Below are 106851 nucleotides of genomic sequence, written 5' to 3'. Positions count from 1 at the left end.
GCAGACCTAAAGGAAGTAAAAACAAAAAGACGCTACTACAAGAGGCGTCTTTTGTTGGACCAATGCCTAAGAAAAGAGGTCGTGGTCGACCTGCTGGCAGTAGAAACAGGAAGCTTGTTGAGTTTGAGGCTTCATTTGTTGGGCCAATGCCGGCAAAGCGTAAGCCAGGTCGTCCAGCAGGCTCCAAAAACAAGAAAACCACCACTTCCTTGGAGTCATCATTACCCGTTTCTAAAATCTGGCCATGGGCAAAATACTCTCGAAAACATACTAGAGAGTTTCATGCTGCATTTGTAGGACCTATGCCTGCAAAACGGCGTCCAGGAAGGCCACCGGGCAGCAAGACTACAAGGGTATATGTCTAACTCTTGACTAAGAATTATGTACATATTTGCATAGATCTATTAATTAGAGAGCTTTTTATAGTTCAAAACTCTGGGAAAGTTTTATTAAAACAGAATATCCTGAGCTCCAATAACTGGGCTTCAGTACTGATTAAAATCCATAGATGAGAATCTTTATGACATGATTGTCTGTGAGGGGACAGATGTCTGTCGTTCAGATCGGACAGTTGGTCACAAATCCGGTATTTTTCGTAATCTGGGCCTTATTATTTTTGTCTGGATATGTGCGCTCCATGGCCTTTTTACCCAGAATTTTGCTGTATTATTAATATCTAGAATCAGTGTTCACAACCGGCGCCCTGTATCATGTCCAGGCAACGTCAGCCTTATTTGTTTTTTCGGTATAAGCCATAACATGCTCATCAAGTCTGACAATCCAGTATCAGGATCCGTCGACTGTCGAAGCCTGATAGTGATATTTGCACTGGCCCTGCCTGGAGCCGGAGTGAGTGCAGCTGTCCTGACTCCACCGTCACTGCCTGACCTGCTATTCGATCCTATTGCTGCAGCTCATGTTTTTGAGCAGCAGGTGCCTGCCCCTGTTACCCCGATAATTACAGTTGCACCGGACAGCTCATTATCCATGGTTGACCAGCCTGCTGCATCCGCAGCCGGGCCAGCCCATGCTGCCTCTGCACAAAGCTCAATCCTCTCTGATACCGCCCTTGTCCCTGCTCCTCATCAGGTCAGCGACACCAGTGTGGTGCCTGCCAAAGAAAAGTGTAATTCAAATGAGCCTCGCAACAGCCACTGCTCAGACAGTGACCAGACGGCTCTCAATTCCCAGCCACAGCCTTTCAATGACAGCCATAAGTCAGCCTTGAGCAGTAATGAGTTGGGACGGAGCAGCCATCAGCTGACACAGGACAGCCATGAGAAGACCCTGCATTGCCATCAGCTGACACAGGACAGCCATGAGAAGACCCTGCATTGCCATCAGCTGGCACAGAACAGCCATCAGCTGGGCCTGTCGTCTTCTCAGCAGGATCTGTTACAGTCTGAGCAGCGCCGCAAAATGGCTGTTGCTGATTCTTATCATGACCATAAATCCAGAGATAAATCAGCCTGTCATGCCGAAATTGGCCTGAATCAGGGGCGTGATGTTCCTGCAACTGCAGGATCAGATCCCACTGAGCTCACTGGAGCCGGGGTGGACATTACTGGGCAGACAGCAAAGGCAAAAAGCTCTGGTTTGGCTAAAGACTCTGAATCAAATACCCGACTGAATAATCACCATGCATCGCATGAAGATCAGTCAAAGTATCGCAACAGTGATATTGATTCTGGTCAACGCATCTCCGCACCTGCTTTCTACTCCTCCCAGATTAAGAAGAACCAGGGACGGAGCTGGGCTGTCAGTGATGATAATAGTGCAGCCGGAGACCCTGATGTTGCTGCTGCCCATATTACCAACCGATCCTCTTATAAGGGACCCGCCGCCGCTCATGCTGCTGCTGTTCGTGCCGCCCAAAAGGAAAAGCTCCCTTCACTAAATGAGGAGTACGATTACCGTCCAAATCTTTATGGCACTGACCTTCCTGACCATGCCGCCGCTGCTCAAAACCGCAAAATGCGTGAAAGTCAGCACAAGCACAGAAATGCTCAGTCAGTCTCCTCTCATCAGGGAATAAGTGGTGACAGCCATCCTGATCTGCCTTATGACCACTCTCTGGTCTATGCGTCATCAGATGAGATAGACACTGATATCGATCTTCAGGAAATGGCCGACTCGATGCGTCGCAGCAGAGTCCCTGCAGACAGCCAGACTCAGGCAGCTGCTCAGCATAACAATCCGGCAGTGAAAGGCAGTGATGGGGGCAAGAACAGTTCGGCTGTTGCTCCATCTGGCGCAGCCTCCGCCTCTGCTGGAGCAGCCGCAGATGCCGGGGCCTCAGGTGCCAGGCGCGTGGGCGCCGGATCGTTTGCAGGTGCTGCCGGAACTGGAGCTCAGGCCTTCCAGTATGAAAACAATGATGTAGCTCATGATAATGAGCATATTGAGAACCAGCTGCAGTGGACAGATGAGTTTATGGATGCCTACATGTCATCATATGGAGGCGATCAAAGCTATGAAAGCAGTACACGTACTGAAAAGAACTCATCCATGAATCTTGAGGCTGCACAAATCAGCCGTCCAGGTATGTTTGCCGGAACTGTAAGGCTCGGTGATTACATACAGAAAAATAATGACCTCGACAAGCTGCTTGAAGATGAGCAAAAAAGAGAGCCAGAACAGCGTTACTACTCCAGTAATGTCATCAATCATGCTGAGTTCTATAATCAGTTCACCAATCACAGTCATGACAGCCTGCGCTACGGACGTAGACATGATGAAAGCGACTCTCTGGCCTTTTACGACCATGTCTCCGCACATGGCAGCAATAAACCTGCCCCTTCAGGCGAAGAGCTCCCCATTACTTCAACCATAAATGATATGCGCGCCCGTCGTGCGGTAAATGAACTGCATGAAATGATCCGTGGCTCTACCGATATCGCAAGGCTGCAAAAGCATATCAGACAGTTGAATGGGGTGGATGACAGTCATGGCAACTACAGCTCCGGTCTTACCACTGGCAGCAGCGGTACATACTCTCATCCCATGTTCGATGACCCTCGTTATGATGTTCCCCGTTTCATTGCACTGGACAGCAAGAAAAGCACGACCAGTTCACTCCTGACAGTTCAGCCCGGACAGAGTGCGAAGACTGGTCAGTCTGCAAACGCTTACAAACCATCTTCAGAAGCTGCGTCGGCCACTTCTGAATCTACAGACGCAGATGCACATACAGCTGCAGCTGACTCTGGAGCTGCTTCAGGTCAGTCAGATGAATCAGGGGCCGTCAATAGCGTTGAGGAAAGCTATACCCCATTGGAGGGTGATCGTGAGGTACTGGGCGAGATTCCATCAGAAGGTGAGCACTGGTCTGAAGTTCCGGAACTTAAGCGTGCCCGCAGTCGCAGTGAAGACGGAGTTCCGGGTATTGGTGGTCCTACCCTTGAGCAGGTTGCCATGGGCGTGTATCTCATGAAATCTGAAGACAGTGAAAATGCTGATATTGATGATGGAGAGGAGCATAAGCCTGAAGATGAGGTCTGCGCAGCAAAGGTTAAAGCTCCGACTCTGACAAAGCCTGAAGCCAGCTCTGAACCTGAGCACAGTCATAATAAGCTTATGGTCAGAACTCATGCTCGTAATCCAGTGACCTTTACCCGTCTAACCTCATATTCCCTGCGTTTCCGTGAAGATCCTTTCTTAAGCCATGGAGATTTACAGAAAGAGTCATCATCGTGCATCAATGGCAGAGGTTATTCGTGCTATCTGGCAGGACGTCATTATGATGCCCTGGCCAGCATGGAACGCAATAACAAAAAGCGTCTGCAGGCTGCTGAAGATCTGGCTCATGCTCATGACAACTATCCAGGAGCTCCAATACCGGGCGCCGTTTTTGATCACCTGCTGCACTCCATTGTGTTTTTCAGACGTGGCTGTCATCTCAAGCACTCTCTGAGCTGCCGCCTGCTGCTGTCCACTTACGGCCGTTACGGCGGAATTATCGCCATGGGCAAGACCACTATTGCCAACCGCCAGCTGGGCTCACGCTATCTGGAGACAGGATGCAACTTTGAAGAACCACGTTCCTGTGCCAATCTGGCCGCGATGTACATTAACGGATATGCCGGTTTCGAGCCTGATACTCAAAAGGGTATAGAGCTGTATCTGCGCTCATGCCGTATTGCCCGTACCATCACTAACGAGCTGCGTCTTATCGACCCTAATCTTGGTATTGGCTGCCTGGAGCTGGGCCGTATTTATTTAAATGGTGCTGTCTTTCCTGACAACACCACAGTGTCGCCTGACTATGTAAAGGCTCACCGCTACCTGCATCAGGCCTGCTCATTGCGTTCTAACACAGCCTGCAAGCTCATACGCACCAGCTTTGATGATCATGATAACGTGGGCGAATCTGTCTCAGGAAGCCGCCGTCAGAGCCGTACCGGCCCGCAATCACGTTAATGATCAAGCAAGCCAAGGCGCATCGTCCGGGCTGGCCTCCGGCCGCTGCCATGCAGCAGGCCTTGCAGGCCACGAACTAATCACCATTTAGGAGCACAGCCACTCAATACCAGCACAGACCAGAACACGCGACAGGCTTGTAACGTCTTAACCTGCAATTCATAAGGCAACTCTTCAGCCTTTCCCTCCTTTAGTCATAATCTCACACTCACCACTCACCCCTGACCCGTCATTTCCCATCACCGGTCAAAAGCAGATCCCCTGTCAAGTACGCATATACGAACTCAGATCTGGCCATCTATCTGTGAGATCATGAGCATAGACATGCTAATTGCTTTTGCAAGGGGCAGGATCACATAACATAGCGTCTGTTTAGTTTCCCGGCTTCATACATCACCTGGCCTGCAGCTCAGTGAGTTTTAATTCTGCAACCTGCAAGTTATCCAGACATCAGCAGCTGAGCAAAAGTAGCCACGCTGTCTTCAGCACATATTGCTGATCTCAGACCAGGTTAACTGTTTGGCAATTCAGTCAGCGCATGCCTGGGTAAACCCTAATATTACATAACGTTTTATAGAGTAATTACAGTTGATTCGGCCAGCGTCGATCATGATGTGATGCATGATGTGGAGATGATTGGAGCCGTGCATACAAAATGTTTTAAACGGCTTTTATGTAGTTTTGTAAAGCAAAGCTGTATGTTTGATGCAGAGATTCATGTATAAAAGATTATCGTGACATTCGTGACTGTTCTTGATGTCAGTTGGGTAATTAGGCCGTCATAACAATCTTTATGGTTTTATAAAGCATGAAAGTATGTTTGAGGCAATTGGTAACAGTCAGCCATAGCTTATGAGAATCAGCGATAAAATGCGGATGTATGACCTGTAAAATACCATGACAGACATAGATAATGTGTTTTATAGAGTGTCAGTGCTTGTCAAAGGTGGGGCTGTCTGATGCCAGAGCTCAGCATGAAGGGACGAAATGAGCACTAGACCGGAAAATGAATCATACTGCCATTTTTGAGATACTCAGTACTTACACACATGCAGAACTGCACAATGGGTGCAGCATGGCTATATCCGTAGCTTGTTGTGGCGCACACTTGAGGTATAGCAGCTCCAGGAGCAGCTCTGTGGCATGCATGAGCGGAAACAGCTTTTGCAGTGGACAGGTACGTTTTGCGTGGGCCTTACTGCTAACTGCTGTGCAGGAGGTTTACGGTAGGAGGCACTTGGATTTACAGGGTATCATGGCTTGTCAGATTGCTCAGAGGATGATGATTGCCCTGCCTTAGTTGAGTCTGGCGCTGAGCCTGAGGCGGGTAATGAACCCTGAGTTGAGGTGTGGACTGGTCCTTGACCTTGGTCTGGGTCTTGGGCTGTTGCTGAGTCACAGGTTGAAGCTGTGACAGTGTCAGGGCCAGAGCCAGAGCCAGAGCCAGAGCCAGAGCCAGAGCCATGGGCGGTGGCAGGGGATGGGACCGTAGCTGGTTGAACATCAGGGTATACGTATAGCAGCTGTGCCTGACTGTCATCAAGAAAAGCCTGAGGAAAGTAGAAAGTGCCATCAAAGAGAGGCATGTCGACTTTCTGCGGCTCAACTTTGATCTGAACATGATCCTGCAGGGCATAAAGCACCAGATTTGAGCAGTAGATACTGTCAGAGTCCTGACTGAGGCTGAAAGGCTCACCTTCCATGCTTTTAAGATAGGACGTTACGAGCGGCTTTTCTGCCTCATCAAGGCCCGGATAGCGCACTACGGCTATGCGTGAGGCCTCGGAGACAAAGTTGGCAATGGGAATGGTAATCACGCCTTCAAATTTTGACCCTGCATCATCAGCCGTAGTTGCGTGAGTTACCAGGATCTCAGGGGTGACAGCACTGACTATTCCGGCATGAGAATACAGCGAGTCACTGGCAGCGGCAATGACGTAACTGTCGGCCCCAACGCCCATGCGCAGCAAAATGTCACCTACCTCCAGCTCAGGAAGAGGAGCAATGGTCTGCATGCTCAGTTTAACTACAGTTGAAGCCACAACCTCATTGCGCTCAGTCCAAAGCCATGTACCGGCTCCAGCTGCCAGCAACACAGCACTGGCAATAAGACCAGCCCATAGCCTGCGACGGCGAGGTCGGCTGAGCTGAGCTTGATTATCTTGGGAAAACAGGCCCATAGCAGGACTCCTTAAGTCATCAGTAATTTAGCATGCGGATGATACCTTACCACACAAATACCTGGCTGTACCTCAGAGCACCATCCATTGAGCATGTGCATTTTGGTGATCACCTGCCCTCTGCTGGCCCCTGATATACCTGTGAAGTGGCGCCTGGTCACCAGTACCATAGTGTGAATCCGGTACGTAAGCCCAGCTTCAGCCAGCACCCCAAATCATTCGCTCAGCAGTGAAGAGCTGTCAGTGCCGGTTCAGGACTCAATGAGTATTGACATGCGTAGCAAGCTGCAGAAGGGTGTAAGCCACAGGCTCACCGGCGCCGCAGTAGAGTGGTAATCCACAGGCTCACCGGTGCTGCAGGAGAGTGGTAAGTCACAGGCTCATCGGCGCCGCAGTAGAGTGGTAAGCCACAGGCTCACCGGTGCTGCAGGAGGTGGTAAGTCACAGGCTCACTGGTGCTGCAGTACAGCTATGGGCAGGATACGTGGCTGAGCCGCTGGTGGTCGTGATGCATGGAACCTGTACGGCAGGGCAGGCGTGCCTGCTCAGGTTTGCTTTCTCAGGGGATTGCAGATACAGCGAGATTGAGTTCCGGGCATGAAAAAGCCCCGGGCTCAAAGAGCTTACGGGGCTTTTCCAGAGTGATACCGGGGGAAGATTACTTGGCTTCAACAAGCCACTTGTCTTCTACCTTGACCAGGGTGATGTCGCTCACCTCTACAGTTCCGTCCTTATAGGAGGTCTTGATCTTCATGGTAGCCTGGTTATCGACAATCTGGACATCGTTAATGGAGTAGCCGTCAAAACCGCCGTGGCTTTCAGCATTGCTCTTGGCAGTGGCCATGATTACTGCAAACTTGCCCTTGGCAACGATCTTCTCGTTATCAGAGAGGTTGAGGGTGGCCAGTACACGTTCAGTATCATCAGCAATAATGGCATCCATATACTCTTTGGCAGTATCTTCAGGGCTTGGGCCAAAGCAGCCGGTTAAGGTAAAGGCCATCATCAGGCTGGCAATAATCAGGTAAAGCTTCTTAAGCATGAGTGTCTCCACAATTATGGATATAAGACAAAGATAAAGGCCTCTACGGGCATGTCTGTCCTGAGCTGGGCCTGATGCGCTGCTATTCATGAGCTTGTAGAGCGTAAATGCTTACAGAGCCATGATGCGTATTGCAGAGCTTGCACGGACAGAAAGTGACGGTGCAGGTCAAATGGAGGCACGAAAAACTGCAGTGCCCTGGGCTGAGAAAATTCAGGACCTGTCCTGCGCCACTATTGTACGCCAATAAAATGGTTTTTGGACTTTTTCACTTGTAGCTTTGAGATCTGCCCCGACGTAAAGTAATGTCACAGCCCATAAACAGGCCACAAAGTGGCAAATGCCAGGCAACAGCCACGCTTCAGGCAGGCCAGACTTAAGGCCAGACTCAATGGCAAAGGCAGGCAGGAATCAGGCTTGAGCCTAACAGACATGATACATAATCATTTTCACGCAGGACTTCAGAACAGCGCAGGATGGCGAAATCATGGCGGCGCAGGATTACTACAAGCGAGTGCGCAGGATGACGACATCATGGCGGTGCAGGATTACTACAGGCGAGTGCGCAGGTTGCGACATCGGGGGGCCATGATTACGGCTACGTCGCGCATGGTGACTATGCCAGAGACAGCGCATGACGAGCAGCCCAATGGCCAGGGCTGTTATTACCTGCTGGGCAGGTTAGCCATATGTTGAGCTCAGGGAGGGATGTCAGGCCATTGCAAAGAAACGCTGCTTTTTTGAATGGTCCGGAATGAATGGCGCCAAAATGGCATGTTTGAAACAGACAAGGCAGCCAGAGGCTGCCTTGATGCGGTTCATTCTGACGGTAACTGCACTGTCAGAACAGGTATCAGTGCGTCAGCTGAGGTAAGAGTTCTGGTTGAGCACACGTATGCTTTTTGCTCTTCCCTTACTGTGCTTGCTGACCTCAATGATTACTGTGGATCTTCAACTGGTGCTGGTGGCTCCATTGGAGCGGAGTTACGGGTATCAAAGAGGCCACTGGACTTGCGCTTGAGGTTGATAAGCCACTTTCCGTCTACCTTGATAAGACGTAAGTCGTCAGAATTGGTCTCACCATTCTTGAAGGTTGAGATTACGGTTAAAGTGGCTTCATTGTCCTTGATTACAACGTCCTTGATCTCGTACTTGTCAAAACCTTCGTTCTTCTGAATCTTGTCCTGGAAGCTTGCGATGAGCATACCCAGCTTGCCCTTGATATCTTCACGCTTGGACTCATCAGGAATGTTAACTGTGGCAACGACGGCCTCCAGATCTGAGGCAACTACAGCCTCAATGTAGTTTTTGGCTGTCTCTTCAGGGGTGGAACCGCCGCCGCATGCAACAACGGTAACAGCCATGATAAGGCCTGCACAGAGGGTTTTGAATTTAGATAACATGATATGTTCTCCAACTAAACACGAAGAATGAAAAAAGAAAAGGGCAATCCACAGTCCTGCAGCCCTGCTCGAAGCCAGCCGCAGCGAACACGAGTGCAGCAGCTCAGGTACAGTTATGTACTCTTGTACTTAAGTGCATCGATATAAAGCTGGATCTGCTAAGTAGCTCCAGCAAGACAGATGCGATATGTCTGATGCTGATGAATATGCTCGACTGGCCTGTGAGTTTGGTATTCAGGCTCTTGTGGTCAGACATATTGCTGGCAGTGATTTGCAGTACCAGGCTTAACTGTAAGTGGGATTGGAAATCAGATAAACAGTGGACACAAAGCCAGAACACAACAGTGTATGGCGCTCAGGTTAATGGTGATCAGAGGAAGTGACCTTAAGCTGTTTGATAAATCCTCAGGTTCATCAATGAGGAGCTGTGTGTTTGACTGGTCTACGACATGACAGAGAGTCGTTATTATATTCAAAAAAAGCATGTAATGGTCCGAATCTGTTCGGAACCACAGTTATGGCCGCTCAGGCCATCCATTCCGGCTGTGCCGTTCAGGTGATGTCAGTATATTTTGTCTGCCTTAGCTGATACCTGGAAAGAAAAAACTCTTTGAGATGACATGACATGACAGCTGACAGCCAACAGCTCCCGGCAAGGTCAATCAAACAGCCAGGACTTGTGCATGAGCTTCCTTGCCTGTGCCATTCATTTTCAGGGCAGTACTAACTGCAAAAGCAACACCGGCAATATTCGACAAATGATGCTTTTGTGATCGCCTCATGGCCATGCATAAGTCTGCACAACCGTATGCAGTGGGGCAACTGCTGGAACTGTTTCTGTGCACAGGATTACGGCATGCGCCGTTGCCCTTCATTAATGCCTCAGTGGTCTACATGCTTTGATATAGCAAGGCAAACGAAGGGCAGACTGATTTGTAGCAGTGTTTAAAGATCCTCATTGTAAAGTCTGATGTACTGCTGAGCCGTCAGGGAGAACATGGGGACCGCGGTCCGGTTGCTGTGCCGTCAGGAGGAACATGGGGACCGCTGCCCGGTTGCTGTGCAATCAGAGGGAGCATGGGGACCGTTGCGTGGCTGCTGTGTCGTCAGGGGGAACATGGGGACCGCTGCCCGGCTGCTGTACAGGTTGCGAAAACTCAGGGCACGCACCGCTGCCCAAAATGACAGACCCCGGTTATACCGGGGTCAATGCTGTCACGGGCAAGGCACATAACGCAGATGCGACATCAGCTGGTGACTGGATCGGAGCATGTGGGAGCGAGGCTCCGGATAATGATCCGGATAAGGCTGCTATAAGGCTCAGCTAAGCAAAAGTCGTCTGCCTCCCGGGCCGGGCTACATGTTGGTCACGTACCACTTGCCTTCGACCTTGACAAGAGGTACCTGGTGCTCATCAACAGAGCCATCCTTGAACTTGACCTTTACAGTAACCAGAGATTCATTGCCGGCACGCTTTTCATCAACGATTTCGTAGGAGTCCATGCCGCCGCGCTTTGCAATCTCCTTCTGGCCCTCGTCAAGAATGAGCTTGAGCTTGCCATGGACTTCTCTTACCTTCTCAGGAGCTGCATCATTAGTATTAAAGGTGCTCATAACCTTGGCCGGATCATTTCCGTAAATGCCCTCAATGTAGGTGGCACAGACCTGCTGGGTTGGTTCCCCACAGGCAGTAAGAGCCAGGGCAAGAGCTGCGGCAGTCAGGGTGTTACGTATGAATTTCATCATTTTAATAAGCTCCTGATGATAAGGGCCGGGACGTTCAGATAAGGCCCGCATGTTGTGTTGTGCATTATGCCACAGGCCGAACATAAGGGTATACAAAGGCCGTTTTTTCCTGCAGCACGTGATTTGTGCAAGCAGGATCTGAAAGGCAATGGCCGGGTAAAGCCAGGCATGGTGTGCTGTGATACCAGCTGTAGGGGCAGGCTGAGATGCCGTCTGCGTGCAGGCGGGCAATGGTTGCTGTTGCTAACAAAGCAAAAGCCCCCTTTCGGGGGCTTGCAGCGGCGCAGGCTGTTATCAGTGGCCTACGTAAGAGGTAATGCTGTTAAAGCGTGGCTCAGATCGGAATCCTATGCTGGTGTAGAGATTACGCAGAAATTCAGAGTCTGCACGGTAGCATACGCCCAGAACACGCCAGCCGCGCATACGGCCATAGCACTTGCATACCTCGGTCATGGTCGGACACAGGCCACGGTGTTTGGAGTCAGGGATTCGGATGAAATAATCTACGAAGCCAAAATGTCTGCGGTGCTTGGTAACAGCAAACATTTCAATCTTGCCTTCCTCATCACGCATTACCAGCAGCAGCTTGTTGGCAATACGGTACTTGATCATGTTGAGGCTGACATAGTTGTTTTCGTAACTGTCCGGGAACTTGCTGACCAGGTGCTGGTAGATAAACTCAGCCTCATCTGGACGGGCCAGGAAAGACTCATCAAGACCATAGGCATTGAGCAGCTCGTTGGTGATCATGTCAGGAGTCATGTAAATCTCACCCAGAGGCTCTGTACCTGGATCATAGCGAATAGGAATGGACATGCCACTTAAGGCGAAGCTGCGGTCCATAAAGCCGGCCAGCAGGCGGCGGAACATGTCCACCTGATCGGCCCATGTATTGTTGTGCACGATAAAGCAGTCAGCTGGATCGATATATGACTGGATGATCTGAGGCATGTAGATGCTCATGGCAGGACCTGAGCCATTGCCAAATTCAAAGCAGCAACCCTGATCAACCCAGAACTCGGCACTGCGCCCAAGCAGCTGAATTACCTGGTCGAGAGTAAGCTCATAGGTAAAAGGGAAGAGATCGCAGTCATCAAGCATAGGGCGGCGCTTCCAGGTACGGGCAAGGGCACGTCCTCTGTGAGAGCACAGACGCATGAGCAGACTGGCGCGCAGCCAGCCGTTACGGATGATATCGCCTGCGGCATCATAGGCCAGCATTACCGTACAGTCGCCAGTAAGGTCGTCAATACATCCCGGAATCACGGTCTCGTTAATATCCCGGAGATCGTTGATGATGTAAATCAGGTATGACAGGCCGTCGCGATTAAAGTACTCAGGCAGGGTCACCAGCTGATTTGCTGCATCCTTATACATGATCTCAAGACCATTGAAGTCATACAGATCGGGATATGGATTGTTGGTTGGCATGGAGTTGTTCCTTGCGATCGTTGTCAGTCAGGACTGGCGTATTGTACTCACCGCAGCAGCCATAGTGTTTACCTGTCGCGCCTTCTGGCGCGCGCATCAAAATTATCGCCTGATCAGAGTGCACAGCTCATTATTCAGTGAACCTGCTGACTCGGAGGCATCGTATTCAGCTCATTTCTCAGTGGGCTTACTGGCTCGGAGGCATCATATTCAGCTCATTACTCAGTGGCTTCCGGACCAGCAGGCATCATGTTCAGCAAGTCTGGCTTTGGCTTCGGCTTCAGCCTGCACTGGTCAGTCTGTCATTATCAGCACCGCCATATTCAAAGCAGATGGCGCTATTTGCAGGGCCGATTTTCAGAACCTGAGATGATGAGCTTGCAGGTGAACTTAATACTGCAGCTTGCATACGTGCAAATAATAAGTATCGATAAGGCCTGTTAAATGTCAGGGATTAGAATACGGAGGGCCCGTAAAACTGCAGATATGATATCAGTAATCTAGATAGACAGGCCAACCCCTGCACTGCTGCCAGGGCATAAGGCGGTAAAATGCAGCACAGAGTGCACCAAAATGGTGTTCCAAGTCAATATCCAAACTGCATCATCCCAGCATGAAGCCCGAAAACAGCCTGTTTTCATCAGAAATAGACTATTACAGGAAGTTTATCCGCTGTTTGTCACATTTGGTGCATAGCGGCTGTCCTTAAAACACTCTACACAGTAAATTCAGGTCACTTGCCCACCGGGCATTGTCATTGTTTACGTATGCTGGACTTCCAGGGCGCAGTAATTCATCACCAAAGGCAGCTCCTGCCTGACCGTTCTGGTCTTACATATTGGTCCTTAAAATAAGGCAAAAAGCTCTCAGGCGAGAATCTGGCACTGCACTGTAACAGAGCGCAGATAAAAGGCCTGCATTCAAATCTCATGCCCGGAAAAGATAAAGCCCTCTGCGAATTTTACGCAGAGGGCTTTATGCTGTGCCCGTGGCCTTAACCAGGGAGTACAAGCATAAGCTGCACCTGCATGATCGGCACCTGCCTGGGCGGCAGCGTAAGGGCTGTATTATGGAGAGCATAACATTTCACTGCAGTGGCGACAGCAGTAGTCCAGGGGCGTAGGGGCCCAGGTGCCAGGATATGCTCGACCTTGTAGTTGTTAAGCCAAATGGTCGACCTGAGGCACTTTACACGATGGAGGTAAACCGGAAACGCTCTACACAAGGGTGGTGAACCGGAAACGCTCGACACAAGCGAGGTAAACCGTAGTCGCTCGACACTATGGTTGTAAACCTGAAAGGCTCGATGCGAGGGGCCGACCTGAAACGCTCCAAACGAAATTGGTCAACCTTAAACGGCTGATCATATGCGCTGTCAGTGCTTTACGTATGACGTAATGCAGTTGTACTCAGGTGCGTCGTCAAATCCAAGAGAGCGGTAGTAGCTGTCATGGAAAGGAGACATACTGTCGTGACACAGGGCTATTGACTTCCAGCCACGCAGGCGGGCGTAACGCATCAATAAGTCCATCATCTTACTTCCCAGATGAGTGTGCTTTGATTCAGGAACTCTGATGAGATAATCGATAAAGCCAAAGCCCTGACGGCGGTGCTTGTTAATCGTAAACATCTCAATCTTGCCCTCCTCGTCGCGCAGCACCAGAAGGGTTTTCAGATCCATTCGCCCATATACCAGATCGTGACTGAGGTAGTTGTAGATATAGCCATCTGGAAACTTGTTGAATGATTGCTGATATATGAACTCAGCCTCATCCATGGTTGGAAAACAGGTCTCATCAAGACCTGCTGAGGCCAGAAGCTCAGGGGTAACCATTTCAGGGCCAAGATCCAGTGCTCCCTGCGGATATGTTCCTGGCGCATACTCAACCGGAATTGACTTGCCGGTAAGAGAGAACGCACAGTCCATAAAGCCGGCCAGAAGCTCTCTGAACATTTGTGTTTGATCAGGGGTAGTCTTTGTGTGCAGGGCAAAGCAGGTCGCCGGATCAACCGGGGTCTCCAGGGCTTTGGGCAGATAAATGCTCAAGGCAGGACGGGAGTTATCACTTGTGTCGAGGCTAACTCCCTGACTGCGGAAATAATCGGCAGCCGGTCCCATAAAATCAGCAACCTGCTGACTGCTCAGCTCATAGATAAGAGGGTATTCTGTGGTGCCGTCGCCCAGTTTTCTTGTCTGCCAGCCTTTAAGAAGATTATGTCCCTTGACAGAGCATAGATGCATGAGGAGGCTGGTTCGCAGCCACCCGTCAGCTATAATCTTTCCCTGAGAGTCATAGGCCAGCATAACTGTGCACTGAGAGGTCAGATCAGAAATATCCGCTGGAATCAGGCATTCAGTTACATCTTGCAGGTCTTTAACTACGTAAATAAGATAGTTGAGGTGATCCCGGCTCCAGAACTCTGGCAGAGTTACCAGCTGATTGGCCGTATCCCTGTACATAATCTGCAGACCCCTGCAGTCATAAAGATCAGGATATGGATTATTGCTTGGCATGCTGTCTCCATGCTTGGTTGATGGTCTGTTATTTCTTTGAGTGAAAGCCCGTTTCAGGGCGTATACACGTTTCAGGAAATATCCGCTTTTCAGGACAGATCAGGCAGCAGGTGCGACTGTCTGGTACAGAGCGAGCAGATTTTCAGAATCAAGAATATCCACTATGTCTACAATGAAGCCCTTATCGTCAACCTCGGCAATAAGGCTGACCATGGCAACAGAGTCAAAGCGGGGCTCATCATTATAGACAAGGCTGTCCTCAGCCTTTATTCCTGTAAGACGCTCAAAAATTGCGTAGAACTCTTCTTTAGTCATCAAAATTTCTCAACCTGTCATACAGGTACTGCGGTTTTTATTAAAGCTAACCACAAGGATAAACAACTCGGGCATACGTATTGACGTTTTGAAAGCCATGTATCTATTTGCCTGTTAACTTATTATTCCAGAAAGTATAAACTGTTCCGGATTTTTTTGCATTTTAACTTTATGCAGGGACAAAGGTAAAAGAACATGACCCTTGAAGCCACAGACAGTAAGAAGCGCTGGACTAAACAGGATCTTATCGACAATCTTTTGAAAGGCGGGCTCAAAGAAGGAGATACTGCAGTGATATACAGCAGTATCATGGACTTTGGCGTTCCAGAGCTCAACGGAGAGCACATCTGCCATTTCTACCTCGATGCCCTGTTCAGAGTTCTGGGAGAAAATGGCATTCTTGTCATAACCGCCTATACCTACTCCTTTTGTGATGGTAAGGATTTTGATCCCTGGACAACACGCAGTACTGTAAATGTGATTGCCAATTACTGTATTGATAATGGCATTGGTGTGCGCACTGTCGACCCGGTATTTTCCTATCTGCTGGTGACACTCCACGATCTCAGACTGTTTGAGCATTATCAGCGCTCAAAACTCAGTCAAAATTACAAAGGAGCTGCAGTTCAGGCAGGATTGTTTCCTTTTTCCTGTCTTGAAAATGCTCCTTACTCAGGATCTGACAGCTGCGCTGAAAATGATGAATGCTGCTGGCAAGCTCCTCCTGAGGTGTCACAGTACAATCTGGTGCGTACACTGAGCTTTACTAATGACTGTCTGCGCTTTGATGAACCCTCTATAACCTCATTCCTGCTGGCAAGAAAGGCCCGTTATGTCATGCTGGGCTGGTGCTATTACATGACCTTTATACATAATGTGGAGCGTCGTGACGGTAATGCATATCGCTTTCTAAAATCTTTTACAGGAAAGGTTAAAACACGCTTTAACGGCAGCTGGGATATGGATGCCGAAGATTACACCTGCTATTACTATGTGCGTGTTTTCTGCCCTAATACAGTGGCGGACAAGCGTAAGTGCTTCCAGGCTCTGTGCAGGTGGCCTGACTTTGATTCCGGCCCGGAGAGCTGTGTTTACCTGCCTCTGGGAGCATCATGGATGATATGCGCATCTCTTGAGTACATGATTGCCAATATCGAGAAGTGCAATCGTGAAGATCCTTTGTGGTACTGCACTGGACCAGAGCTTTCCGATAAAGAGCTGCTTGCTCTGAAATCAGGAATGGTTGAGGAGTGCGATATGGATATTCGTACATATCTGGTAGCTGATCTCAACGACAGGTGGAAATAAGAAACTCAAAGGGTTTCAAGTACAGCCGGACAGTATTTCAGTCGAAAACTGTTCTGTTCAGATGTGATTGTTCCCTGCTCTGTTTTCTGTATAATTGCCCGAAAATAAGCCGTTTTGGTTAGCATTTATATATTTATAATCACAAACGCCATTGCTGCATGGTAGGCAGTATTGCCCGTCCCACAGATAACTTTACAGGTTTACTCAATCAAGGAAACATAATGTCTCTGTCAAAGGAAATCCCAAACTTCCACGAAAGGCTCTATAAGTCCCTTGAAAAGGGCGGCGACAAGACCGCTCTTGTTTATAAGGACAATAATGTATCCTACACTCAGCTGAGAAATGATGTATTCAGCTTCGCTGCAACCATCAGTCAACTGCGTAGTGAGCCTGGACTTAGACTGGGAATCTATGCCCGTCACAGCTATTTCGGCAGTGTTGCTGTTCTGGCTTCAATCTTGAGCAATATCACCAACGTTCCCCTTAATCCGGAATTTGCTGATCCGCGTAATGGCTTTATCATCAGCCACTCTGAGCTTACTCATATTTTCATTGATGAAGACGCTGCAGAGCGTGCTGTCAGCTCAGTCGTTACTCAGCTGTCCCCTGAAAAGATCAGCTCTCTTTCCTTCCTTGCCCTGGCAGATGGCGTCAAAGCAACAGTTAAAGCACTTGATGAGTTACGCGACAAAGCAGTCAGATCAGCCCTGTCTCAAAGTTCTGAAGCAGCAATTTTGCACCAGGCAGCGGACAGCACTGATCAGGCAACACAGAGCAAATCGGACGAGAGCGTACTGAGAGCACAGATACCTGACATCAGTGAGCGCATTGATGCCATGAAGAGCAAGCTCATGGTTTTTGAGCCGCGCCCACTCACAGCTGACGGCATGCCTGAAACCAGCTGGTATCCTGGGGAGGATTTTGATACTGAGGCCATCATGCACTTCATGTTTACCTCAGGATCTACTGGTCAGTCCAAGAGTGTTGCTGTCACCTGGGACAATTACTCAATTTACTTTGACCAGATCATGAGACGCTACCAGCTCAGGGAGACTGACGTCTTCAGCTCACTGTCAGAGTCCACTTTTGACATCAGCCTTCAGGATACTGCCTGCGCTCTGGTATGTGGCGGTACAGTAGTCATACCTGATAAGCGCGATCTTATGCTAATCCATAAGTATGTTGATGATCACAGGATCACAGTGCTGCATACCGGACCTCACATAATCTCATATCTGAGCACTATCCATGTTCTGGAGAAAAAGAAGTTTGAGAGCCTTCGTCTGACAATCTTTGTCGGCGAGGCTCTGTGGATGCATCACCTGAAAATGTTCCACAATACCTTTCCAAACTCAATACTGTTAAACACCTATGGTCCGACCGAGTGTACCGTCATCTTCTGCTACTACGATGTTCCATTTTCGCAGCTTGAAAAGGACGACTGTCCCCGCAGCATAGTACCTCTGGGCAGGATGTTCGACAGCGTACAGGTTTATGTAGCCGATGCGCAGGGTAATCCTGTCCCTGATGGAACACCAGGTGAGCTTATCGTGGGTGGCAATCAGATTACTTCAGGTTACTACAACAGCCCTGAACGTAATGCTGCTGCTTTCTTCAGAAAGGATGGTGTTAACTGGTACCGTACTGGCGATCAGGTGGTAGCCGGCACCGAAACCATTACTGAGGACTGCCTGCATGGCAAGGCCGGTGAAACTTTTACCTGCTACCGCTACATTGGCCGTAATGATGACATGATGAAGGTAGGTACCTACCGTGTCTCTTTTTACGAGGTAGAGGAGCAGCTGGGCAAGCTGACTGACAGACCAGTCAAGGTAATGCGCTGCACTGTAAGAAATGGAGAGTTTGATGAGGCCAGGGTCGTTGCAGCTCTTGAGGGCGCAACTGATGAGGAGCTGGCCAGCATCAATGAGGCAATGCGCTCAAAGCTCAGCAAATACATGCAGCCACGACACTTCTTCAGCATTGAAGAGTTCCCGCGCAACGTCAACCGCAAAACAGACCGTCTGGCCCTCAAGAACATGGTCATTGAAAAGGCAAGGAACGAGTACGGCATAAAACTCAATCCATAGCTGTTAAAGACATCACGTCATAACTGCAATGCCCGGCGCTGCCCAGTATATCAGCCATGCATAGAGTACATGCGCCGGCCTGCATGCTGCACTTGGCATGACACTGTGCTGGAACAGTCATACAGCCATAAAGCCCTCTGCCATGCTCTATTCTGACCTGAATCAGGTTGTACCCCCATTAAATGTTGGGAATCTCAGTCTACTTTATGACTTAACAACAACGTGCACGACTGTACAAGACCTTGCACCGTGTTCTAACAAGATTATGTGTTGTTCTAACGGCTTTGTAGAGCATTATCAGCTTAATATGCCGGCTGCTGGGGAGTTTAAAGTCACTTGCCCGTTGAGCGTTTAAATCTGGATGGCCTGGTCCTGGTCTTAGGCTGGATCTCTTATCAGCTTTTATACGCCAGGATACTCTCTTTACGGGTTTAGTAAGAAAGTTTATACGCGCATTTCAATATCCTGCAACTTTCCAGCAGCTTTGCAGTCAGTGCTGATATTTAAGCACATACATAGTATCAGCCTGAATGGGGCCCACTGGCCAGGTAGCAATAGTGAAATACAATCAGATTTTGATAAACAGGGCAAATATCCCACCTTTTAACGGAGCATTTATGCATACCATAGCCTCAGGACAGAGCGTTCCTGAACGCATATATAACAGTTTATCAATGGGGGGGGGGTAAACAAAATTGCGCCCTGATTGTTGAAGGAAACAGATACAGCTACACAGAGCTTAGGAAAGCAGTATTCACTTTTGCCTCTTTTGTAAAGCATCTTAATGCCGGGCGGATTGCTCTGTATACCCGTGGTACCTTTGAGACTTATCAGTCTCTGCTGGGTTCACTTCTCAGTGGCATCACAACAGTTCCCCTTAATCCACGTTTTCCTGCCCTTAAAAATGCTTTCATCATCGAGCACTCGGCATGTACCCACGTCTTTATTGACAGTGAATGTGCCGATGACGTGGTAAAGACCGTGCTTGAACACCTGCCAGCAGAGCAAATAAGCAGGCTCACCTTTATTGCGTCTGAGCCAGCTGTCACAGCTGTTAATGATGCACTGGACCAGCAACTGCAGCTATTAGCCAATGCGGGTGAATCAGCCGAAGCAGGCGAAGCAGCCGACGCGGCTGCAACTGCCGACATGGCTGATACGGCTGGCAAGGTCGAGTTGTTCCGAGCACGACTGGTGGCTCTGCCTGACTTTAAAGCCGTGGCAGCAGTTGATGTGGACTTTAAAGTTCCTGAGGTCGATGCAGACAATATCATGCATATTCTTTACACCTCAGGCACTACAGGCGAGCCTAAAGGGGTAATGGTAACGCAGGGTAATTACGCTGTTTATCTGACCAGAATTCTTAAGATGTACCAGTTTGGCAGTGACGATGTATTTTCACATTTTGCAGAGATTACCTTTGATATGAGTCTGCAGGATGTGCTCTGCTCCATCATATGCGGTGCAACTCTGGTATGTCCATCTAACAGGGACAGAGCAGCGCCTCACAAGTATCTGCTGGACAATGCAATTACGGTTCTTCATACCTCTCCATCAATGATTTCTTACATGCACAGAATAAGGGTCGTTGACAGAATAAAACTGCCATCACTGCGTATGTGTATCCTGATTGGCGAGGCGCTTTGGTTCCATCAGCTGCGTCAGCTTCATAAAATGGCCCCCTCAGCAAGGCTTATCAACACCTACGGACCTACCGAGGCTACTGTTGCTGTAAGCGGCTACGAGGTATTTCCAGCTGATCTCGAAGATGACAGCCTTGAGTACACCATAGTGCCTCTGGGCCGTGCCTTTACTGGCGTCGAACTGCTGGCTGTTGATGAGCATCTTGCACCTGTAGCTGCAGGAGCAGCTGGAGAGCTGCTTATTGGCGGCGATCAGGTAACAGCAGGGTACTGGCACAATGAGGCAAAAAACAGCAATGCTTTTATAGAGCGTAATGGCAGCCGCTGGTACCGTACCGGCGACATAGTCAGGGCCAGCAACGGCACTGTACTCGCTGACTGCCTGCACGGCAGCGCAGGTGAAGGCTTTACCTGCTGGCACTATATTGGACGCAATGACGATATGGTCAAGGTAGGCAGCTATCGCATTTCCCTGTATGAGGTTGATGAAAAGCTGGCCATGCTCACAGAGCACGCAGTAGTGACCGTGTCCTGCAATGAAACTTATGACGGACTTGATTTTACTGTCATGGCCGCTCTTATTGAGGGTGGCACTGATAAGGAGATTGAAAGCATCAAAGACAGAATGGCTCAGGTTCTGCCTGACTATATGAGGCCAAAATTCATGCTCTGTGTGCCAGAGTTTCCGCTCAATACCAATGGCAAGGTAGACCGACGCTCTCTTAAAGATATGCTCATCAGCAACGCACCAGAGAAGTTTGGATTAACTTTAAGACCGTAGCATATTGAGCAAAGGTACCTTTAGGTCTATGGCTCAAAAGTTGATCATTTGCGTTCATGAAGTCACTTCGCCACACCTGTATACTGTCCGTGTGTCGGTCGGTTATGCAATTGAACGCTTTGAAAAATGAATAAGGAAAATTGATGTCTGAAATAGAGTCAGGAAAAAGCATTCCTGAATTCATATATAATGGTTTATCAATGGGGGGGGGGTAAACGGGATTGTGCCCTTATTGTTAAAGGGAGCAGATACAGCTACACAGAGCTTAGGCAAGCAGTATTCACTTTTGCCTCTTTTGTAAAGCATCTAAATGCCGGGCGGATTGCTCTGTATACCCGTGGTACCTTTGAGACTTATCAGTCTCTGCTGGGCTCACTTCTCAGTGGCATCACAGCAGCTCCCCTTAATCCACGTTTTCCTGCACTCAAGAATGCTTTCATCATCGAGCACTCGGCATGTACTCACGTCTTTATTGACAGTGAATATGCCGGTGACGTGGTAAAGACCGTGCTTGATTATCTGTCTGCAGAGCAAATAAGCAGGCTCACCTTTATTGCGTCTGAGTCAGCAGTCATAGCTGTTAATGAGGCACTGGACCAGCAACTGCAGCTATTAGCCAGTGCTGGTGAATCAGTCAATGAGGGTGAATCAGCCAAAGCAGGCGAAGCAGCCGACGCGGCTGCAACTGCTGACATGGCTGGTACATCTGGCAAGGTCGAGTTGTTCAGAGCACGACTGGTGACTCTGCCTGACTTTAAAGCCGTGGCCGCAGATGATGTGGACTTTAAAGTTCCGGAGGTCGATGCAGACAATATCATGCATATTCTTTACACCTCAGGCACTACAGGCGAGCCTAAAGGTGTAATGGTAACGCAGGGTAATTACGCTGTTTATCTGACCAGAATTCTTAAGATGTACCAGTTTGGCAGTGACGATGTCTTTTCACATTTTGCAGAAATTACTTTTGATATCAGTCTGCAGGATGTGCTCTGCTCCATCATCAGCGGTGCAACTCTGGTCTGTCCATCTGACAGGGACAGAGCAGCGCCTCACAAGTATCTGCTGGACAATGCAATTACGGTTCTTCATGCCTCTCCATCAATGATTTCTTACATGCACAGAATAAGAGTCGTTGACAGAATAAAACTGCCATCACTGCGTATGTGTATCCTGATTGGCGAGGCGCTGTGGTTCCATCAGCTGCGTCAGCTTCATAAAATGGCTCCCTCAGCAAGGCTTATCAACACCTACGGACCTACCGAAGCTACTGTTGCTGTAAGCGGCTACGAGGTATTACCAGCTGATCTCGAAGATGACAGCCTTGAGTACACCATAGTACCTCTGGGCCGTGCGTTTACTGGCGTCGAACTGCTGGCTGTTGATGAGCATCTTGCACCTGTCGCTGCAGGAGCAGCTGGAGAGCTGCTGATTGGCGGCGATCAGGTAACAGCCGGGTACTGGCACAACGAGGCAAAAAACAGTAATGCTTTTATAGAGCGTAATGGCAGCCGCTGGTACCGTACCGGCGACATAGTCAGGGCCAGCACCGGCACTGCAGTCTCTGACTGCCTGCACGGCAGCGCAGGTGAAGGCTTTACCTGCTGGCACTATATTGGACGCAATGACGATATGGTCAAGGTAGGCAGCTACCGCATTTCCCTGTATGAGGTTGATGAAAAGCTGGCCATGCTCACAGAGCACGCAGTAGTGACCGTGTCCTGCAATGAAACTTATGACGGACTTGATGTAACTGTCATGGCCGCACTTATTGAGGGTGGCAGTGATAAGGATATGGAAAGCATCAAAGACAGAATGGCTCAGGTTCTGCCTGACTATATGAGGCCAAAATTCATGCTCTGTGTGCCAGAGTTTCCGCTCAATACCAATGGCAAGGTAGACCGACGCGCTCTTAAAGATATGCTCATCAGCGTCGCACCAGAGAAATTTGGGATAACTTTAAGACCATAGCGGGTTCGTCAAAAGCACCTTTAACATATGGCTTCAGAGCGCCTTGTTTCCCATGCATGCATGCAGTGGCCAGAACATCACCGTATACTTCCCTGCACCTGCTGCACCTGCAGCAGCATCAGCACCTGTATCAGAAACTGTATCAGCAATTGTGCAAGATGTTTTGCATGTACCTGTACTGCATATGTGCCTGCAGTAGCAGTGGATATGCCTGCGTCAATGATTGTGCGACTAAACACTTTACAAAATATCAAGGAGCTTATTTTGGGAGCCATAGCATCAGGAAAAAGCATTCCTGAACGAATTTATAATGGCCTGTTGAACGGTGAGAGCAATAAAGTTGCTCTGGTAGTAAACGGTAACAGATATACTTATAAAGACCTTAAGAACGGTGTTTTCAGTCTGGCTGCAGCTCTTGTAGATATCAAGGCTGGCCGTCTTGGTATCATTGCCCGTGAGTCTTTTGAGACCTACCAGTGTCTGTACGCAGCCTTGATGACCGCCACCGAGTGCGTACCTCTTACCCCAATTCATCCTGCATCCCGTATTGCCTTTATCATTACCCATGCTCAGTGCACCCATGTCTTAATGGACAGTGTAAGCGCCCTTTCAGTAACAGACGCTGCCCTGGAGCATATGACTGATGTGCAGCTGTCAGATATAACCTTTCTTGTCCTGCCAGAAACGGCTGCACTGATAGAGAGTGAACTTGATAACAGAGCACGCAATACTGCCAGCCGCCAAACTCAGTCTTTTCCGGATGGCAGGGATACTGGAGCTGATGATGATTTTAATAGACGGGCAGTTCTGTTCAAATCGCGCCTGAAGCTGCTTGAGCTCAAGGATCTGGGTGATGATGAAGGCGGTGCTGCTGCACTGGTGGGCACCGTGGACTCTGATGACCTGCTGCATGTCATATACACCTCGGGCACAACAGGTAATCCCAAGGGAGTCATGATTACCCATGGCAATTATGCTGCCTACCTTGACAAGCTGCTGAATCTCTTCGAGTTCACCAGTGATGACGTGTTCAGTCATTATGCGGAAATTACCTTTGATACCAGCCTTGCAGACCCTCTTTGCGCAATTATCTGCGGCGGAACACTGGTATGCCCGTCGCAGCGCGACAGAACCGTGCCTCATAAATATATCGCCGATAACGGCATTACTGTCACTCAGGCTACCCCTCCACTTATTGCATACCTCAAGCGCCTGCGCATTATCGACAGGGTCAAAGTAAATTGTCTGCGTCTGGCGGTGTTTGCTGGCGAGCCTCTGTGGTACTCACAGGCAAGACAGTTTCATAAGGTCTTTCCTGATGCCCGTATTGTTAATGCCTATGGCCCTACAGAAGGTACTGTGCATGTAACAGCTTATGAGGCTCTGCCCGATGAAATAGAGCAGGGTCTTGATTATTATGCCGATGTGCCTATGGGACCATGTCTGCCGGGCATTGAGTTCAGGATCGTTGATGAAAATCTTGATGAGGTTGCGGCAGGTCAGCAAGGTGAGCTGCTTATATCAGGCGATCAGGTATCACCTGGCTACTGGAAAGGGCAGAAAAATGGCAGGCAGGCCTTTATTGAGCTCGATGGCCGCCACTGGTATCGCACAGGAGACCTTGTCAAATCATCTGTAAGGTTGCTCGAACATGACTGCTATCATGGAAAGGCAGGAGAAAGAATTGTCTGCTATCACTATCTGGGGCGCAATGATGATACAGTCAAGGTTAGCAGCTTCAGGATTTCACTGCTTGAGGTCGAGGAGAAGATCAGCTTCATAACCGATCATCAGATAAGAGCGATAAAGTGCTGTGAACCTTTCGACGGTGTCGATCATCCGGTAATAGTAGCAGTTATTGAAGGTGCAGACAGCAGTCTTGTCGAATCAGTCAAAAAGCAGATGCCACAGGTACTACCGGGATATATGTGGCCTCGTTATATGACCTTCCTGCCTGCTTTTCCTCTGAACACCAGTGGCAAGGTCGACCGCAGAGCGATTAAGGAAATCATTCTGGAGAAAGCTCCTAAGATATTCGGACTTGAGCTCCATCCATAAGGCCCCACAGGCGCAGCGGTCAATGGACCGGTGCAGACCCCATAAGGCCCTACAGGTGCTGCGGTCAATGGACCGGAGCAGACCCCATAAGGCCCCACAGGCGCAGCGGTCAATTGACCGGAGCAGACCCCATAAGGCCCCACAGGCGCTGCGGTCAGCTGACAGTATGGGCGGTACATACGAACAGGCCCCGGCATCAAGCCAGGGCCTGTTTGTCATTTCAGACTTTTGAATTTGTCATGCAGCCCAGGAACACCTGGGTTTTCAGCAGGAACATGGGCTCCGAAACCGTATGGCACCGCCACCTTGCGAATACTCAGGCTGTGCAGCCGCTGTCTGCTGCCAGGCTGGGCTCTAATGGTATCGGGCAGGCTGGCGGAGCGGATCAAGGTGGTTATATTGCCGGGCCATTGTGGGAAATGATGCAGTTGAAAGGCTGATCAGGCTGATATCCTACACTGGTATATATTCTTTTGAGTGCGCCGGTTCTGGTCAGATGACATAGAGTGATGCGATTCCAGCCCCTCATGCGGCCAAAAGCAATGTTTTTAGCGGTCATCTGCATGGCAAGTCCACGGTTTTTAGAGCATGGATTGCGTACAAAGAAGTCGATGAAGCCACGTTCTGTCAGGCACTTGAACACAGTGACAAACTCGATATTACCCTCGTCGTCACGAAGCACCTGTACCATACCCTGTTCAATGCGCTGTTTTATGACTTCTTTATTGAAGTTGTTATACAGATAGTGGCTGGCAAAGGCCTTGTCATTTATTGAGTAAATCTCAGAGAGCTCATCTACTGTCGCAAAGTCACACGGCTCCAGCCCGTACTGGGCAAGGAAATTGGCATCTCCCATCTTGTCGGTCCATGAGCGCTCGTCGTTGACGGCTGTATCACCCTGAGATGCAGTGCTTGACAGGGCAGTATCAGCCAGGGGCGCAGTAATTGATGGGGCTGTATCTGATGCCGGGTCTGTGGCTGGTACTGGCAGAGTAACACCGTCGAAGTGGACATTCTGGTCCATAACACCGGCAAAGCACCTGTTGAATAAACTTTCCTGACAGTGCCATGTACCATAATGCATTATAAAGCATGTAGCGGGGTCAAAAAGTTCAGCAGGCATGGATGGAAGGTAGATGCTTAAAGCAACTCCGTGCAGGTCCTGTCCATCAGGAACCTTATAGCCTGACTCATTCCATAATGAAAGAGAGTCTCCAAGAAGTTTACGGGCTTCTACTGTGGTGAGCGCGTATATACGGCCACTGCCCTGGGCATCAGAATCAGATGCTGCCTCATTTGCCATCGTACCGGGAACGTGACTGGCACTGCCTTTTAGTATCTCAAGACCGACACTGGTACAGATACGTAACAGTACAGACAGTCGGAGCATGCTGTCATCTACAAGCTTGCCAGCGCTGTCCCATACCTTCATGAACTTGTCTGATGCTGTGGCATTGTCAATGCTCAGATCGCCGGTGCTTTTTCCGGCTGGGGCCAGAGGCTTTACTGTATAAATTAGCTTATTGAGAGCAGAGCGGCAATCATATTCAGGATGGAGCATGAGACGGTGCTTCTGATCTGAATAAAGAACCTTCAAATCAGGTGAGCGACTTAATTCCATATGGATATTGTTGCTGAACATATGATGTACCTTTGGGTCCTAAGCGCTGTGTGATGGCAGGAGCGGAAATATGATAAGAAGGTCTGTTTTGATGTCAGTAAAGTGAGATGTCTGAGTTATCATGGACTGGGAACACAGTAATCTATAAGCATGAATGTATGCAGCATGGACATTGACTGGTACTGCCTTTCAGGCAGTGGCAGGAATTATCATTGAGGCAGGGTTATCTGAACACCGCACATTGCTGACCTGCGGGCAAAGAAAGTCGGTTGAGAAATTTCAAAACTGACAAATATCTTTTTGCATGTGAGCATACTGCCTGAGCCAGGCTCATGCAGGTCAAGAGAATACTGCCTGAGGCTGGCTCAGGCAGGTCCATGGCATGTTTGGTCTGTAAGCAGCCCATGGAATTTTACTGTTCGATCTCAGCCTTAACCAGGTTGTAGAAATCAATCAGGGTGCCACACTCCATGATATCCATAATATCAAGGGCTGCACCACGTGATTCAAGCTCCGACATCATGCTGATACAGGCAACGGAGTTGAAGTTGTCTTCTTCTACGAAGTTGAGATTGTCATCACCCTTAATACCGCATATCTGCTCAAACAGCTCATAAAACTCTTCTTTTGTCATAGCTTAATCAGCATGCCAGGCAAGCTTGAGCCCAGGCATTACTTCTCCTTAAATATGTAAATATAAATCTTTTAGTCTGCAAAAATTAACACATATGCCGGTCAGACTTGCCGGACATACCTGCCAGTTTTTCCTTTACAGGTTGTCCTTGCATACTTTTTGAGCTCAGGATGGAGCTGTTGATACAGCTCAAAGGCCTCCACCAGGATGTGGATTTAGCTGAGATGCATCTTTAGTCCAGGAATTTGCTTGCCTTGACGGGACTGGCCTGTCGGCAAGTGGACATTGTGGACGCATGGCAATGCAGGGGTATTCAGGTTATCATAAAACAGACTTTATTCCAGAGAGCAGTGGACAAAGTGTTACATAGACAGGCATTCACCATGATTGTGCAGCTGGCTCATGGTCTGTCATTTTAACCCGCGCTGTTCTGCCTGTGTTACCTTACAGACAGTAAAATTGGCATACAGCACATAAAGTCATGGTACGACCTGGAATGAGACAGGAACAAACAGCATGGTTATCCGGGTTTTATCCTCATTGAATATAAGCCCGAGCCGGAGATCATATGCATAAGATCAGTGAAAGTAAGCCTGCCCGCTGGAGCAGAGACGAATTGATTGAAGTTCTGCGCAACAATGGCCTTAAAGAGGGCCAGACAGTAGCAATGTTCAGCTCTGTGGGTGAATTTGGCATGCCTGATCTCAAAGGTCAGCATCTGAGCCAGTTTTATCTTGATGCCCTTTTCTCCATCCTTGGAGAAACAGGTGTACTGGCCATGAGTGCTTTTACTTACAGCTTCTGCAGCGGTAAGGATTTTGATCCATGGAAGGATCGCAGTACAGTTAATGTCATTGCCAATTACTGTATTGATGAGGGCATAGGCGTACGTACTGTAGATCCGATATTTTCCTGGGTAGTGGTTACCATGCATGACCTGCGTCTGCACCAGCAGCATCGCCTTGCTGCAGATGCAAAGGCTCAGGCTGAGGGCCGTAAATACCGCCCTTTTGCCCCCTACCACTGTCTTGGACATGATCTCGAGCAAGAACAGTGTGAGGTGTCACAGTCAGCTGCGTGCCATGCCATTACTGATAGTGTTGCTGCTGCACCAGCACAGTCTGAGTACTACAATATCAGGCAAATACGGACAACCAATGACACCTTGCGTTATGCCTCCCCCTCCATAGTGTCATATCTGCTTGAGCGTAATGCCCGCTATCTGATGCTCGGCAGTATTCATTACATTACCTTTGTGCACTATCTGGAGCATGAACTGCGCAGTTCCCAGCGTATGTTCAAGCAGTTCACGGGTAAGGTAATGACCAGAGCCAGGGGCAGCTGGGAACACGATGGTGCAGATTTCAGCTGTTTCTACTTTGTGCGTCAGCTGTGCACAAATACCGAAGTTAACATGGGGCGCTTCTTTCTGGCTATCTGTAAATGGCCTCATATCTGGCCACAGGATGATGTCAACGTGCGTCCGCGCTTTGCAGGACGATTCCTGTGCCTTGGCCCTCTGAAGTACATGCTTGACTGTATGCGCCGCGAGTTTGCAGCCAATGAACTGTGGTACTGCAACGGTCCTGCTCTGACCCAGGCGCAGATTGCTGATATGGAAAGCAGTCCATGGACCTTTGACAACCTGGAAATCACCACATGGCAGGTGATTGATCTCAGTGACAAGAGGTCTGCTGCTGACTGACAGAGCAGTTCCATGAAAGGTATGCATTTCAGTCAAACGCACTCTCATTTGAATGTATAACATTAGCCTTGTCGGACAAGCTCTGGCACAGTGGATCCCTGCAACTGAAGCCTGGTATGGGAGGGGCTGCGCAGGTTCGTGCAGTTATAACCTCTAAGTCGGAAAGTTGTGCGGGCTTTTATTCCGGTAACCTGCATGGTTTGTGATTGTTTTGAAGTCACAGCTGCGCGGCTCATCATACAGTTTCACTGTCGAAAATGCTTTTCCATGGTGCCGGTTTTACTGTACATCTCTAAAATTAACACTGGTAACCTGGATATCTGTAACATGACTGTTGATAGCACTGTATAATCGTGGGTCACGGCCCATCCTTTACGCCATGTTGTCTGGTGTGCTTTTTGAAAGCCATGCAGTCACTGGAGTCGACATCATTGGGCAGACCAGGGATCATTCCAGCTGCATCTGAACCAGTTTGACGGGGTGCTGCAGCAGGATATGGGGGTTACAGGGCGATATTCTGCGTATAGCAGGCTCTTCTTTTAACCATGGCGGGAACCGCCGCTATCAGTCACCGGAATTTTAGTTAAATTTACTGTGGAGTACGGACATGTCCTCAGCTGCTGAACATCTCAGCCTCAATCAAAGGCTTTTCCTTGCCCTGAATGATGGTGGTGCCAGGACAGCTCTTATTGCCAATGATGAGCAGTTCAGTTACGACCAGCTGCGCAGCCATGTCTATGCAGCCGCCAGTGATTTAAGCAGCTTTAAGCCACAAAGACTGGCCATTATGACCAGCCGTGCTCCTGAGACCTACTTCATTATCCTGGCATCCATATTAAGCAGCACCTGCTATGTGCCAATAAGCTCAGTACACCCTGAGCCTAAGAACGCTTTTATCATCGACCACTGCCAGTGCTCCCACCTGTATATCGACAGTCACGGCTGCGACTATGCCTGTGACCTTATCATCAATCATCTCAGTGATCTGCAGATAGAGCGCATTACTTTCCTCGTGTCACCTGCCGGTATGCAGATGATTAAGACCAGGGTGGATCAGGTCATTGAGAATGAAGGTCTGGACGAGGCAGTAAAGACCAGGGCGGCTGCATTCCTTGCAAGTCTTAAAGTCATAGCAGCTGATCCGCAGAATTTTAATGTTGAGAGCTTCAGACCATATGAATGTGATGGCTCTGAGGTCATGCACATACTGTATACCTCCGGCACCACTGGTCAGCCCAAGGGTGTAATGGTCCTCAGGTCTAATTACGAAGCCTATTTCGCTTCCACAATGGACTTTTACGACTTCAGGGAAAGTGATGTATTCAGCCACTTTGCTGAGCTGACCTTTGATATCAGTCTTCAGGATGTGGTCTGCGCGCTGTGCAGCAGAGCCTCGGTAGTGTGTCCTTCCAAGACAGATATCATGGTGCCAGTGCGCTACTTTGAAAAGTATGGCATTACAGTTGTTCACAATACCCCTTCCATGATTCAGTACATGGAACGTACTGGCATGCTCTCAAGGGTCAAGACTCCAACAGTTCGTATTGCCATTTTCGCCGGTGAGGCCCTCTGGTACCGTCAGGTATCGGCCTGGCATCAGGCTTTCCCTCAATGTCGCATTTTCAATGCCTTTGGCCCTACTGAGGCTGCGGTCATTGTATGTGTGCATGAGGTAAGCGCAGCGGAAATAAGCCATCATGAGCATGACAACAGCATTGTGCCTCTGGGCCACAGCTTTGACACTGTTACTCTCAAAGTTGTGGATGAAAGTGGTTGTGAGGTACCTGAAGGTACCACAGGTGAACTTCTCATTGGTGGTCCTCAGGTAACAGCCGGATACTTCAGAAATGAGCAGCGTACTGCAGAGACATTTTCCGAGAGTGACGGCATGCGCTGGTTCCATACAGGCGATCAGGTAACTGCATTTACCCATAATGCCCTTGAGAACACAGCAATGTGCGCTGCAGGTGAGAGGTTTACCAGTCACCATTATCTGGGTCGCAGCGGCGATATGGTCAAGATCAAGGGTTTTCGCATTTCAATGTACGAGGTTGAAGAGGAATTCAGTCATCTGACCTCACTTCAGTCCGTGGCAATGAAATGCAGTATTGAAAATGACGGCTTCAACGAAGCGATACTGGTAGTTGCCATTGCCGGGGCTGACGAACATGAACTCAGTCGCCTGCGCAGTGAGGTCAAGAACTCCATGAGCATTTACATGCGTCCGGAGTACATCATTGCTGTGGACGGCTTCCCGCTTAATGCCAATGGCAAGACTGACCGCAAGGCACTCAAAGCAATGGTTATCAATCAGGCTCCACACAGTCTCAATGTACAGTTGCTCGACTAACCAAAAAAACGCATTAACGCCATAAACCCGTCAGCACAGGCCCGCCTAAGCCGAACCAGACCAGCCTGTCCAGTAGTATCAGGCAGGTCTGGCAGTCTTTTCATCAGCACAGGCCCGCCTAAGCCGAACCAGACCAGCCTGTCCAGTAGTATCAGGCAGGTCTGGCAGTCTTTTCATCAGCACAGGCGCGCCTAAGCCGAACCAGACCAGCCTGTCCTGTAATATCAGGCAGATCTGCCAGTCATTTCATCAGCACAAGCCCGTCCCCACCACATCAGATCTGCCTGTCCAGTAGTATCAGGCAGGTATTCCAGTATTTCATCAGCACGAATCGATAAGGTTTTTACTGAACAGTACCGTTAAACTCCCTGTATAATCATGTTGTTGAGAGACTTCAGATATGCTCTGTATTAGCATGACTGCTGTCTTATACAGATTTCTATTTGAGCACGGCAAGGGAGGAATGTATGACTTATCAGTCAGCTGGCCATATGGTACCTGAGCGTATTTTTAAAGCCCTTATGGAGGGGCCCGAGAAAACAGCTCTGCGCGTGGATGGCGAGGAATACAGCTACAGCCAGCTGCGTGAGGCCGTATTTGCCTTTGCCCGTGATTTGCGTCAGCGCCGACCATATCGCGTTGGTCTGCTCACCCATCGTTCCTTTGAAACCTACCAGAGCCTGCTTGGCTCACTTTTGAGCGGCATAACCTGCGTTCCTCTCAATCCTCTTTTCCCTGTGGAAAAGACGGCCTTTATCATCACACATGCCCAGTGCAGTCATGTATTTATCGACGGTGGGTGCCTCGACTGCGCCATAAGCATGGTTGAGCACCTCGAGCCTGCGCTGCTGGACAGCCTTACCTTCATAGTTTCTGCCAATACAGCCGATCAGGCACAATCCATGGCTCAGGCCCTGCTTGACAGCAACGACTGCCCTCCAGCAAAAGCTGGTGCACTGCGCAGCATGCTCGCGCACATGTCTGTCAGCCCAGTACTGCAGAGTTCTTCTGCGTCAGGTGCAGAAAAGGCAACCTCACTTTCGCCTTCCCATGCTTCAGCTGAGCTCTGTTCAGTCGGCAGCAGTGCCGGTGAGGGAGAGGCCGTCTTGCCTGCCCAGGTGCAGCCTGATGACATCATGCATATTCTTTATACCTCAGGCACTACCGGCCAGCCTAAAGGTGTAATGGTGTCCCATGGCAACTATGCAGCTTATCTCAACAGTATCCTGGAGCTCTACCAGTACAACAGCTCAGATGTCTTTTCCCATTTTGCTGAAATCACCTTTGATATCAGTCTGCAGGACCCACTGTCAGCTCTGATAAGTGGCGGTACAGTGGTCTGCCCATCTGCAAGAGACTTGATGATGCCGCACCGTTATCTGCAGAGCAATGGGATTACTGTGGTGCATACCGTGCCTTCTCTGGTTTCCTACATGCAAAAGACCAAAGTGCTGGATAAAGTCTGCATTGACAGTGTGCGTATTACCCTCTTTCTGGGAGAGGCTCTGTGGTATCACCAGGCCTGCATGTACCATAAGGCATTTCCTTACTCTCGCCTGATAAATACCTATGGACCTACCGAGACTACGGTAGCAGTCAGCTATTATGAGGTTACTTTAGCAGAGCTGAATGACCCTGCAACTGAGCATGCCATAGTTCCACTGGGTCGTGCTCTGCCAGGAGTAGAGCTGGCAGCAGCTGATGCACAGGGCCATTTCCTGCCTGATGGAGTTCAGGGCGAGCTTCTTATCGGTGGTGAACAGGTCACTCCTGGTTACTGGAACAATAAAGAGAAGAACGAGCAGGCCTTTATCAGCATTGAGGGACGCAGATGGTATCGTACCGGCGATCTGGTCTCCATGTTTACCGCAAAGGCTAAACCGGGCTCTCTGCAGGCTCAGGGCGTGGACACTTTCAGTACCTTCCACTACATAGGCAGAAATGACGATATGGTAAAGATATCCGGTTACCGTATCTCCTTTTATGAGGTTGAGGAAGGGCTGGGGAAACTTACCGATCGCCCGGTAAGAACCATGAAGTGCACTGAGCTTATGGCAGGTGTTGATACCGATATCCTGGTAGCTGTCATTGAGGGCGCCGACGCCGATGAGGTTGCGCGAATTTCCAGGCAAAGTCATGATGTGCTGGCAACATATATGGTTCCTAAATATGTAGTTTCTGCGCCGTCTTTCCCTTTGAACTCAAATGGCAAGGTTGACCGTCGTGCCCTTAAGGAGATGGTGATAAATCAGGCCTCTGAGCTTATCGGTAAAGAACTTAAGGGATAACAGGCAGGATGCGGGGCCTGCATCTGCATGTGTTTGGCGGTACGTAAATTGCTGTGCCTTTATCAGCTTTTTCCTCGTCGCAATTTTGATACGAGCGTCATGCGATAAGCATTTTGGTCGTTATTTCAACTTGCTGCTTCCTTAAAATCATGATTGGCAATCATGACCAGACGGTTCTAACTGAGAAGTGCCATACAATCATTGACAGATTTAACATAATCAATGAATTATAATAACAGCAACATGTGCAAGGCTGTTATAAGCATAGCGTATAGACCGCCGTCCCTGGTCTGATGTTAAATACGCTCTTTCCTGAAACACAGGCGTTATTATGTCCATTCCAGATACCTTAGATTTCCAGGCTCTTTACGATGAGCTGCTGATGATTCCCCGCTCTATCACTGGCGAAGGTTACCTCAAATCACTGGAAATCCTGTCACGCTACATTCCTTTTGAGCTAGAGTATTACCCAAGCGGCAGCAAAGCACTTGACTGGACTGTGCCTCCTGAGTGGCATCTTGAGCGTGCCCAGCTTAAAGACCTCAAGGGCAATGTCATTCTTGACACAGAGGTAAATCCCCTTCATGTTCTCAACTACTCCACAGGTTTTCAGGGCACAGTTTCCCGTGAGGAACTTGAGGAGCATCTGTATACTGACAGCCGCGATCCAGACCAGATTCCTTACGTGACCTCATATTACAAGGAACGCTGGGGCTTTTGTCTTTCTGAGAACATGAAAGTAAAGCTCACTGATCCATCTTACGAAGTAGATATCAAAGCATCCTTAAACCAGCAGGGAAACGTGGTTATTGGCATATGTGATCTGCCTGGTCGAACCGACCGTATTGTTCAGATAACATCCTATATGTGCCATCCTAATATGTTTAACAATGAGCTTTCAGGCCCATTGACACTGCTGTGGATGTATCTGCTTCTGGCCTCACTTCCTGAGGAGTCCCGTCTTTATACCTACCGTTTTATCATTAACCCGGAGACTATCGGCTCCATATGCTATCTGTCACGTCATGCTGATGAGCTCAGGGAAAAGCTCGAATATGGTATGACTGTGAACTGTACTGGAAGCTTTTATGCCAATGAGTATGTAAATAATTATGGCCGTATCAGGCCTGTTGATCTTTCACTGCTCAAGGAGCATCTTGATTCCAGCAACACATCATCCTGTAGTTCAGCTTTAAGTTCTGCTGCCACTGTTATCTCAGGGGCAAGGCAGATATCCCCTGCACAGGACAGCTGTACAAATGACTCTGATGCCCTGAGCTGCTTCCATCACCTGCTTACCGAGATGGAATCATGCTATGAACAGAACTTCCTTAAGGCGCCGCTGACCTTCAAAATGACCCGTCAAAGCATGGTTGATGAGATTCATCACATGCTTGCTTCACAGAATGAAAAAGGAACTGTCTCTCATAAGTCTGACTGCACAGACATAAGCGAAGATCCTTGTACTAATTTAAACACGGACAGTGACCTTTCCTATGCCTTAAGCATGCTCTCAGAAAATGAGCTGAAAGATAAATACATTAAGCGTGGCGCGGTGTATGACGGCCTGAGCAATGAGCACAGGATCACGCTGATGCGCTGGGCTGTTTACCACAGCATGAACAGCTTAAGCGTACTGAGAACAGACTGCGCACTGAGGAAGCATAAAGACCATAACTGTGTGCTTACTACACCTGTGGATCGTATCATTTCCCTGCTTGAGCAGACCAGTGGTGATGATATAGCAGGCTATATTTTCCAGCCATATGGCGGCGCTGACGAGCGTCAGTATGGATCAGCACTGCTGCAACTTCCTGTCGTTAACGCTTTCCGCTGCCTCTACAGCTGTTATGGAGAGTATCACTCATCACATGACAATCAGAGCCTGTTCTCGCTCGACAGTCTGATGGAGAGTGCCATTCAGCTGGTTAAATTCACCAGATTTTATGAGCGCCGCAATGAAAAGGTAGTAGCTGTCATTGAAGGCGAGCCGCAGCTGGGCAGCCGTGGCCTCTACCCTACTATTAACTGTTACGGCAGCTATGCCTCCATCAGGAAAAGCAGCATATATTCAGTGGCCAATATCGTGCACGTACTTAACCTGGCTGATGGCTCGTTCACTGTTGAGCAGCTTGCCAGAATCATTCAAATCCATGCCTTTGACCTCCTGGATCTCATAGACCATCTGTGCAGCAAAAAGGTCCTTGCAAAGCTCTGAACAGCAGATCATAACCGATAGCATAATGGTCATACACACACGGCCATAATGCTTTACAAAACGTTTTGCCATCCGCCACGTCGAATCGCATTTCCAGGGACACACCCTCATCCTGGACAGCTGCCACGATGAGGCGTATTTTCTGAGCCCCATCCCCATCCTGGGCAGCTGCCACGATGAGGCCCATTTCCTGCGCCCCATTACCGTTCTTGACAGCTGCCACGATGAGGCCCATTTCCTGCGCCCCATTACCGTTCTTGACAGCTGTCAAAAGATCAGCTGCCAGTCAGGAATTCTGTATTTTTCAGCACGGAAATTATGCAGCTCATTCAGATAATGTGCCGGCACTGATGAATACCAGTAAACATTGAACGGCACCGTAGCGGCAGGGATAAACAGCTGCTATGAGCGTTAGGCTGTTATTAGCATCCGTCAGTACGCAATATCTTTCATCATGGCACAGCCTTAAAACAGCATAGTGAAAGTATGTTCAAGCCATAAGATGCACACCATTGCTCATAATCAAACAATTAAAATCGATAATCACACATGACCTGCTGGCCAGTAATCAGCCCAGTATGTCCTTAACAACCAGGCGGCCATCAGATGAAGCATTTACTTCCAGATTCATTAGATTTCCAGGACCTGTATGATGAGCTACTCATGATTCCACGCTCAATTTCAGGCCCGGGCTTTCTCAAGTCACTGAAGATTTTACGACGCTATATCCCTTTTAAGCTGGAGCGTTATCCATCTGGCAGCAAGGTTCTGGACTGGACTGTGCCTCCCGAGTGGAAACTTGAGCGTGCTCTGCTTAAGGACACTGGCGGTAATATCATTCTGGACAGTGATGTCAATCCCCTGTATGTACTCAATTACTCCACATCCTTTCAGGGCACAGTGACCCGTGCGGAGCTGGAGGACCACCTGTTTACTGACAGCCGTCACCCGGATCAGATTCCTTATGTCACTTCATATTACAGGGATCGCTGGGGCTTCTGCATGTCCAGCAAAATGAAAGAGCAGCTGACTGATACCCATTATGAGGTAGATATCAGGGCTGAAAAGGACAATGATGGCGAGATTTTGGTTGGTGTCTGCGATCTTCCCGGTATGTCTGACCGCATAGTGCAGTTCTCTTCATATCTGTGCCATCCGAATATGCTCAATAACGAGCTGTCCGGCCCCCTGACTCTGGTTTTAATGTGGCTGCTGCTTTCATCGCTGCCACGAGAGTCAAGACGCTATACATACCGTTTTGTAATAAATCCGGAAACCATAGGCGCCATATGCTACCTGTCACGCCATGGCGATGAGCTCAAGGAAAAACTCGAGTACGGCATTAACGTAACATGCACTGCCAGCTTTTATTCAAATGATTACGCTGGCAATTTCAGCCGCATCAAGCCGGTTGATCTGACCTTGCTCAAGGAGCATCTTGCTTCAGAGTCAATAAAACTCAAGGCTGAGCCGGATTTCAACAGCTGTAATGGCAGTCTCAACGGCAGCCAAAGAGCTGCTGGCAGTTGCCCCAGCCACAGCTGCACGGATACCCACAGCTGTTTTAATAAGCTTATTGCTCAGTTTAAAGAGTGCAGTGAGCGCAATTTTCTGCCATTTCCTATGACATTTAAAATGACCAGACAAAGTCTGACTGACGAAATTAAATATGTCAGGTCATCCGTAATGGCAGAGGCTTGTGCAGTGGGTGCAGGTTCAAGAGCTCAGAGTGATATTGACTGCTGCGCTGATGATGCTGCCAGACGCTTTGTATCGCCAGCTCCAGCATGGAAAGATAAAGAGATACTCAAAAGCGCCATGACCTGTATCACAGATGAGGAAAAGTCAGGGCATTACATGCTCAATGGCGGCCTTCACAGTGGACTGAGCGACGACCATCGTATGGCTTTGATGAACTGGTTCATATCAGATCATTTGAAAATGCCATCAGTTAATAAAATCGTCACTTCTGATGATGCCAGTTGCAATCCTGCAGTTAAGCACTCCTGTACAGTGGACCATGTCATAGCCGTGCTTGAAAAGTCCTCGCAGAGCAATATCAAAAGTTGCGTGTTTATGCCATACAGCGGCTCTGATGAGCGCCAGTACTGCTCTGCTTTAATAAACCATCCAGTGGCAAGTGCTTTCCTTACAGCCTATGGAAGCTATGGTGAGTATCATTCATCCCGGGACAGTCAGGAGCTATTCTCCCTTGACAGTATAATCTGGTCGGCAATACAACTGGTCATGTTTTCGCGCTTTTATGAAAGACGTGAAGAAAAACCAAAGGCTCTGATACCAGGAGAACCACAGCTGGGGCTCAGAGACCTTTATCCATCTCTGAGCTGCCGTGCCAATGATGGCCCATTACATGGAAGCAGTGTATGGTCCGTGCTCAATATCATTACTCTGCTTAATCTGGCAGATGGTCAGTACACGGTTGAGGAGCTCAGTGGCATATTGGACATTCCAGCCTTTGAAATGCTCGACTTGATTGACCTGCTGCGCTGCAAGGAGCTGCTGGCCTGATATCCAGGGCCTGAAGGATTAAAACAGGGGGGCTGTCTCTATTATGATACAGGCCCTTTCTATTATGTTTTAGTATGTATGTATGTATGTATGTATGTATGTAGCTATAAAATGCTGACATACACTGCACATCATGTTGCCAAATTCTGCCCTGTTGCGCTCATTACTATAGACCAGCATTTCAGAACATGAACGCGCGGAAAATGCGCGTAGACCAGCAAGGGCATTGAGGCGCACCATATTAGGAGCTAATGCTGTCGCTTTGATGCCCTGAATATTATCGCTGCTTAGCGCGACAGTCTTGTTCCATGATACATGGGGGCAGCTTTGTCTGGCCGGGACCTTCATAGCGCATCTGCCTGTTTACGGGAGCGGCATGACAGTGCATGTGCAGGCTGCCCTTCTGGTTACCGTGGTTGCTAGGGGTACTGCATGGTTTACTGCATGCGTTACTGGTCCAGACTGAACAGGTGGCAAAAGCGTCAGAAATGGGACACAGCATTTAAGGGATTCAATGCTGATAGGGATTGCCATGTCATTTTTCTGCTGCATATGATGCTTATTCGTCACATTATGACTTGAGTGGCATGGACTAAAACAAACTCCAAGGGAGCTTTTGCGTTTCTGAGTAGGGCCTGAAGAAATAGTAAATGAAGTATCATCAGGAGCTTATAGCCACGCCATGCCGATAAAATCGGGCATTTACTAATGATATAGATATGTCTTTTTATGATTGAGGCACATGCTTTGCTACTATGATTATGTCAGTGGCTGTGTACGCCATACTGGTTAGCATAGATTTGCAAACATAAGAGCATTGATATTCAACAGCGATTGTAAACGTTTTCAAACTCTGAAATTTATGTATTAGTATAAATTGTTTTAGAGAGTGAAATCGTCTTTTCATGTCCTCAGCAACAGTTACAGACTGGTGCATGTCTTCCTCAGGTTATTCTTATGAAGTCCCTTCCACAAACTGTAGATTTTCAGGCTCTCTACAACGAGCTCCAGATGATTCCACGCTCCATTACAGGAGATGGCTTCAAAAAATCTCTGGAAATTATCAGCCGCTATATTCCTTTTGAAGTAGAGCACTACCCGTCTGGCAGCAAGGTGCATGACTGGAATGTACCACCTGAGTGGAAGTTTGAGCGCGCCGTGCTTAAGGATTCAAAGGGCAATATCATCCTGGACAGCGATGTTAATCCCCTGCATGTACTCAATTATTCTGTTGGTTTTCAGGGAACCGTAAGTCGTGAGGAGCTTGAAAGTCACCTTTATACCGACTCTCGCAATCCGGATCATATACCTTACGTTACCTCATACTACAAAGACCGCTGGGGATTCTGTCTGAGCAGCAAAGCGAAGGACAGCCTTAACGACACTCATTATGAAGTGGACATCAGAGCATCAAAAGATCCAGAAGGCAGCGTTGTAATTGGCGTATGTGACCTGCCGGGCCAAAGCGATCGTATAGTGCTGATCTCCTCATATCTATGTCATCCATCCATGCTCAATAACGAGCTGTCAGGACCGCTTAGTCTGATCTGGATGTACCTGATGCTTGCATCACTGCCTGCCAGTGCCCGCCGCTATACATACCGTTTTATTATCAATCCTGAGACCATAGGATCTCTGTGCTATCTGTCTCGACATGCTGAAGAGCTTAAAGAAAAGCTTGAGTATGGTATGACCGTAACCTGCACTGGAAGCTTTTACTCCAACGACTATGCAGGCAAGTACAACAGCATCAGTCCTGTGGACCTGTCATTGCTCAACGAACACCTGAGCAGTGAAACTTCAGAGAACATTGCCCTGGAAAAGGACATGACCTGCTATAACAATCTGCTCTATCAGATTGATCACTGCACTGAGCAGAACTTTCTGCCTGTTCCTCTGACCTTTAAGATGACCCATCAGAGTCTGCTTGATGAGTTCAATCATCATGTCGAGCAGCAGGCCCTCTATGGCACAACAGCACAAGTACCAGTACAAGCCCCATCAGCCGCATCCGGTACGGCGTTGTGCGCTGCTGCAAAGCTATCCCTGACACACTCTATGTCCCATGCACCACTGGCGACTGAGTCCCAGGACATGGTCGAAGGCTGTGATCTTGAAAATGCCATAAGCAAGCTCAGCGATATGGAGCGCGAGGGACATTATGTCCTTAATGGCGCAGTTAATACAGGTCTCTCGGACAGAGAGCGTGTTGCCCTTACGAACTGGGCTGTTAACAGTCAGATTAGGATTTTCTCCATAACTAAGACTATCAACCCTGACAGTGTCAGTGTAAGCCCAGGGGTAAAGCTTTCCAGCACAGTAGATCGTTTAATTGCCAGACTCAACTGTTCAGCAGGCAGTGAGTTCAAACATTGCGTCTTTATGCCATTTAGCGGCTCTGATGAGCGGCAGTACGGTTCAGCGCTGTTTAATCTGCCTGTAGTCAGTGCGTTCCGCACCGTGTACTGCAGTTATGGTGAGTATCACTCATCGTTTGACAATCAGGATCTCTTCTCTCTGGACAGCGTAATACATGCAGCAGTACAGCTGGTTAAGTTCACCCGTTTCTATGAGCGTCGTGATGAAAAGATAAAGGCACTGATTGCCGGTGAGCCACAGCTTGGTTCCAGAGGTCTGTATCCAACCCTCAACTGCCATGGAAAGTCAGGCAAGATGTCACGCCCAGAATCATATCCAGTGATGAAGATCCTGAATCTGCTCAGCCTTGCTGACGGTAATTACACAGTGGAACAGCTGACTACTATTATGAACATGTCCGCTTTTGACCTGCTGGATCTCATTGACCTGCTGCGCAGCAAGCAGGTGCTGGCCTGATCAGAAGCCATTAGAGCACTGAATAAATGCCGCTGAAACTTGAGCTCAAAGGTTTTTCAGCAATCATACAAAGCAGGATGAAAGCGCAGGCTCCATACTCATACTTTGCATGATATGGGAAAAATGGGGCGTGGTGCGCGGGTATGCTTTATAAAACCAAAAGGCCCTCATCTGATATCAGGTGAGGGCCTTTTGAAATTATTAAGCTATGCGGCTTACTGCATGAGAGTTAAGCCATTTCAGATAGCGCAATGCGAGCATATCCGCCTGAGTTACTGTGTCATGGGCTACCATGATAAATCCGCTGCTTAAATCGCTTCCGGTTTTCAGTGGTCCGTATTCAGCGCCTCTGTGAAGGTAGTTTTCCAGAGTAACAATGTGACTGAGTTCCTCGGCATTGAATATACTTGCAGCAATAACATCATCGCAGCAATCACTCTGGATATCGCAGCATGATGAGTGTGACGTAGAGAGAACAGTCCCATGTTCATAGCCGGAGTCACTGCCGGTTGCTTTCCCGACTGCTTTCCCGGCAGAATATCTGTTGCCAGCTACACCCTCACTGGTCTTCACGCAAGAGAGTTCAGTCTGAGGTGTTGAGTCAGATGAATTACTTACAGATTTGTCAGAATTAACTGTGTAATGCATGCCTGAATTGAGAGCTCGAATACATGCCAGCTCACTGGCATTGAAAGCGACAGCCGTATCGCTGGTACGGGCTTTTGCCATAGGGGATTCCGGCGCATTTTCTGGCCATACAGCGCGTTCGGTAAAGTCGAAGAAACGAATAGCGCATGCGCGCGAAGGCAACTTACACGATATGCTCTTACCCTCAATTACATTTTCTCGGTAAAGCTGCATGGGATTGTTGCCATTAAAACAGTGCAGCGATATTACCTGATTCCCTGACAGTCGCGCTGAACAGTCAATAATGTAAGGTGTTCCAGACCAGGAGTTAATGACGTCAGCGGTGAGGAATGTTGAGCGCAGCTCAAGGGATGATGACAGCTTCTGCATCAGCGGCATTATGGCCTCACGTGCCAGGGATACGGCCGTGCTGTTCTCGGAAAAATAAGCTGTTTCCTGCCTGTAAGGGGCAGTAGATATGTCCTTAAAATACAGTCCCAGCAGATGACATTTACCATCATTGTCGACCAGCAGTGAGCATGAAAACTCATCTCCCTTCAACAGCTGCTCAATAAGCAGTCCGTCATCATAAAAGCGCTCTGGGGCCTTATAGGACTTGAGGTCCTGGGCAGATCTGATCATACGAACACCAACAGATCCCGAGCCGGTTACTGGCTTTATGATGCAAGGGTAGCCAATAGAGCTTTGGATTTCATCGGCATATGATGGGAGTGAATGGACCTTTTCAGCAGGTACATATATCCACTGATAGTTATCGATACCGCAGCTTTCTAAAAACTTATGGAGCTTGAGTTTGTGGGTCAGAGTATCAATGGCAGTGAAACTGGCTCCCGGCAGTCCCAGCTCATCATTGATTTTGCCAAGAGCTGTAAGTGCACGTCCTACTGGAAATGCAATGGAGTGGGTGACGCCATACTCACGAGCCAGTTTTGCTGCTCCCACATGGTCACTGAAATCGTGCTTAATACAGGTCAGTCGGTCTTTCCAGCGGTCAAGAAAGTCCTGCGGCAGCACTGGATCACAATCAAGGGCGAGTACATGAACATTTTGGGCAAGCAGCAGTTCATAATACTGAATGCTTTCCTTGTTTGCCCCTAAAACGAGGATACGTGGGGGCTGGTTACTCTTTCCCTGCATAGTACTCATAGCGTAGATCTCTGAGATTTAGGTGTTGGTAAGTCGATTCGCGTTGTGAATGGCTGGTGCATAATCTGCACTATGCACATCAGCTTGTCTGTCACAGGTTACCGGAAATTACGGACTAATATATAAATACACAGATGTAAACACGATTATCTGTAATAATACCGGCAATCTAATATTGATACATTTGTATACCTATCTGACCGGGCATTCATGAGATAAAGATGCAACTTCACTCTAATCATGCATACTGTTTAAAAGCAGACCGTTACATAAAGGATGATATGGGGTATGCATGCGCCGGTGTTGAATTGATGTTATCAATCAGAACAGGATGCCTGAGAGCTTGTGATTAGACCGGGCTGAGATAGATTGCTTCATCAAAGGTACAGTTGATACGGGCCAGGTTAGCAATGATTTCACTGTAGAATTTGCGTGATCCTATTGCCAGAACCAGTAATGGCACATGGCGATCTTTGAGGCAGGTGTCTGCCCAGTACACCCGCTCTACTTTGTTGTCCGGCCTCAGGAACTGCAAGCCATCCATCTCTGGAGTCGAATTAACCATAGTAAATTTATATCGGCTCAGATCGTCGCCCAGAGAGTCCAAAATGCTGAAGCTGTAAAATCCAGTGCCGTAAATTACAATCTCTCTGCCTCTGGTATGGTTATATTCAACTGCATGTCTGAATCGATGAGCTGCCTCTTGAGAGATATGAAGGTTGTACTTTATGAGCTCTCGGTTACGAGCCTGTTCGGCTTCAAATTCCTCGTCACTGAGCTGTGGTGTGCTCATAAAGCGTTCAGCAGCTTCAGGATCATCAATGATATCAACAGCCTTGGTCAGCTCATAGGCCATGTAGCCATTACCTTTTACCATATAGCAGCGATCCATGGTAAATCCACCCATACGGGCTATATAGTGGTAGGCATTAGCACCAAGGTGCAGACTCTGAACCGCATGCATAAAATGAAGCGGAGAAGAGATAAAGAGCGCGCGCCCGCCTTTGACCATTACATTGTTAAGTCCGCGCATAAATGAAACAGGATCCGGCACCATTTGCAGCACATCTTTGCAGCCCACAACGTCATAAAGCCTGTGATCTTCAACTGTTCCCTCATCACCTGCAGCTGATGGGACAGTTCCTGAAGCCGCTGGGCTGGTTCCTGAAGCCGCTGGGCTGGTTCCTGCAGTGGCCGTGCTGGTTGCTGCAGCGTCTGATTTATTTCCTGCATCGGCAGAGGTGGCGTCTGTATCTTTCCCGCACTTGTTCATTCGTGCCTGCCATACCGGGTCAGCATCAGGAAAATAACCTGTGACTACGCGTATGGCAAGCATGCTCTCATCCATACCATCAGTAACTGTAGACGGGTCTACCAGGGTCAGATTCTTAAACCCGCGTCTGCTCAGCTCACGCAGTAAATAGCCATCGTACCCGCCAATATCAAGGACCTTGCACTGGTTGCTGCTGCACATTCCTGCAACAGTATCCACATAGTGCTGGAATTGAGAGGAACCCGTTGATGAAGGCTTAATAAAATTGAAGTTCGCGGTAATGCCTGATCTGGTTTCATTGCTCATGCCGCGCACATTGAATGCAACGCCGCAGTTTTCACATAGGGCCGGTCTGAAGGTTATAACCTCATTTTTCCAGGCATCTTCAGGCCTGAAAGGATGAGAGTTGACCATATCTCTGTGATCGCAACCCTCGACAAAGTGGGTACTGCCACATACAGGGCAGCATAAGTGTTCCTCGTATTTGATGAAAGAAGACATTACGGCATCTCGGGAGCCCTGAGCGTACGCAGGTACAACATAATTTAGAGCTCAACTACAAAACTGATAAGAAAACAGACGTCAGGCTGAGCCAGCCTGCAGTTATACATATAAACTGGTGTATTAGCAGGTGTGCTGTTCAGGAGTGCTGACACCATTGGGCCTGATGCAGCCTGTAATGCAGCTCATTGAACAATACGTTATGTTTTAACGCCCAGTATTAAGCCCAATGTAAATTTGGTGTCATGCTACTACGCATAAATATGAGATTAACGCATGAGTGAGCAAACTTCAGCATTATACACTCATAAGTGCAGAGACTGCCTTACTTTAACGCACGTAAATCCATTGTCTGACATACAGCTATTCCGTACATTTATCGAGATCAGACAGGGCGTATGAACGTATACATCTACAATTGCTTATGTAAAACCTGTTGACCGTGTCAAACTTTCCGTTACAAGCAAACAAACTGTACAAAGCTAAAATGAGCGTGAAAGTGACCATAGTAAAACTGCATTAATTAATGAATTTAAATACGTACATGACAATATTAATCCATCAATGAAAGTCCTGCCTTAATGGCTTCCAGTGCAATCTATGCCTGGCATGCCCTGTAAGTTCAATGCAATGCAAGGCAGTTATATGTGAAGCAGGGCAGTGTAACAATATCAAGTCAACAGCATGGTTAAGGCAAAAAAACATTACAAAAAGTTTTACAATGCATCATCAGGCTAACTTGGAACCAATGCATATTGTGCTCAGATGAATTGTTATTTTTGCCATTAGATCATGACCAGGGAAAGGAGATCAAGGAAGTGCTTATGCAGGGTGTGTTTCAGCCCACGCCTTGACTGCAGCGAGTAATGGAGAGCATAGACCGATTAATAAAAGGAAATGCAGGGCAGTGCAGGGCTGGACATGGTGGCAGTATTGTGACCGAAAGGTTGCGTAGACACGGCACAACAGGTATGAAGTACTTTCGAGGGTATGTTGACCGTCCAGCTGTGCTGGACGGTCAAGTGGTGGTGTACAGCTGCACTGCCTCCTGAGTGCATGGGCGTTGCAGCGTGTAACAATATCAGGCAGGTTTACTCGTGGTCTGGCAGATAGAGCAGCTCGTCAAAGGTGCAGCCAATTTTCTGGAGAGTATCGGCAATCTCGTTTTTAAACAGAGGTGACTGAACACCAAGAATGAGCAGTGGGATATGTCTGCCTTTGAGGTACTCCATGGCATAGTGCACAGGGCAGGTAGAGCTGTCAGGGAGCATAAATAGGTAGCCATCCTGCTCAGCTGATGAGTTGACCAGAGTTAAATTGAGTCTGGACAGATCGGTGGTTACAGCATCAATGATGTTGAAGGTGTAAAAACCGGTGCCGTAAATGACAATTTCACTGTCTGACTGGCTGTAATGGCTGATGCGCTCGTTGAGGAATGCAGATGCCTTGTCTGAAAAGGAGTGGCTGTTTTTAATAAGCTCACGGTTGCGTTCCTGCTCAGCGGCAAAGTCTTCAGGGCTGCGCTGAGGTCGGGCTGCAAAATCGGCACTGAGCTCAGGCTCATCAATAAGGTCAGTCTCCTTGCGCAATACATACACAATATAGCCATTCTCTGGCTTCTTGTAGTGCTCAAGCAGCTGGAAGCCGCTGTGCTGGGCAAAGTAGCTGTAGACATTGATGCCAAGATGATTGCACTGCAGAGCATGCATGACATGCAGCGGAACTGAAGTCAGGACCAGCATGCCGCCCTTTTTGATAACAGCATTAATGGCCTTCATGAAGCCCAGTGGATCCGGGATCATCTGAAGCACATCCTTGGCGCAGACCACGTCATAAAGACCGCTGCTGCCACCACCATTACGAGCTGTAAAAACAGGATCATGCTCTGGGAAGAAGCCGTTGACTACCTTGATGCTCTTGAGGCTGTCATCAAGATCATCGGTCTTGCTGCTTGGATCAATAAGGGTGAGGTCAGTATATCCGTCGCTGGCCAGTTCCCTCAGCAGATATCCGTCATAGCCGCCAATTTCCAGAATTTTGTCAGACTTGCTCTTCAGGTGCTTTCTGACTTCATTCATGTAAGTCTGATAGTTGGCAGCACCCATGGAGGTTGCCTTGATGAACTGATAGTTGCGGTTGATAGTGGCGCGGCTCTGGGCATCAATGCTCTTTAGATTGAAAGAAATGCCACAATTTTCACACAGAACAGGGGTAAATCTCAGCACCGCCTGCTGTGATATCTCTTCAGCTTTCATTGGCAGAGCCTGGATGATTTCCTTATGCTCTGAGCCAATGGAGTAATTCCTTGACTGACAGACAGGACAGCATTCCTGGCTGGTATAGGTAATAAAACTGTCTGAGGCGGTGCTCATAATAACTCCTGATAGATATTCTGATAAGAAAAGCTGCGGCGGCCGGATTAGAGGTGTTTAGCATGCCGCTGTGTTACAGCGCCGTCCGCTAGATAAACTGCTGCCGCCATTAAGGCAGCTCCCGTCACATGCACCGCTGCCGTTACTGTAGCAGCAGCTGTCGCACTCAACGCTGCTGCAGCGCTTATCCTGAACTGCTCATCTGTAATGAGGGAAATGAAAGTCAGCACATAAATAAGGCCGATATATGACAAGCGGTCTATTTTACGGTGCGCAGTACATTGTATCTGAGGAATTTTACCCTTTTTTAGCTCAAACGCTACTTAATAAAGCATCAGTCTGGCTGACTTGACTTCCAGATAAGTACGCAAAACAGATATCATGCAGCTCAAACGGGCAAAATAAGCCATTTGTACGTGTGCTCCACCCTCTGCATGCGTTCGTAAGTGATCAGACAAGAGAGAGAAAGACTGCCGAACAGTCATTGTTTTGCAGCGAATCACATTTATGTTCTACGATGGAGTGACAGATTGCAGTGTGCACAAACAGCAAGGTCCGGCTGCTGACAGCCGTGCAAACTGTCAGCAATACCGGACCTTAAAAACGCAGAACGCCCGGACGAACCGGGCAACGTAACGTTTACTGTGAACTTTGTACCAATTATGCGTATCTCTGCATGTTTATGACTGTCAGAACCTGTGAACATGTCTCCTTTGAAGCTGACACGCATTTACCTTTGTGAGCTGACCGGGATAAAACTCCAGTCATATGACACTTTCAGCAGATGCTGTAAAACCGCTGTTAAGCAGGCAAGGTGTCAAGTGCAGGCCGGTTCATAACAAGCTCCTGAATTAAGCCTCCTGTGGCAAAGATAAGTTATGGCATGTGATTGTCTTGAGTGCTGAATACGCTCTACAAAGCGATACAGACAGCATATTAAAACCTGAATGCATTCTCATGTGGCCTTCATGTAGCCGGGGTTTGATCAGACATGATTACCATCTTCAATAGTAAGCCACAGCCCTATGGATAACTGCGGCACTGTATGGTTTGACAGGCCCGACTGTATTGGGAGAGTCCTTATCTGTGCCGGATAAGGAGCAGCCATAACCTGTCAAATTCTATTAGCCAGACTGCAGGGCAAAATGCATCCTGTGGCAATTCAAGGCCCTCATTGCAGCACGTCAGGCATTGTGAAAGGGGCGGCCGCCATGCGGCCTGATACAAACAGGGGTGCGCCAGATGCGCACTGTGCAGGCAGGAACACTGCCTGGGCCTGAAAGCGATGCCTGAATTTGCTGGATTTGGCACCGCTTTCATGGCTCTGCTGGTCAGGAATACTGTGCATATTCCTGATTTGGGCAGGGCCCAAAACCGTACTTGTGCACCAGTAGCAAAGTCTGAAAAACAATTGAGGGATCAGCTGCATCATCTGCCACTCAGTTAAAACCGACAATGCTGATTGCGTGGACTTATGGCTGATGGCTAATTGCTGATGTCGTGTTACGAACAGACAACATGTCATCTCTGGTATTGAAAAAGATGAGATGCAAGGTGCTCAAAAAATCTTGCCCTTAAGGGGCAGGGCTCTTGACAGAGGTTTGCTCACCAGAGCCGTTTAAAAAATGTTTCTTATGCCAGCTATAATGATTATCAGAGTCATTGCTGCCGGCTGTTAGCTGTTGCCATGTGCCGAAGGCTGGTGCGCTGCTGGGAGCAAGTGATGTTCCCTTGCTATAACGCCGCTATAACGCCTGCGAAAGCTTCATGATTTGCCAGGCTGAACGTTCACACCTGATTGATAATGTCCAGTATTTGAAGGGTAGTGGAGCTGCCTCTGCCAGGCTGTGTCGAAAGCTGAGACGGTCTCATATCCATGGCTATGTCAAGGGATGGGGCCGACTCATATCCATGGCCATGTCAGGGGATGGGGCCGACTCATATCCACGGCTATGTCAGGGGATGGGGGCCTGCTTATATCCAGGGATAAGAATGGCTCATTTCCATGGCTGTGTCCGGGGGCATGGATATAGCCCCAGACTGAGTACCTGTTCCAGCGGTATACGACCTCTTCTTTCTGGTCGTGACAGTGTGGGCAGCTCCTGATGATTTTAGCCCCAGACCTTCTGGGCAAGATCAATTACAAGGTCAATTTTGGCCCACTGTTCAGCTTCGCTAAGCTCATTGCCTTCCTCGGTTGAGGCAAATCCGCACTGAGTAGATACGCAAAGATTATCAAGAGGGAAGTACTTAGCTGCTTCACGGACACGACTTTCAAGCTCATTGATGTTCTCAAGCTCAGGCTTCTTGGAAGTGATAATGCCCAGCACAACTTTCCTGTTTTGAGGGATGAACTTGAGGGCCTCGAAGGTACCGGAGCGGTCGTCATCGTACTCAAGGTAGAATGCATCAACATTTTCGTGGGCAAAGACGACATTGGCTACACGGTCATATGCACCGCTTGAGAAGTAGTGGGAACGGTAGTTACCACGGCAGATGTGGGTGCAGATAGCCAGATCATCAGGCTTGTCCTTAATGGCGGCATTGTTGGCCTTAAGGTACAGGGCAGCCAGACGATCCACGTCTATGCCACTCTTTTCGACCAGTTCCTTGTCACAAAGAACCGACCAGGTACAGTCATCAAACTGAATGGAACGACAACCGGCAAAGTAGAGGTCCTTGATTACCTGACGATAGGCGGCGCCCAGATCTTCAATTAAGGCATCTTCGTTTTCGTAATGTTCCTGCCATGAGGTAGCAAATTCGCTGTTGCGTACATTGAGGAAGGTAGCAAGAGTCTGGGCTGGTGCCGGAATAGTCTGACGTGCTACCAGGCCATAGCCTTTGCTTTCAAACTGCTTTACAAATTTGAAATGCTCTACAAAAGGATGGTTTTCACCGGTAATTTTGCCAGTAATAACAGCTGTCTCAGCACGGGTATCAATGCCTACGAAACCATAACCACGTTCACGACTGGCTTTGGCTACACCCTGAAGTCCCCACATAAAATCAAGATGCCACCAGCTGCGACGGAACTCACCGTCGGTAATAACGCGTAGACCATGTCTGATCTGCTTGCTGATAAGATCGGTGATGCACTCATCTTCAACCTGCTTTAAACCTGCATCATCAAGCAGGCCCTGACGGTGCAGGTTACGTGCATTCTTAAGCTTGTCAGGACGGAGGAAAGAACCGACTATATCAGCGCGAAAAGGGGCATTTTGCGGGATGGTGAAAGCCATGATAATTCTCCAGAAGTACCTTATTACAGGAAGCATTACAGTGAGGGTACTGTTCACTGCAAAGTCTGAGCACTGTGCTCAGTCAGTACCAGGAGGCTCCATATTTCTGCGCCTGTGGCATGTAATGTGAGTCTGCCTTGTCTGCTTTGTAATTTAAAAGTCCAGTATCAGTCCGGCTTTATTACCTGTCCTGCTGTTTGTCTGATGTATGGGCAAGTGCATTTATATGGTCGCTGCCGTGTTAAATAAGAGGCTATCCCATGCTCAGCGGCTATCTGAGTGTCGGGTCGAATTTAATCATTTTCGTCAGACCATAACTTTAATGCATATCCCTCATTGTGATCAGTAAACTGCCGGCGGTTCCGGACTTTGATTATGTGTCAGAGGCAGTTGTCATCGGGTAAGCCCTGGCTCTGTTCATGGTCAGCCTGTTGTTAATCAGACTGGGTGAGCGGTCGTTACTGCCGATTGCTGCGGGATTTGTGAGCCTCAGGTGGCTCGCTGTCTCTGCGTGGCTTTAAGATTACGTTGACTCAGGCTCATAGTCTAATACTAATTATTCATGCCCCGTTATAGCCTTAAGTTATACCTCTCTAAATGCCCATAAATTACAGGAAAATCACAACTAAGCCCTGGCAAATCTGTACTGCAAATACCTCCGGAAAGTACTTTTTGCACCCCTAAATTAATCCCCAAAACAGTGCAAACCATGGCGCCGGGCAACATAATAATTCACTGAAAATGCGATGAATATCAGCGTTTCAGCAAGAATCACAACCAACAGTCAATAATTCAATAGTACTTTTTATTTACATATGGCAGCTCAACCATAGCTCCTTTCCGATAGAACTTAGTGCCTCTGCCCTGAGCTCAGCCCTCGTAGCAGTCAACTGCCTAATGTATTGTCCATCGCTCTGCCGTAACACCATTCATGTGCAATGTCAGGCGGAGCCATTAAGACAGGAGACGGCAGGGCAAGAGCGGCCATCAGCGAAAACTTACGAACGTATACCTGTTGCACTGTTTATTGTTTTATAAAGTATAGAGACGAGTCATGAGTTGTCTGCCAGTCGGGGCAATATATCAATCTATTGTCTTTTACAGAGTATTATAAAGTGCAGCTATAATCAGGTGACAGAAAGGTGGTCTCACAAAGTGCGCATCTAATGAGTTTGAAACTGTTTTAGAAAGTGTTATTTTACTGCGCATACCAGATTTGTACTGCCAACAAAATGTATGTCAGTTCAGGCGTTGACAGCGCTGTCAGAGCTGTAAGCGCAGTCATAAGAGAGTGCATTCAGGAGTGGAAAGCGGAGGCGGGGAAACAACAGATAATGAGGAAGCTGTGAACAGAACTGCTCAGAGTAATATGCCTGACATAAGATGCCGGCTCGGCATTACAGGGCTTGCTGGTAATGCTGACTAAAACATAAAGTGAAGTGAAAAGCAAATACGTGCACTGATACAAAGTAACATTAGAGCGAGCAGCTCCGGGCATCCAATTATGCGGTGATGGTTCTGCAATATAAAGTTAATTGTGCAGCAGATGTGTGCAGTGATGCACAGTAACATCAACGGCAGAGCGGCTTCAAGGTGCCCGTTATGCGCAGATGGTGCTGCAGGCTGTTATTGATTGCTTTTCTGGTCTTCGATGATGATGGCATCGGGATGGATAAATTCAAGAACATAGTCCTTGAGAAGCTCAAGGTATCGGGATGCAAGTGTGCTTAACTTCTGACTCTTGCGGTATACCGATATCAGCTCCATGTTTTCGTCAGACTCAAGAGGGACAGAGACAATCTGATCGCCATTAAGATCGCTGCTGAGAATTCCTGAAGCAATGGTATAGCCCTGCAGGCCTATGAGCAGGTTAAAAAGAGTGGCGCGATCGGTAACTACAATATTCTTGGGCACTATTTCGGTAGAGTGCAGCTCTTCAGAATAGTAGAAGCTGTTGTTGGTTCCCTGGTCGTAGGTCAGGCGAGGAAAATCGACCAGATCTCCAAGGGTTACTGAACTGCGCTCTGCAAGTGGATGGGTGCGGCATACAAAAACATGAGGGCGGGCCATAAAAAGGCCTTTGAAAGCGAGATCCTTGCTGCGCAGTATGTTCTTGATTACCTCACGGTTATAGTTGGACAGGTAGATAATGCCCAGCTCCGAACGGCCGGTTAAGACATCCTCGATAATGTCACAGGTGCGTGACTCGCGCAGGGAAAACTCATACTCATCCTTGTTGTATTCATTGACCAGACGGACAAAGGCATTAACTACAAAGGCATAGTGATGGGAGGATACTGACAGTACCCGTCTGACTTTGTGTCCCCTGCTGTAATGGGCCAGCAGCACATCGGCCTGCTCAATGACCTGCTTTGCATATGACAGAAAACGGTAACCTTCATCTGTAAGGTCCACTCCAGTAGACTTGCGCCTGAAAATGATGATACCCATCTCATCTTCAAGAGATGAAATGGCCTTTGAAAGACTTGGCTGCGAAATATACAGAGAGGCAGCCGCTTTCTGCAAAGATGAATGATGTGCTACCGCAATCAGATAGCGCAGCTGAGTCAGGGTCATAAAACTCTCCCGGAGCAGGCCACGAGCCTGAAATTATCCACTTGCCTGGTCCATAGTATAAGCCACTGTTCACAATAGCTCACAGGCGTCCTGTATAGCTCTGTCAGCCCGAGTGAGCCATATCGGCCCGACATGCAGATGCCGTGCTGCAGCAATGGCCTGCAACTTCGTCTTTTGAGTAGAGAGTGACTTGCAGGGACTCACATGGTTACTGGATGCCACAGGTGGCGAACAGTGGCTTTATTGTTTGTTATAAGGCGCATGAGTATAGCATGCACATCAGCTCCGCCTTTGTCTGCCCTGATAAAGCGCTTTGTCAGCACAGTGGCCTCACAGCTGCCGCATGTGTGGCATTGCCGTTTGTGTTGATTGGCACGGGGATGGACTTGTGCTGCAGAGCACGAAGATGACCTTGTGCTGCAAGGTACGGGGATGGACTTGTGCTGCAAGGTACGGGGATGGACTTATGCTGTCACGCGGTCACCTCAATAGTACTTAAATCCTCTTGAAGTACCAGTGAGGCGTGCTGCTGGAGTACTCATCTGGAGCGGAGACAAGCCTGGCTCCCGGGGCCAGTCTGCACGTCCGTGCTGGATATCTTCTTGATTAATGACCTTTAGCATCCTTTGTGCGGGTTAGCCGTATGTACCAGGGGCCTTCATCCGGTTCAGGTCGTGACCAGAGCTGTGCCTTTGTGGCAGCCGGAAGCAAGATCAGAATTTTCAGATGCAAAAAGGCCCCGTACTGTGTTGTTGGGCAGTGCGGGGCCTTGAGTTAGTAAGACTGCCTCAGTGCTTTTCAGATTACTCTGAGCGGCCCTGAGACGGTCTTTGGCGAGTATGTTAACTATACTGGCATACTGGTGGTTACCTTAAAGTAAGACAGAGAGTCACGCAGGTTGTGGAGAGCCTCCACAGTTTTGTCGATAATTTCCTGAGTGTCCTGAGTGTCCTTGTTGGCATCCTTGGCCAGATCGGAGATATCGTGGATATGTTGAGAGATTTCGTTGGTAGCGGTAGTCTGCTCTTCAGCTGCGGCTGCAATCTGAGCAATCTGAAGATTTACCTGCTCAACATGATTGATCATATCGTGCATGGTGCCCTCAACCTGGGAAGTGTCCTGGCTGGTGGCCTCCATGGTGGCTACTGACTGGTTGATGGACTCAGCTGCTGTAGCTGCATCTTTCTGAATGTCTGCGACCATGCCGGCAATTTCCTTGGTTGAATCAGAGGTGCGACTGGCAAGGGCACGAACTTCGTCAGCTACCACGGCAAAGCCACGACCAGCCTCACCAGCACGGGCAGCCTCAATTGCTGCATTAAGGGCCAGAAGATTGGTCTGAGCTGCAATTTCCTCAATGGTATTAACAATAGAGTTAATGTCCAGAGAGCGCTTTGCTACCTTTTCTACAGCCTGGGAGTTGGACTGAATTTCATTGCTCTGGTCACGAATAGCTTCGATGGTCTTCTGAATGCGGGCTACACCCTCAGAAATAATATCCTTTGTTGTACTGGACTGGCTGGACACATCCTCGCAGTTCTTGGCAATATCCCTGGTAGTAGAGAGCATCTGCTGTGAGGCAGCTGATACAGTAACTGATTTGTCTTCGCAGTCGTTTACCTTAATGGCGATATTGCCAGACATTGCAATAACCTCATTGAGGGTCTTTTCCGTCAGCAGAGAGTTTTCCTTAACCTCAAGCAGTGCCTTGTTCATATTGTCACGAACAATGCGGATCTTGTCGATGATGGTGCCAAAGTCATCGTTGTAGTACTCGGCAATACGGAAAGAGAAGTCGCCCTCACACATCTTGTCAAGGAAGTGACCCTGACGGGTAATACAGCGGGTAATATAAGAAACAATGGCAAGGGAAAGAGCCGCACCAATTATTACTGAAAGGGCAGCCACCGCAAGAGAGTAGTAGGCCATGCGCATATCAGAGCCTTCACTGGCAAGCTGGATAACCAGCAGATCCTGCATTCGAATAGATTCAGTACAGGTTTCATACATGTCTATGATAACTGGACGCAGGGAATTCAGATAGTTGCCAAGTCCGCGAATACGGTCGTTTCTGATGACATTAAGGTTGTCCTCATATACCTTGATCAAAGACAGGGACTTGTCCTTAAGCTCCTGAATCCTGGCTACATATTCAGGTGCAGACTGCAGATCGCCGATACGCTGCGGATTCATCACTTTTGAGGCTTCCGTAACGGCATCGATAATCTGATTGGTCCTGCTCTGGAAGTCCTGAAAGTTACCAGGCGCTCCCTTTGCTCCTGACAGATAGCTCAGAGTAATGTTGTCAAGGTCACGCAGGTGATTTTGCAGATTGGTTACGCGAACGGCAGAACGGTTAAGAATAACTGAAAGATCGGTTGCAGCTCTGACACTGTTCAGAGTTGCAAAATATGACATTACCGCAACCAGTATTGTCATTGATATTAAGGAAACAGACAAAACTGTCAGCTTGATTTTGCTGCTCAGGTTGAAAAAACAGCTAAACATACTCAGCCTCATTACAAACTTTAAAACTCGCCTGCTGCCTGAAAATCTGTCCCGGAACCTGTCAGCACTGTCAAAGCCTTACAGTTCCACGCGTTAACAACTCCAGATTTACAAAGCAGCCAAAATTATGGTGTCAGCTCGCCTCAGGTTATGGCCATGCTGCATGTACCCTCTACATGTCCACCGGTACCCGCCACATCTCTGCACGCACCAGCCATATAGCAGGTAGTACGCTCCATACGTCTGCAGGTACTGGCCACATAGCAGGCAGTACGCGCCATACGTCTGCAGGCACTGGCCACATGGCAGGCAGTACGCGCCATACGTCTGCAGGCACTGGCCACATGGCAGGCAGTACACGCCATACGTCTGCAGGCACAGCCACATGTCTGACGGTACCAGCCAGAGGACTGGCAATGCCAGCACAGGCAATCGCTTCCCTGGACAACAGGTCCTGAATGTATGGGCAGGCACCTGAGAGAACCGGTCACAGTCAGTCCAGGGCAGTCCCTGCGATTGCTTTAGTGCCTCCATATTCTTGCAAGGCAGATGCACACTCCATTTGATCATCACTCAGACTGATTAATGCCTGGAGGGATGTTCTCAACCCGGGTTACCCATACTGCGTCAACTCTGCCTCTAGCCAACCTGGACAAATACCGGCAAAAGTGCCGGAACATATACCAGGGTTCAAGAAAAAGACAGCATTGCTCTGTCCACATTGCGCACACGTTGCTCTAAACGTCCACCTTTCTGCTCAAACCAAAAAAGTAGAGTTTGAATGACAGAAAAAAGGGCGTAGAGGTTACTGCGAACGCTGGGATCGCATTGATGTTTTCGGGGAAAAGACGGAAATGATCAGAACTAAGGAATGATAAAAAGATGGAGCTGGCGCTTTCCTCAGAATATGTACAGGTATATGCAGCGATGTATTGCTGACCAAATACACAATGATGTTACCAGTGATCAGGTGCTCCTGACTGGTATGTACACTCCCTGTGCGACCATGGGACATTGTTCACTATTAGTGGCCGCAGAACTGCCTTTATACAGGTGGTACCATCGCCTGGTCTCAATGAAACAGCCGACAAGACCTCCTGCACAGCAAAGATCAGTTAAAGCATGCCACATGTGAGACAGTCGCAACGGCACAGGCGCGTGCTCAGAGCGTACTTGATGTGATTCTCATTATCTGCAGGGCTTATTCTGTTCGCAGGAGTCACAACCCATGAAAAGCAGAACCACAGCTATCTTCCGTCAGTAGACATTTACCTGCACAGCCATAATAACAGACACTGGCATCTGCAGCACTCTAATCATTCAGCCTGAGCTTTTATGTACAGGCTGGCTCTGTCAGCAGGTAATAGATGTCAGAGAATCACTGGCCTGCATCATAGCCAATAGCTCAATCACTGGCCAGATCCAGTTGGGATTTTGTATCAATGTTCCCGATCAGACATGACATTTTGTGAGCTCCATTACAGTTTCCGACGCAACAGTTCCCACTCCTGCTGACTCTCCCGTCAAGGTTGCCTTATTCGACGAGGCAAACTGACACCTCATAACCAATAACCATGCTGCATAAGCATGGACATAACTCATCAGCTGTTGCTGCCGTGACAAAAACAAAGCATCAATACAGGACGGAATGTACGAGTAGTCGCTGCAGTCTGTAAGCAGACAGGCGAACACATTCAGCCTGAGTGTGAATGGACATTCATCATACTGATATGAGCGTATTAGCATCAGATAGAGATAATTGAAACTCAGATTGCCTGGCCTCGGGCAGCAACATTGGGAATGTTTTACGGCCGCATGCCACGGCAGCAAGAGCCACATGATATGGTATCAGGAGGGTCGTACCTGCAAGGGCGTACAACTGTCCGGCCAAAGCAGCGAGAAAAGCATTATGCGAGGTATGAGGTATAAGGCTGAGCATCCTCCTCAGATCAATCAGCCTGGGCTAATGCGGCAGCATGTGCATGCAGTGAGTTGTCAGGAAGGCAGTAAGGCAGACTGGTTATGGCAGATATGTCTGCGCGTGAAACAGCAATGAACCAGGGAAATGTGCAAGGGCTATGTGCCAGAACAGGCAAGACTGAATTAGTGGGAGCAATGCTCTGTCAGCGCTGGCTGTGAATCGGGGAAGAAGGGAAGATATGATGCCGACGCCTGGGGCTAATATTGGGTTGAATCCTGGTAACGACTGTAGTTCTTTAATATGATTATTTTAGTAAGTTGCGGGGATATGCTCTTATTTCTGTAAATCTTATCGAGCTCATCAATGTAAATTAAGTCCTGGACAGTAAGTGTTTCGTTATATAACGATGCAACACATTGATACATATATGGTTATATACAGATGATTGGGCAAAATTTGTGAAATTTACTGTTTCATAGATACATAAAATGGTTTTTGTCGAAGTTGTATGACAGGAAATTTTCAGCCATCCAACCAGTCATTTGTGTTCTACAAATTTTCTGTTACATTGGTATATGTCGTTGTATTTTGGAAGGGCTAAAACTATAATTAGTTACCACTACCATACATGTGTGCTGCTTTTTTGTGCAAAGTTTTGCTGCAACAAAATGCAAAAATGCGACATTCCACTGCAAAAGTACTGCAAAATGCTCTTACTATGAATTTTTTATAAAGCCCATATCCAGGCAATGTACAGATGGTTATCAATGGCTTACCTGCAATTTGTTTCAGTAAATATTGAAATTTTGCAATGAACCAAATGCAAAAAATGCATTCATTTTCACTATTTTAGCCCGCATAATTTTCTGAACACAAATCAGCCCTGAATGCAAGCATCCTAAGATGTTGACAACTGTGAATTTATAAGATTTTTACATCGTCAATCGGCGTATCGGTGGTATTTGGGATCTTTTACATGACGTACAAGTAAAAAAATGTAAACAAAAATTTTTACGAAAATTTTCTTCAAAAGCCCCATTCCTACGCCCGGTCTCGCGATATACGTTCAAATTTGAAGCAAATGTAAGTTAAAAATATCCAGAAAAGTGCATTTCTCGCGCTATAATAGCTCAACATATTTGTTGGTTTCACTATATCTCATAACGGAGGTTCAAACAGAAGTGAGCGATATTGATTTTTCCCACGAGGCAAAGGTTTTCAAGGCTTTTAGCGATCCAAACCGTCTGCATATTCTTCATGCTCTTAAGAAGGGTGACATTTGCGGCAGTAACCTGCTCAAGGAACTCAACATCAGTCAGCCAACTCTTTCCCACCACATGAAGATTCTGTGCGAGGCTCGTATCGTGAAAGGCCGTAAGCAGGGCAAGTGGGTTTACTACTCATACGACCGTACCGGAGTTAAACTCTGCCAGGACAGCCTCAACGAGTTTACTTCCATTATGGACGAGTTTGAGTCTCAGTCTCGCGACTGATGTTAACGGCCTTTCAGACCATCATGAGCTTCCATATCTGGAAGCCTGAGGACTGAAAGTAACCGCAGCACAAATCTTACATGCAAATGTATGCTTTGTCTTCTTATCTAAAGGCAGTTTGACTGCCATAATCAAACAATCAGAGGAGTTGAGTCATATAGACTCAGCTCCACCTTAGGCAGTCCGTAAGGTCATGCTCAGAGGTCAAAGAAAAGATTGTAGATGTATCCGCTGCCACACTGCATTGTCAGTGAACTTTGGCAACGGCGGTGCCACCTTTCCTATGCACCTTAAGGGTGGCTTGATCAAACATTCATACATTGTAGTTTATTGTTATAAGCATTCATTACATGTACACCGGCACTGGTCCAATGCCGGATTTCCCCATTTTGTCTTCATATTCCTCTGGCATCCCGTCCCGTTCCGGCTTACGCCACAGCTTCCTCTCTTTCGGGCACCGCCACGAATATGCATCTCCTGCACATTCATCCTCCAGCTTCACATTTCTCTTCTCATTTGTTATTCATCATTACCAGTTTCACTGAACATTTATAAATTTATATTTACGAACAATGTTCGCAGCATGTTAATTTGCCTGTACATATCAATAGATATAGATAGATGCAGTTGCCGCTACAACATCTGCTCTTACGAAGTTGAGATGCATTTCCTTTAACCCCGTGTTACATGCTGAACTGATACTGATGCATATGCAGGTGCAGGTGCAAATGCAGATGCTTCAGCCTTATTCCTGGAGTGCCTGTAGTGAAACTGTCAGGACGGCGGCCAGTCAATAAGCCCGAGCAGGTATATTTTGACTGTTTATCACGCAAAAAGGCCATTTGCAGGGTGATGATCGCCAAACAATGGTGTACTATGAGGCGTCTTTTTTGATCACACGGAAAAGTTATGTCCATACATGAGCCTAATCTGACTTCTCAGGACTTTGAGGACGCTCAGAACAAGTCATCTCCTGAAGGCCACAAAAGCAGTGGTTCCATAGTTTCCCGTATCTCCAGAGCCCCAGGTGCGCGACCTGTGAGCAGTGATACGTGCACAACTGTATCTGCAGACAGCAGTGATACAACCAGTGCCCGTTCAGGCACCGGCCACGGCGCCAACATCCCTTCAGGTACCGCTGCCGACGCCAGCGCCAATGTCAGCGGAGATACTCCGTCAGCTGTATCGATTGGCTCTGCTGCTGGTGCCGAGGGTGAAGATCTGCAGAAGATGGAGCAAAATGCTGCTCTGCTGGGAAAGGCCATGGAGGGCATGCTCAAGGATGCCTTTGCTGAGGCTGTGGTTAATGCAGCTCTTGGAGATGGTGGCGGTGAGAGTCTGACTGGAAATGTCCAGGCCCGTCTGCAGGCTCTGCTCAGCGGCAATCCTTACCCTGGCAAGCCGGATCATGGCAACAATACTACCGAAGGCACTGACAGCGCAGCCGTCCAGAGGACAAACGATGCTGGCGGTGCACAGTGTGCAGGGCAGTCAAAGGGCTCTGCTGATGCCTGTACCGGTTGTGATGCCCACATTGCAAAGTGCAGTGAGCAAAATCATGAGCATCAGGATGGTGAGGCTGAAGTCGTATCTGGAGATGATTTCGTTGAGAATCAGGACACAGCTGCAGTCATAAAGAAGAAGCTTCCGCAGCTGGAGCTTTATACCCGTGAACAGCTCAAGGCTGTGCGTGAGCATATTGAAAAGGTTTTTGGCCCAATCTATCTGCAGGTTGAAGATGCCGGCACCGAGCACATCCGCTGTGACATTGTGATCATCAAGGACAGCAAGGCACCTTCATCGGACAGCAGCTCCAGTGAGCCAGAGGGCAAGGACGAAACTTCAGCAGCAGATGGTTCTGCAACCAGATCACAAGGTCAGGCACAGGTCAGCAAAGATACTGATGCTGGTGACAGTCACTCTGGTGGGGTGCAGTATCTTGTTACCAAGGGCATGGGCGCTCATAAGATGCCTGTTCCTGAGGAATTTGCTGATCTCAGACTCAACCGCTGTGAGCTGTACATGGCTCTTCCTGGTTCATGGGATCTGGAAAAGGACAGCGAAGAAAGCACCTGGCCTATCAGCCTGCTAAATGTTCTGTCACGCCTGCCAGTAATGTATGATTCCTGGCTGGCCCAGGGACATCTGATTACCTTCCCTGAAGATGAAAACTATGCCCCGGGCACTTCCTTTGCCGGAGCCATCATCTTAAATCATGCTCCGGATATTAATAATGGCCATAAGCCGGCCCTTGATGAGGGAGCTGCCCTGCACCTTTCCCTGCCTGCAGCCAGCGATGGTTCATCAGGGGAGGACGAGGTGGTCAACTTCTATCAAGTTATTCCTCTGTATGCTGAGGAAATTGCCTATGCTGAAAGCTACAGCGCCCGCACCCTGATAAGACTGATGCCGCCGTCGAGTTATATTGCTGATGCCTCACGCCCGCTGACTCATCTGCGCCGCCCTAAGCGCTCTCAGGGCCCGCTCTGACACCTCAATGCTGCAGTCAGTCTCAATTAAGCCAGGTGACTCTATTTGTACTCAGACTTATTTCAGCCATGTTATTCAAGCCTGACTGCAACTTAAAGGCGCCATGGGGCTCAGTCCTGAAATAAGACTTAGTGAAGCCATGTGCCCCATTGTCGCAGGAGGACTCCAGTGAGCAGTGGGGGTGCTTTGGAGCTCCCAAGGTCACCGGCTGCAACCAGACATGCAACCTCGTCTGTTCTTAGCATATTTTCACAATGCAAAAGCGCAGGTTCTGTGCAGCCTGGTCCTGAAGCATGGTCCTGTGGCCGGATACTGGCTTCATAAGGGACATGTTCAGGGCCAGCTCAGGGTCTGTTCATGGCATATGTAAGCTTTCAGTAGCGCACGCGAACCATAAGCCGGGTTGCGGTGTTTCCCTTAGTTTCACTTCTCATTTGAGCTGCTTTTGCAGGTACTGGCAGGTAAGCCATGAGCATGTACTATCTTTATCACGATGTGAACATACCCGGGCCATTGCCTGTATGGCCTGAGCAGCCTGATAATCTTGATCTGATGACAGCCCGTTTTGACTGTCACGATGAGGCTGGATGGTACCGCACCACTGATGAGGACAGAATCGACAGGGTCAAAAAACGGATCTGGCGTCGCCGTATACTCTACACTTTCAGCAAACGCAGCTACCCTGAGGGCAGCACCCGACCATGCGGTATTGCACGACTTCCCTCAGTGAGCCTCCCAGACTATGCATGGAAACTTATCACTGATGAAGATCGCCTCAAAGCCCTGATTCCTTTTAAAAAGCAGTGGCGTGGCCGCAAGAATCTGCTGCAAAGAGAGGTAAGTGCTGTTTTTGAGCGCACCATGATGGCTGATATGCTCAGGGAAATGCGTATTGCCCGCCATATCAGAGTAAGGAGACATAATGCTCTGTGCCTGACAGGACAGTTTCATCGCAGCTACAGCACCTATATGACGCTCAATACATTCAGGCACAATACCCGTGACTGGTATGTCCGTCCGCTGCGTTACGGCCATATGACTCCTGTACTAAAGGGTACCTCATGGGAAGAGCTAAGCAGTGACCATACTGAGCTGCTCTTTGCAGCGCTCAGATATACCAGCCTCAGTCAGACCCTGGAAGATGCTACCGATCTCAAGATCAATTACAGTCAGCTAAAAGACTTTGTAATGCGTAATTACCGTATTGACCTCACCATACCGCAGCTGCGCGCAGTCATGGCCCGCTACCGCTGGGCACGCCGCAAAGAGCTGATGCAACTGGCACATTCATATCTGAACAATATCCGCCGTCGCAAATCACGTCAGATCAGGGTTCTGCGCTATACAGGCAAGGGCTTTAAGTACTCTGTGCTCAGCAAAAAACCGCGTGCCACTTTCAACTGGTAAACAAAAGGCTCCTGAAGGATATCCTCAGGAGCCTTTTTGTTGCAGGTCTTTCAGACATTTAGCTACGACAGCTATTTGAGCAGCCATCTCCCTGGCTATAGCACTGGCCTGGCCATGGTCATAGCGTCTTACTATGGCAATGTCGCTCGCTGCAGCTTTGATATCAGCCGCAGCAGCATGCGCCGGTGCCGTCAAAGCAAACGCCTGACCACCGACCTCCCTTGCTGCAGATGCTGCAGAGGGACATGACCTTATGGCATCTGCCAGCCAGTGGCTGCCCGGCTGTCCTATTGTCACAGAGCACATGTCGTTACTGCACTGCCTGCCAGGCAAGGCCAGCCGTCAGATGATTAGATGGCAGATCATGGGCAGCACAGGTCTACTTGACATTACATCGGGCGGTGCCAGGCAGCACAGGTCCTTTTGCCATTACATCGGGCGGTGCCAGGCAGCACAGGTCCTTTGGCTATTGCATCAGGTGGGGCCTGTGCAGCCAGGGGATAAGATGCAGTGCCTGTTTATTCCTGCCTGTCGCTTAAAAACACAGTAGGAACGGAGCGGCGGAATGTGCCGAAGGATGGCTTGATTCCGTACTTGCTGAATACGGCAAGAGCGTTGGACAGAATGGAAAGCAGATCCCAGGAGATGAAGTCGATGTAGTAGAAGTGTGATCCTACGGCCTGACCGGTTACCACTCCCAGCTGTGCATCCTGAGAGCCATTAATGGCATCATGAATCTGACCAATGAGGTCATCAAAGCTTACTTTGGCATTAATACCGAATACCGAAGCAGCTTCAACTGCCAGATAACCGGCCACTGAGCCATTCTGATGGAGCTCATCAGTCATCTTGTAGCTGTTGCCACTGAACTCATTGATAAGCTGGAAGGTACGGCTGCTGCCGGTCTTGATATCGGTACGATCAGCAAGGACATTTACGGCAGGGACAGCATCACCTGAGCCTGAAGAGGCGGCTGCAGCGCTTTCAGGGCTGTCCTCATGAGCAGCTGCTGCTGTTGCCGGAGCCACGTTGCGATCAGCAGTGGCACTGGCTGAACAGCCACCGGCTGCTCCAGATGGAGGGGCAACACTGAAGTCATAGTCGCGGTATGAGGAAGTGAAGAGATCGTCTTCGCTCTGGTCGAGTCTGACACCGGCATTGACCAGCCACTGATACAGATCGGTCAGAGCCACAGCTTCACCCTGAGCATCATCAGGGGCCTTGTCATCATAAATGACGTCAAAGGTTACATGCTGAGTAAGGGATGCAAGCTCTCCAAGAGCTGCATAGGCAAGGCTCAGATAGAGGCTGTAGGCACTGTAAACGTTGGCTTCAAGCTGATCCTTGAGCTTGCTGCAGTACAGGTAGACATTATAGTCATTGTTGCGGCGGGCAATGTAGCAGCTGACATCCTCAAGACCTGCGCTGTCCTTGCCCTCATTGAGAGGAATACGCAGGCTCTCATCGCGCTGCTGACCAAGACGCAGCCTGATAAGCTGAGTAAGCTCACCAGGAGCATGCTCAATGAAATAGCGAATCTGCAGAGCACGGGCAATGCTGCCTACCGGCTTGATGGTAATGACAGGGTCTAATACCAGGGCTCCGGGCTCCTTTTCACAGGAAATGGAAAAAGAAACACGGGCAAAGGCAAAATTGAGCAGCTTTCTTACTCTGTCGTTAAGCTCGGAGCTGATGCCCTCCGGGCTTTCAAACTGCTGGCGGATATCGGTAAGCAGACGTGGCACTTCTTCGAGCAGATTGCGATAGCATTCCTGACAGCGCTCGGCAAAGTTGTGAGCAAAGACAGGAACCTGCAGAGTCTCCCGGCAGCTGTTGAGATACTGGGTGCATGGCTCTGTGTATTCCGGATCGGCTGAAGCCTTCTCCAGATAGCGCATGGCGCTCTCAGGCTGTCTGAGATAGTAGTAGCACATGCCCACGTGGTAGTTCCAGATAGGGGATTCGTAAAGAGTAATAGCATGACGCATCAGCAAATCAACGGCATTTTGCAGCAGCTCCTGATCTTTGCCCTCAGACTGCATGAAGTACCATGAGGCCAGCATACAGTCTTCTTCAGCAGTGCGGCTCTGAGGATCCCTGGCAGCAATTACTTCCATGTTTCGGACAAATTCAGCGTCGTATTCCTGATTCTCATCAACGTTAGTGTTGTTCTCATTGGCCATTACAGCAATCCTTCCTGTCTGTACGGGCAGTACGCTGCCCCTTCAATAACATATCTGCAGCCATGCAGGACATCAGCGGTTTTACAGAGTAAATCTCCAAAGCCCATGTCCGGCCAGACGGCAATCACCCCACCTGCTGTCGGAGTTTTCCAGCTGTCATCCTGTCAGCCATAAAGGCTGTGCATTCGGCCCCGACCAGTCTCCCTTAACATCAGGCAAAGGGGCGCAGCTCAATAACAGTCAGCTCAAAAGTCTGTATGAGCGTAACTGACAGGTTCATTGAGCTTAGCTCACAGGTTCATACAGCCGAAATCTGGATCTGATCATGTCAAGACTGACGCTGAGCTCCATGGCTGCTAAAGCAAAGTGTGGTGAGGCTAAATTGTAGCATGCACTGCAGTTAACCGCCTGAGACTGTATTGACCATGGCCAAAAATGTTCATGCGGCGTGCACAGAGCAGGTAAGACAGGCCATGGCATCCTTTGTTCAGACATGAAAAAAGCACCCTTAGCGGGTGCTTCTTATCAGCTGGTTTGAGTTTCAGCTTCAGACCGGGCTTTGCTGGTCCTCATTTTCTACTGTCTATCTCCAGGTCAAAGCCGCAATAAGTACGCAAGTGGTCTTCATCAGGTGAGCATATATAGTAATATGGTGGCCCTTCGCATGGAAACTCACCAAATTCGTCTTTGGGAGGCACTATGCCAAATACGAAGTCGCCCTTATGCCTGCCAACATATTTAACAGTTCTGCCAGTACCTGAAAATTGTTTCTCCAGCAACTCCTGGTAATAGCGCTTTGTATATTTGCCCATTAACCCTCCTTATCACCCCAGGCTTAGCTCATACTGCCTGTAATTAAGGAAAGTATCCTCAACTCCTGCTCCGGTCAAGGCGCTGTTTTGAATTTCTGTACCTGTATCACATCTGCCGGCTGTACCCTGTCAAAGGGCCACGAGGCAGCACGGCCACGTGAGAGCTTGCCAGAGCTCTTACCTGACCATTACATCATTATCAAATGCATCATCCTTTTCATCTCAAGGTGCAAGCACATCATGTCCATAAACGATGCCTGCTCACAGTTGTGCACCAACACATTGTCCTGAACCTGTTACGCTTTATAAAGCATAGAGTATGGCAGGCAAAATAAAGGCCGCTCAGTTTGCTCTGAACGGCCTGAAAATTCTTTGCTGCCTGTTTTGTGCAGTACCTGCAGCTGCATGCATAAAGATTTTATACAGCGTCTAAGCACCGCCTGTCAGATGCACATGAGCCGGTTATATCCGGCTGTGTCAGTAACTTTACTGTTTCAGTAACTTTACTGTGTCAGCGACTTTACAGTCAGGCACAGGCGCAATACAGCAACTGCCCCATGCGTCAGAGCGGTATTCCACCTTTACTGCGCGCTGCAATGCGGCTCGGCGGTTCCCCGGGCAGTGCAGGACCTGGTACAGGAGTATGCGTTTTGACAGCCCTGGTTTGCCTGTCTGTGACTTCAGTTAACTTTATGCATCCCGGGCTGGGACAAGTGCAGCGTGGCGGAGATTAGTGCTTGCGGTCGATGATTTCGAGCTTGTAGGAATTATGCTCTCCAAAACGGTCAATGCTGATGGTAAAGCGGATGTCACTGTGATCGGTAAGAGGCAGGATCTCACCGTCAGGGATATTGAGATTGCACTCGATAATGTTCATGGCCAGTATGTCTATCATGTCGAGCAGCTGGTGCACTTCCATATTGCAGTTGTGAATCTCAAGCTCAAGCCTGTCCAGTACCTCTAGACCAACAGTGTAGGCATTGATGCTGTTGCCCTCACCCTGCTCCAGATGTTTCCAGATAAGGTTGCCTACAGGGAAGTGGTTGTCGTGAATAATCTCGGCGCGCTCGATATAGAACTGAGGCTCGAAGATAAAGCCACGGTAGAACACGCCCAGAGTCTCAGGCAGTGAGGCCAGCGCGGCCATGAGCATGACAAAAGCAGGTGCCATTTCATGCTTTTTAAGCTCGGAGCTGGTCATGGTAATGCACAGCACAGCCTGATGCTCGGAAATTACCGATGCTCCCATTGGCCACATGTAATTAAGTCGGGCAGCCTGCAAAGCAAGGTCTTTCTCCATAGGCTCGTCACTGAGGGTTACCCTGGCTGTTACATGCGCAAAGCTTATCGATACTGAGGTCTCATCAGATTCAATGACGGCATCAGCATGTTCATTGAAATCAAGGCCCCACATTTCCTTTACAGCCTTTATCACGCTGTCACGGTCGAGCACGGCCTTATTGAGCAGCATGAAGCCTACCAGAGATCGGCTGTGGTCTACTGAGGACATGCACTGGGCAAAGAAGGTGGTACGGAAAGGATCGAGCTCCTGGTAGTCAAGATCATGATTATCAAAAATGTAATCAGGGTCAATGCCGGAAAGATCAGCGGTATGGGCGCCTGAGTTCTTAATGCGGCGTCCCATGTATTTGATGAAGTTGCGGGCGGCAGTTTCATCATAAATACCCATGTCAGCAAAGACTCTGCAGCCCTGACGCGGGTCAAAGCTGGTAAAGCCTGTTACCAGAGCAAAGTGATCCTGCTCCTCATTGAGCAGTTTGACCTTGAAGACATAGCTTAACTGACCAAGGCACAGATAGCCTGCTGCAAACTCAATGTGCTGCAGCTTCTCAAAGTCGGGAAAGTTTCTGCGGTATTCTGCAACAACCTGTTCCTGAGCGCTCTGAATATGCTTCTGAGGGATAGACATCTTTGATCCTTTTTCACTTTGACAGTAATTTTTGCCTGCAGCTACTTCCGGGACAAAATCCCGGCTTACAGCAGTGTTAAGCCTTTTACTACGGCAGCGCCACCTGCCCGGCAGCACCACTGCCCAAAAAACAAAGGCAGCGCCCGCGCCATAAGGCGCCATCAGGAATGCCGCCCGGCCGGATCCGGCCTGGACCGGCTGCCAGAGGCTGCACAGTGCCATGGCAACATAAGATCCTGTGTAACCTGATGCATGGACATTGTTAAGTAAACGTACAGTTTAAGGCACAGACTTTTGACCGGTTCCGCCTGCGCGTTCCGTGCTGATGCAGGCCAGATTCATTGTTAAGGACACATGATACCAATGGCAGGGATAAATGGGGCCCATGACATTGCAATGTTGCCGTCCCCGGTCACAAAAAAAGATACAGAAAGTGCCACTTTGTCAGCCCAGTTATACGCTCAGCGCTGTATGGCCATGCCCCACAGAACTGTAACGCCACGGGCAGAAGCTCCCGGTAAGAACTGCACTGACCCCACGAAAAATACCTGAACGCCCCGGCAAAGCCTCCAAAATGCGCTCCTAACGGCTCCGGGCACAATGAAACTCAGGCATCAGTCCCGCTGTCAGTACGTTACCTGATGGTCGACCACAGCCCAACTGAACCATAACGGCAGCACAGAGCTGAGCTTATGCCGTGGCAGGAAGCCCCGGCAGGCAGTCCTCTGGCCTGCCGGCATCAATGCCAGAGCGATCGCAAGGCTTCAATTGCAGCGCAAAAGATAAAGGCGCATGACGGCGCCTGTGATTCCCGAACTGAGCCCAGCACCGGCATAGCCGGTCCGGCTCCATAATCATGCCTGAGCGCGAAGGTCAGTCAAAGCAGCCATGCTTCGTATGAACGGAGCAGCAGCCACAGCAGCCACAACTGCCAGGCTCAATGTCTGGCCCCGCTGCAGCATCATGGCCGAGCGCTAAGGTCAGTCAGCGCGCTATGCCCTGGATGTCCGCAGCTGTCTGCACAGCTTCTATGGCCTGCCTGAGCTGCACTTTGTTATCTCTCATTAGCTCCGCAGGAACATGGCCAGGGCGGGATGCCGGCAGCAGCTGCCCGAGCGCCCCTGTCGGGCAGTGCTTACAGTCGCTTGTTCGTCACTGAGCCACTTATGTTTCAGGGTATGGCACATGCAGCTGCGGCCGCTGCGTGGCCATGGCCATTGCCTGGGACGGGCGGGGCAGCCGACAATGCTGGCGCCTGCTGGTGGCAGCCGGCTGGGGACTGCATGCTGAGCGGCTCACTTTGACTGGGCTTGGGGCGGGCTACTTGTCGAGCTCAACCTCGCTTAAGGAGTAGGTGGCACTTTGAGGGGCATTTCTGGAGCGCACCAGAGTGAATTTGAAGGCATGGCCATTGTAGGTGCGGCACACACCGCCATCAGGTACAGGATGATTGACCTGAACCATGCGGGCAATAATGGCATGCAGACTGGTCAGCAGCTCGTCGCGTGACAGTGGTGAGTTCTTAAGCTCCATCTCAGGAATGAGGAAGCGGTTAAGGCCACGCGACAGGGCATTGATGGTGCCGTCCTTATTGGTGGAAATGCGGATAAAGGTATGCAGCTGAGGCATAAGGGAGTTGTTATCAAGCTCTTTTACCAGAGACAGATAGTCCTGAGGATCATAAACAGTGCCATTGAGCATAATGCCCACAGTCTCCTCAAGGCAGCACAGTGCCCCCAGGATCATGGCAAAGTTCATAAACACCAGCGGCATTGGGCGGGTCATCTCAAGATAGTACAGATCAAGCACACAGCCATGCTCACTGGCACGGCTCATAAGATCCGGGGTACGGTAATTGTAACCCACGGCCTTCTCCAGCTCCTTTGCCGGTACCGGCTGACCTGAGCAATTGAGCAGAATGGAGGCCTGATCGACCTTGCGCACCCACTCTACCGGATCCTGATTCATGGCCATGTTAAGGGCAAAATTATGAGGCAGGCGATGACCCTGAGCGCTGTTGAGTCTGTCATTTAAGGTTGAGAGATCAAAGCTGCTTCCCTTGAGGAGGATACGGGCATGACAGCAGATATTCAGACGGCCCTCACCAAGACGCTGCTGCTCCTGAGCGGTGAAGTCATCCTTGAGAGTGACATACTTGAGCTTGTGGCTGGAAAAGCGCATTTTGGCAGGCACAGTGCGCGCGCCACCACTGACGCTCTCCTGACCACCAGTACCAGCAGCGCCACTGTCTGCCGCTACACCAGCCTCACAGGCTGACTGCAAGGCAGAGGCACCGCCTGCGGCGGTCACTGAATCAGAGCCGCCTGAGCCGGCTTCACCTGTACCTTCTGCCTTACCGCTTGCAGCGGTCGCACCGCCGGAGGCGGCGCGGGCTGCAGCTGTTGCCGCGTCAGATACGGCCTGCAGGGCAGCCTCGGTGCGCTGACGCTCTTCCTGCTCAAGGGCAAAGGCCTTGACCAGCAGCGGAGCCAGCTCCTCGCGGTACATGGAGGTACGCTCGGAAATATCAAAAGTGGCACCGGTTTCAAAGCTGTCAAAACCGCCGGCCACAATCAGCTGCGGCAGGGATTCGGCACACAGGTAAACCTTAAAGGCGTAGTACAGGCGGCCACGGAAGAAATAGCCCTGGGCAAATTCGATTTCCTCAGGAGGCAGCTCCTGAACCTTGCCATTGCGGGCAAAGGCCTCGGCGCCGTTACCATTACGGGCCATACTGGCCTTGATAACCCTGATAATCTTTGAGACATGGTCCTGAGCTGTTGACATGAAATCCTCTACTGATGGCAAAAATCCAATATAAAAGCGCCGCTCCGGCCGACTGCCCCGGTCAAAGCCCTGGGAGGCAATGCCGGGCGCCCCGGCGCGCCCCTGATCACAACGGGCAACAGCGCGGCCCTGGCCGCACTCTGGCACGGCAGGCATTGCTTCCTTGCGCTGCCTCTGTGACTCACCCGGAGCCCTGAGTGCGCAGCGCGCAGCCCCGTCAAAGCTCTCAGGGCAGTGCAGGGGCGCACTGGCCGGGCGGGCTGGTACAGACAATAAGCGTGACTGGAGGTGGCCGTGCAGGGCGCAGCGCAGCAGCCCTGATCCGGCTGTGGGCCATTAATGGCCTGTAAATCCTGAAACATTTGAGTCTGACAGTATAAGCCCCCGCGTCAGGATCAGCTGATGCAGGGGCTTATGTCAGGGGCAATGTGAGTGTTTTCAGAACAGAGCGCTCTGAGCACTGCTGCGGGGCCTGACATCAAATTGATGCCCGGCATGCAGCTGTCTGTCAGACATGCAGCAGGCCGAAGACTGGCACAGCACCCTGCGCTGATGGGCTGGCAGCTGCTGCGGCAGCAGTCGCAGCGGCGGCGGCGGCCTGCCCATCATGGCAGGTCACCTGCCGGATAAAAGGCTCTGCTATGCGACGGGGCAGATTAACTGCCCTGTGGGACCGGGGCTTGTCAGCCCTTATGATCCTCAGGCCTGCTTCAGGCCGCAGGTTAGCCCTCTGAGCCCTCAGCCGGGCCGTCAGCTGCAGCCTGGTCCTGGGCCTGGACATCAGCGCTCTGTTGGCTCTGCTCGCCATCGGGCTGACAGGCAAAGAGCTCCAGGGAATAGACGCGGCTGTCGAGCATGGAGCTGTGGGTGATATGCAGTGTGGCATTGCATACAGGAGGGAACTCTACAGTTACACCATCAGGCAGGGCAGCATTGTTGGCAAGAACGAAGCCGGCAAGGCGCAGCAGAATATCACTTGCTGCCTTGTGATTGCCCTTGAAGCTTTCAATGGCAAATTCAAGGTGACCTGAGGCGGCAAGGCCCATGGTCAGGGCAGAAAGATTGCCATCAGACAGCTCTTCAAAATGTACCCATACCAGATTGTTAACCGGAATGGCGCCCTCATTTTCCTTCATGACGGCAGCCGACTGAGCATACCAGCCCGGCTCAAACAGACAGCCATTGTATAAAACGGCGGCACCATGCTCCATGGAGGCCAGCACTGCCAGCCAGCGTACCATGGTGCAGGCCATGGCCAGCTTGCCGCTGTGACAGCAGACCGTAACCACCAGAGCTCCTGTGGTTGAAGAGCAGACATCGGCAGCCTCAGGCCAGTCACGGTTGAGGGCGGCAGAGGCCTGCAGCAGAGCACTGTCAACAGGCTCAGGCATCAGAGCGATATCAATAACGCAGTCCTGGTAGGTAATGGCCACATTGCCATTGTCACCGCTGGTAACTTCATAGCCCTCAAGAGTGCTCAGATCCACACCCCAGGTGTTTTTGTAACTCTCCAGTGCGGCATTGACATCAAAGCTGTTTTCCCTGAGCAGTACATAGCCCATGATGGTGCGGCTCTGCATGAAGGCAGCCAGGGCATTGCTGTCCAGATCCTCAATGGAGGCGGAGATTTCCTGATAAGGGTGCTCCACTTTGTCAAAGCGGTACTGCTCATCGCAGACAAGTTCAGCAGCATTGAAAGGACGGTTCTGTACAAAACCTTTGATAACTGTATAGCCTACAGCCTCATCAAAGTTGCCAAGGCCGGTCATAACTGTGCCCTGACCTTCAGGATCAAAGCTCTTATAGTCACCGGCAATGGCCATCTGAGGCTCACTTGCAGCAGGGTAGATAACCTTGAAAAGGTAGAACAGGCGCTGATCGCACATTACGGCGCTGTTAAGGGAGATTTCACTTATGCTGCCCTGGCTCTGTCCTGAGCGGTTAAGCTCGTTGATGAGATCCTGAGCGGCCTTTTTGAAATGATTCTGTAACACTGTAATTTCCTTGGTGCAGCCCCGTTAACCTCAAATGCCAGTCAGTCGGAGCCTGAGCTGAACTGCGCTCGATAACATGCCGCCCCTTAAGATACAGTATGCTGCACCCGGGGCTCTGGAGCCATAAGCATACTAAAAATCATGTCTGCAGACCACACCCATTTGCCCGCGCCCGCAGGTACACGCCCTGAACCGCAGCCACAAACGCACAGTCCACAGCCGCCGGCAGCACAGCCACCGGCCACCGCTGCCCACCAACTCTCACGCCCCCAAAAGCCCGGTCTCCTTTCCCAAAGCCACTAAAAAGCACCGCAATTACGCCCCTGAGCCCCGCACCGGCAGCTACCATCACTGCAGTACCCGCAGCAGACGGTCTCACTCCCCGGCATTGAGCCTGGCTCAATGCTGCTACCAGGGCCAGCTGGCCCTGCAGGGCGCTGCGACCGGCAACCAGGGGCCGCCGGCCAGCTGCCGGCCAGCGCATCGGCTGGTGCCCCGGGGCCCCTGAACAGCCCGAGGCCCGCTTCGGCCGGGCCTGCCGGCCGGCCTGCCTGCCGAAAAACAGGACTCAGAGGCCTGATCATGCCGTGCTCAAAACAGGTCCCTGAAAAGCAAAACCCCTGAAGGCTTGCTTCAGGGGCAGGGGTGCGGCCGGACAGGACAGGCACTGCAGGCACGGCTGTGCAGACCATGCCTGTACCGGCCGTTACGGCCGGCTGCATACAGCCAGCCGTGTGGCGGGCCGGGCTTAGTCGTGGGTGAGCGGCAGGTAGAAAGAATTGCTCTTTCTAATCATGCGGGCTACGGCCTTGACTACATCCTGGCTGAAATTGCCCTTGATATAGGTCTGAGGGCACAGGGCTATGAGCTCACAGGCCAGGGCCGGGCCCGAGTCGCTGTCAAGTGGCCTGCCCAGCACAAATTCTATGCCGTCGGCTGTGATAACAGCCGGCATGGCGCAGTAGGTCTTGTACCAGTGAACCAGCACGCCTGGCAGATCGTCCTGAGCAATAACCTTACCCTCAAAGAAATAGCCTATATAGCACAGGGCAAACTGCGGACCTGTAACAGGCAGCTCAGCTATGATCATTGGCTTTGTGTAATCATCGCTGTTGGCGCGGTGGGTAAAGAAGCCGAAACTCTCCACTTCACCCGGGGCCACACGGGCAGGTGAGGCTCTTTCGTATACCTCTTTTAACTTTCTCTGACGTGAGGTGAGCATGTCTGCCGTTGTGCTCAGATTGGCCGGGCTGAGCTTCATGCGTCCCCTGGTGTTGCTTTCCTGCTGGAGTTTGTCCATGACATCAACACGGATCCTGACGGCCTCGGCGGCTAAGCGCTCACTGGTATGGGCAAGGGCATCACGGTAGACAGCGCTTAAGCTGAAGTCCAGGACTGCGCTGCTGTCCAGAGCTTCAATGCGCTCGTAGAAATACCTGCTGTCGAGAATGCGCGGAGTATTGGCAATATGCCAGCGCCAGCGAATGAGATCCCGCTGGTCAAAATACCATTTGTGGTCAACACCAAAGCGCTCGATGAACTTTTCGTAGTAAGGATTGTAAGGTGTTGCAGCCAGCAGTGTTTCGGTTCTCTCGTCGGCAGGGCCAGGACTGGCCTGTTTCATGTTGTTAATCATGCGTGTGAACAGGCTGTCGCTGACCTCAATCATTACCGGCACATATTCAGACTGCGGGGCCTGACGCAGCGAGTAGGCATAGCGGGACATCAGCGGCATGTCATGAGACAGGGCCGGGAAGGAGTAACACTTGCAGCTGAGCCACATTTTCATCACTTCAGACAGCTGTGCAGCCTCGTCATCGGCATAGCTCTGCAGACTGGCCAGGACCCCACGGCGGGCGTCGATGACCTTTTTCATGTTCTCGTAATACTGTCTGTTAAAAGGAACGAACAGATAGCCCTCGGTGTCATACTCCCTGGAAAAATACTCCTCAGGTGAAAGGAAATTATGGGCATAGGAGTCGACATCGGCAGCATAGTAAGGTGAGGCCTCCTGCATGTAGTAATGCTGGACAAAGGTCATGCCCTTGTCATTGAAAAAGCGCCTGTCAAGCACGCTGTTGAGCTGCTCAATAAGAAAGCCGCGCACATCAATGGAGTTTCTGCCTTCGACTATATCTTTGACAATCTCCTCGCCGGCCTGCATGAAGCTCTGGGACATCATGCCGTTTTCAATCATGTAGCGCAGGAAAATTGCCATATGGGAAGCGGCATTTTCCCTTGGTATGGAGAACTCTTTGTATTCAATAGTGGAGGCGTGCCAGCGCACGTCATCCATGATCATGGCATAGTACTCGGCCGCGTTTGCAAAGGCACTGGTACGGTTATTGTCTACCAGAGGATCGGTGTAGATCATCTGATCGATAAGGAACTCGGCGCCGTTTTCCATGCACATTTCCATTTCCTCGCCATGAAGAGGAGTAACGGAGTAGTAGTAAACGTCGCGATCACCTGGCAGCTGCAGACTCTGGGCGCCCGGGGCTACCAGACGGTTGAGATAGTAGACCAGAGCGGCACGCATGCTGGTCTTTTCACAGAAGGTGGTATCGTTGCAGTAGCAGTAGCCTGCCGAAATGCGCTGATGGCTTGTGTGGTAGTGACGGGCCATGTTTTTAAGCAGGCGAACCGGCCAGTAATACTCCTCGGAGGCACTTGGAATAATCCAGTTGTCGTGGAGCATCATGACCAGCTCAACACGCTCGGTGGTATCTTCGTCCTTCTGCTCAACGGCGCTGAAGCCTATGGTGACCAGGGTGTAGTACTTGCGCTCGGCCGACGGCTCGATAACGGCAATATCAACCTTGACATGTTCCCATTTCTCCTCACTCAGGACAAAGGAAACAGGACCAAAGTAATGCTCAATATGCTGCAGCTCAGCATTGTAGTCCTCAGGACTTAAAGACATGTTCTGTCCTGAGCTGCGCTGTGAACTATCCTTGACTGCCATGGTTGAGAGGCTCCTGCAAAATGACTGATGGCGCCCGTATGGTGCAAAAGCAGTATCCTGCAGCTGCAGCGGCCCGGGCCCGGATTTGCTGCAGATCTCAGTCTGCACCAGCAATAATTATAGAGCATACCATATTCTCATTACTGCCACATGGCATGCCCGGGCCGCACGCCCGCCGTCAGGAGCTATTTCAGGACATCGGTCAGGCCCGGCGCCAGGTCTGCCGGCACGGCAGCGCGCCCCATAAAAACGGCATCATAAGCACAGAAAAGTAAAACGGCTGCCCTGAAGTTCAGAGCAGCCGATAATTAATACTGCAAATGTTGTAAGTGATTTATTCAGAGCCCACCGCCCCTGGCACTAATGCCAGAGCTTACAGCCGGCCCTTAAATATGATGCCCGTCAGCGCAGGGCAGCCTCACTGCTGCAGGGCAGCACTGAATCCTGGCTGCGCTGACCTGGCATACTGACTGCCCCGCACTGTCAGCCTGTCCTGCAGGACCTGCAGGACTTGCAGGACTTGCAGGTCCATATGGCCAGCCGGCCTTACCGGCCCGGATAATTATCCGATCCGGCAGGCCGGCCCGTCGTGCAGGGGCACGCGAGCCATGAGGACCTCATGCTGACAGTGCTGAGGGTATGCGCACCATATCACGGGCCCGGGCCAGCCGGCAACTGCCATTCATCAGCTACTGAAAAGGCTGACAGGGCATACAGCGCAAACAGAGCCCGGCAGCTGCCCCTGCGCTCAAAGGGGCACCTGGAGGTTAGAAGCTGAATGCGCCCTCGCCGTCATTGTCGGCGTTCTGCTCGTCATCCTCCTCCTCATCGCAAGGCCACACGCATATAACGGTGCGGTTGAGCTCAAGGTAGCGGGTCAGCAGGTTGAGGCCGGCCAGAACGCCCTCAGGGCAATCGTCAGTGTACAGATCAGGCATGCTCAGAACATCAGGGCACAGGGCAAAGAGATCGCGGGCGGCACGGGAGGCCTGCTCAGTGCTCAGATCGCGCTGCATGGCAAATTCAATGCTGTTGTCGCTGACAGCGGCTACGCACAGGCCATATTCTTCTTCAAGATAGCGGGCAATGCCCATGAGCTCTACCTGGCCGATGGCATCGCCGGTTGCGGTGAGCTGTACATAGGCCAGGGTCTGCCAGGAGTAATCTACAGGCAGATCGCACAGCAGCACAGGACAGTGGAAAACCTCACCGGAATCGTCATCTTCACCGTCCTCATCTTCCTCCCAGAAGGTAGCAAAGTCAAAATTGTCACCCTCCTGCAAATCGTCGGCATATTCCATGAGACTGTTTTCGATCTCGTCCATGCTCATGCCAGCTTCCAGGAGATAGCCAAAATTGCTCTCAAAGAGATCATCGAGCAGGGCGCGTGTGCCCTCATAGACAGGACCGGCCTCACGCAGTACACCGGCTATGCTGTTGTTCGCTTCCATTTCCGAGAAGTCCAGAAACTGGGTGGCCGAGCGCGGACAGGACAGGGTAATGGTATCGCGTACCAGCTGCTCTGTGAGCACTACCATCAGAGGGCGGGTATTGTCAGGGCCGGCAAGCTCGGTAAAACGGTAGTTGAAGTCACAGCCGAGCACATAATCATCAGTGCCAGGACGGTAGAAGGTACCGCAGCCACCGGCAAAACGGTTGTAGGTATTGCAAAGTACGGCCAGAGAGGAGTTGTCAACGGTCACATCCTGATCGCTTACCTCAGCTGGCATGACAGGGCATTCAAAAATGCGCTCATCATTGTCACTTACACGGTAGACAGTTTCTGACCACTCCTCGTAGCGCTCGTCGAGCAAATCACAGAAATAGTCGGCAAAGTCGTCATCACAGACAATGTTAAGGGTAGCCTCGTCAAATTTGTCATCAGAGACGTCGCCATCGCAGTCTTCAAGCAGCTCACTGTCTTCAATTACAAAGAACTCAAAGTCATGAATGAAAGAAGGGCCGCGATCTACATTGTAATAATCGCGCAGGAAGTCAGCTGCATCTTCATTGAAAATCTCATCGGAAAAAGAGCTGTCAAAGGTGTCATTGAGCCACTTGCGAACCCCGACAATATCAAGGCCATCAAGAGCGGATACATATTCGGTTGCAATGAATTCCTTGCTCACAGCCCAGTAAGTTATGGCTGCAGCATGGCTCCATGCATTTTCGCCGCTCAGGCCCAGTTCAAGGGCATAATTCTTCATTTCCGACAGATTTTCGATTTCCATGACAATTCCTCTTAAGTTAAGTACCTGATCCGTGCACTGCGCCTCAGCGCCCGCCCCTGAGGGCCACAGGCCCTGCAGGGCCCGTGGCCTGGGCCGGGCGTGATCGGCCAGCAGGCACTCACGCGCACGACCTCCAGTCTCCGGCAGCGCCTGACTGCAGCCATGGCATGAGGCACAGCAAGGCACAGCGAGGCACAGCCGCCAGCCGTACCAGTAAGGGCCACCCCGGTTATATGCAGGCTCAGATGCTCAGGGCAGTGCAGGACTGTTTTGCCAGCTGCACAACAGCCTGCGCCCGGCCACTTTGAGCGCCTGGCAGCTTACCTGGGCAGGGCAGTTACATCAGGGGTGGCACCGCCCGCGCCCGGCAAAACAGAAGCACAGTAACAGGCTCAAGTGTGGCCTGCTCATCACAGCCGGCAAGGGCACTGTGCAAGCTCAGTCAGCCACAGCATCCGTGGGTGCACAGCTTTGGAGCTATGATACCGAAAAAGGCACAGCCCTGATATAGAGCGCGCTCACACCACTGCAATGCCAGACCGGCTCATTTGTGCCAAAAATAATCACTTTCACAGTCACAATATGGATGGCATTGCCCCGGCCCAGGCGCGTATCTGCCATAAAGGCCGGAGGCGAGAGCGAAAGCATGGGAGGTGCGCGGTAAGACAGGGCCGGGCAAAACCGGTCAATCAGTCGATCAGTAGACCACTCAAGGTTAAACCATGCCGGGGATTGCTGTTCAGGGCCTGCCAAAGGCCCACCAGCCCCAGCCTTTTGCAGGCCGGGCACGGAGAGCTCAGCCGCCTGCACTTGCCATAACTAAGGGACAGGTCATGAGGGGCAGGCAAAGACAGTCCCTTACAGGCCACAGACGCGTAAGGTCCACCAGCCCCAGCCCATTGCAGGCCGGGCACAGAGAGCTCAGGCGCCTGCAGTTTCCATGAACAAGGGGCTGATCATCAGTGCCAGAAAATGAAAGCCCATTAGAAGCCGCAGAACTGATGGTGGTACAGCTGCACAGCCTGATGGCTTTATGACTGTGAAATCGGGTGGGCTGTTAAGGCAGGAGGCCTGCAGGCCATGGGCGGACGGCCGATCCTGATTTACATGGGGCTGCAGGACTGGCGCGACCGGGGTGGCTTTGAGCTCAAAGTGCGGAAGCGGGGTGCCGCAGCTGTAAGTCATGGTGATGTCTCGGGGGCAGGCGGTGGTGGGGGCGGGTCAGGCCTGCTCCTTTTTGCGGGTTTTGGAAATTTTCTTGATGTAGAGGGTCTGACCGTCATTTACGGCAAAGGTGCGTCTTGCTACCTTGAAATTACCGCAGGGAGCGAGAAAGTCATCCTCAACGTGAATGGTGGCACAGCGCAGGTCAGGCAGCTCCATGATCTGACCCTCGTGGCTTTGCATGGCGCAGCTGTGCCATTTTTTAAGGGCAGAGGCCTTGATGACGGGCAGGGCTGAGTCCATGGTTACCTTATTGCACAGGCTGGTGGCCAGCTGCTCAATACAGGCTGCATCCTGGACCTGATCTCTGATGGAATCAACCCAGGTGCCGTCGCTTAGCAGGGCCAGCACAGATGCTGTCATGGAGGCACAGGTATCAGTATCGCTGCCCAAGGCAAAGGCTGCAGCCTTCACGCCCTCCAGAGGCTGGTCAAGATGGGCGCAGGAGAGCATCAGTGCTGTGGCGGCGGCCACAATGCCCGAACCGCTGCAACTGCGGTCAAAGCTGTGCAGACTTTCCATAATCTCAGTTATTGCAGGGCGCTGCGGGGCGCTCAGAGCAGCGCGGACAAGTTCAAGCTCACTTACCATGAAGTCAACATTTTCCTGCCACAGCTGCTCCCAGTTGTTATGGCAGCTGCGCATGGCATCTGTCCAGGCAGCAGGCAGGGCTGACAGGTCAGGAGCTGCCGCCCAGGCGGCCTTATTATCAAGAAGCTGCTGCACAGGGCCGGTCGGAGTAAGGGCTGCACGTTCATCGCTGCTCAGGCGCACCGCGCTCCACAGAGCATAGCCCCATGCAAGGGCGCCCACCAGGGCTGCAGGGTGAGCATGAGTGGAAATGCCGTCGCTGAGAATATGCCCGGACAGCTCACTGAAATCACGGTCAGCAAGGGCAATGACATGAGGCAGGATACGCATGGCTGCGCCATTGCCGCCGGCCCCAAAGTAGTCGGCAACATCACTTTGCCTGCAGCGTTCATCCCAGGGAGCACGGTCAGCAAGCCACAGCTGGGCGGCCTTTTTAACGGCCTTGCCGCCGCCGCGCTCATAAAGGGTCCATAAAGGCAGCTCCACGCGGCGCAGATACTCTGTCCAGCTGTCCCCGTGCAGCAGCGCGCGGCCCACACAGAGCATCAGCTGGGTATCATCGCTGTACTGACCGGCACCAATGAGGTCATAGTGCGGAAAATAACGGCCGCCGCATTTGCGCTCCCAGGCAGGGGCAACAATACCCGGCACGCAAACACCGGCTGACCTGCGCCTCTCCTGAGGCCATCCCAGGGCATCGCCCCAGGCAGCAGCTGTCATGGCCGCAGCAGCCCGGCGGGCAAAATCCCCGGACTTTTCCATGGCCGCAGCTCCGGCCTTACTCCCGGCACCACGAACTCCCATGGCCTCTTTGATTTGTGACATAACTCTCTCCTGACAGATAAAAACACCGGCGCGGCCCATTCTTCCCGCCCGGCTCCCCCATACTCCCGGCACAGTCAAAGCCGGCAGCACGGCGCAGCCGCCCGGGCAGCTCAACGACTGGCCTGACGGCAGCTGAGCATGGCTTTGCCTGCCAGTCCTCAGCAGGCCTGTAAACAGGGGCCTGCCTGCACCATGACAGTATGCCGTCAGGCCGGCAGACGGGAGCGCCGCAGCCTGCAGCACCACCTGCGCCCGGTACAGCCTGGCTTTAAGTGTGTACAGGGTCAGGCTGACCGTATGGCACGGGCAGGCGCTGGGCGGACATGGCACCTGCCGGGCTGCTTTCAGACGCGCACTCGGGTGGTAAAGTGCACCTTGCTTACCATGCTGCCCTTGACCATAGGCTGAACATAGAGGGTGCGCAGCTGCCCGTTATCCTGGGACGGTGCGGCGCCAGTCTGCTTTATGACCAGCTGCTCGAGCCACTGGCACAGAGCGTCGATGGTTAAATCAAGATCGCAGCTGAGCACATCAAGGTAGCAGTACTCCCGGCCCACGGCCCAGCCGGTAACAGACATCACAAAGGCGCGATCGCTGCTCTTAAGATGACAGGTAAGCTCACGGCTCAGACGGCCAAGGCACTCAAGGCCGGCCGTACCCTCTGGCATCTGCCCCTGGGCACAGGCCTCAATTATGGCGCTGCACTGACCTGAAAGGTCATAGCCAGTGGCGCTTCCTGAAGCAGAAGCTCTGCCTGTTGCAGCTGCGCTGCCGGATCTGGCCGAAGCTGCCTGCGGGGCTGCTCCTGCAGCGGCATCCGGGGCGGCATCCGTGCAGTTCTCGAGCAGTACGCTTAACAGGCGGGCACAGGAGGATACAGGCAGGGCCACAGTTAAAGGCACCACGCCGGCGCTCATCAAATCAATGGCCTGGGCATCAACTGATGCACTGTTAAGCTCGAGCATGAGGTCACGCAGGCAGGATACGCCCTCAATGATATCAGCACGCAGATCCGGGCAGGGTTCAGTGCATTTGTTTAAATCAGATGAAGGCACAGTAAGCCAGGCATGGGGATCAAAAACCAGCGGTCCCGGGCGCTCACTTACGCTGCTGTCACATCCTCTGGCGCCATCGTGCTGTGCCCCTGACCCGCAACCACCATTACTTTGTGCCATGGCAGCCGGGCTGTCAGCACCAGCCTGAGAGCCGACACTGGCTGTACTGTGCTGAGCACAGCCATGCTCTGCAGGTAAACCTGAGCCCTTACAGGCCACACCCTGGTCACAGTCCTGAGTGCCATTGCCGGTCGGGGCTGACAGGTCAGCCGGGGCGCTGTGATCCTGGTCTGCAGACTGTGAGCCTGGAGCTGTGTTTGCAGCTGCGGGCACAGCCATGCCTGAGTCTGAGTCTGAGCCTGCGTTTGAATCCGGGGTGGAGCTCAGGTTCTGCTCAGGGCTGCAGTCCCTGCAGCTGTCATGGCAGCTGTCCTTGCAGCAGGTGGCGGCCATGCCCTCACGCTGCGGGCCATTGATGGCGCTGAGCTGACCTGCACCTGGAGCAATAGCCTCACCACGCCTGAGTGCGGCCTGAGGAGCTGTAAGGCCGGGCTTACTTAAATCCGAGTTCCAGCCTGAGTAGTAAAACCAGCGGGTGCTCTGAGCGGCGGCATCACTGTCTACAGGCTCAATGCCCATGGCTTTAAGCGGCAGGGGCAGCATATCAAGGCGGTAGGCAAGCTCAGGACGGCTTTGCACCAGAGCCACGCTGTCGACATGGGTCAGGATATTGAGCTCACCTGCGGCGCAGCCCAGCAGGCGTCTTAGCATACGGTCAAGCACCTGAGGATGCTGGGAGCGGCTGGCCTTAAACCAGGTATAGAGCATGGGATGGTAAATATCCACATGCAGACGGCGCAGACCTGATGTGCTGACCAGAGCGCTGTCCACAGCGGCATTCAGGCGCAGCTGACCTTCACAGCACGAGGCACTGCCATCAGAGCCGGGCTCATTGTCAAAATCATCATCAAAGAGATCAGGGAAGAGATCAGGGTCCAGTCCGGCCAGAGGATCTTCAGCGGCTGCTGTTGCTGCTGACGCAGCCCCGGCCTCAGCCACAGCCTCCTGAGCACCACCTGCTTTACAGCCCACGGTGCTGTCATGGGAGACACCTGCAGCGCAAGGGGCCTGCGCAGCTGATCCTGCAGCTGCCTGTGATCCGGCGGCGGCAGCAGAGCTGTGTGAGAACTTGGTCTTTTTCTGGCCCAGGTTATTGGTAAGGTTGGCCCGGGCAATGGCCTCGTCGGTGCCGGCCTGAGGGCCTGGCACTCCGGCCGTGCCGGTGGCAGAGTTCAGGTCAGGGGTGGTGCCCAGCCACACAGGCAGGGTACGGGCTGGCTCAAGGGAACACCAGCACTCCTCAGTGCCAAAGGTCAGGCCATCGGAGCTGATGCAGGCATGGTCAAGGGCCGGTTCTCCAGTAATAAAGCGCCAGCCTCCGGCAAAAGGGCGGGGCATGAGAGCAAGGAAGTGCTTTATGGGCAGGAGCATGCTGTCATGGCCGACAGCTCCGATTATTACATTGATATATTCGCCGCTCATGCTTACCGAGCAGGTAAGAGTGCGGCTGAGCGAGCTGACAATGGAGCTTATGGTGCGCTGCATCCCGTCAAGGTCAGGGCCGCCGCTGCCCGCTTCACTGGCCATATGCTCAAGGCGCTCGCGCTCCTGAAGCAGATCAAGCCATGCCTTGCGGCAGCGGCTGTGCCAGCTGATAAAGCCGGCACTGTGCAGGACCTGCAAATCACTGACATTAAGGGCCCGGGCACTGTCGGCAATCATGTCATCGATATGAGCTACGGCCGGGAACTGAGCCAGAGCCTCATAGAGGTACATCAGGGCCTGTTCATGCTCACCCAGATAATCAAAGGACAGGGCAAGGGAGACGAAATAATTGAGATCGTCACAGTAATCGCCGTACAGAGGCAGCAGCACCCTGACACCCGAGCGCAGCAGATCTCTGTCACTGCTGCGTATGGCCTTGCGGCAGGTAGCAGCGCCCAGCCAGAAAAGGGCGTCAATACGCTGCTGGCGCTCAGGGCCCGGGGGCATGGCCACAGCCACTGAGCTGTCAGCGACCCTGCCCTTACCCCCGTCAGACTGCACCACAGCGGCAATAATTCTGTCATCCTCAGAGGCTTCAAACCATGCCTTGCACTGCTGCACCAGGGTCATTGCCATACCATACTCCTTGTCAAAGAAAAGAAATAACTCTCAGGCCACACGCCCAGCCGGCCCGCACCTGAATCTGCGCCGGCGCCCGCACCCACACATGGGCCCACGCATGGGTCCACGCATGGGCATGGGGCTGCTGCCGGGGCAGCAGCCAGCCCGGACGGCTGACAGGCAGACATGCAGTCGTTAAGCAAGGCCGCAGCGGCCGCAGCTGTCTGCCCGCTCAGGCCTGCTGCACCCTGACCACCTGCCTGGAGGTGGAATATCGTGCCTGAATGCACATTGCCTGAGACAGGCCTGGCAGGCTGCCGGCCGGTAAGCGCAACAGCTGGGTGTCTGGCGGCACGCGCTGCCGGTCGGGCCTTTTATGAGCACATGGTACCACTGATACCAGCTCCCGGGCATACCGGTCGACCAGCTGGTAAATATCCAGATCCACAAATGCAAAAGGCCGGCACCGGCCGACCCTTAAAAATGCTCACGCAAAAGCTGACAGACAGCCCGGCCCCGGCCCGGCAACTGAATGCCCGAGCTGCACTCAGGCAGACAGGCCGCCTTGTCCATGACATGGGCTGTTGCCAGGGGCTGTCCTGACCCACACGACAGTGGAGGCATACAGGCATTTAGAGGGACCTGTACGCTTTTCAGGCTGCTGCCGTGGCCTTTGCCTGTCCCAGGCACTGCAGCCGGCGCTCGCAGGAAAGCTACGAATGTGCCATGGAACGACAGGGCCTGAGCAACCAGGTCAGCCCCAAATGTATTTTGAGAGGACCCGACATGGCTGCCCGACAATACTCACCATGTACCAGCCACTGTCAGCCCGGCCTCAGCCTGTCTCCGGTCAGGGCATGCCCTGACCTGAGTGCTGCACAGTGGGGAATGCCAGTGCACAGGATTAGGCGGGGCCGGTGCTTTGGCCGGGCAAGGCTGCTCAGGCCCGCCCCTGACCATGGCACGGCCGTGCCTAAAGGTCATCAAGGGAAAAGGGCTCCATCGCCGGAAAGTCCTCATTATCAAGATTGTCATCAGCAGGGGCATTATGAGCTGTCAGATCCTGATCCGCTCCCTGTGTGTTGTGCTGGTCGCTGATGAACTGGGCTGCCAGGGCAGCGGCCTGATCTGCAGCGGCGGCTGCGGCCGTCTTATCTGCACTGGGGGCTGGCTCACTGTCCTTGCTGTCACTGTGGTGCGCGGCCGAAGCTGCCCTGGCCTCGTCAGGGTATGAAGTATGATTACCCGCAGCTGAGCTCTGTCCACTGTGGTCAGGCTGAGAGTCCTGGACAGGGTCATGGTCCTTGCCCTGGCCACTGCTCTGCCCGGACTGAACACTGCTGCCCAGGGCAGACTCAAACCCGGCGGCACTGTCAGCCCCTGCAGCAGTAGCTTCTGGGGCAGCGCCGGCACCAGAGATATCCTGACTGGTACTGTTCATTTCATGCTCAGCGCTCTCTGCGCTGTTGCGGACATAAGCCGGGGATTCATGGCCGTGCTGCTCCTGTTGCTGATTGTGGCCCTGGCTCTGGTCATGGTCACAGGCCTGATTGCGCTCCTTGCCCTGGCCATGGTCATGGGCCTGACTGCTGTCCTGATCAGGGGCGCTGTGAGCTGTCTGCTCTGCGGCCTCGACAGGCTCATGGGGATCAGAGGCAGGTGCGCTTTCTGGCGCAGCTGGACTGCCCTGTGGGGCCTGGGCCTGTGATCCTTTGTTCATGGCTGTGCCAGAGCCTGATTTACGGGCCGTGGCGCTGCCCCTGTGGCGACCTGCAGCGGCAGAGGGGGACTGGTCCTGACGTGGTGTCCACAGGCCCTGCTTTTTGAGGCGGTGGACAATATTGTAAAAAGAGCGCTGGGAGATATTGATGCGCCCGTCTTCTCTTAAGGTACGGTAGGTGGAGAGCAGGGAAGATTCGGCAAATTCCTGAGAATTGAGCAGCTCAAGCACAGTACTGCTCACCTCCGTGGTCAGACGGCGTATGCGGGCCGGTCTGATAGCAGGCTCATAAGAGCTGTCACATGAGGCGCTGCCCTGCAGGTCCTGCTCTGATGGGGCTGTGCCGTCTGCAGCTGCAGCATCATCAATGCCTCTGCCCTGAGAACCGGAGGCCATGGCAGTGGCATTTTGTGAAGCGCGGGACAGGCTGGCGGCGCTGTCTTCCTCAGTGGCTGACTTGAGCCAGCGGTAGTATGAGCGCACATTCAGGCCCATAAGCTCGCAGATACGGGTAATGCTCAGACCGCTGCGGTGAAAGTGCTGAATGGTGGCAATAATGCGCAGGCGGGTACCCTCACTGATGCGCATGCTCTCGCTTTCACAAATGCCAAATTTCTCCTTGAGCACTTCAATGGTCTTTTTGAGCAGCTCAATATGATTATTGGCATATTCCAGATCCCCGTCGCTGATTTCAAGGGCGCTTGCTGTCTCAAAAAGCTGATGGCGCTGGCGCTGATAGCGACCTGAGCTGACCACACCCTCAGATTCGATGGCCTCCCAGGCAGCACGCATCTGCGCGGCACTGCAGTTAAGGCGTGCAGCTGTTTTGGCCGTGTGCTCATCAGACCAGTCATAATGGGCAGCAAGGGAAGCCATGGAGATAAATTTGACCAGACTTACCCTGGGACCATTATTAAAAGAGATCATTTCCTGTCCCTTGATTAAGGTAATCACAGCCCCGTCAGGCATGCCCCCGGATCCGGCGCCGGCTTTATCAGCGCCAGGCCGGGCCTCAGCCCCATCACCGCTGTCAGCCCCGTCTGCGCTGACCAATCCGGCACCATTGTCGGGCACGGAACCGGAGCCGTCAGCACCCTGAGTCTGGCCATGATCCTGGCCCTCACCGTGGTGCTGCCCGTCTGAATCATGAGACATACGGCTGCCCTGACCATAATCAGCTGCCTGCTCATGGGCGGCCTGATCGGCGCTGTCAGCAAATGAGTGCTCAGAGCCCTGCACAGCACGATCATCGCCCTCACTTACTGCCTGACCATGAGGCTGACCATGAGCATTATCCTGGTCAGTGTCAGACACAGAGCCTGATCCATAGCTGTCAGATAAGGCTGAACCCAGATCTGCGTTACTGGCCAGTGCTGCACTGTTGCCCTGAGCGTCCTCATCAAAACGGCTCATACGGGCGCGGGCAGCTGAGAGCAGGCGGAAAACGGTGGCACGGGAAATATTGTAACGGGCGGCAGCTTCGTCAATGCTGATTTGGCCACACATAATCTGACCGACAATTCTGGCTTTAAGCTGTGATCTCATACTGGACATGATAAAAACCTCAGAAGGCAGGAAAGCCATATTATGGCGGCATTAAGGCAGCTGCACCGGCAGCACGGGAGCGGCATATATCATCAGGCAGCGCAGCCCGGAAGTGGCCTGCCTTATCAGGCAACAAAGCCGGGCACTGCACAAATACTGATTAACAGGGCAGGTGCTCACGACTTACAGTGAAGTACAGTTGTGACATGGCAGGTGTGGCCACCAGGCCGTGAAGAAGGCGCACTTAACAGATAACAGGGACTGTTAACAGGGGCTGTCCAGAGCTGACGGACATGCTCCACCATACAGGTGCCCGGGAACGACAGGCATGGCCATATGAGCGCTGGCGCAGAGCCAGTCATGCCTGAATGCAGGCAGGCCGGCCCAGTTACCCGTTGGGCAGAAGCGCAGCAGGGCTCAAAGCGTGGCAGCTTGAGCAAGGCTGACCAGGGACATCATGCTGTCAACAGATGTTAACGGCACCACAGATCTGGTGGTCAGGCAACTTAATGGCTGGGATCACGCCCACGGCCACAGATACGGTAATGCAGCGACTGCCGTGGCCGTGGCTGCGTCTGGCTGTCAGCCATTGCAGGCTCAACAGGACAAGCGGGCCTGGCACAGGCCTGGCTGGACGGCTGAGCTGTTAAGGCGTCGACAGGTCTGACCTGCACTATGGGTGGCGTAGTAAGGCCACTTAATGGCTGGGACAGCAGCTAAAGTTATGCCCTGCCATGCAGGCGGTATCAGCTGACAAATGGGCATTAAGGCTGGCAGGTCAGCTGCGGGCTCAGACTCAGACTCAGACCTGGCGACTCAAGCTCAGGTCGTTCTTCCGGCAAGTTAACCTTATGGGCAGGAGCACAGCCAGGGCTGCCTGTGCTCATTGCAGGTTACGGGGACAAAAGGCCCCGGTATCTGCAGCTTCTCTCAGGCATATCTGCGCCCCGGTGGCAGGACTGACGCGTCTGCAATATGGCAGGACTGTGCCTCGTGCTTAATAGCCCCATGGATGGGAGGCGCAGGCCTCAACAGGGTACCAGTCTACAGTAAAGCTGTGTTTGCCCCTGATTTTATCCTGCAGACTTTCAAGGGTACATACCTTCATTTCCAGCAGCAGACGCAGCTTGGGGCACAGGGCTACCAGCTCGTGGACAAGGCGCTGAGCCTGACGTGGCTTTAGTGGTTCGGCAGTAACAAATTCAATGGACCAGTCTCTCAATACCAGAGGCATGGCGCCCAGTTCGTCAAACCACATGTGGAATATTTCCATCATATTGTGGATAGACAGGCCCGGTACACCGCTCAGATAAGGAAGCCAGCTTATGACATCAACAGGATGCTTTACCGGCAGATGACACAGCAGCAGGGGACGGCTTACCCTCTGGGAGTCATGCCATATGGTATGCATGTCCATAAAGGTATCGTCCTCAGGCTGACAGCACATGGCCTGTAAAATCTTCTGTACGCTCTTGCGGTACTGGCGCTCCTGGCTGCCACCGCCACGGGCTTTGCCCGCCGGGGCTGCAGCAGTGGCTGAAGCCGGGGATGATCCTGGCGCAGGGACTGATCCCGTTGCAGGGGCTGTTCCCGGGGCTGAGCCCGGCTGCATGGCAGGGGCATTTTCAGCTGTGGCACCCGGCTGTGCAAGGGTATCAGGGGCAGCTGACCTGTGGGCCCCAGGCACTGAAGTAACCGGGCGCTCATGGGCGGACTTGCCTGCACTCTTAAGATAGAGGGCACACAGCTGCTCAAAGGAGCGCTCAGCGACCTTTGAGTTAAAGGCAGCCTTTTTGAGCAGGGTCAGAATACGGGCCTGTCCATTGTTCTGTAAAGGCGGCCATACCTGATAGCGATTGTAAGGGCGGTCAGCCCATGCCTGGAATACGCTGCCCACGATAAGCTCGTCTTCAGTGCGCCCTGGTGCGCGGCTGCGCCAGCTGGAGTTTATAAGAGACTCAAGGCTGCCCCAGTCACGACGGGCCATTACCACACCGCTTATCTGGCTGCAGGCAAGACGCTTGAGCATGTCAGCTGAGACCTCGACCAGCACAGGGCAGCCCTCTCCGGCCAGCACAGTGCGCATGGCATGGCGCAAATGGCACACCATGGGCGAGATATCGATAACAGGCGGGTAGAAGCTGCTCTTACAGTCCATCATGGCGGCTGTGCACTGGCTGAGCAGGCGGTCATAGTCACGGTCAAAGTACATTTCATGGGCCATGAAATGCAGACGCTTTTTCATCACCTGACGTATATCCTGCCACATGGCCTCAATAACAGAGCGCTCAGTACCCTCAGGTATGGTAAAGCTCAGCCCCTCACGCACCGACACTCCCAGATGACGGGCGCGCAAATCGAGCAAATCACTGTGATAGTTGGGGTAATCTGAAGAATCAAAATAGTGCTCGGTAAAGAACCAGCCGTGCTTGTTGAGAAAACGCCTGTCCAGGCAGCCCTGCAGCACATCACGGTAAAAGGCCTCAAAATCAAAATCGCACTCTTCACCGTCAATATAGCCCTTAAGCTCATGAAACTCTTTGACAAAATCTTCATTGACCATGCCGCTGTCGATAAGAAAGCGCATATACCAGGCACCGGGCAGCCAGGCTGTACTGTCACTGACCTCAAGGCGGTTACGCTCCATAAAGCGCAGATACCAGCGGCTGTCACAGAATACATAGTCAAAATATGAGCGGGTGGGATCAAAGGCGCTGGATCGGAAGTTGACAGTAAAGTGTCCGCGCCAGCCCAGATAGTCATAAAGCGAAGTAATATCGTCGTTGCGCGCATGATCCATTTCATCGCGCATCAGGGGTACGACCTGTAAAAATATTACCTGCTGAAGATCAGGCATGGTCCAGATACGGGCCTCGGGAATACAGGAGGTGGCAACAGAGCGCACCAGCAGGCCTTCATAAGGGCTGTTTTCACAAAGAGGCTCTTCATTGTCAAAAATGGTATCAGGACCGATACGCCTGCCTGTAGCATAAGGCATGCGGGCAAGGCGCAGCATGGACAGGGCAGGCCAGAATGTGTCCGGTCCGGTATCGGCACTTATGCGCGGAGCCTCCCATGCTGTCTCAATAAACATGATGAGCTCGACACGCTCAGGCAGGCTGCGCTCCATATCATTACGGGCAGGGGCAATGTAACTGCCCATACCACGGGTAAGGAGGGTATAAAAATTACGGCCCGCTAAAGGGTCAGGGGCCAGCACAATAAGGTCAATGGCTGGATTGCTGCAGGACGGGGCAGCCATTATCTGGTCAACAGGTCCGAAATTAAGCTCCAGATGACGATCAAAGGATCTCAGCTGCTCGGGCGTATAGCCATGCTGCGTTAAGTCGTAGTCGACATTGAAATCCATATTAGAGACTGTTTGCATGAACCTTAACCTCGATGCATATCATCTGAACGCCCGCCCGCACCAAACCCTCATCCCCGGCATGAGCAAAGCACACGACAGACTGAAACTGCACTCATGCCAGCTTCAGGCTCAGGCCAGGCTCACAGCCGTGGACAACAGGCCGGGCGGCCTGGAGACTTATTATAGTTTCATCAGCGCCAAAACCCCAACTGACCCTGCCTTACGCCTGCGTATACCCCAGTGCTTCCAGGGGCCACCAGCAGAGAGCAGTATCCAGGCAGGCCATTGAAAAATGGAATCCTTACCATTAGCACTGAAATTAGCGCTGCCATTTGCGCTGCCATGAGCGCTGACACAGTCCTCCCCCAGGACCTCGTGAAGTCATATCCCCACTAACCAGCACCTGGCACGGCCTTACTGCCGGAGGACATACTTCATCATCAGAATCATCATTATCGGCAAAAGGTCAGCAAAAGGCAGAGCCTGCCAGACTGGGCAGGCAAAGCATCATCACATCACAGATCAGCACAGCTGCAGCGCATGTACAAGACAGGACCACAGTTCTGACTGCAAGCCCAACGGGTGAAAGGACAGGGGATAAGGGAGATACCAGTAGCCGCCAGGTAAGATGCCAGCTACAGGAGTCGTCAGGCGCCTGCAGAGAATCGGCTATTGCGTCATTTAAAGAGAGTGGCGCGCATAACAGGGGCATAAAAAAGCCACAGACGGGCTGTGGCTTGCAAATCAGAACTTAAAGTACATGTCTGTCAGTTAGTTAGTTAAACTGGCTGTGTGGCGGGTTGTTACCTTACTAACTTCCACGGTATGAGTTACCAGTCTGCCGCTGCCTCCTAAGGAGACAGGGCCGGGGCCCGCTGTGGCTGACGGACTGATATGTGCCCGTGAGTGGTTAGTGGTTAGCGCTGAGCCCAATTGCCAGCAGCTGTCTTGCATGATACTGCTGATACCGCTGATGACCCGCACTTGCCCCTGACTCATGGGGCGCTGATACTAAGGTGCACGGCATGCTCCACTGTTGAGCTGCTGACTGCAGTGTAAAGCCTGCAGGGCATTTTGCCTGAGGGCTTCGTCTCTGAGGTCAGTAAGCATCTGGATAAGGTTTTCAAGGTGCTCTACCCAGGCGCTGCAGCAGGCGCTGTGGAGCCAGTAGCGTACCAGAGGGCGGCTGTCATTGCGGGCGCAGATATCGGCATAAATGTCTTCCACATGGTGGAGCAGTTTGTCTACCGATTCAGGTGCGGCACTGAATGCCGTGATACTTTGCCATATTACACCGGCACAGTCACAGTCATACTCAGGAGAGCCGTAGACATGCCACTCATAAAGCAGCTCGGCCAGCACCAGGGCTGTGGTATCAGAGCTCAGACTGCTGCTTTGCTCATCACGGCCCAGCAGGCCCTGAGACATCAGCAGCTGAGCCATTTCTTCAAGATTAATCTGCTGTCTGTCATGCAGATAACTGGCCGATAGACAGTCGATAGCATCAAGTCCCTTATCGGACTCCAGTGCTCTTATCCCCCATACACTCATTTTTCCCTCCTTGCATTCATATCAGGGCGGTACTGCCCCAGCCTGAATGCGCCAGGATACTGTTCAGGAAATGTTCCTGTTACTCCCTTCATTCCCCGCCATCCCTAAGACCATTATCCTCTGACCTCAAGAGTCGCGGTGATAAAACCCTTCTGGCCTCATAAGGCCGGTGACGGGGCTTTCATTGTCAATGAGCCCCATGCTGCCATCTGCTGACAGGCCCCATATGTCATGATTACCGGCCGTATGCAGTCTCCGCTGATAAAGCGCAACTCTGTGTGCAGCTCAGTATGCTGCTCTGTGTGCAGGTAATCTCAGTCAGCCTGGAAAGTACGATAGCCGCGACTCATGTGCGGCAACTGCCCCTCAAAAATCGCGCTTTGTCCGGCATAAACCTTGTCTCAATAAGCCGGTAAATCACATCTGGCGACCGACGCAGGCAGGTCCTGAGCAGTGGGCTGCAACTGTTGCACAGCGCTGAGCGCCTGCGATTTAGACATAGCAAAGTACAGGATAAATGTGGCAGGCATATAGAGCTTAATACAGTATGGGTATGCATATTCCTGCATGCTCTGCAGATGTCAGGCTTTCCGGCGCAGGCTCCTGGCCTGCTGTTATGCTGTTGCGCATTTGCCGCTCAGATCGCCATGACAGATAAGCTCCTCTGGCATCATCCGGGCTCTGCATTAGCTCAAGTTGACCACAAACTGCTCAGGTCGTTATGGCAAATAAGCTCCTCTGGCATCATCCGGGCTCCGCATTAGCTCAAGTGGACTACAAACTGCCTGTGCTCTATATCTGTGGAGTGGGATTGAGGTGAATGTTCCTGCCTGGCTGTCATATCATGGCAGCTGTAAAATTTGTGCAGTGATACATCCATAATAGTAATTTCCTGAAGCCATGGCACAGATAAAAGCTTGAAACTATGATGTGGATCCCGCTTTGAACAGCGATAATTTTCTGCCAGGAAATGGCCTGTTTATCAGCTTGCATCTAGAACTGTCCGTGGGCTTGCAGCCACCTGGTCTGCCGCCCTCTGCAGTGTGTTGATGCTGTAACCAGTACCCAAATGGTGCTGCAAAGTCTTTTACAGTGCATATCCTGGCAACTCAGGCCCATTCGCAGCAAAAAGGGCGTTTTCTTGCTGTTGTGTCAGTCCCATACACAGAGCATAAGGCCTTAACTCAGAGGGAGACCAACACCTTCATACAGCTGTGCCTGTCCCATGGAGTGGGAGCGGCCGATTGACTGAGAGTGAGACCGACCCCATCAAACCGTTGTGTCAGGCACATGGACTGTGATGGGCAGATTGACTGAGAGTGAGACCGACACTGCTGTGCAATAAACGCAGTCGGAGTCAGGCTTGCTGACGAGGGAGTGGCCGGGGAGCCGGGTTACTCTGACACTCACGCCGGGATGAATATCAGTACAGTACAGTACAGTACAGTACGTAGAGGAAAGACAGAATGATGGACCGTATGATGCGATGCTGTTGAGAGATGATTTAAGCGTCTCAGGTGACTGTACTTTGAGAAAACAGGCAGGGACAGTCTGCATGGAACAGATGGTGAGCTGAAATCATGCAGCCTGGCTTTGGGCAGCGCCATGCAGTACGTCGAGCTGGCGGGCTGGTTGAGCTCCGTCCGGGAATGCTGGAGCGGGCGCTGACAGCAAGATAATTAGAGCATATGGGCCCTGGGCCTGTGGGGACAGGGTTCATGGGGCCTTGCTCAGGAAAGAGTCAGCCCGTGCACTGGTTATCTGCAGGCATGAAAAAACCCCTGATTCCCTGAGGGAAAGAGGGGCTTTTATCAAAAGTGCTTTTATCAAAGGTGCGGCATGCTGTGCTCACTTACCAATGGGGGGCCTGATACAGTGCATCACTTGCTGCGCTCATGGTAAGTCCCCTGCTCTGAGCTTACTTCTTATCAGAGAGTTCAGATCTGTCTGCACAGGCTGCTGTTGCACCACTGTCATTTGCGCCTGCAGAGGAAGAATCAGACCTGGCAGCCGGTGCAGGTGTATCCTTGAGGTCAGCACTGTCATGACCTTCTGCATTATCCTTAGTGTCACTGTCCTTGCTGTCACAGGCTGCATTGATCTCGGCGAGCTCTTCAGCCTCAGCCTGAGCGCGCTGCGCAGCCATGGCATCGGCTGCTGCCGGAGATGAGACGCAGGAAGGGCAGCCTTTCTTAAGGGCACGGAAGGTTTTGATATTGTTGAAAACGGTATAGCCTACAAAGGACAGGGGAATAGCCAGGAAGTAACCGCCCAGTACACTCAGATACTTGAGGGTAATACGGCTTGAGGCCTTGTCTGCCGCCTTGCGCAGATTGATACGACGTGCGGCCATGAACTGAATGGCAAGATAGGACAGAGGATAGAGTATCCAGCTGAAGATAAAGTACAGGCCAAGACCGATGGTGGCCAGGTCCTCAATATTACGGGCCCCCTTTTCTATGGACTGGTAAAGAGAGACGAGGAAAATCAGAGGCAGAGGGGAAACAATAAAGAACTGGATAAAGTAGTCCGCGCGGTTGAAGTTCAGATGCTCAAGAGGATTCTCCGGCAGCTGATCAGCTTCATTATGAGACATGGTCTGTGTTACTCCTGATTAAATAGACGCCACAGAATAGCACTTATAAGGACAACTTGAAAAATTTCACTCCCGTTTTACGACAGGGATCGCACCAGTGGTGCAAACTCAAGCCTCCAGCTGCCCCGGCTCCTGCAAAAGCCCTCGCAGCTGAAGCCTTATGGACATCCGCTGCTGCTCATACTGTCCCGGCATTTGACTGTACCTTGAGCCAGACCTCCGGCTGATTACTGCGCTCTGCGTTTGCGTACACTTAACTGCCTCTCACAGACAGCCTGGAACTGGCTTTTTCTTATGCACAACTGGCCTTGCTGCACTCCTCATACACCCTTATGCTGTGTTCTGACCTGTATTCAGGTATGAAAGCCGACAGCAGGTGTTCAAATCATGATGCCTGCTCAAAGTGGCGAAAAGCCTGAGGTAAAGTGTGAGCAAGCGCCCCGGAAAGGCTGTATGAGCAAAGCACGTTCAGCCTGGTGAAAATGATGATGTCGTTTTACCTTATCAAATGGAAGCCTGAGGGCTGCAGTATTGAAAGCCAAACATACTTTCATCTGTTTACGCATATAACATTTAAGCAAGGTTTCGCGCGCAGCTGCACACCAGACATAATTTAAGTGCACTGACTGCCATACTCGTGCAGGCCTGAATGGCCGCCATGGACGGTAATGAGACTTTTCTGTTTGCGCCCGTAAACAGGCGCCATCATCGTCCTTTCACTGGTGAGAGCGGCCAGGCCAGGCACGGTACATTAACCGACGAAAGCGGCCAGCCATGGACAGCCTCTTCACCTGCGGGAGCAGCCATGGTATGCCATGGCTTACTAAAGCACTTTACACATAATTACAGGGTAGAGCTGCATTAAGCTTTCACATGAACAGGTGCGGCTGTTCTGCATGGAGGCCACATGTCACTGACAGAGCAATGAGGCTGACAAGACAGACAGAGGGCAGGAGGCAGGGGGACAGGAACAGGGCTGCAGTTTTGTAAGGTACGGGACGGGATGAGACTGGTACTGGAGTATGGCCTTGCGCAAGGGCCAGAAGGCAAAGTCATGGTCTGCTCTGGCCGGCACTGGTGACAGGCGGTGTGCAGCCCTGCAGGGGTGGCCGGTGGCGTCCGGCGCCTGCAGGGCTGTGAAGATATCAGTGCCAGAACAGCTGCCAGACGCTGGAGCGGCTTAATGAGGCAGCCAGCAGATCAAGGCTGTGGCTTGCGGCAGTAAGGTCAGGGCACAGGGCGCTGACCTCACGGGTGATGGCCGGTACTGTTTCCGGAGCCGGGGCACGAGGCAGGACAAATTCCATACGGTTGTAGCCAATCACGGCCGGTACGGCCTCGTAGCGCTGATGCCACAGATAGCTTACGGACATGAGATCGGTATTGTCAGGTGCTGTACCCCAGCGGCCTGCAGGCAGCCAGGCAAAGATTTCATGGCAGCGGGTTACAGGAATATGGGCCAGGATAACAGGCAGACTGACATTAAGGCGGCTGTTCCAGAAAGAGCTCAGACGGCTGCAGGAGGTACCGCAGTGAGCAAAACGCTGCCAGCTGCCATTGCCAAGGCGGTTCCAGGCGGCAGTAATGGCTGAGGTTGCAGATGCGGCTGCCGCACGACCGGCAGCAGCTGCACGGGCCTCTACCTTTTCCTCAGTACTGCGACCTGAGGCCAGGGCGGCACGGGCAGCAGCGCGGGTAGCAAGGCGGGCACGATCTGAAGCTGCTCTGGCTACCTGACGGACGTGACCTTCATAGCGGCTGCGCAGCACCTCATCACCATCGGAGACATCGTGGGCAATGAGCTGCTGGCGCAGGCTGATGACCTTGTCTCTGTTAAAGTGCAGGCCCGGTGAGTCAAAATTGCTGCGATCGCTGTTGGCCATAATGGTACGCCACAGTCTGATATCAGGGATGACAATCAGCGGGAAAGTACCCTGAGCAGGGCCCCTGTCGCGGGCTTCCTGCCAGGCGGCGATAATCTGATCGTCCTTGCGCTGAGCCGGGAAATAGGTGCAGTCGCAGTCCATATAGCGGATAAAGGCACGTACCAGAGGAGATGGTTCGCGCGAGCTGGAGCTCAGATCATAGGCCTGCCAGCGTACCATTTCCTTTTTGTAATGAGCCACGCGCTGCTGATAACCGGCCTCATTCCAGCTGTTAATCTCTACAGGGATGCGCTGAGGCTCATTAAGGCCGCCCTTGCGCTCTCTTACGTGTATAAAGTCACCAAAAGAGCGTCCTCTGCTGGTAAAGAAGGCTGACAGCAGACGGCCATGGAAGACATCACGCACGAGGCCGCGCAGATTGATGCTCTGAGGAGACTTGCGCACCATCTCTATCATTTCCGGGCAGGTCTGACGCAGCATGGGACTGACCATGTCATTTTCAATACACCAGCGCAGATAGAAGGCCATATTGGTACAGGCTGACAGCTCGGCAAGGGCCCGGTCAATATGCCCAGGATCCATACCCTGATCTTCAATAAGATGGCGCTGAGCTGACTCCATATAGGAGGACATGTCGTCTATGACATAATTTTCGTCATCAAGGACATGATCATAATAGTGACCGGCAATGGTCAGTACGCTGGTACCTGAGCGCAGCAGACCAGGCTCATCAACAGGCCTGCCTGTGCTGTCAGTCTGTGCAGACAGGCCGTCAGTAAGACCTGCGGTCTGACCTGGGGTACTGATACCGGCAGGAACCAGACCAGCCCGGCCGCTGCCAGACTGCACGGCTGCATTCTGAGCACCACTGGCAACCTCAGACGCTTCACCAGGCAGGGATTTATCTCCGGTAAAGGTATTTTCAAGCAGACGGCGGCCAATAAGATGGCGAAAATCAGGCATGAGCTCAACAAAGCTGCCTTCGGTGAGCTTGAGATCTTCCTTGATAATCAGGGCAGCGGCCTCGCCTAAGAAGGCCAGGGCTACCATCTCATGATCGTGGGGATCAGTAAGCTCGAGCTCCTCCTTGCCGAACATGTCCATGCCTCTGGTACGCAGAGTAAAGTCAGCTCCGCTGCCGCTTTTTTCGTACCACAGCCACAGCCATACCGGCAGCTCACCATGCTGCAGTACCTGAGCATAATCGTGATAGTAATCAGGATGATAGACAATGTGGCCGCAGAAAATACCGAGGGTACTTTCCTGACAGCTCAGGGCATCCATAATGCGGGTAAACAGACAGGCCTGTTCAAGCTGAGTCTTTCTTACCATGGGAAGCATGGCAATAATTATGTGGGCCTGATGACGATGGACGGGATTAAAGCCGCCCTTACGGCGGAAAGGAGACTGGATATAGCTGGCAAGGCGTGGTTCACCTACAGGACGGGACTGCAGGGAGATCATGACGCGGCACTGCTCACAGGTAAAAATGAGCGTAGGCACACCGGCAGTGGCATTTTCTATGTTCTGGACATTAAGGCGCCAGATCTGCCACAGATCGCGCAGCAGCTTTTCCTTGTCAAAATGATCATCAGAGAGCAGCACAATACCGTTGAAGACATCAGCATACTCACTGGTGTCCTGAGCGGCACTGTTGTCACGACTGCTTCTGACGCTGCGGCGTGCTTGCTGATCCATTATGAGTAAGCTCCCATCCAAATTAAAACCTGAACACCCATTATAACCGCACAAAGCCCTGCATGGATCCTGCCGGGGCCGCCAATGCGCCACTGAGCTGGTTTACCGCAAAAAATACGGCGGCAAAACCGCCCTTACACAGAAAATTTATACTGACACCCACCACAAACAGACCGTAGTGCGCAGAAGTGCTGCCCACAGGCCAATGTCATGCAGGTACAGGCCAGTCCGAAAAGCAAAAAGCGCCAGCGCAGTGTCACCTGTACCCCCGGCAGCACGGCTGTTATGTACCATGAGACCACCTGCTCCTGTCTGCACCTGCACCCGAATCTGCACCTGGACCTTCAGCTGCATTGCACAGGAACCTTACTTATGCCTTAACATCATCAGTACTGCAAACGCCCGCCAGGTCTAATGTACTTAAGGTCCTGCAAGGTAACGCTGCTTCCACTCCTGCACCTGCCTGCCTGTCTGGCGGGCTGACTGACTGAGACTGTCTGAGTGGTTAAAAACAGCAGCTGTATGGCCACCAGCATGCGCAGGCAGCCGCGCAGGGGCTGCTCTCGTGGTTAAAAGGTGCAGAAAATTACAGAGCCTGATGGTTAGAGGCAGAGCAGCGAAGGTGCTCAAGGTCTTTAAGGCTGCGAAAATGTCATGGACCAGGTGCAGGGCAGAATACTGTGCTGGATGCAGGTCAAAGACTAACAGGGGCGGAAACAGGGTAGAAACAGGAGCAAAAGAGCACTGGCACAGAGGACCGCTCCGACTGCAAAAGCAGCGGGCCTTTAAGGCGGGGAAGTTTTCAGACAGCGGCATGAGCACTATGACCGGCTGTGCTTCTTTGATGATATGGTCATGATTAAAGCCGCGTGACAACAAATCCCGGATGGCTGAGGTCACACGGCTGACAGGGGCTACAGGAATGCTGCCAGTGATGCAGGAGTTACTCTGTGGGGACTGCACTGGTGGTAGGTCTTAACAAAGAGGGACTGAGGGTCAAAATGCGCGCACAGATCTTCACGGTAGCCGCACTGCCAGGCACGCATGCCGTCACCGAGCTCCACGAAATCTACTGAGTTGGTGCTGCCAGGCTCTGCTATGGTCTTTTTCCAGTAGAAAATACTGATCTGACGGCGCTCAAGGTCATGTTTCTTATAGCGCTCCATAAAGAAGAGGTTGGCAAAGAGGGCCTGAAGCTCCTGCTCGTTGCGATCGGCTACAGGGGAGAAATCATTGATCAGGAAATTGCGCAGGGCAATATCGGTAAAGTAAATACGCAGGCCATCGCTTTTTTCACCTGAAATGGCCAGATGCAGGGAACGGCAGGATTTAATGGCAAGGCAGCGCTCCAGAGCCGATACATACTCCTTGAGCACCTCAGGTCCCAGGCCCAGAACCTGACTCATTTCATCAAGGTCCAGCTCACGACCCAGCTTCTGGGCCAGCAGTACCAGCAACTCATGAAACTTGTCTCTGTTAAGACGTGGGGCGGCCAGCAACAGATCATTGAGCAGCAACTCGAGACGCTGACTGCACTCCACCCTTAAGCGTTCATGCGTGGTAATAAGAGCGCGGCCATTATCTGATCGGACCTCACTGTCGGTGGCACTTTCAGGCATCAGTCCTCTTACCATGCACAGATCGACCTCCGCTGAGACGCGCCGAGGATCATCACTGGCGACAATTTCATTGAGGGTAAAAGGCCAGAGATAAACCTCGGTAAAGAGCAGGGACTCCTCGTCTATATTGACCAGACGTTCGATATTGAAGCTGAAAAGATCATCATCAGAGCGGTTGAGTCTGAGGTCAATGGCGCTTGTTATCACAATGAGCTTATGGTGCTTACTGGCTTTATTGGCGCGGGCCAGAGCAAACAGAATCTTGCTGATGCCAGGTACCTTATGGGCATTCTTGATGAGCAGGGAATTTTTGTCCTGCAGGAACTCTGCGGCATTGTCCTCACTTACTGATCTCAGGTACAGGGCATCAGAGGGATCGCCGCCATCCAGGCTGACGCTGGCGCCTCTTTCCTGAAGAATCTCGTTTACCAGTGAGCTTTTGCCACAGAAGTGAGGGCCGTAAACAGCCAGAATCTTACGGGTATTGTGCTCTCTGACCAGAGGGGTCAGAGTACGCTTGATAACAGCCATAAATTTTTCCTTACAGGCCTGAACAGGCCAGCAGTGTGCCGAAGATAACAGCAATGACGCCCGCATCTGTCCCAGCAAAACCTGTAGACCGATAAACCAGTGCCCTGATTCTCAAGTAAGAAAGCAAAGCTCAGAAATACCTGGTTTTCCACGACAAACTTCCATACCAGGTCTCGGAACCACAGCTTTGCCAGGCCTCCAGCCAGAGCAAATCACCACGATAAAAACCATGCATTGCTCACAAGGCATGTGATGAAGGCAACCACCTGCCCGCTGTGCCAATAAAGCTTTCCTGCCATTCAAGACCAGTACCGTACCGAAAAGACCATGCCAGATACGGAAAACCAGCATCTCAGACAGACCAATCAAGACCAGTCCCGTACCGGGCAGGCCATACCATATACGGGAAAGCGTTTCTTAGACAGACCATTCAAGACCGGTACGGCCAGGCCAGACAGGTCTTGCACGGGTCAGTCATGGCCTGCCATCTTGCTGCGCAGACAAGCTACAGCAGCGCGGCGTCATGAGAGCAGCCTGATATTTATGCCCGAGGCAGATAAAGCTGAGCCGGCTCAGCTCAGTCATAACACGGCAACCTTTATCCAGGGTGGCAGCTGCGTCAATTACAGCATAACAGACATGAAAAGCTCTAAAAATCATGATTTATTGATACTGTAACCAATATCGCAAACAGAACCGTAAGGGACGGCAAACAGCTGTTATCAGGCCCTTGCTGGCTAATCGGCTGAAATGTTGATGTCATACATGCAGCCTTAACAGTCTATGAATATCATATCTCCATTCATATTTGTAATCAGCCACAGATCGGCTCCCGGCATTAAACCCGGCACAACAGGACAGGCACCTGCATATAACAGCAGGCCGAGGGAGAAAAAGCAAACAGCAAAGACCAGGAGCGGCAGCCCCAATGATGCAAACTCCTAAATACCGATCATCTCCCAGCCCCAACATCGGTTGAGGCTACCCTCAGGGAGCCGTCAATACGCAGTATCAGAATCAGAAATAGTCTTTGCTGTCCGGTACGAGAGCTTACCGGGCCCCCACCAACAAGCTGCTTGAGCTGATCAAACAGCACACAGGGGAAAGAAAAAGAATAGATATGGCCCGAGCAGAGCTTATTAAAGCCCAAAATGTGCACCAATACATTGATGGTAAATTATATGAAAAACAGCTTCTGACTGGAGAATTGGAGTCATTTCCAGCTAAATAACGCATGTAATCAACATTGAAACTGTCATTTTTGCTGACAGAGAGGGTCAATTCAGGCCATGATGCCGGCACATGGCCAGTATTTTACTGCCATTTTCATCAGATCCGTCAAATAATCCTGGCATAATTATTAGAAATGTTTAAATTCTGACTTGGCAATGAAAGATTTAAGAATAATTGTGATCACTGTCAACTTATTTTTGTATTTTCTAATTTAATATTAATACTGCAAAAGGTGCTTTCAAGAGCATCGCCATCTTTGTACTTTGTGCATACGCAATGTATGCGAGGAGCCATTTTGAGTAGCGAAATTGGTTCAAAAGACCTGCAATGCGACACAGTTAACGTAGACGCAGGCATGGATGACAGGAAAGAGAAGGCAACAGAAGGAAAGCGAGTGCTTATGGAGGGAGAGGTCAACAATGATCTTGTTGCAGACAGAGAATCAGACGACACCATTAATGCACTGAGATCCAGTGAATTTACACACGATGGTGGCGCTAAATTATTAACAGGTAACAGACATTTCTGCAGGGAAATAGTGAGTTCTTTGTGCTCAGATCAGTTCCCTGAAGTCAAAAACATAGACTGGGACAGCTTCCGGAAACTGGATACCCAGATTCTCACGGACAAATGGACTACGAAATATGCCGACAGTGCGTTCGCAGTCTCATTAAGGGACTATCCGGAATCAAGAATCATCATTCACTTTGAGTTTCAAAGCAAGCCTGACCGCCTGATGCCTTTTCGTCTTGATGTCTACGCCAGTGGCCTTGCTAACAGTGACGAAGAGTTTTCCATCTTTTCTTCTACAGAAATGAGGCCAGGTATGCTTCAGATCGTCATTTACACCGGTTCTGAAGGATGGAATAAAGGAAGGATATGTGGTGTTATTGACAGCAAAACCACTGCATCATTTAAAGAGTTCGCATGCAGGCAGAACAGGGTATTTATTGATCTTGGAAATTATGGTATAAGTCGATTGATAGCCTGTGCGAATATCGGCACTTGCCTGCTGGGATTTATGACTCCCTCTGAAGTTCATGATGTTGAGAGACTGATTCAACACTTGAAGGAATTAATCAGGACCACTGAGATTGACGATTCTCAGAAACGTACAGTTGTCGAATATGTCGACAAGTATGCCAAAAACATTTTAGGTATCAACGATCTTCGCAGCAATGTAGATGCAGAGGAGGTTCTTATGGATTTAAGAAGCAGAATTGAAGCCAGCTATAAGCGCATTGCCCAGGAAGCCGAGGATAAATGCCTAGATAAAGGCATTGCACTAGGCAGAGCCGACTCAATTAAAGATATCATGGATCTCAGATTTGGTGGTATGCCTGATGAGTCACTGGCTGCGCTGAGAGAAATTAATGACATTGCTGTTATGCGACGCATTCAAAATGCAGCCGTTACCGGGGACAGGGACGAGGTACTCAACCTTATAGCACAGAGCAGGCTTGCATAAGCACGTAGCTGCAGGCCTCGGCCTGCAAAGACAGGGTATCTTAACAGGTAGTAAGACGGGCAGCCTCAGGGCTGCCCTTAAGCTATCTTGCAGGACAGTAACTAACGAGAACCGGACAAATGGATTTAAGAAGCAGAATTGAGGCCAGCTATAAGCGCATTGCCCAGGAAGCCAAGGATGAAGGCATTGCACTAGGCAGAGATGAAGGCATTGATGAAGGCATTGTAATCGGCAGAGTTGACTCAATTAAAGATATCATGGACCTCAGGTTTGGTGGTATGCCTGATGAGTCACTGGCTGCACTGAGAGAAATTAATGACGTTGCTGTTATGCGAAGCATTCAAAATGCAGCCGTTACCGGGGACAGGGACGAGGTACTCAACCTTATAGCACAGAGCCGGCCGGCTTAAGCACGTAGCTGCAGGCCTCGGCCTGCAAAGGCAGGGTAATCTTTACAGGTGGTAAGCCGGGCAGCCTCAGGGCTGCCCTTAAGCTATCTTGCAGGACAGCAACTAACGAGAACCTGACAAATGGATTTAAGAAGCAGAATTGAAGCCAGCTATAAGCGCATTGCCAAGGAAGCCTACGATAAAGGCTATGCTGAAGGCTTTGCTATAGGCTATGAAGAAGGCTTTGCTATAGGCTATGCAGAAGGGGTTGCTATCGGCTATGCTGACTCAATTAAAGAGATCATGGACTTCAGGTTTGGTGTTATGCCTGATGAGTCACTGGCTGTGCTGAAAGAAATTAAGGACGTTGCTGTTATGCGACGCATTCAAAATGCAGCCGTTACCGGGGACAGGGACGAGGTACTCAACCTTATAGCACAGAGCCGGCCTGCATAAGCAGGTAACTGCAAGCCTCAGCCTGCAAAGGCAGGGTAATCTCTTTACAGGTCGTAACCAGGAGCAGCCTCAGGGCTGCCCTTAAGCTATCTTGCAGGACAGCAACTAACGAGAACCTGACAAATGGATTTAAGAAGCAGAATTGAGGCCAGCTATAAGCGCATTGCCCAGGAAGCCGAGGATAAAGGCATAGATAAAGGCATTGTAATCGGCAGAGATGAAGGCATTGTAATGGGCCGAGCTGACTCAATTAAAGATATCATGGACTTCAGGTTTGGTGTTATGACTGATGAGTCACTGTCTGCGCTGAAAGAAATTAAGGATGTTGCTGTTATGCGAAGCATTCAAAATGCAGCTCTTACCAGAGAAAAGGACGAGGTACTCAACCTTATAGCACAGAGCCGGCCTGCATAAGCAGGTAACTGCAAGCGTCAGCCTGCAAAGGCAGGGTGATCTCTTTACAGGTCGTAACCAGGAGCAGCCTCAGGGCTTCCCTTCACTGCCCTAAGGCAATCTTGCAGGACAGCAACTAACGAGAACCTGACAAATGGATTTAAGAAGCAGAATTGAAGCCAGCTATAAGCGCATTGCCCAGGAAGCCTACGATGAAGGCATTGCACTAGGCATTGATGAAGGCATTGTAATAGGCAGAGCTGACTCAATTAAAGACATCATGGACTTCAGGTTTGGTGGTATGCCTGATGAGTCACTGGCAGCACTGAGAGAAATTAAGGACGTTGCTGTTATGCGAAGCATTCAAAATGCAGCTCTTACCAGAGAAAAGGACGAGGTACTCAACCTTATAGCACAGAGCAGGCCTGCTTAAGCACGTAGCTGCAGGCCTAGGCCTGCAAAGGCAGGGTGATCTCTTTACAGGTCGTAACCAGGAGCAGCCTCAGGGCTGCCCTTAAGCTATCTTGCAGGACAGCAACTAACGAGAACCTGACAAATGGATTTAAGAAGCAGAATTGAAGCCAGCTATAAGCGCATTGCCAAGGAAGCCTACGATAAAGGCTATGCTGACTCAATTAAAGATATCATGGACCTCAGGTTTGGTGGTATGCCTGATGAGTCACTGGCAGCACTGAGAGAAATTAAGGACGTTGCTGTTATGCGAAGCATTCAAAATGCAGCTCTTAGCTGGGACAGGGACGAGGTACTCACCCTTATAGCACAGAGCCGGCCTGCTTAAGCACGTAGCTGCAGGCCTCGTCCTGCAAAGGCAGGGTGATCTCTCTACAGGTCGTAACCAGGAGCAGCCTCAGGGCTTCCCTTCACTACCCTAAGGCAATCTTGCAGGACAGCAACTAACGAGAACCTTACAAATGGATTTAAGAAGCAGAATTGAAGCCAGCTATAAGCGCATTGCCCAGGAAGCCAGGGATAAAGGCATTGTAATAGGCAGAGCTGACTCAATTAAAGACATCATGGACTTCAGGTTTGGTGGTATGCCTGATGAGTCACTGGCAGCACTGAGAGAAATTAAGGACCTTGCTGTTATGCGAAGCATTCAAAATGCAGCTCTTACCAGAGAAAAGGACGAGGTACTAAACCTTATAGCACGGAGCAGGCCTGCATAAGCAGGTAACTGCAAGCCTCAGCCTGCAAAGGCAGGTGATATATTTACCAGCGGTGAAGGTGTCTTTGTCATGTACAGTTAAGGCAGCCCAGGGGCTGCCTTAACTCAAGAGGTCCAGATAGACTGGCCTGATTATGCATGCTGATGTTGAAGCGTGTCTTCAAGATTCTTCTCGAAGTCCTTGATGCTTTTGACGCTGGTGGCCAGAACAATGAATGAAGCCAGGGTATCTGGTGACTTCACTGCATTGAGACGGCTTTTCAGCCTGTCAGTGACATTGCCAAAACGGGTGCACAACTGCTCAATAATCAACTTGCAAACATACTTATTATGTTTTCTGAAAGCATCGGCAACAGCCTTCTTAGAGATGCCAGGAGTGGCTTCAGCAATGATGCCAGCTTTGGCCTTGGCAATCAGCTGATCATCGTAGGCTTTCCAGCGCTCGTCGATATATACCATTAAAGACTCCCAATTATTTGAAGTTAGCCCTGGTCCAGGTCAGCCAGGGCCATATGCTGAATGTGCCGGGATGAATGCCTGAGGCTGTATGGGCTGACTCAGGAACACTGGAGCTGTCATCAGCGCCAGCGGTGAAGGTGTCTTTGTCATGTACAGTTAAGGCAGCCCAGGGGCTGCCTTAACTCAAGAGGTCCAGATAGACTGGCCTGATTATGCATGCTGATGTTGAAGCGTGTCTTCAAGATTCTTCTCGAAGTCCTTGAGGCTTTTGACACTGGTGGCCAGAACAATAAATGAAGCCAGGGTATCTGGTGACTTCACTGCATTGAGACGGCTTTTCAGCCTGTCAGTGACATTGCCAAAACGGGTGCACAACTGATCAATAATCAACTTGCAAAGATTCTTATTATGTTTGCTGAAAGCCTCGGCAACAGCCTTCTTAGAGATGCCAGGAGTGGCTTCAGCAACAGCCTTCTTAGAGATGCCAGGAGTGGCTTCAGCAATGATGCCAGGTTTGGCATCGGCAATGATGCCAGGTTTAGCCTTGGCAATCAGCTGCTCATCGTAGGCTTTCCAGCGCTCGTCGATATATACCATTAAAGACTCCCAATTATTTGAAGTAAGCCCTGGTCCAGGTCAGACAGGGCCATATGCTGAAGGTGCCGGTATGAATGCCTGAGGCTGTATGGGCTGACTCAGGAACACTGTAGCTGTCATCAGCGCCAGCGGTGAAGGTGTCTTTGTCATGTACAGTTAAGGCAGCCCAGGGGCTGCCTTAACTCAAGAGGTCCAGATAGACTGGCCTGATTATGCATGCTGATGTTGAAGCGTGTCTTCAAGATTCTTCTCGAAGTCCTTGATGCTTTTGACACTGGTGGCCAGAACAATGAATGAAGCCAGGGTATCCGGTGACTTCACTGCATTGAGACGGCTTTTCAGCCTGTCAGTGACATTGCCAAAACGGGTGCACAACTGATCAATAATCAACTTGCACAGATTCTTATTATGTTTGCTGAAAGCCTCAGCAACAGCCTTCTTAGAGATGCCAGGAGTGACTTCAGCAATGATGCCAGGTTTAGCATCGGCAATGATGCCAGGTTTGGCATCGGCAATGATGCCAGGTTTGGCATCGGCAATGATGCCAGGTTTGGCATCGGCAATGGCATCAGCAATCAGCTGCTCATCGTAGGCTTTCCAGCGCTCGTCGATATATACCATTAAAGACTCCCAATTATTTGAAGTAAGCCCTGGTCCAAGCTCACGGAAGCTGGACATATCCACAACATAGAATTTGCAGTAATTAAAGACATCGTCAATGATGTCGCTTTCTG

57 protein-coding genes are annotated in these 106851 nt (G+C 50.9%); 23 read left to right on the top strand and 34 right to left on the bottom strand.

Features of this window, described 5'->3' with window-relative positions:
• Nucleotides 1-365 (top strand): hypothetical protein (locus MXE39_RS05835; RefSeq protein WP_247073849.1); only part of this gene is annotated, 365 nt, incomplete at its 5' end.
• 394 nt (nt 366-759) lie between these two features.
• Complete coding sequence (locus MXE39_RS05830; protein ID WP_247073847.1) at nt 760-4419, top strand: hypothetical protein; 3660 nt, start codon at nt 760-762, stop codon at nt 4417-4419.
• 1253 nt (nt 4420-5672) lie between these two features.
• On the opposite strand, the gene MXE39_RS05825 is transcribed toward MXE39_RS05830, so the two are convergent.
• The 8 genes from MXE39_RS05825 to MXE39_RS05795 form a co-directional block, all read right to left on the bottom strand.
• Entirely contained in the window at nt 5673-6599 is a 927-nt protein-coding gene (locus MXE39_RS05825) for a YiiX/YebB-like N1pC/P60 family cysteine hydrolase (protein WP_246977748.1), read from the bottom strand.
• A gap of 658 nt (nt 6600-7257) precedes the next feature.
• The gene (locus MXE39_RS05820; protein WP_246977747.1) at nt 7258-7641 is read right to left on the bottom strand and encodes a DUF4878 domain-containing protein; all 384 of its coding nucleotides are present in this window, start codon (nt 7639-7641) and stop codon (nt 7258-7260) included.
• Nucleotides 7642-8579: 938 nt separating this feature from the next.
• On the bottom strand, nt 8580-9005 hold the full coding sequence (locus MXE39_RS05815; protein WP_247073845.1) for a DUF4878 domain-containing protein: 426 nt from the start codon (nt 9003-9005) through the stop codon (nt 8580-8582).
• A gap of 1395 nt (nt 9006-10400) precedes the next feature.
• On the bottom strand, nt 10401-10790 hold the full coding sequence (locus tag MXE39_RS05810) for a DUF4878 domain-containing protein (RefSeq protein WP_246977745.1): 390 nt from the start codon (nt 10788-10790) through the stop codon (nt 10401-10403).
• A gap of 294 nt (nt 10791-11084) precedes the next feature.
• Nucleotides 11085-12221, bottom strand: coding sequence for a hypothetical protein (locus MXE39_RS05805; RefSeq protein ID WP_246977744.1), 1137 nt, complete (start codon nt 12219-12221; stop codon nt 11085-11087).
• Nucleotides 12222-12501: 280 nt separating this feature from the next.
• A complete protein-coding gene (locus MXE39_RS12945; RefSeq protein WP_281503483.1) occupies nt 12502-12630 on the bottom strand; it encodes a hypothetical protein in 129 nt (42 codons plus the stop codon).
• A gap of 966 nt (nt 12631-13596) precedes the next feature.
• The gene (locus tag MXE39_RS05800; protein ID WP_246977743.1) at nt 13597-14736 is read right to left on the bottom strand and encodes a hypothetical protein; all 1140 of its coding nucleotides are present in this window, start codon (nt 14734-14736) and stop codon (nt 13597-13599) included.
• A 99-nt stretch (nt 14737-14835) separates the two neighbouring features.
• A complete protein-coding gene (locus MXE39_RS05795; protein WP_246977742.1) occupies nt 14836-15051 on the bottom strand; it encodes a hypothetical protein in 216 nt (71 codons plus the stop codon).
• A gap of 195 nt (nt 15052-15246) precedes the next feature.
• Here MXE39_RS05795 and MXE39_RS05790 point away from each other — a divergent pair, with 195 nt between their 5' ends.
• The 5 genes from MXE39_RS05790 (at nt 15247) to MXE39_RS05770 (ending at nt 24899) form a co-directional block, all read left to right on the top strand.
• Complete coding sequence (locus MXE39_RS05790; protein WP_246977741.1) at nt 15247-16359, top strand: hypothetical protein; 1113 nt, start codon at nt 15247-15249, stop codon at nt 16357-16359.
• 221 nt (nt 16360-16580) lie between these two features.
• A complete protein-coding gene (locus tag MXE39_RS05785; RefSeq protein ID WP_246977740.1) occupies nt 16581-18449 on the top strand; it encodes an AMP-binding protein in 1869 nt (622 codons plus the stop codon).
• A 648-nt stretch (nt 18450-19097) separates the two neighbouring features.
• The gene (locus tag MXE39_RS05780) at nt 19098-20873 is read left to right on the top strand and encodes an AMP-binding protein (protein ID WP_348647470.1); all 1776 of its coding nucleotides are present in this window, start codon (nt 19098-19100) and stop codon (nt 20871-20873) included.
• A gap of 189 nt (nt 20874-21062) precedes the next feature.
• On the top strand, nt 21063-22841 hold the full coding sequence (locus tag MXE39_RS05775) for an AMP-binding protein (RefSeq protein ID WP_246977738.1): 1779 nt from the start codon (nt 21063-21065) through the stop codon (nt 22839-22841).
• 219 nt (nt 22842-23060) lie between these two features.
• Entirely contained in the window at nt 23061-24899 is a 1839-nt protein-coding gene (locus MXE39_RS05770) for an AMP-binding protein (RefSeq protein ID WP_246977737.1), read from the top strand.
• 394 nt (nt 24900-25293) lie between these two features.
• On the opposite strand, the gene MXE39_RS05765 is transcribed toward MXE39_RS05770, so the two are convergent.
• The gene (locus MXE39_RS05765; protein WP_246977736.1) at nt 25294-26541 is read right to left on the bottom strand and encodes a hypothetical protein; all 1248 of its coding nucleotides are present in this window, start codon (nt 26539-26541) and stop codon (nt 25294-25296) included.
• A 391-nt stretch (nt 26542-26932) separates the two neighbouring features.
• On the bottom strand, nt 26933-27154 hold the full coding sequence (locus tag MXE39_RS05760) for a phosphopantetheine-binding protein (RefSeq protein WP_246977735.1): 222 nt from the start codon (nt 27152-27154) through the stop codon (nt 26933-26935).
• 568 nt (nt 27155-27722) lie between these two features.
• Here MXE39_RS05760 and MXE39_RS05755 point away from each other — a divergent pair.
• The 6 genes from MXE39_RS05755 to MXE39_RS05730 all read left to right on the top strand — a co-directional run bounded on the left by MXE39_RS05755 (nt 27723) and on the right by MXE39_RS05730 (nt 41079).
• Nucleotides 27723-28859, top strand: a complete 1137-nt coding sequence (locus tag MXE39_RS05755; RefSeq protein ID WP_246977734.1) for a hypothetical protein — start codon at nt 27723-27725, stop codon at nt 28857-28859.
• Between the two features lie 607 nt (nt 28860-29466).
• Nucleotides 29467-31209: an AMP-binding protein gene (locus MXE39_RS05750; RefSeq protein ID WP_246977733.1), complete on the top strand. Its 1743-nt coding sequence runs from the start codon at nt 29467-29469 to the stop codon at nt 31207-31209.
• 467 nt (nt 31210-31676) lie between these two features.
• Entirely contained in the window at nt 31677-33497 is a 1821-nt protein-coding gene (locus MXE39_RS05745) for an AMP-binding protein (protein ID WP_246977732.1), read from the top strand.
• Nucleotides 33498-33828: 331 nt separating this feature from the next.
• Nucleotides 33829-35715, top strand: a complete 1887-nt coding sequence (locus MXE39_RS05740; protein ID WP_246977731.1) for a DUF4910 domain-containing protein — start codon at nt 33829-33831, stop codon at nt 35713-35715.
• 606 nt (nt 35716-36321) lie between these two features.
• On the top strand, nt 36322-38244 hold the full coding sequence (locus MXE39_RS05735; RefSeq protein ID WP_246977730.1) for a DUF4910 domain-containing protein: 1923 nt from the start codon (nt 36322-36324) through the stop codon (nt 38242-38244).
• Between the two features lie 957 nt (nt 38245-39201).
• Nucleotides 39202-41079, top strand: a complete 1878-nt coding sequence (locus MXE39_RS05730) for a DUF4910 domain-containing protein (protein ID WP_246977729.1) — start codon at nt 39202-39204, stop codon at nt 41077-41079.
• A gap of 201 nt (nt 41080-41280) precedes the next feature.
• Here MXE39_RS05730 and MXE39_RS05725 read toward each other — a convergent pair whose 3' ends face one another.
• The 6 genes from MXE39_RS05725 to MXE39_RS05700 all read right to left on the bottom strand — a co-directional run bounded on the left by MXE39_RS05725 (nt 41281) and on the right by MXE39_RS05700 (nt 55256).
• Complete coding sequence (locus tag MXE39_RS05725) at nt 41281-42873, bottom strand: ATP-grasp domain-containing protein (RefSeq protein WP_246977728.1); 1593 nt, start codon at nt 42871-42873, stop codon at nt 41281-41283.
• Nucleotides 42874-43222: 349 nt separating this feature from the next.
• Nucleotides 43223-44647, bottom strand: coding sequence for a methyltransferase domain-containing protein (locus MXE39_RS05720; RefSeq protein ID WP_246977727.1), 1425 nt, complete (start codon nt 44645-44647; stop codon nt 43223-43225).
• A gap of 1091 nt (nt 44648-45738) precedes the next feature.
• Nucleotides 45739-47019 carry a methyltransferase domain-containing protein gene (locus MXE39_RS05715; RefSeq protein ID WP_246977726.1) on the bottom strand — a complete coding sequence of 427 codons (1281 nt, stop codon included), beginning with the start codon at nt 47017-47019 and terminating at the stop codon, nt 45739-45741.
• Nucleotides 47020-49130: 2111 nt separating this feature from the next.
• A complete protein-coding gene (locus MXE39_RS05710; protein ID WP_246977725.1) occupies nt 49131-50261 on the bottom strand; it encodes a 5-methyltetrahydropteroyltriglutamate--homocysteine S-methyltransferase in 1131 nt (376 codons plus the stop codon).
• A 1626-nt stretch (nt 50262-51887) separates the two neighbouring features.
• Nucleotides 51888-52838 carry a LysR family transcriptional regulator gene (locus MXE39_RS05705; protein ID WP_246977724.1) on the bottom strand — a complete coding sequence of 317 codons (951 nt, stop codon included), beginning with the start codon at nt 52836-52838 and terminating at the stop codon, nt 51888-51890.
• A gap of 846 nt (nt 52839-53684) precedes the next feature.
• Nucleotides 53685-55256, bottom strand: coding sequence for a methyl-accepting chemotaxis protein (locus tag MXE39_RS05700; RefSeq protein WP_246977723.1), 1572 nt, complete (start codon nt 55254-55256; stop codon nt 53685-53687).
• A 3192-nt stretch (nt 55257-58448) separates the two neighbouring features.
• Between MXE39_RS05700 and MXE39_RS05695 the strand changes: the two genes are divergently transcribed.
• From MXE39_RS05695 to MXE39_RS05685, 3 genes are all read left to right on the top strand, one after another.
• Nucleotides 58449-58760 (top strand): metalloregulator ArsR/SmtB family transcription factor, encoded by a 312-nt coding sequence (locus tag MXE39_RS05695; protein WP_246977722.1) that lies wholly within the window; start codon nt 58449-58451, stop codon nt 58758-58760.
• 909 nt (nt 58761-59669) lie between these two features.
• Complete coding sequence (locus tag MXE39_RS05690) at nt 59670-61250, top strand: suppressor of fused domain protein (RefSeq protein WP_246977721.1); 1581 nt, start codon at nt 59670-59672, stop codon at nt 61248-61250.
• Between the two features lie 468 nt (nt 61251-61718).
• On the top strand, nt 61719-62657 hold the full coding sequence (locus MXE39_RS05685) for a hypothetical protein (protein WP_246977720.1): 939 nt from the start codon (nt 61719-61721) through the stop codon (nt 62655-62657).
• Nucleotides 62658-63175: 518 nt separating this feature from the next.
• On the opposite strand, the gene MXE39_RS05680 is transcribed toward MXE39_RS05685, so the two are convergent.
• The 15 genes from MXE39_RS05680 to MXE39_RS05610 all read right to left on the bottom strand — a co-directional run bounded on the left by MXE39_RS05680 (nt 63176) and on the right by MXE39_RS05610 (nt 99936).
• Nucleotides 63176-64840: a hypothetical protein gene (locus MXE39_RS05680; protein ID WP_246977719.1), complete on the bottom strand. Its 1665-nt coding sequence runs from the start codon at nt 64838-64840 to the stop codon at nt 63176-63178.
• Nucleotides 64841-65409: 569 nt separating this feature from the next.
• The gene (locus MXE39_RS05675; RefSeq protein WP_246977718.1) at nt 65410-65652 is read right to left on the bottom strand and encodes a hypothetical protein; all 243 of its coding nucleotides are present in this window, start codon (nt 65650-65652) and stop codon (nt 65410-65412) included.
• 730 nt (nt 65653-66382) lie between these two features.
• Nucleotides 66383-67582, bottom strand: coding sequence for a DUF4261 domain-containing protein (locus MXE39_RS05670; protein ID WP_246977717.1), 1200 nt, complete (start codon nt 67580-67582; stop codon nt 66383-66385).
• A gap of 1320 nt (nt 67583-68902) precedes the next feature.
• Nucleotides 68903-70369 carry a hypothetical protein gene (locus MXE39_RS05665; RefSeq protein ID WP_246977716.1) on the bottom strand — a complete coding sequence of 489 codons (1467 nt, stop codon included), beginning with the start codon at nt 70367-70369 and terminating at the stop codon, nt 68903-68905.
• A 722-nt stretch (nt 70370-71091) separates the two neighbouring features.
• The gene (locus MXE39_RS05660; protein WP_246977715.1) at nt 71092-72363 is read right to left on the bottom strand and encodes a hypothetical protein; all 1272 of its coding nucleotides are present in this window, start codon (nt 72361-72363) and stop codon (nt 71092-71094) included.
• Between the two features lie 748 nt (nt 72364-73111).
• Nucleotides 73112-75328 (bottom strand): suppressor of fused domain protein, encoded by a 2217-nt coding sequence (locus tag MXE39_RS05655; RefSeq protein WP_246977714.1) that lies wholly within the window; start codon nt 75326-75328, stop codon nt 73112-73114.
• Between the two features lie 767 nt (nt 75329-76095).
• Nucleotides 76096-77559 (bottom strand): DUF4253 domain-containing protein, encoded by a 1464-nt coding sequence (locus MXE39_RS05650; protein ID WP_246977713.1) that lies wholly within the window; start codon nt 77557-77559, stop codon nt 76096-76098.
• 1221 nt (nt 77560-78780) lie between these two features.
• Nucleotides 78781-80199 carry an ADP-ribosylglycohydrolase family protein gene (locus tag MXE39_RS05645; protein WP_246977712.1) on the bottom strand — a complete coding sequence of 473 codons (1419 nt, stop codon included), beginning with the start codon at nt 80197-80199 and terminating at the stop codon, nt 78781-78783.
• 344 nt (nt 80200-80543) lie between these two features.
• Nucleotides 80544-83435 carry a hypothetical protein gene (locus MXE39_RS05640; RefSeq protein ID WP_246977711.1) on the bottom strand — a complete coding sequence of 964 codons (2892 nt, stop codon included), beginning with the start codon at nt 83433-83435 and terminating at the stop codon, nt 80544-80546.
• 958 nt (nt 83436-84393) lie between these two features.
• The gene (locus MXE39_RS05635) at nt 84394-86694 is read right to left on the bottom strand and encodes a hypothetical protein (RefSeq protein WP_246977710.1); all 2301 of its coding nucleotides are present in this window, start codon (nt 86692-86694) and stop codon (nt 84394-84396) included.
• A gap of 988 nt (nt 86695-87682) precedes the next feature.
• Nucleotides 87683-90073, bottom strand: a complete 2391-nt coding sequence (locus MXE39_RS05630; RefSeq protein ID WP_246977709.1) for a suppressor of fused domain protein — start codon at nt 90071-90073, stop codon at nt 87683-87685.
• A gap of 993 nt (nt 90074-91066) precedes the next feature.
• Nucleotides 91067-91606 carry a hypothetical protein gene (locus tag MXE39_RS05625; protein WP_246977708.1) on the bottom strand — a complete coding sequence of 180 codons (540 nt, stop codon included), beginning with the start codon at nt 91604-91606 and terminating at the stop codon, nt 91067-91069.
• 1918 nt (nt 91607-93524) lie between these two features.
• Nucleotides 93525-94202 carry a hypothetical protein gene (locus tag MXE39_RS05620; RefSeq protein WP_246977707.1) on the bottom strand — a complete coding sequence of 226 codons (678 nt, stop codon included), beginning with the start codon at nt 94200-94202 and terminating at the stop codon, nt 93525-93527.
• A 1145-nt stretch (nt 94203-95347) separates the two neighbouring features.
• Nucleotides 95348-97786 carry a DUF4253 domain-containing protein gene (locus tag MXE39_RS05615; RefSeq protein WP_246977706.1) on the bottom strand — a complete coding sequence of 813 codons (2439 nt, stop codon included), beginning with the start codon at nt 97784-97786 and terminating at the stop codon, nt 95348-95350.
• 914 nt (nt 97787-98700) lie between these two features.
• A complete protein-coding gene (locus tag MXE39_RS05610) occupies nt 98701-99936 on the bottom strand; it encodes a hypothetical protein (protein WP_246977705.1) in 1236 nt (411 codons plus the stop codon).
• Between the two features lie 1528 nt (nt 99937-101464).
• Here MXE39_RS05610 and MXE39_RS05605 point away from each other — a divergent pair.
• From MXE39_RS05605 to MXE39_RS05575, 7 genes are all read left to right on the top strand, one after another.
• Nucleotides 101465-102637, top strand: a complete 1173-nt coding sequence (locus MXE39_RS05605) for an Rpn family recombination-promoting nuclease/putative transposase (protein ID WP_246977704.1) — start codon at nt 101465-101467, stop codon at nt 102635-102637.
• A gap of 119 nt (nt 102638-102756) precedes the next feature.
• Nucleotides 102757-103047, top strand: coding sequence for a hypothetical protein (locus MXE39_RS05600; RefSeq protein ID WP_246977703.1), 291 nt, complete (start codon nt 102757-102759; stop codon nt 103045-103047).
• Between the two features lie 120 nt (nt 103048-103167).
• Nucleotides 103168-103482: a hypothetical protein gene (locus MXE39_RS05595; protein WP_246977702.1), complete on the top strand. Its 315-nt coding sequence runs from the start codon at nt 103168-103170 to the stop codon at nt 103480-103482.
• A 123-nt stretch (nt 103483-103605) separates the two neighbouring features.
• Entirely contained in the window at nt 103606-103896 is a 291-nt protein-coding gene (locus tag MXE39_RS05590) for a hypothetical protein (protein ID WP_246977701.1), read from the top strand.
• 133 nt (nt 103897-104029) lie between these two features.
• On the top strand, nt 104030-104308 hold the full coding sequence (locus MXE39_RS05585) for a hypothetical protein (RefSeq protein WP_246977700.1): 279 nt from the start codon (nt 104030-104032) through the stop codon (nt 104306-104308).
• 123 nt (nt 104309-104431) lie between these two features.
• A complete protein-coding gene (locus MXE39_RS05580) occupies nt 104432-104674 on the top strand; it encodes a hypothetical protein (RefSeq protein ID WP_246977699.1) in 243 nt (80 codons plus the stop codon).
• 133 nt (nt 104675-104807) lie between these two features.
• Complete coding sequence (locus tag MXE39_RS05575; protein ID WP_246977698.1) at nt 104808-105062, top strand: hypothetical protein; 255 nt, start codon at nt 104808-104810, stop codon at nt 105060-105062.
• A gap of 131 nt (nt 105063-105193) precedes the next feature.
• Here MXE39_RS05575 and MXE39_RS05570 read toward each other — a convergent pair whose 3' ends face one another.
• From MXE39_RS05570 to MXE39_RS05560, 3 genes are all read right to left on the bottom strand, one after another.
• Entirely contained in the window at nt 105194-105520 is a 327-nt protein-coding gene (locus MXE39_RS05570; protein WP_246977697.1) for a hypothetical protein, read from the bottom strand.
• A gap of 210 nt (nt 105521-105730) precedes the next feature.
• Nucleotides 105731-106117 carry a hypothetical protein gene (locus MXE39_RS05565; protein ID WP_246977696.1) on the bottom strand — a complete coding sequence of 129 codons (387 nt, stop codon included), beginning with the start codon at nt 106115-106117 and terminating at the stop codon, nt 105731-105733.
• A gap of 210 nt (nt 106118-106327) precedes the next feature.
• The coding region (locus MXE39_RS05560) for a hypothetical protein (protein WP_246977695.1) at nt 106328-106851 on the bottom strand (524 nt) is incomplete at its 5' end.

This window comes from Anaerobiospirillum sp. NML120511, assembly GCF_023050955.1.
GTDB lineage: Bacteria > Pseudomonadota > Gammaproteobacteria > Enterobacterales > Succinivibrionaceae > Anaerobiospirillum.
This window is presented reverse-complemented; position numbering and strand designations above follow the sequence as displayed.

Bases quoted from the DNA above. Each gene is read 5' to 3' on its own strand.
- MXE39_RS05830 (WP_247073847.1), top strand. From the start codon at position 760: ATGCTCATCAAGTCTGACAATCCAGTATCAGGATCCGTCGACTGTCGA.
- MXE39_RS05825 (WP_246977748.1), bottom strand. From the start codon at position 6,599: ATGGGCCTGTTTTCCCAAGATAATCAAGCTCAGCTCAGCCGACCTCGC.
- MXE39_RS05820 (WP_246977747.1), bottom strand. From the start codon at position 7,641: ATGCTTAAGAAGCTTTACCTGATTATTGCCAGCCTGATGATGGCCTTT.
- MXE39_RS05815 (WP_247073845.1), bottom strand. From the start codon at position 9,005: ATGGCTGTTACCGTTGTTGCATGCGGCGGCGGTTCCACCCCTGAAGAG.
- MXE39_RS05810 (WP_246977745.1), bottom strand. From the start codon at position 10,790: ATGATGAAATTCATACGTAACACCCTGACTGCCGCAGCTCTTGCCCTG.
- MXE39_RS05805 (WP_246977744.1), bottom strand. From the start codon at position 12,221: ATGCCAACCAACAATCCATATCCCGATCTGTATGACTTCAATGGTCTT.
- MXE39_RS12945 (WP_281503483.1), bottom strand. From the start codon at position 12,630: ATGCAAGCTGCAGTATTAAGTTCACCTGCAAGCTCATCATCTCAGGTT.
- MXE39_RS05800 (WP_246977743.1), bottom strand. From the start codon at position 14,736: ATGCCAAGCAATAATCCATATCCTGATCTTTATGACTGCAGGGGTCTG.
- MXE39_RS05795 (WP_246977742.1), bottom strand. From the start codon at position 15,051: ATGACTAAAGAAGAGTTCTACGCAATTTTTGAGCGTCTTACAGGAATA.
- MXE39_RS05790 (WP_246977741.1), top strand. From the start codon at position 15,247: ATGACCCTTGAAGCCACAGACAGTAAGAAGCGCTGGACTAAACAGGAT.
- MXE39_RS05785 (WP_246977740.1), top strand. From the start codon at position 16,581: ATGTCTCTGTCAAAGGAAATCCCAAACTTCCACGAAAGGCTCTATAAG.
- MXE39_RS05775 (WP_246977738.1), top strand. From the start codon at position 21,063: ATGGTTTATCAATGGGGGGGGGGTAAACGGGATTGTGCCCTTATTGTT.
- MXE39_RS05770 (WP_246977737.1), top strand. From the start codon at position 23,061: ATGATTGTGCGACTAAACACTTTACAAAATATCAAGGAGCTTATTTTG.
- MXE39_RS05765 (WP_246977736.1), bottom strand. From the start codon at position 26,541: ATGTTCAGCAACAATATCCATATGGAATTAAGTCGCTCACCTGATTTG.
- MXE39_RS05760 (WP_246977735.1), bottom strand. From the start codon at position 27,154: ATGACAAAAGAAGAGTTTTATGAGCTGTTTGAGCAGATATGCGGTATT.
- MXE39_RS05755 (WP_246977734.1), top strand. From the start codon at position 27,723: ATGCATAAGATCAGTGAAAGTAAGCCTGCCCGCTGGAGCAGAGACGAA.
- MXE39_RS05750 (WP_246977733.1), top strand. From the start codon at position 29,467: ATGTCCTCAGCTGCTGAACATCTCAGCCTCAATCAAAGGCTTTTCCTT.
- MXE39_RS05745 (WP_246977732.1), top strand. From the start codon at position 31,677: ATGACTTATCAGTCAGCTGGCCATATGGTACCTGAGCGTATTTTTAAA.
- MXE39_RS05740 (WP_246977731.1), top strand. From the start codon at position 33,829: ATGTCCATTCCAGATACCTTAGATTTCCAGGCTCTTTACGATGAGCTG.
- MXE39_RS05735 (WP_246977730.1), top strand. From the start codon at position 36,322: ATGAAGCATTTACTTCCAGATTCATTAGATTTCCAGGACCTGTATGAT.
- MXE39_RS05730 (WP_246977729.1), top strand. From the start codon at position 39,202: ATGAAGTCCCTTCCACAAACTGTAGATTTTCAGGCTCTCTACAACGAG.
- MXE39_RS05725 (WP_246977728.1), bottom strand. From the start codon at position 42,873: ATGAGTACTATGCAGGGAAAGAGTAACCAGCCCCCACGTATCCTCGTT.
- MXE39_RS05720 (WP_246977727.1), bottom strand. From the start codon at position 44,647: ATGTCTTCTTTCATCAAATACGAGGAACACTTATGCTGCCCTGTATGT.
- MXE39_RS05715 (WP_246977726.1), bottom strand. From the start codon at position 47,019: ATGAGCACCGCCTCAGACAGTTTTATTACCTATACCAGCCAGGAATGC.
- MXE39_RS05710 (WP_246977725.1), bottom strand. From the start codon at position 50,261: ATGGCTTTCACCATCCCGCAAAATGCCCCTTTTCGCGCTGATATAGTC.
- MXE39_RS05705 (WP_246977724.1), bottom strand. From the start codon at position 52,838: ATGACCCTGACTCAGCTGCGCTATCTGATTGCGGTAGCACATCATTCA.
- MXE39_RS05700 (WP_246977723.1), bottom strand. From the start codon at position 55,256: ATGTCATATTTTGCAACTCTGAACAGTGTCAGAGCTGCAACCGATCTT.
- MXE39_RS05690 (WP_246977721.1), top strand. From the start codon at position 59,670: ATGTCCATACATGAGCCTAATCTGACTTCTCAGGACTTTGAGGACGCT.
- MXE39_RS05685 (WP_246977720.1), top strand. From the start codon at position 61,719: ATGAGCATGTACTATCTTTATCACGATGTGAACATACCCGGGCCATTG.
- MXE39_RS05680 (WP_246977719.1), bottom strand. From the start codon at position 64,840: ATGGCCAATGAGAACAACACTAACGTTGATGAGAATCAGGAATACGAC.
- MXE39_RS05675 (WP_246977718.1), bottom strand. From the start codon at position 65,652: ATGGGCAAATATACAAAGCGCTATTACCAGGAGTTGCTGGAGAAACAA.
- MXE39_RS05670 (WP_246977717.1), bottom strand. From the start codon at position 67,582: ATGTCTATCCCTCAGAAGCATATTCAGAGCGCTCAGGAACAGGTTGTT.
- MXE39_RS05665 (WP_246977716.1), bottom strand. From the start codon at position 70,369: ATGTCAACAGCTCAGGACCATGTCTCAAAGATTATCAGGGTTATCAAG.
- MXE39_RS05655 (WP_246977714.1), bottom strand. From the start codon at position 75,328: ATGGCAGTCAAGGATAGTTCACAGCGCAGCTCAGGACAGAACATGTCT.
- MXE39_RS05650 (WP_246977713.1), bottom strand. From the start codon at position 77,559: ATGGAAATCGAAAATCTGTCGGAAATGAAGAATTATGCCCTTGAACTG.
- MXE39_RS05645 (WP_246977712.1), bottom strand. From the start codon at position 80,199: ATGTCACAAATCAAAGAGGCCATGGGAGTTCGTGGTGCCGGGAGTAAG.
- MXE39_RS05640 (WP_246977711.1), bottom strand. From the start codon at position 83,435: ATGGCAATGACCCTGGTGCAGCAGTGCAAGGCATGGTTTGAAGCCTCT.
- MXE39_RS05635 (WP_246977710.1), bottom strand. From the start codon at position 86,694: ATGTCCAGTATGAGATCACAGCTTAAAGCCAGAATTGTCGGTCAGATT.
- MXE39_RS05630 (WP_246977709.1), bottom strand. From the start codon at position 90,073: ATGCAAACAGTCTCTAATATGGATTTCAATGTCGACTACGACTTAACG.
- MXE39_RS05625 (WP_246977708.1), bottom strand. From the start codon at position 91,606: ATGAGTGTATGGGGGATAAGAGCACTGGAGTCCGATAAGGGACTTGAT.
- MXE39_RS05620 (WP_246977707.1), bottom strand. From the start codon at position 94,202: ATGTCTCATAATGAAGCTGATCAGCTGCCGGAGAATCCTCTTGAGCAT.
- MXE39_RS05615 (WP_246977706.1), bottom strand. From the start codon at position 97,786: ATGGATCAGCAAGCACGCCGCAGCGTCAGAAGCAGTCGTGACAACAGT.
- MXE39_RS05610 (WP_246977705.1), bottom strand. From the start codon at position 99,936: ATGGCTGTTATCAAGCGTACTCTGACCCCTCTGGTCAGAGAGCACAAT.
- MXE39_RS05600 (WP_246977703.1), top strand. From the start codon at position 102,757: ATGGATTTAAGAAGCAGAATTGAGGCCAGCTATAAGCGCATTGCCCAG.
- MXE39_RS05595 (WP_246977702.1), top strand. From the start codon at position 103,168: ATGGATTTAAGAAGCAGAATTGAAGCCAGCTATAAGCGCATTGCCAAG.
- MXE39_RS05590 (WP_246977701.1), top strand. From the start codon at position 103,606: ATGGATTTAAGAAGCAGAATTGAGGCCAGCTATAAGCGCATTGCCCAG.
- MXE39_RS05585 (WP_246977700.1), top strand. From the start codon at position 104,030: ATGGATTTAAGAAGCAGAATTGAAGCCAGCTATAAGCGCATTGCCCAG.
- MXE39_RS05580 (WP_246977699.1), top strand. From the start codon at position 104,432: ATGGATTTAAGAAGCAGAATTGAAGCCAGCTATAAGCGCATTGCCAAG.
- MXE39_RS05575 (WP_246977698.1), top strand. From the start codon at position 104,808: ATGGATTTAAGAAGCAGAATTGAAGCCAGCTATAAGCGCATTGCCCAG.
- MXE39_RS05570 (WP_246977697.1), bottom strand. From the start codon at position 105,520: ATGGTATATATCGACGAGCGCTGGAAAGCCTACGATGATCAGCTGATT.
- MXE39_RS05565 (WP_246977696.1), bottom strand. From the start codon at position 106,117: ATGGTATATATCGACGAGCGCTGGAAAGCCTACGATGAGCAGCTGATT.